Below are 114,119 nucleotides of genomic sequence, written 5' to 3' on the forward strand. Positions count from 1 at the left end.
TGGCGTCCCCAGGCGGATTTGAACCGCCGTTGACGGCGTGAAAGGCCGCTGTCCTGGGCCGGCTAGACGATGGGGACGTGCTGCGTTGGTGTTAGTTATCGAAAAGGCTCGGTGTCGTCAAGCTTTTTTTCTTCCTCGACGCGCTTTTTTCTCGCCTTGCCCCGTTTTTCAAATTCCTCCCACGTCTGCGGATCGCGCCGCTGCCACGCGCCTTCGTCGAACATGCGTCGTTCAATGGCCGCGGCGGCCTTTTCCAGTCCCGTGCCCTCAAGCGCCGACACGGGTATGGCGTCCGGCCTGTCGAGCAAGAGCGGCACGCGTTCGCTCACCGGCACGGCGTCCCACTTGTTGAGCAGCGTGATGCGCGGAACGGTCTGCAGTTCCATTTCCGCCAGAATGCGTTCCACGGATTCCATCTGCTGATCCCGCTCGGGATGGGAGGCGTCCACCACGTGAATGAGCAGATCGGCCGCCTCCAGCTCTTCCAGCGTGGCGCGGAAGGCTTCGGTGAGCTCGCGGGGCAGCGAACGGATGAAGCCCACCGTGTCGGCCAGCACGAGTTCCCGTTCCCTGGGGAAGCGCAGGCGGCGGGTGGTGGGGTCCAGCGTGGCGAACAGCTTGTTTTCGGCAAGCACGTCGGCCCGGGTGAGCGCGTTGAGCAGCGTGGACTTGCCGGCGTTGGTGTAGCCCACAAGCGCCGCCAGCGGCAGCCCCTGACGCGCACGACGCGCCCGCGTGTGAAAGCGCTGACGACGCAGTTCCTCAAGATCCTTGCGGATGCGCGTAATGCGCTCGCGAATGCGGCGTCGTTCCAGTTCCAGCTTGGTTTCGCCGCGGCCCTTGTTGCCGAAAATGCCGCCGGCAAGTCTGTCGAGCGAACGATGCCGTCCGGCAAGACGCGGCAGCGAATACTGCAGCTGCGCCATTTCCACCTGCAGCTTGCCTGCGCGGGTCACGGCGTGACGGGCAAAAATATCGAGAATGAGCTGCGTTCTGTCCATGACCCGGCGCTCCGTCAGCTCCGAAAGGCTGTTGAGCTGCGCAGGGCTGAGTTCCCCGTCGAAAATGACGAGCGACGCCTGCCCCTGAAGAGCAAGCACTTCCAGTTCCGCCAGCTTGGCGCGGCCGAGAATGTGACGCGGATGTATGGCCGCCACGCGCTGAATCATGGTGCCGGTCACCTTCACGCCGGCGGTGCGGGCCAGCTCGGCCAGCTCGGCCAGATGCCGTTCCTGCACGGCCCGCGGCTCCAGCGACACCGAAACCAGCACGGCCCTTTCCCCGGCCTCTTCCTCGCCGGTGCTCACGGCGTCGTCGATGACGCGGCCGAACTCCTCTTCCAGGGTTTCCGCCTGAAGCGTGAAGTCGGTGTCCACGCGATCCCAGGGCTGCATGTCGCCCACCGCGTAGCCGGAATCCTCCTGCCCGGGCGCGGGCGGCATGAGGTGCGCGCTCTGGAACATGCCGGGCTGCCCCCACTCGTCCACGGTGAGCACGCTCACGGAGTCCAGACGCAGGAAAAGCAGATCCATGAGGTCTTCGTGCGAGAGGCCCTCGGGAACAAGATGCGTATGCAGAAGGCGCAGGCCGCGCAAACGACCCGCGCCCGTGCGCACATGGGGAAGCTCGGGAATGAGAATGGACGAAGCGTCCCCCACAATGACCATGTTCACCCGGCCCTGCCTGTCCAGCGCGAGGCCTATCTGACGGGAAAGCAGGCGCGAGAGCGCCGCCAGTTCTCTCGCCTGTTCGGAGCTGTAGCCCCCCTGCGGAGAATAGCGGCGCTGCCCCAGCCTGTTGAGAGCCTTCAGCTCGCTGGGCTTGAGACCGGCGGTGTTGCCTTCAACCCGGGCGGCTATTTTACGCCTCCGGCCATCCAGGTGGCGATCATGTCGTCGTAGTTGGAGGTGGTGCGGAAGGTGGCGGCCGCCATGCGGCGACGGAATTCGAGGCTCACGCCGCCCTTTTCGATTTCTTCCATGGCCTCGGCGTAGTAGGAAGGATCGGAAAGCACGAGAATGCTGTTGAAGTTCTTGGAGGAAGCGCGCAGCAGGCAGGGGCCGCCGATGTCGATTTCCTCCACCATGGCGGCGGGATCAAGATGCTTTTCCAGCGCGGACTTGAAGTCGTAGAGGTTCACGACCACCAGATCGAAGGGCTTGATGTCGAGCTCTTCCAGAGTCTTCATGTGTTCGGGCACGTCCTTGTTGGCCAGAATGCCGCCGTGAATGCGCGGATTCAGGGTTTTGACGCGGCCGTTCAGGATTTCCGGGAATCCGGTGACTTCGCTCACGGCGATCACGGGAAGGCCCTGATCCTTCAGAAATTTCATGGTGCCGCCGGTGGAAACCAGCTCAACGCCCTTCTTGTGGAGAAATGCGGCGAATTCCGCGAGACCGTCCTTGTGCGTCACGCTCAGAAGAGCGCGCCTGATGGGAAGAAAATCCATCGTAACCCCCTTTATGAAGTCCTGTTATAGTGCCAAAGGAGGCCGCAAATGGCAAGCTCCGGCTCTGCGGATGCCGGATGCCCGGCCGCTTTCCGCCTGCCTTTGCAGATCCTGTCCGCCCGCCGCCGATGTTGCGCAGGTCTTGCCGCAGCCCGCCCGTCTTTCCGGCGCTCAGCGCTTCCCGGTTGCGAATGCAAAGGCGTTTGCGAAGTATCCGCTTGACAACTTGCCCCGCGCCTTGGAAAACATACTGTTCCCGCCGGGAACTTCATCAAGGAGAACAGCCATGACGGATTCCTTTGCCGATCTTTTTCTTGAAGCCATGCGCTACGAGCACTGGCTCCGCTTCTATTTTCTGGAAGACGCGGAAGACGAACCCATGCAGGCCTCCCCGGAGCGGGAAATGAGCGTGGAATCGCTGGACGCCCTGCTTGTGGTTCCCGCCGAGTTTGCCGAACGTTCCCATGCAGAGGAGCCCGCGCTTGCGGAGATACTCGACGCCATGCAGGGACAGAAGATTTCCATGGAACACTCCCGCGACATTATTTTCGACTGGCTGGGGGAAAAGACGGGCATCCGCCCCGGCACCGACGCCTTTGAAGCCGAGCTGAACGCGCTTGCCGGCGATGCGGACTTCCGCCGCCGTCTGGACTGCTTTCACGGCTGGGTTCAGGAACTGGCCAACAACGAACTTGATCTGAACGGCAACGCCCTGCCCCCCGGCGCGCCGAAGGACGAAGCCGTGCCTTCGTTTGCCGAATGGAACAAGGCGTTTCTGTTCTGGTTCAGCATGCAGAAGCCCCTGAACGCCCTCGGATAAGCAGGGCTCACGACGGCCGATGCAGACGCAGAGCGCGACGCTCTGAAAAGCGCCCCGGTCAGGCCGCGCGGACGAGAAGAAAGCGGCCTCCGCCGGGACGGGGGAACGTCTGGAACAACGTCCGCCGCAGGGCGTCTGCGCTGAAAACTCCCAACGCCCCGCGCGAGCGCAATGCCTGGCCGCCGCATCGTGGTTTCCGTGTTCACCGTGCCGGACGCTCCGCTCGAGCGCCGCGCTTGGCGGCCCCTCGGATCGGCGTGACACACTCCCGCAAATCCCCGCGTGTGCGCTGCACATCGGCAGGTCGCCGCACGCTGTCAGACATGACGCCGCAAATCCCCGCGCCCCGCAGCGCGTTGCTGCCGCCGTCGAAAAAATACGCCGCCGCGCCGCCGGAAAAGCGCGGCAGACCTCCGGCTTCCGGACATGAAAAACGCCGCCTCCCGACATCGGAAGGCGGCGCGTTCATTTATTTATGGGCCGAAGGGCGAAAAACTACATGACGCCCTGTTCGATCATGCTGTCGGCCACCTTGCGGAAGCCCGCAATGTTGCCGCCCATCACGTAGTTGCCGGGCTGGCCGAATTCTTCGGCGGTGTCGTGCGCGGCCTGGAAGATGCCGGCCATGATGCCCTTGAGCTTGTTGTCCACTTCCTCGAAGGTCCAGGAAGTCATGCCCGCGTTCTGTTCCATTTCCAGCTGGCTGGTGGCCACGCCGCCGGCGTTGGCGCACTTGGCCGGGCCGTAGCAGATGCCCGCCTTCTGGAATTCGGCCGTGGCGTCCAGGGTGGAAGGCATGTTCGCGCCTTCGCTCACCAGGATGCAGCCCTTGGAAAGCAGATTCTTCGCGTCGGCAAGGGTAACTTCGTTCTGCGTGGCGCTCGGGAAGGCGAGGTCCGCGCCCACGTTCCACACGGGATGCTCGCCGGCGGCGTAGTCGGCCACGGGAATGTAGGTGGCGTCCTTGCAGAGTTCGGCGTAGCGGGTGAGGGAAGCGCGTTCGTGTTCCTTGACCTGCTGGAGCACTTCAAGGTTGATGCCGGAAGGCTGATAGATGCTGCCGCGGGAGTCGGACACGGTAACGGGCTTCGCGCCGAGCTGATACAGCTTCTTCACGGTGTAGATGGCCACGTTGCCGGAACCGGACACGGCAGCGGTCTTGCCTTCGATTTCCTTGCCCACGGCCTTCAGCATGTTTTCGGCGAAGTACACGTTGCCGAAGCCGGTGGCTTCGGTACGGGCGAGCGAGCCGCCCCACTTGAGGCCCTTGCCGGTGAGCACGCCTTCAAAGCGGCTGGTCAGGCGCTTGTACTGACCGAAAAGATAGCCGATTTCGCGGCCGCCCACGCCGATGTCGCCGGCGGGAACGTCGCTGAACGCGCCGATGTAGCGGACGAGTTCCGTCATGAAGGCCTGGCAGAAGCGCATGACTTCGGCGTCGGACTTGCCCTTGGGATCAAAGTCGGAACCGCCCTTGCCGCCGCCGATGGGGAGACCGGTAAGGCTGTTCTTGAAAATCTGTTCAAAGCCGAGGAACTTCAGAATGCTCTGGTTCACGCTAGGATGGAAGCGCAGACCGCCCTTGTACGGTCCGATGGCGGAGTTGAACTGCACGCGGTAGCCGTTGTTCACCTGAATGCGGCCCTTGTCGTCGGTCCAGGCCACGCGGAATTCCACGAGACGTTCGGGAACCACGATGCGCTCAAGAATGGCGTTTTCCTGGTACTTGGATTCACGGTCGAAAAGAGGCTGCATGGAGAAGAGCACTTCTTCCACGGCCTGCAGGAATTCCGGCTGATGAGGATTCTTGGCGCGCACGTTTTCCACAACGCTCTGCACATAACTGTTGCCCATGACTCGCTGCTCCTTGAAAAGCTGAAAAAGGGATGGCTTCCGGGACAGGCAATGCCCTTTTGCCGAACCTGAATTAGTACATTTTTGTAAAAACCGGACATTTCCCGGCGTTGACGACTATCGAGTAGCGCTATTTTCTCCGGGAATCAACCTCTTTTTGTGACAAAAAAGAAATTTTATTTTATATATAATTATATGATATCATTGAATTTAACATTTATGTATAATTATGTTTTTATTTTTTGTAATATTTTCAATATGTTGCGTTGTAACATTTTTGTTCTTTTTGTCCAGAAAATGACGATCATCCGCCCTTCCGTTTCAAATTTGTTGCGATGCACACGGCAGAAAGCAAAAAAGGCTCCTGCTGCAGAGGCATTGCAGTCCACATGCAGAAACTCTTTTCCTCCGCGCTCCCGATTTTCGGAAACATACGACCTTCCGCAACGCAAAACTGCTGCGGCGCAACGATTTTTGACCATGCTTCCGATACGGAGCAGCTTCCTTCGCGTCTCCGGGAACGAGCCGTGCCCGGGCCGCGGCGCATAAAAAAACATCCCCCCGGCTCCTTTTGGAGAACAGGGGGGACGTCGATCCGCGTCTGTCGGCGGAAAATCAGTTCCTGACGGCGTAGCTCAGAAGCGTTTCCAGAAGTTCGCCGAAGTCGATGCCCGCGGCCGCCGCTTCCTTGGGAACAAGGCTGGCGCTCGTCATGCCGGGCAGGGTGTTCACTTCAAGCGCGAACAGTTCGCCCTCGTCCGTGAGGCGGAAGTCGGTGCGGCTGTAGCCGGAGAGCCCCAGGCAGCGATGCGCGGCAATCGCCGCTTCCTGCACCCGGGCCGTCAGTTCCGGCGCGAGGGGCGCGGGGCAGATTTCGGCGGCGCCGTCGGCCGCGTACTTGTCGTGAAAATCGAAAAATTCCCGCTTGGGCACGATGAGCACGGGAGCCAGCGCCTTTTCCTCGCCGGGACGCCCCACCACGCCGCAGGTCACTTCCTGACCGGGAATGAGCGTTTCGATGAGCACTTCCTGATGTCCGGCAAAGAGCGTGTCCAGGGCGCGGTTCAGTTCCGCCTCGTCGTTCACGCGGAACAGGTCGATGCTGGAGCCGCCCGTGTTCGACTTGATGAACAGCGGGAAAGGCAGCGACGTCTTCCATCCCGCAGCGGGGCGCACGGGCAGAAATTCATAATCGGGCGTGCGTATGCCAGCGCGCACAAACAGCGCCTTGCCCGCCGCCTTGTTCAGCGCAAGGAAGGAGCCTGCCGGGCCGCTGCCCTGATAGGGGCATCCCGCGCGCTCGAGCAGCGCCTGCACGAGGCCGTCCTCGCCGGGCTGGCCGTGAAGGTTCAGGAAGGCCGCGTCGTGCGCTGCCGCAAGTTCCAGCAGCTTCTCGAAGCCGTCGGAAAGATCGAACAGCGTCACCTCGTGCCCCCGCGCCGACAGCGCCTCGGCAATGGAAGCCGCTCCCTTCAGAGAAATCTCGCGTTCCGTGGACCAGCCGCCCGCAACGAGAAGAATACGCATCTTGTCCATTTAAAGGATACCCACCCTTTCAAATATGGCCCGCTCCACGGCCTGTACATGAGCATAGTTGGCGGCGATGTTGTCCACCTTGTCGGCGCTGATGCCGTAGCGGACAAGAAGATCGTCGAATCGTTCCTTGATGGTCACCACCTCGGAGTGACGCACGCGCTTGTCGGCGTAGGCCACGATCACGGGCAGACGCATGGGGTCGCGCACATCGTCCATCGAGGTGCCGCTCCAGGGCCATTCCACGTGAAAGAGCACGGCCTGCGCGATGAGCGGATTGCCCGTTTCCTCGCGCACCCACGCCGCGCCGAGCTGCGCGTGACTGCCCCCGTGCCGGATGGAATAACTTTTGGCCAGATCGTGCAGCAGCGCCGCGGCCCGCGCCAGCGGAACGCTGAGAGCGCGCCCCGCAGGTATGATGCCGCGCTCCTCGGCCCGGCGGACGATTTCCGTCGCCACGCCGGCCACCGCGCGGCAGTGATCGCGGATATGCGGCATCATGTCGTACTTGTCCCACAAGAGAGCGCATTGCTCCTCGTCGGGCACCATCCATGAGGGATCCGCGGGAAATTCAAGAGCAGGCAGCATGAAATCACCTCGAACGTAAAAATCAGACCCGGCCGGTATGACCGAAGCCTCCGCTTCCGCGCGTCGTTTCGGAAAGCGCGTCCACCGCGCGGGGCTCAAGGCGGCACACCGGCTGAAACACGAGCTGCGCCACGCGCTCGCCCCTCTTGACCACGACGGGCTTTCCCGACGTGTTGAGCAGCCACACCACGATTTCGCCGCGGTAGTCGGCGTCGATGACGCCGACGCCCTGCGCCACGACCAGCCCCTTCACCGCTCCGAGTCCGCTGCGGGAATACACGAATCCCGCCACGCCCGGAACGCGCGGCTCCACGCACAGCCCGGAAGGCACCGACGCCCGCTCGCCCGGATTCACGACGATTTCCTCCTCGTCGAAGCAGGCGCGCAGATCCATGCCCGCGGCCTCGGGCGTGGCGTAGCAGAGCCCGTCGCCGTACACGCGGGCGGCGTCTCTGAGATAACAGACATGAACTTCGGCCATAGCCGGAACCTCTCCTGTCGGCATGCGCGGCGCGTCTCTCTTCACACGACGCGAAAACGACGCCATCCGCACGGGAGCAACGAGAATAGCCCGAAGCCGCCCGGGGAGCAAGCGCCGGAACGCGACTTTTCCTCTGCGGCAAAAGCGCGTGCTCGGCGTCTATGCCGCAGGCGTTCTGCCGCGCAGGCCAGGACGGCGCAAACAACATCTCCCCGCGTTCCGCTCGCCGAAGAGGCGGCGCAAGCGCTTTGAAACGCGCCCCGCCGAGGCCCGAAAGCCCGCAGCGCGAACGCTCCGCCCACGCTTTGCAAAACATCCCAGGTTATTGTATTCTTGACATAAGCCTCCACTGCCACTATCGTCCATTTTTCGCCGTTTCCGCGACCTGCGGAATCCAGGTAAAACGTCCATGGCTCATCCTAAATCCACAATCGGGGACGCCCCGGCAAAAAAAGGTTGTTAGAATGTCTCGTGTAACATTTGTCGTTGACGGCGAATTCATGCGCAAACGCATCATTTCGCTGAAGGCTTTTTATTTCGACGGTCAGGGCATCCGCCGCCACTGCCTGTCGCACGTCACCCCCGGCGAAACCGTAGGCCGCATTCTCTTTTACGACGCTCTTCCCTTCACCGGCAAGGGAGAACATCCGCTGAGCGGCCCCGTCGATTTTTCCCAGACTCCGCTCATCGCCCGCAAGCAGCAGTTTCTGCAGTCGCTGCGCGTCACGCCGGAAATCACGCTGCGCCTCGGCCGTTCCGCCTGGCAGGCCGGACAGTGGCAGCTCGACGCCAACCGTCTCGGCGAACTCATGGCCGGCGAAATCAGCGTGAACGACATTCAGGCCGGCGACATCTATCCCGACATCCGTCAGAAGGGCGTGGACATGCTCCTCGGCCTCGACATCGCCGCTCTTGCCTACAAGCATCAGACGGATCGCCTCGTCATCGTGGCCAACGACGCCGATTACGTGCCCGCCGTGAAGCTGGCGCGCGAAGAAGGCATCAAGGTCGTGCTCGATCCGCTGTGGACCCGCGCCGCCGAAGATCTGCGCGAACACGTGGACTACGTGTGCAACAAACTGCCCCGTCCGCAGCACTCCAACTACCCGCACGGCATACATATTTTCGACGATCCCAAGGAATACAACCCCTGCCCCGACCAGGAACAGCACGAAAGCCCTGAAGGGGAAGAATAGAAACACTGCGGCCTGCCCGGATGACGGACAGGCCGTTCTGCTTACTTCAAGGAGAAGTATATGTGCGGTATTTTCGGCATCATAGGTCATGAAGACGCCGCCCGGCTCACCTACTTCGGTCTGTATGCCCTGCAGCATCGCGGTCAGGAAAGCGCGGGCATTGCTTCGTGGGACGAAAAGGAAGGCGCCTGCCATCTGCACGTGGGCATGGGACTCGTGCCCGAAGTGTTCCGCGAAGAAGACCTGCGGCATCTCACCGGCGAAACGGCCATCGGCCACGTGCGCTACTCCACCACGGGCAAGCCGCAGCTGCGCAACGCCCAGCCGCTGCTCGTGCGCGTGAGAAACGGCATTCAGCTTGCCCTCGTCCACAACGGCAACCTCACCAACGCCGCCGCCCTGCGCCGCGAACTCGAAAACGACGGCTGCATCTTCCAGACCACCATCGACAGCGAAATCTTCGTGCACCTCATCGCCCGGGCCCTTTCCTGCGGCTCGCTCGAACAGGCCATCATCAAGGCGTGCAGCCGCGTGGAAGGCGCCTACAGTCTGCTGCTTCTCAGCGAAGGCCGCATTTACGCCATACGCGATCCGCACGGCTTCCACCCGCTCAGCATGGCCAAAATGGGCGACTCCTGGGTGTTCGCCTCCGAAAGCTGCGCCTTCGACCTGCTCGAAGCCGAATACGTGCGCGAAGTGCAGCCAGGCGAAATGATCGTCGTGGAGCCCGGCGCGCTGGAATACCGCAGCGTGCGCCTGCGCGACGACGACATTCCCGTGCGCCAGTGCATCTTTGAACTCGTCTATTTCGCGCGTCCCGACTCCCGCATCTTCGGCGAAGACGCCTATCAGTGCCGCAAGTGCATGGGCCGCAACCTCATCCGCGAATCCATGGCCGACGCCGAATGCGTCATTCCCTTCCCGGACTCGGGCATCTACGCATCCCTCGGCGTGGCGCAGGAAGCCGGCGTGCCCTACGAACACGCCCTCATCCGCAACCACTACGTGGGCCGCACCTTCATTCAGCCCTCCCAGAGCATGCGGCAGTTCAGCGTGCGCGTGAAGATCAATCCCGTGCGCTCCATGATCGAGAACAGAAGCCTCTACGTGGTGGACGACTCCATCGTGCGCGGCACCACCATCCGCACCCGCGTGGCCAAGCTGCGCGAACTCGGCGCCAAGGCCGTGCATTTTCGCGTGAGCAGCCCGCCCATCAAGTACCCCTGCTTCTACGGCATCGACTTCCCCTCGCCCAACGATCTCATCGCCACCAAGTACACCCCGGACCAGATTGCGGAAATGCTGGGTCTCGATTCCCTGCACTATCTCTCGCTTGAAGGTCTGCTCGCTTCCGTGTCGCATCCCGAGCAGTACTGCACGGCCTGCTTCACCGGCAACTATCCCACCGCCCTGCCCGAAGTGCAGGACAAAATGGCCCTCGAATACCATCGCAAGGGCGACGTGCGCTTCCAGGGCTGAGACATCCCATGATGGAGCGTCCCGCCCCTTCCGCCATTCCCGCGACTCCCGGCGTCTATATTTACAAGGACGCCGGGGGCCGCATCATTTATGTGGGCAAGGCCCGCAATCTGCGCCGGCGCGTGCTCTCCTACTTCCGCCCCGCCGATCAGCTCACGGCCAAGACCGCAGCCATGATCGGCCGCGCGGCGGGCATCGAATTTCTCACCACCACCACGGAAAAAGAGGCCCTTCTGCTCGAAGCCAGCCTCATCAAGAAGCATCGCCCGCACTACAACATCTGCCTGCGCGACGACAAGCAGTACGTCATGTTCCGGCTCTCGGAAAAGGATCCCTTTCCGCGGCTGGAAATCGTGCGGCGCATGAAGCGGCGCGACGGCGCGCGCTATTTCGGCCCGTTCACTTCGGGACTCGCCGCCAGAGAAACCTGGAAGACCATCCATCGCATTTTTCCCCTGCGCCGCTGTTCCGACAGGGCCATGAAGAACAGGGAAACGCCCTGTCTCTACCATCACATTCATCTGTGCGCGGCCCCCTGCACCGGAGAAATTTCCGCCGAGGCCTACGCCGACATGACCCGCCGCGTGACGCTGCTGCTCTCCGGCAAGTCCACGGAACTCATCGACATGCTGCGCAGCGCCATGGAAAAGGCCTCCGACGATCTGGACTTTGAACGCGCGGCTTCCCTGCGCGATCAGATTCGCGCCATCGAAAAGACCATCGAAAAGCAGGCCATCGTGCTCCAGAGCGGCGGCGACATGGACGTGCTCGGTCTGGTGAGCCTGCCCGACGGACTGGCGCTCGGCATCGTGTTCGTGCGGCACGGCCTCGTGCAGGACCGCAGCGCCTTCTTCTGGCCGGGCCTCGGTCTGGAAGACGCCTCGGAACTGCTGTGGAGCTTTCTTGTGCAGTTCTATCACGCCGGGCGCTCCATTCCTCCGCGCATCATTCTGCCGTATCTGCCGTGGGAGGAAGGCCCGTCGGGTTCGGCCCTCACCGTGGATTCCCAGAGCGCGCTCGTGGCTCCCCATGCTTCGGCGAACATGGGCTCTCCGTTTCTTGCAGGCGGCGGCGTCACGCCCTGCTTCTGCGGCGAAGACACGCTCTCCGCGCCCGCGCAGAACGAAACCGAAACGAAGCGCGCGCCCGGCCTCATTGAACAGGCCGCCGCCCTGCTTGCGGAACAGGACAGACAAAGCGCCGCGCCCGCGCCCGACGAAGACGACGAAAACGGCCGCCAGACCATGGAAGACGTGCTCGCCGAACTTCGCGGCGGCCCGGTGCGTCTTGCCGTGCCGAGGAACGAAGAGGAACGGCATCTTCTGGACATGGCCCGCAGCAACGCGCGCGAATCCGCCAAAAACCGCAAGGACGATTCCCTGGCGGACAAGCTCGCCGCGGCCTTCCGCTTCGACAGGCCCGTCGTGCGCGTGGAATGCGCCGACGTGTCCCACACCGGCGGCGAATCCACCAAGGTGGGCGCGGTCGTGTACGAAGACGGCCGTCCGCTCAAGGACGACTACCGGGTATGGAACATCGAGGGAGCCGGAGGCGACGACTACGCCGCGCTCTCCATGTGGGCGAAAAAGCGTCTGGAACACGGCGAGCCCTGGCCCGATCTTCTGCTCATCGACGGCGGACGCGGACAGCTGGCCGCCGTGCACAAGATTCTCAGCGACGAACTTGCGGAAGAGGACGGACGTCTTCCCTTCCTCGTGGCGGGCATTGCCAAGGCCAGGGACGAACGCGGTCACGCCGACCGCCGCGCGGGCAACGTGGCCGACCGCATCTTCGTGCCCGGCCGCAGCAATCCCCTGCCGCTCCGGGAAGGCTGCCCCGAACTGCTCTTTCTGCAGGTGGTGCGCGACGCGGCGCACGACTTTTCCATCGGACGGCATCGGCAGGCCCGAGCCCGGCAGGCCTTCAGCGGCGAGCTTCAGCAGCTGCCCGGCATCGGCAGGGAAACGGCGCGCCTGCTGTGGGAGCACTTCGACTCCGTGGCCGACATGAAGGCCGCCACCGAAGCCCGACTCATGGAACTGCCCGGCATAGGAAAAAAGAAGGCCGAAGCCATCCGAAGCGCGCTGCAAAAGCTGTAGCCCCCCGGAACTTCGCGGCCCGGGCGTTCTTTTCCCGACGCCGCTCCGGCAAACGCCGCGTCGGCCCCTGCGCCAACTCTCCAAACCTCGACTCGCCCCTGCCTCCGGCAGTGCAGGCAAGACGCTTTTGCCGCGTGCATGACGTCCGGTCGCCCCTGCGCCCTGCATCCCAAAAGAGGCCGGCCCGCCTCCGGCAAGGCGGCCGTCCGCACGGCCCACACCGGAAGCGCGGCGTGCCACGCCCTGCACGATCAACGCGCGCCCGCGCCGGGCACTTTGCTCCGACGCTATTCCGCACAAAAAACGCCGCCCCTGTTGACAGAGCGGCGCTATCTTTCTAGAACTGAGCATGAGTCGCGCATCGACACGCCGCATCCTTTCCGGCGCGCCGTCGCTTTCCGATCCCCTTGCCGCGGAACGTCGGCCGCGGTTTTCAACGTCCGACACGGAGGCCCCATGGGATTTCTGCTCGCTCTTATTTCTTCCGCCGCCTTCGGTCTCATTCCGCTCTTCAGCCTGCCCCTTTTGCGCGACGGCATGTCGGCCGAATGCGTGCTCTTCTACCGCTTCCTCTTCGGCGCGCTGGCGCTTTTCCCCGTTCCCGTGCTCCGGCACGCCCGCCTCGCCGCCCCGCCGCGCGAACTTGCGCGCCTCGCCGTGTTCAGCATCATGTACGCCCTCGCCGCCCTGCTCATGTTCCAGGGCTTTCACTACCTGCCGAGCGGCGTAGCCTCCACGCTCCAGTTTCTCTATCCGCTCATGGTCATGATCATCATGATCCTCTTCTTTCACGAAAAGCCTTCCCTCATCACGGCGTGCTCCGTGCTGCTCGCCATTCTCGGCGTCTTTCTCCTGAGCGGTGGCGAAGGCGAAGGCTCCGTCAGTCCCAAAGGCATCGTTCTGCTCCTCGTTTCCGCGCTGTGCAACGCCGTGTACATCTGCGGCCTGCACGTTGCCCGCATCCGCAGCATCTCAGGCCTCAGCATCACCTTCTGGGTGCTCTTCTTCGGCATGCTGGCCTCCCTCACCAACGCGCTGGCTTCCGGCACCTTCCAGTGGCTGCATTCCTGGCAGGAACTCTGCCTCGCCGTGCTCCTCGCCGTGGTCACCGCGGCCATTTCCAACCTCACACTGGTGCTGGCCATCCAGCGCATCGGCTCCACCATGGCGTCCATACTCGGCGTCATGGAGCCTCTCACCGCCGTCACCGTGGGCATCTTCGTCTTCGGCGAACCCGCCACCCCGGGCGTGTTCGCCGGCGTGGCCGTCATCTGCGCGGCGGTGCTTCTCGTCATGGCCGGGCCGCAGCTTCTCGCCCGTCTGCGTCCCGGACGCGCCTGACTCCCGTTTTCCCCGGCGGTTCAGCGTCACAGCAATATCCCACCCCGGCCTTTCTTTCCAAATCTTGCAAAAGGCGCGCCGCATCCGCCCCTTTCTGCAACATAACGCCTCAAAACGCGTCCGGCGGTCCCTTTTTTCGTCCGTTGCGAGCGCCATCGGCAGACAACGAACGCGCATTTCCGCTCCTGAACCGCACAACAAGCGTCCTCCGAACGGCGTCAGGCGCATGCAACGTCATGCAAAAGCCCTGCGGCGCAATGCATCACGGCCTTCTGCACCTTCATCGGCAAGAACGCCGTCATCTTTCCTGACGGCAATATTTCGCGAAACAGTTTGAAACGTGACAAAAAACAATGCGTTCCCTATACACTGAACTTGTGGACCACATGCCGACAACAACTTCTCTTCACATTCTCTTCAAAAGGAACACATCATGACCAGAAAGACCATCGCCGCTTCTCTCGCCGCCGTTATCTTTGCCGCCAGCCTTCCCGCCGCCGCCATGGCCCGTCCCGACTTCCACGGAAGATACCGCGACTGCCCGGCCCTCGCCGACTGCCCGGCCCAGACCCAGCTCACCGCCGATCAGAAGGCCCAGCTCGACAAGTTCCACGAAGAACACTACAAGGCCGTCACTCCCCTGCGCGACAGCCTCAGAGAAAAATACATGACCCTGAACGCCCTGTCCGGCAATCCCAACGCCAGTCCCGACGAAATCCGTCAGCTCACGGCCGACATCACCAAGCTCAGAACGCAGATCCGCACCGTGAACGACGACTTCTCCGCCAAGCTCGTCAAGGCCGGACTCCCCTGCCCGCGCAACGGTCGTCACGACGGCTACGGCATGGGCTACGGACACCGCGGTTACGGTCACGACGGCTACGGTCACGGCATGGGCCGCGGCGACTGCCTGCGCTAGCCCCGTGCGGGGAATCCGCCTCCTCCTCGCGGATCGCCTTCCCCGCCGTTTCCCTGCATCGACGCCGCACTCCTGAGAAAAAAGGCCGACGGACATTCCCCCCTGTCCGTCGGCCTTTCTTTTAAACATCCGCGCTGCGGACTCTCCATCCGCAAGAACATTCTTTCGCCACGATAAAACGCCGCGCCGAACGTCGAAACATTCCCGGAGTGAATCAAAAACACGTCGCGGCCCTTTGCCGCGGCACGTCAGTCGTTCCGACGCTGTTCCTTGAGCGCGTTCAGTCCGCCAAGCGCGTAGCAGGTCATGCTCTCCACCACGCTCTCCGGTTTCTCCATGAATTGCGGCAGCAAAATCGACTGTACTTTTTCGGGAAAAAGCACAAGAAACATGCACGGAAAAAGCAGCATGGCCGAAGCGTGCGCAGCCTGTTCCGAACCGGGCTCAAAGCCCGTAATCTCGCACACGAGGCTGCGCACCACGCTCAACTTGGGCAGCACGCTCTCCACCAGCGGCGCAGGCAGATGCGACGACGGCGAAGCCACCTCGCGCAAAAGCACGGGAAGCCCCCAAAGCTCCGGGGCCTTCAGCGCGGCACGCACAAAAAGTTCAAGAAAGGCGCGCAGCTTGGCTTCCGAATCGGCGCCGGAATCCATGACGGCGTTGAGCTCCTCCAGACTGACGAGCTGCCGATGTGCTTCCACCAGCACCTCTTCGTACAGCGCTTCCTTGCCGCCGAAATAGTAATTGACCGCCGCGCCGTTCACCCCGGCCCTTTGGCAGATCTCCCGGGTGGTCGCCCTGGCGTAGCCGAGCTCGGCAAACACGCGCCCCGCAGCCTCAAGCACCCCCCCCCGGGTGGAAAGGCCGTCTCTGCGCGGCGCGCTCCGCCTGCGCGGAACGTATGCGTATGCCTGCTCATGTTCCATGAAAAAACGGTACGGCAAAATATTTCAAACGTCAAATTCAAACATGAAATTGAACTTTATATTTGACTTTTTCACGCAAGGTTTCTACCCTGAAAAAAGAGAAAACCTTTCCTGCCCTGAGCATAAAAGAGGGCTGAAATGAAAAAGATTATCCTCATTCTTGCCGCGATGGCGCTCCTTGTCGGCGGCTGGCTGTTCTGGCGTTTTTTGCCCTCCGACGAATCGCCGGACACGCTGAAGCTCTACGGCAATGTGGACATCCGGCAGGTGTCGCTGGCCTTTGAACAGGGCGGACGCGTCACGGAACTTTTTGCCGAGGAAGGCGACCGCGTGACGCGCGGTCAGCTGCTCGCCCGGGTGGACGTCACCGGGCTCAGGCTCGAAGCGGACAAGCTGCGCGCGGACATTGCGGCTCAGGAACAGAACCTGCTCAAGATGAAGAACGGCAACCGGCCGGAGGAAATCGCCCGGGCGGAAGCCGCGCTGCGCACGGCCGAGGCCTCTCTTGAACAGGCGAAGCGCAACGACGCGCGCATGGCCAGCCTGCGCCGCGGCAATTCCGTGAGCGCGCAGGAGCGGGAAAACGCCCAGACCTCGCTTCGCGTGGCGCAGGGGCAGCGCGACGAGGCGGCCCACACGCTCGCGCTTCTGCGCGAGGGCTATCGCGACGAAGACATCGCCATGGCGGCGGCGCAGCTTTCCTCCGCCAGAGCGGCGCTCGCCGTCATGCAGCACAACATTGAACTCGGCGAGCTCTTCTCGCCCACGGATGCGGTGGTCAGCTCCCGCCTGCTGGAACCCGGCGACATGGCCTCTTCGGCCACGCCCGTGTTTCTGCTTTCCCTCACCTCGCCCAAGTGGGTGCGCGCCTACGTGACGGAGCCGCAGCTCGGGCGCATTCGTCAGGGCATGAAGGCCGACATTCTCACCGATTCCTTCCCCGAAGCCGTGCCCGGCCGGGTGGGCTACATTTCGCCCACGGCGGAATTCACGCCGAAAAGCGTGCAGACCGAAGACCTGCGCACCTCGCTGCTCTACGAAGTGCGCATCGTGGCCGACGATGCCGACGACCGCCTGCGTCTCGGCATGCCCGTGAGCGTTGTCGTTCATGAAGATGCGGCGGGAGTCCGCCATGACGACTGACGACGGAACACGCCTTTATCCGCGCACGCCCGGCGGCGGCATCGTGGTCAGCGCCCGCGCGCTCGGCAAGACGTTTGCGGGAAAGAACGCGACCGTCACCGCGCTTGCCTCGCTTGATCTGGACGTGCCCGCCGGAGCCATGACGGCCTTCGTGGGGCCGGACGGCGCAGGCAAGACCACCTTTCTGCGCATGATATGCGGCCTGCTTGCGCCTTCGAGCGGCACGCTCTCCGTGCTCGGCCGCGACGCCGCAAGGCAGAGTGCGGACATTCAGAGCCGCATCAGCTACATGCCGCAGAAGTTCGGTCTGTACGAAGACCTGAGCGTGATGGAAAACCTGAACCTCTACGCCGACCTGCACGGCGTGTCCGCCGAGGCGCGGAAAACGCGCTTTTGCCGCCTGCTGGACATGACCGATCTTGCCCGATTCACGGCGCGCCCCGCGGGCAAGCTCTCCGGCGGCATGAAACAGAAGCTCGCCCTGGCCTGCACGCTGGTGCGCTCGCCGGAGCTGCTGCTGCTCGACGAACCTTCCGTGGGCGTGGATCCGCTTTCCCGGCGGGAGCTGTGGGCCATCATTGCCGGCATGGTGAAGGAGGAGAGGCTCTCCGTCATCGTGAGCACGGCCTACATGGACGAGGCCGAGCGCTGCGATCACGTGGTGGTGCTGCACGAAGGCCGGCTGCTGGCCCAGGGCACGCCGGAAGAACTGCGCCGACTGACCGCCGGGTTCTGCTTCTCCTCCGACGTTCCGCACGGCGTGAAGGCGCGCCGACTGCAGGCCTGGCTGCTCGATCAGCCCTCGCTCGTCATGGACGCCGTGCCCGAAGGCAGCCGCGTGCGCTTCGTGCTCGCGCCCGAATGCGGCAAAAACGGCATTCCGGAAGCGCTGCTTGCGCCTTCCGAAGGCGTGCTTCGCCTTCGCCCCGAAGACTGCCGACCCGTTGCACCCCGCCTCGAAGACAGCTTCATGTTTCTGCTCCGGCACAGGGACAATCCTGCGCCCGACTCCTCTTCCGACGCTGCCGTCGGCTTGCTCGAGACCGAAGCCGGAGCCCCCGGCACGGATTCCGGAACACCTGAACCGGATGCCGGAGCAGGCCGACCGGAAGCCGAGGCAACGTCGCGCTCCTCCGGGGCAACGGTTTCTCCCAACAGCGACGCCTCGCCGGACAATCCGGCAAGCGACGACGAACCCGTCATTGAAGTGCGCGACCTGGTGCGCAAATTCGGCGACTTCACCGCCGTGGCCAGCACGTCCTTTTCGGTGCGACGCGGCGAGGTGTTCGGCCTGCTCGGGCCCAACGGCGCGGGCAAAACCACCACCTTCCGCATGCTCTGCGGTCTGCTGCCCGCCACCAGCGGCTATCTGCGCGTGGCCGGAGAAAACCTGCGCAAGGCCGCCGCGCACGCCCGCACCCGCGTGGGCTACGTTTCCCAGAAATTTTCCCTGTACGGCAATCTTTCCGTGCTGGAAAACCTGCGTTTCTTCGGCGGCGTGTACGGGCTCGGCCCCTTTGCCCTGCGCAGGCGCATCCGCGAAGTGCTGGAAGAATTCGACCTTGCCGGGCACGAACACGATTTGAGCGGCGCCATGCCGGGCGGCTTCAAGCAGCGTCTTTCCATGGCCGTGGGCATGCTGCACAAGCCGGAAATCCTCTTTCTCGACGAACCGACGAGCGGCATTGATCCGCTGGCCCGCCGCGTGTTCTGGCGGCGCATCACCACGCTGTCGGACGAAGGCACCACCATCATCATCACCACGCATTTCATGGAGGAAGCCGAATACTGCGACCGCATGCTCATTCAGGACGCCGGACGGGTGCTCGCCCTCGGCACGCCGGACGAAGTGCGCGCCCAGGGCGGCAACGCCCCCACCATGGAAGAAGCCTTCATTCACATCGTGGAGCGCTCGCGGGCCGAACGCGCCGCAAAGGAGGGCGCATGAACGGATTCCTCCGCCGCCTGAAAGCGCTCACCATCAAGGAAATCAGGCAGATATCCAGAGATCCGAGCAGCATCATGATAGGCATCGCGCTGCCCATCATCCTGATTCTGATTTTCGGCTACGGCCTTTCCCTGGACGTGAAGAATGCGCCCGTGGCCGTGGTCATGGAAAAATCCACGCCGCTTGCGCGCGACGTGCTCGCCGGACTCAACGGATCGGCCTATTTTTCGCCCCGCTACGCCGCCTCCATGCACGAGGCCGAAGTCATGCTCAAAAAACGCGAGGTGGACGCCATCATACGCACCGGCAGCGACTTCGACAGCCGCTTCGCCCGGGGGGACGCCGAGGTGCAGCTCATTCTGCACGGCGTGGATTCCACCACGGCCACGCTCATCGGTCAGTACGTCTCCGCGCTGCTCTCCCTGCGCACGCAGATGAATCTCGACCGGCAGGGAAAAAGCGCCCCGCAGGGAGCGGGCGTCGCCTCGGTGCAGAGCCGCATGTGGTTCAACGAGGCCGCCGACAGCACCTGGTATCTGGTGCCGGGGCTCATCGTCATCATCATGACGCTGGTGGGCGCGTTTCTCACGGCGCTCATCATGGCCAGAGAGTGGGAACGCGGCACGCTGGAAGCCCTGTTCGTCTCGCCCGTGGGCCGCGCGGAAATTCTGCTCTCCAAGATCATTCCCTACTTTCTGCTCGGCATGGCCGGACTTCTGCTCTGCCTTGCGGCCGCGCGCTGGCTGTTTTCCGTGCCCATGCGCGGAAGCATGATCCTGTTTCTGCTCTGCTCCTCGCTGTATCTCATCGTGGCGCTCGGCATGGGACTGGCCATCTCCTCCGTGACGCGCAGTCAGTTTCTTTCCTGTCAGATTGCGCTCGTGGTGAGCTTCCTGCCCGCCATCATTCTTTCGGGCTTTCTCTTCGATCTGCGCAGCGTGCCCCTCGTGGCCCGCGTGGTGGGCAACATTCTGCCCGCAACCTACTACATGGAAATTCTGAAAACCCTGTTTCTCGCCGGAAACAACGCCTCCATTCTTCTGCGCGACTGTGCGGCCCTGCTCTTCTACGCCGTGCTCTTCATGGGAGTCGCCGTGCGCTTCACCCGAAAAAATCTGGACTAGCCATGCGCTTTCTTCTCCTGCTCCGAAGACTCCGCAGTCTCTGCATCAAAGAGCTGCTCATCATTCTCAAGGATCCGGCCAACCGGCTGGTGCTCATCGTGCCCGTGGTCATCCAGTCGTTCATCTTCGGCTACGCGGCCACCTACGACCTCAACTTCGTGCCCTACGTCGTGTGCGATCAGAGCCGCTCCACCCTCTCCCGCGACCTCATCGCCCGCCTCGACGGTTCGGAAAAATTCTCCCGTCAGGCCACGCTCGACAGCACGGCCGAGGCCGAAACATGGATCTACGACGGCAAGGCGCTGCTCGCCGTGCAGATAGGCAGCGACTTTGCCGACAAGCTTCTCTCCGGCCAGAGTGCCGACATTCAGGTCATTCTCGACGGCCGCAATTCCACCACGGCCTCCATCGCGCAGGGCTACCTTGCCCAGATTGTGGAAGGCTGGAACGCCGCGCGCGGCATCAAATCTCCCGTGTCCATCGTCATGCGAGCGTGGTTCAATCCGCAGCTCGAAACGCGCTGGAACATCATGCCCGGCATGCTGGCCTCGCTGAGCATCATTCAGATCATGCTGCTCGCCGCCCTTTCCGTGGCCAGAGAACGGGAACAGGGAACCTTCGATCAAATGCTGGTCACGCCGCTTTCGCCGTGGGAAATCCTCATCGGCAAGGCCATTCCGCCCATCGTGGTGGGACTCGCCCAGGCCGCGTTCATTCTCGTGATCTGCGTGCTCTGGTTTCACATTCCCTTTGCGGGAAGCTACGTCGATCTCTTCATCGCCCTCGGCGTGTTCACCCTGAGCTGCGCCGGACTCGGCCTGTGCGTGTCCGCCATTTCCCTGAGCATGCAGCAGGCGCTCGTGTACTGCTTCGTCACGCTCCTGCCCATGATTCTGCTCTCCGGTCTGGCCACCCCCGTGAGCGCCATGCCCGAAGCCCTGCAAGTCGCCACCTATGCCAATCCGCTGCGCTTCGCTCTCGTGTGCGTGCGCAGCATCTATCTCGAAGGCTCCACGCTGGCCGACGTTGCGCAAAACTTCGTGCCCATGCTGGCCGTGGCCGCCGTCACGCTTCCGCTCGCGGGCTGGCTGTTCCGAAACCGGCTGAGCTGAGGCACTGCGTCCGCAACGCTGAGGCGGAAAAAACGACCACTCGCCAAAGCGCCCGGCGCATGAAAAAGCGCGGCCGAAACGACCGCGCTCAACAATCGTGTGCAACTCCACACGTGCATAATCCGCTCAACAAGCCCGAACGGCTCTTTCCTTCCGATATCCGGTTCGTGCGCCCCTGAAAGTGACGGCCGAATCGTGAACGTTTTCCCGAAAAGACCGGCGCTTCCGCGCTTCCCGGCGCAACATCAGGACCGAGCCTGCGGCCGCAGATCAGCGCTGCATGAGAGCGGCCATGTGATTGCAGGGGCCGTGCCCCTTGCCCGGCGCAAAGCTGTGACGAAGCGCCAGATTGAGAAACTCCTGCGCCCTGGTGACCGCCACGCGCAGCGGCATGCCGAGCGCAATCTGCGCGGCAATGCCCGCGGAAAGCGTGCAGCCCGTGCCGTGACTGTTCTGCGTGTCCACATGCGGCTGACGAAGGGCCACAGGCTCGCATCCCTTTTCCAGCAGCCAGTCGGTCACAAAAACTGGATTGCCCTCGCAGTGACCGCCCTTCATGAGCACGGCCCGTGCGCCGCTCTTCAAAAGTCGTTCGCCCGCCTCGATGATGTCGTCCTCGGTTTTGATCGTCATGCCGGAAAAAAGTTCGGCCTCCGGACGGTTGGGCGTAAAAAGATCCGCGCGCGGCATGAGCCGCTCGCGCAGCGTGGCTATGCCCTCATCTTCCATAAGCTTGTGACCGCTCGTACTTACGCACACGGGATCCACCACCAGCGGAAAGGTCTGCGCGTCCAGAATGTCGGCCACCGCGTTGATGATGCCGGAATTGAACATCATGCCCGTCTTGGCCGCGTTTACGGGAAAGCCTTCCAGCACGGTGTTGAGCTGAAGCGCCACAAACTCGGGTTCCGGCGCATGAATGCCCGTCACCCCAAGGCCGTTCTGCGCGGTGAGCGCCGTAATCACGCTCATGCCGAACGTCCGCATCATGGTCATGGTCTTCAGATCGGCCTGTATGCCGGCTCCGCCGCCGGAATCGGACCCGGCAATGGTCAGAACATTCGGTATCTTCTGCATGAAACGCTCCTTTTTCCCTGCACTTTTCTTCCTGAGATGCACACAAAAGCCTTGCACCGTCAAGTTTCTCCCGCCGCTGAACCCCTAAAGTTCTTGATGGAACGCGTTTTTTTAGGTACAAGAAAACCTAATTCTATTTTTTCCCGAAAGGAGTCCGTGGATGCACCGTTTCAAATTCATTTCGGCCCTCCTTCTGGCGATGCTGCTTGTGCCGAGCATATGCCTCGCCGAAGGTCATTTCCAGCTGCCCAATGATCTTTCCATCATCTGGGTTGTGCCCTTTGTCTGCATGCTGCTTTCCATAGCCATCTGCCCCCTGGTGGTTCCTCATTTCTGGGAGCATCATTTCGGCAAGGTGGCCCTCTTCTGGGGACTGGCCTTCCTCGTTCCCTGCGCGCTCGTCTTCGGCTTCGGCAACGCCTTCTTCATCGCCGCCGAAAGCATCCTGCTTGAGTACGTGCCCTTCATTCTGCTGCTGCTCGCCCTCTTCACCGTGGCCGGCGGCATCCGCCTCAAGGGCACCCTCGTGGGCACTCCCATCGTGAACACCGCCATCCTGGCCGTGGGCACCATCCTCGCCAGCTGGATGGGCACCACCGGCGCCGCCATGCTCCTCATCCGTCCGCTGCTGCGCGCCAACGCCCACCGCAAGTACCGCGTGCATCAGGTCGTGTTCTTCATCTTCCTCGTGGCCAACATCGGCGGCTCCCTCACGCCTCTGGGCGATCCGCCGCTGTTCCTCGGCTTCCTCAAGGGCGTGAGCTTCTTCTGGACCACCGTGCATCTCTTTGTGAAGACGCTGCTGATCTCCGTCATCCTGCTCGCCCTCTACTTCGTCATCGACACCGTGCTCTTCAAGAAGGAAGGCAGCCCCGTTCCCGCCGACGCCGCCGGCTCCAAGGAAAAGCTCGGCTTTGAAGGCTGCATCAACTTCGTGTTCCTCGCCTGCATCGTGGCCAACACCCTCATCTCCGGTCAGTGGAGCGGTCCCACCTTCCACATCTTCGGCGTTCCCATGGAACTGCAGAACGTCGTGCGCGACATCATGTACATCGTGATCGCCGTGGCTTCCTGGAAGGCTACCGACATGGGCTGCCGCACCCGCAACAACTTCACCTGGGCCCCCATTGAAGAAGTCGCCAAGCTGTTCATCGGCATCTTCCTCAGCATGATTCCCGCCATCGCCATCCTGAAGGCCGGCTCCGACGGCGCTCTCGCCGCCGTGGTGAACCTCACCACCGACGCCGAAGGCCATCACGTGACCTCCATGTTCTTCTGGATGACCGGTCTGCTGTCCTCCTTCCTGGACAACGCTCCCACCTACCTCGTGTTCTTCAACACCGCAGGCGGCAACGCCGCGCAGCTCATGGCCGACGGCGAAGTGCTGGCCGCCATTTCCGCAGGCGCGGTGTTCATGGGCGCCAACACCTACATCGGCAACGCGCCGAACTTCATGGTGAAGGCCATCTCCGAAGAACAGGGCGTCAAGATGCCCAGCTTCTTCGGCTACATGGCCTGGTCCGTCGGCATTCTCTGCCCGCTCTTCGCCCTCATCACCTTCCTGTTCTTCATGTAATCTTCATCTGAACTTCGTCAAAGGGGCCGCGTCCATTCCGGGCGCGGCCCCTTTTCTTTTACCCAGTCCACCCCTTGAAGTGACGATTTTTTGCCCACAAAATGCCGCCGCAGCGTCGAACGCACTGTTCCTCGAGTACCCGTCGCACTGCCGGCAGGACGCCCGCCCCGAGGATCCGGATGACGCCTTTCGTCACGTGCGACGGCGTTTCCGACACACCCCCCTTTCCGAGCCAACGCCCGCCCCCTGCCGACGCGAACGCTCCTCCGACCGCCAAAGCTCTCTCCGCCTCGACGCCCTCGGCCTCCGCTCTCTTTCTCCGCTCTCTTTCTCCGCTCATCATGCCCTCCCCGCATGCCTCAAGAAAGCTCTCAATCGCCGCCCCCTCATGCCTCGCACCCCCTGTCTCCGAAACGCGTTCAGCATCCGGCCCTGCCACGCCCGCCGACTCCGGCTGCCCACGCCTCTCCCCTCGGACTCCCCTCCCGCAGGCGGCGCAAAAAAAAGCCCCCTTTCCGAAAAGGAAAGAGGGCCCGGGCTCACGCCCAAAACTCGCAGATGCGCGCCTTACGCTTCGGGATCGAAGTCTTCGGGGAAGTCGGCGTTGGTGTACACGTTCTGCACGTCGTCGAGTTCTTCCAGCGCGTCGGTGATGCGCATGAGCTTCTGCGCGGTGTCGGCGTCAACGGGAACCAGCATGCGGGGAACCATGGCAAGCTGAGCTTCCATCATTTCCACGCCCTGGCCTTCGAGAGCTTCACGCACGGTGTTGAAGTCGGCCATGGAAGTGCGCACTTCCCAGGTGTCGTCGTTGTCCTGCACGTCGTCGGCGCCGGCTTCGAGCACCATGTTCATCACGGTCTCTTCGTCCGGATACTTTTCCTTGTCCAGGGTGATCACGCCCAGGTGATCGAACTGGAACGCCACGGAACCGCTTTCGCCCATGGCTCCGCCGTACTTCGTGAACACGTGACGCACTTCGGCCACGGTGCGGTTCTTGTTGTCGGTGGCGGTTTCCACAATGATGGCCACGCCGCCCGCGCCGTAGCCTTCGTACATGATTTCGGTGATGTCGCCGCCCGCGTCCTGACCGGTGCCCTTGCGGATGGCGGCTTCAATCTTGTCCTTGGGCAGGTTCACGGCCTTGGCGGCGGCGATGGCGGAACGCAGACGGGCATTGCCGGCAGGGTCCCCACCGCTCTTGGCGGCGATGATGATTTCCTTGGCGGCCTTGGTGAACGCCTTGCCTCGCTTGGCGTCCTGAGCACCCTTGCGAAGTCTGATGTTTGCCCATTTGTTATGTCCCGACATGTAAGCCTCCGAAACAGAAAAATGTTTATCCCTGAACAGGGCCCTTGAACCCCATGCCGACTTCAAAAATTTCCTTGCTTTCGGCGCGGGAGCTCTTGGGTTTGAATGTTTTTACCGTGGCAAAGCGCGCGCGGAGCGCCTTTGCCAGCTCCTGAAAATCCGGCCCCATGAATATCTTGGCGATGAAGCCGCCGCCCGGCTTCAGATAGCGGTCGGCCACCTCCACGGCTTCCAGACACAGCTCCAGAGAACGGGCCTGATCGGTGAACTTCGTTCCCGTCGTGCGCGGGGCCATATCGCTGATGACCATGTCGAACGGCCCCTTTTCTTCGAGAAGAGCCTCGAACTCGGGCGTGCGTTCAAAAACGTTTTCCTGCAGGAAGGTCACGTTCGGGGGAAAGGTCGTATCGGTGCTCTGCAGATCGCAGGAAAGCACGAGACCTTTCTGACCTACGCGCTCCGCGGCGTACAGAGACCACGACCCGGGAGCCGCGCCGAGATCGAGCACCTTCATGCCGGGCCTGAAAAGGCGGAAAGCCCTGTCCATCTCCTTGAGCTTGTAAACGGAGCGGGCAGGGTAATGTTCCTCTTTGGCCTTAAGAAAATAATAATCGCGATATACTTTCATGGCTGCTCGGGACTGTGTACCGTATTTCCTGGCGGTCGCCAAGTAAATTCCGGGCGGAAATTTTTTGCGGGAAATCTTGTATCACAAACCTTTTCCCTTTTCCAGTGTCTTGACGGGCCTTTTCCCGGCAAGGCAAAGACGGCTTTCCGCCCCATGGAAACGGCCGGCGCTCCGCCCCGCCCGGGCCGCGCGCAAAATTTGGACTTGACTTCTTATCGAGAATAATTATTGTTTATTTGCTGCCGCGAAAAACATTTCGCGCAAGCCAACCATCTTCTACCAGGAGAATGAGTCATGCCTGCAAGATATGAAGTATATCAGTGCAAACATTGTGGAAATATTGTTGAAGTGCTGCATGGCGGCGCTGCTCCCCTCATCTGCTGCGGCGAACCCATGAAGCTTCTGCGTGAAGGTTCCACCGACGGCGCCAGCGAAAAGCACGTTCCCGTCATTGAAAAGACCGAAAACGGCTACAAGGTGAAGGTCGGTTCCGCCGCGCACCCCATGGCCGAAGACCACTACATCGAATGGATCGAACTTCTGGCCGACGGCGTTTCCCACATCGCCTTCCTGAACCCCGGCGACGCCCCTGAAGCCGAATTCTGCGTGAAGGCCGACAAGGTCACCGCCCGCGAATTCTGCAACAAGCACGGCCTGTGGAAGGCCGAATATCAGGGCTGATCGACCATGAAGAAGTACATCTGCAACGTCTGCGGCTACGAATACGATCCCGCCAAGGGCGATCCCGATTCCGGCATCGCTCCCGGCACCGCCTTTGAAGACATCCCCGAAGACTGGGTCTGCCCCGTCTGCGGCGCCTCCAAGGCCGATTTCGAGGCCGTGGAAGGCGAAGAGCCCAAGGCCGAAAAGGGCGAGAAGGACATGTCCATGTGGCAGTGCCAGGTAGGCAACTGCGGCTACATCTACCGCCCCGAAAAGGGCGACCGCAAGGGCAAGATTCCCGCCGGAACCCCGTTTGAAGACCTGCCCGACGACTGGCACTGCCCCGTCTGCGGCGCAAGCAAGAAAATGTTCAAAAAGCTCGCCTAGCGGGCAAAGAGAAGCATTATGGTTCACTGCAAAACTTCCGCGAGCGCCTGCGCGGAGCAGACCATGCTCGGCGCCGGCGTCAGGTTTGAACGCATACGCCGCATCACCGGCTATCTGGTCGGCACGCTCGACCGCTTCAACGACGGCAAGCGCGCGGAAGAACACGACAGGGTCAAACACTGCAACATGGAAAACTGGCGCTGAGCCGCTCTCAAGGAGACACACCGATGGAAAAGTACATCTGCAACGTCTGCGGTTACGAATACGATCCCGCCAAGGGCGATCCCGATTCCGGCATCGCTCCCGGCACCGCCTTTGAAGACATCCCCGAAGACTGGGTCTGCCCCGTCTGCGGCGCTTCCAAGGCCGACTTTGAAGCCGCGTAATTGCTGACAAGATTGTCCGCGGGCAGCCTTCTTCGGAAGGCTTCCCGCTTTTTTTGTTTTACCCCGCCGAGGAAATCATGAGACCTGTTGAACTGAAAAAGGATATTTACTGGGTCGGCGCCGTCGATTTCGACATCCGCAACTTCCATCACTACAGCCGCTCCCCCGAGGGCAGCACCTACAACGCCTATCTCGTGTGCGACGAAAAGAAGGTGCTCTTCGACACCGTGAACGCTCACGAATTTGAAACCCTGGCCAAGCACATTGCCGAAATCACGGATCCCGAGAGCATCGACTACATCGTGTGCAACCACCTCGAACAGGATCACTCCGGCGCGCTTCCCCGCATCGTGAAGCTCTGCAAGCCCGAAAAGATCTTCTGCTCGGCCATGGGCTACAAGTCCATGACCAATATTTATAATACCGAAGGGTGGCCCATCGAAGTGGTCAAGGACGGCCAGCGCCTGAACATCGGCAAGCGCAACGTCACCTTCCTCGAAACCCGCATGCTGCACTGGCCCGACAGCATGGTGTCCTACCTCGAAGAAGACAAGGTGCTCTTCAGCAACGACGCCTTCGGTCAGAACATCGCGAGCTCCTACCGCTTCGCCGACGAATGCGACCGCCACCAGCTTCATGAATCCATGAAGCGCTACTACTACAACATCGTGCTGCCCTACTCGCCCCAGGTGCTCAAGACCCTGAAGCGCGTCACCGATCTCGGCCTGCAGTTCGACATCATCGCTCCCGATCACGGTCTCATCTACCGCACGCCCGAAGACGTGAAGTTCGTCATCGACTCCTACCTCGAATTTGCCCAGCAGAAGCCCAAGAAGCGCGCCGTCATCGCCTACGAAAGCATGTGGAACGGCACCGCCAAGATGGCCGAAGCCGTGGCCGACGGTCTGGAACAGGAAAACGTGCCCTACGTGCTCATCAACCTGCAGACCTGCCACTGCAGCGACGTGATGACCGAACTTGCCGACAGCGGCGCTCTCATTCTCGGTTCCGCCACGCGCAACAACATGCCCATGGTGAACATGATGGCCTGCCTCGCCCATGTGAAGGGCCTGCGTCCGCAGAACCTCGTGGGCGCCACCTTCGGCACCTACGGCTGGTCCGGCGAAGCCCCCAAGATGATGGCCGACGCCCTTGCCGACATGAAGGTCGAACTCGTGGGCGAACCGCTCAAGTGCTATTTCAACCCCAAGAAGGAAGATCTTGAGAAGTGCCGCGAACTCGGCGTCGCCGTGGCCCGCGCCCTCAAGGAAAAGTGCGGGGACTAACCGCCTGAAACCTTAATCGCCCGGGCGCTTCCGTTCTCGCGGAAGCGTCCGGGCGACATGGCCGATTACGGCAGAGACTCGTCCTTCCTACGTCGCCGACGAGCACCAAGGAGCAAATCATGGATCTTATCCTCCTCTCCCGCCTTCAGTTCGCCATGACCGTGTTCTTCCACTTCATCTTCGTGCCGCTCACCCTGGGCCTTTCCGTGCTGCTCGCCATCATGGAAACCCTGTACGTGCGCACCGGAGACGAAGACTACAAGAGAATGGTCAAATTCTGGGGCAAACTCTTCCTCATCAACTTTGTTCTGGGCGTGGTCACGGGCATCACGCTTGAGTTCCAGTTCGGCACCAACTGGTCCCGCTACTCCGCCTACGTGGGCGACATCTTCGGCTCTCTGCTGGCCATTGAAGCCACGGTGGCCTTCTTCCTCGAATCCACCTTCGTGGCCGTGTGGACCTTCGGCTGGGAACGCGTGAGCAAGAAGGTTCACTGCTTCGCCATCTGGATGGTCGCCATCGCCGGCAACATTTCCGCCCTGTGGATCATTCTCGCCAACGGCTTCATGCAGCATCCCGTGGGCTACGTCATCCGCAACGGCCGCGCGGAACTCGACGACTTCCTCGCCGTGGTCACCAATCCCTACGCCTGGGGCGAGTATTTCCACACCGTTTCCTCCGCCTGGATGCTCGGCGGCTTCTTCGTGCTCGGCGTGGCCGCATGGCATCTCGCCCGCAAGAATGAAACCTCCCTGTTCACCAAGGCCGTGCGCGTGGCCGCTCCCTTCACGCTCGTCATGGCTCTGCTCGTCGGCCTCGCCGGCCATCAGCAGGGCATGAACGTGGCCGAATATCAGCCCGCCAAGATGGCCGCCATGGAATCTCACTGGACCACCCAGACCAGAGCTCCCATGTACCTCATTGCCTGGCCCGATCAGGAAAACGGCCGCAACCTTGTGGAAGCGCTGCCCATTCCCGGCCTCATGAGCTTCATCGCCTTCAACGACGTGAACGCCGAAGTCAAGGGCCTCAGCGACTTTGCCAAGGAAGACATTCCGCCGGTGCTGCCCACCTTCCTGTCGTTCCGCATCATGGTGGGCCTCGGCTGCCTGTTCATTCTCGTGGCCGCCTGGGCCTGGTGGCGGCGCAAGGATCTGGCCGCCGACACGCGCCTTGCCAAAATCCTGCCCTGGATGATTCCGCTGCCCTACATCACCATCATGCTCGGCTGGACCGTGGCCGAAGTGGGCCGTCAGCCCTGGATCGTGTACAATCTCATGCGCACCTCGGACGCCGTGTCCCCCGTGCCCACGAGTTCCGTGCTCATTTCCGTCATCGCCTTCCTTGTGATCTACACGCTGCTCGGTCTCATCGACATCTGGCTGCTGTATTCCAACTCCCGCAAGGGTCCCGAACCTGTCAAAGCCGCTGAGGAGGCGTAACATGGAAACGATCTGGTTCTTCCTCTGGACGCTTTTGTGGGCCGTGTACTTCATTCTCGACGGCTTCGACCTCGGCATGGGCACCCTCATGCCCTTCGTGGCCGCCAACGACCATGAACGCCGCGTCATCTACAACGCGCAGGGCCCCTACTGGGACGGCAACGAAGTGTGGCTCATCACCGCCGGCGGCGTGACCTTCGCCGCCTTCCCCAACGCCTACGCCGTCATGTTCAGCGCGCTCTACGCTCCCCTGCTCATCCTGCTGTTCTGCCTCATCTTCCGCGCCGTGGCCTTTGAATTCCGCGGCAAGGGCGATTCCTGCACCTGGATCTTCAGCTGGGACGTGTGCATGACCCTCGGCAGCTTCCTGCCCGCGCTTCTGCTCGGCGTGGCCTTCGCCAACCTGTTCATGGGCATTCCCATCGACGAAAACGGCGTGTACCACGGCAACATCCTCAAGCTCCTCAATCCCTACGGCCTGGCCGGCGGCGTGCTCTTCGTGGTGATGTTCTGCTATCACGGCGCGCTCTGGCTGGAACTCAAGTCCGAAGGCAATCTGCAGGCGAAGGCCCTCAAGGCCGCCCGCGTGCTCTGGCCCGTGCTGCTCGCCCTGGTGCTGCTCTTCCTGGCCCTCACCGGCCACTTCACCGAAAGCTTCACCCGCCTTGCGCAGCATCCCGCCGCCTACGCGGCCCTCGCCCTGGCCGTCATCGGCCTCGTGGGCAGCCGCCTCGCCCTCAACAACTGCACCCTCGTCGCCTGGCTGTGCAGCGCCCTGTTCATTCTCGGCCTGACCTTCTTCGGCGTGTTCGGCATGTATCCCGGCATCATTCTTTCCAGCATTGATCCGGCCTACAGCATCACCGTGTTCAACGCCGCCTCCAGCCCCCTCACCCTGAAGATCATGCTCACCGTCACGCTCTGCGCCGTGCCCGTGGTGCTCCTCTACCAGGCCTGGGTGTACTGGACCTTCGCCCACAAGGTGACCAAGGAAGTGCTCAAGGACGAACATTCCTACTAACAGGACAACGTTCTTCCACCTTTCCGGGGCCGACGCGCTGCTTGCGCGCCGGCCCTTTTCTTACCCGGAAACGTCCTGCTCCGAACAGACGGACTTTCCGGCGTCCTTCGGCACAGGCGCAGAACAAAAAAGATCCGCTTTCCGACTCGACCGAAGAAAACATAGCGGAAAGGTAGGAATTTTTATTCCGTCGCCCCTTTCCGGCCTTGCCAAGACAAGACAAAAGGTTATCGTAAGTAACAGGCCCAAGCGGCCACATCACCAAAAGCGAGGACACCATGTCAGCATCCAGTGAAGACGCGCCCAAACCCAACCTTCAGGTCGCCGCCCGCGTGGAAGAGCTTCTCCGGGAACAGCTTGAGGAAATGGGCGTGAATCCCCGCAAGCTGAAGCCCGAGGAAATCGCCGCCAACATGACCTGTCACATCGCGCCGGACAACAGCATGACGTACCTGTGGAAAAACGAGCCCATACTCCACGTCACGCCCGAAAAGCGCGAACACGACGGCGAAACCTCCGTTCTCTGGCGCATGTTCACCAAGGACGACATTCCCTCCCTCCCAGATCATTCGTGAGGCGTCTATGAATATTCTCGATACCATCGGGCACACGCCGCTCATCTATCTGAACCGCGTGTCCGCAGAACTTCCGGCTAAAATCTTCGTCAAATACGAAGCCCGCAACCCCGGCGGCTCCATCAAGGACAGAGCCGCGCTCGGCTACGTGCGCGCCGCCATCCGCGAAGGCGCGCTGGCCCCGGGCGGCACCGTGGTGGAAGCCACCAGCGGCAACCTCGGCATCGGTCTTGCCGTGGTGTGCGGCAAAATGAATCTGCGTCTCATCCTCACCATGCCTGCATCCGCGAGCAAAGAACGCATCGCCCTGCTCCGCGCCATGGGCGCGGAAGTCGTGCTCACTCCGGCCGAAGAAGGCATGCAGGGCGCGCAGAACAAGGTGGAGGAACTGCTCGCCTCCATTCCCGGAGCCTACCGTCCCAACCAGTTCAGCAATCCCGTGGGGCCGCGCGTTCACTACTCCACCACCGGCGTGGAAATTCTGGAAGACTGCCGCAAGGAAGGCTTCGTGCCGCAGGCCTTCGTGGCCGGCATAGGTTCGGGCGCTACGCTCATGGGCGTCAGCCTCCGGCTCAAGGAAGCCAATCCCTCCATCCGCTGCTTCGCCGTGGAGCCCGCGGAATCGCCGGTGCTTTCCGAAGGCCGCAGCGGTCCGCACGGCATTCAGGGCATAGGCGCGAACTTCGTGCCCGAAGTGTTCGACCGCTCCCTCGTGGACGGCATTCTCACGGTGAGCACCGAAGACGCCATGGAAACGGCCCGCATGCTCATGGCCCGCGAATCCATGAGCTGCGGCATCACCTCGGGCGCCAACGTGCGCGCCGCCATGAATCTGGCCCAGCTTCCCGAATTTGCGGGAAAACATATTGTCACCGTCGCTCCCGACACCGGGGAACGGTATCTCTCCACTCCTCTCTTTTCCAAGGAATAAGCGTTCATGACCCCCTGCCATCCCGCCCCAGACATGGAACTGGCCCTCTCCCGCATGCGCGAACTCGATGAAGTGACCGAAGCGCTCTGCCGTCCGGAATCGCTCGCCACCGTGCTCAACGCCAAAGACTGCTCCACTCCCCTGCCCTCCCAGGAGGTGCTCAAGGAAGTGATGGAGCGCCTCAAGGCCGTGCTCTTCCCCGGCTACTTCGGCCCTTCCCACGTGCACAGGGAATCCCTGCGCTACCACATCGCCGCCAATCTCGATTCCATCTTCCGCCTGCTCAGCGAACAGATCCGCAGAGGCGGCTGCTTCGCCTGCGCCGACTATGTGAACGACTGCCGCGGCTGCGACGTGGCTTCCAAGGAAATGGCCATGAAGTTCATGCAGCGCATTCCCGCCATCCGCGACATGCTGGCCCAGGACGCCCGCGCCGCCTACGAAGGCGATCCCGCCGCCACGAGCCCCGGCGAAACGGTGTTCTGCTACCCCTCCATGCTCACCATGATCCATCACCGCATCGCCCACGAACTCTATAAGCTGAACGTGCCCATCATTCCCCGCATCATCGGAGAAATGGCCCACTCCCGCACGGGCATCGACATTCATCCCGGCGCGCAGATCGGCGAAAACTTCTTCATCGATCACGGCACCGGCGTGGTCATCGGCGAAACCTGCATCATCGGCAAGGGCTGCCGCCTCTATCAGGGCGTGACGCTCGGCGCGCTCTCCTTCTCCAAGAACCCGGACGGCACGCTCGTCAAGGGCATTCCCCGTCATCCCATTCTCGAAGACAACGTCACCGTGTACGCCGGAGCCTCCATTCTCGGCCGCATCACCATAGGCAAGGGCTCCGTCATCGGCGGCAACGTGTGGCTCACCCACAGCGTGCCCGAAGGAAGCCGCATCGTGCAGAGCGGCCCCAAGGCCAAGCCCGGCGAAAGCCTCACGGGCAAATGCGAAAAGCATCACGCTTCCGAAGAAAAGAAGCACGACTGACAAAACGAGGGGCCCGGCAGAAGCCGGGCCCCTCGTGCGTTTAATGCAGGTGTGCGATGAATGCGGGAGCGCGGCAAACGCCGCCTTCAAAAACGGGCGTTCGTTCTCCGGGCCCTCCGCAAGCGTTCCCCCCGCCTTTCCGCCCCCTCTTCCTTCCTGCCGAAAAAACACGCCTTTCCGTCAGGCTCCTGAAATTCTGTCATGTTCCCGTCACACTTTCGGGCCATACTGCCGCAAGCAAAGGAGCAGATTCATGACAGCAGACATCCTTCACGTCGCCGTGGCCGGCGGCGGAAGCTGGGGCACGGCCCTCGCCCATGTGCTGGCCTCGGCCGGGCACGACGTCACCCTCGTTCTTCGCGATCCCGCCGTGGAGAGCGCCGTCAACGAACGGCACGAAAATCCGCGCTATCTGCCCGGCAAGGCGCTGCATCCCGGCGTGAAGGCATCCCTGTCGCCGGACGCCATACGTCGCTGCAACCTGCTCGTGCTGGCCGTGCCCTGCCAGCATCAGCGGGCCTGGCTGGCCTCCATGCGGCCCGTGATTGCCGAGCGCTGTGTCATCGTCAACGCCTCCAAGGGGCTGGAAAACGGCACCTGCCTCACCATGAGCCGCGTGGTCATGGAAGAACTCTCCGCCCTCTCTCCCCGCTACGCCGTGCTTTCCGGCCCGTCCTTTGCGGCGGAAGTCATGGACGCGCAGCCCACGGCCGTGGTGCTCGGCTGCGAAAACGACGCCCTCGGGGCGCGACTCCGGGAAATCTTTTCCACGCCCTTTTTCCGCTGCTATTCCAGCTCCGACGTCACGGGCGTGGAAATGGGCGGCGCACTCAAGAACGTCATGGCCATTGCCGCGGGCATCGGCGACGGCCTCGGCTTCGGCTCCAACGCCCGCGCCGCGCTCATCACGCGGGGGCTTGCGGAACTCTCCCGCCTCGGCACGGCCATGGGAGCCCGGCCCCTCACCTTCATGGGCCTTTCCGGCCTCGGCGATCTTGTGCTGACCTGCACGGGCGGACTTTCCCGCAACCGTCAGGTGGGCATCCGCCTCGGCAAGGGAGAAAAGCTCGACGACATCGTCGCCTCGCTCGGCATGGTGGCCGAAGGCGTGAAAACCGCCTCTGCCGCCCGCGCGCTGGCAACAAAGCTGAACGTGTCCGCGCCGGTCACCGAAGCCATGTGCCGGGTGCTCTACGAAAACGCCGATCCGGCGGCGGCCGTGCGCGAGCTGATGGAACGCCCCCTCAAGGAAGAACTGGCCTGACGACGCGACCCGGGCCGCTGCCCCGAAGCCTCGAAAATTCCGCCCTGAGCATCCGCAAAACGCTCCCGCCGACGCTCGGGCGCTGCGCTCCGGGCAGGCTGCACTTTGAACAGGGATTTTTCTTTCACGCGCCGGGCGGCTGCGCTCCTGCGCAGACTGCCTTCTGAACCCGGCGTCCCCCTGCGCTCTCCCAGGCGACGCGCCATTCCGCGCAGGACAAAAAATGCGCGGCGGCTCGGGAAAAGCCGCGTCCGTCAGCCCCTCCTCCGTGGCGCAGCATGCCGTTGACGGCCGCCCCGATCTGCGCAAGACGGTGATGCCCCGCGGGCGCGAAAGGCCGCCCTTCCCCGGAGAAACGCTCCGCAGGAGAAGGAAGGGCGACCCGGCAGGCCATGCTTTGCGCCGAAGACGGCAAAAGCGTCCGCGCTACTCCCGACCCGAACGGGCGTTCTTCAGTCTTGTGATGTTGCGGTGCGGCGGCTCGCCGAACAGCCTTTTGTATTCCCTGTTGAACTGCGTGGGGCTCTCATAGCCCACGGCCAGTCCGGCGCTGGCCGCGTCCACCCGTTCCGAAAGCATGAGGCGCTGCGCTTCAAAAAGACGCAGCCTTTTGTGAAACTGCAACGGACTCAGACTCGTCACTTCCTTGAAATGCCGATGGAAGGTGGACGTCGCCATGTTCACGCGGCGGGCGAGCTCCTCCACCTGAAGCGGCGAACGATAATTGTCCCGCAGCCAGGTGACGGCCTGCGCAATCTGCATGCTTTGCGAGCCCAGCGTGTGGAAACGGCGCAGAAACTCGCCCTGCGGGCCGATGAGCATGCGGTAGTAGATCTCCCGTATGATCATGGGCGCGAGCACGGCAATCTGTTCGGGCTTGTCCAGAAGTTCCGCCAGACGCAGAAAGGCGTCGAGCACGGAAACGTCCACGTCCGCCACCGACACGCCCTTCATGCCGCCTTCTCCGCCCGATCCCGGAGTCGGAGGCACTTCGGCGGCCAGCCGCGCCAGCAGAAATTTGTCCACTTCCAGCGAGAGACACAGAAACGGCGCTTCCTCCGTGCCGTCCATGACGTAGAAGGAGCTCGGCACGTCCACGCCGACCACCAGACACTGTCCCTCGCCGTACACGTATTCCTCCGTGCCGATGACCGATTTCTTCCGCCCCTGGAGCATGACCCCGATGCACGGATGATACAGACTGTTTTCCAGCACGTCGTGCGCCAGCCGCCGGGACAACGACAAGCCGGGAATCTCCGTCTGACGGTAGCCCGGCTCCGGCATGTGACGCAGCACCAGTTCCTTGAGGCGGTCGTTGATTCGCTTCCATTCTCCCATACGCACCTCCATGCCGCGCGCAGCATCATTTCCAGACTCCGCGCGGCGCTCTCCGGAAAGAATATCCGCCATACTACCCCCGCGCCGCAGTCTCACCTAGATACGATTCCCCTTTTTTCTTGCCCGATTCTCTCATTGCGGCACAGAAAAGTCCATTTTCGACAAACGCCGCGTTTTCGACTACAAGGACATGTCCCTGCAACATCAATAAGGCCTTCATCATGGAACTTTCCCTGCTCGTCATCGTAGTTTTGTGCCTGTTCTTCTTTATCGCCGGATTTGTGGATTCCGTGGCCGGAGGCGGCGGACTCATTTCCACCCCGGCCATGCTTCTGTGCGGTCTGCCGCCGCACACCGCCCTCGGCACCGGAAAGTTCGCCAGCACTCTCGGTTCCCTCACCTCGCTGTGGACCTTCGCCCGCAATCATCTCGTGGTGCTGCGCATCGCGCCCGCAGGCTTCGTTTCCGCCTTCGTCGGCGGCATGGCCGGATCCGGCCTCGCCATGCACGTGGACAGCGCCATGCTCGGCAAGCTGCTCATCTTCCTGCTGCCCGTGGGCATGGTCATTTCCCTGTTCTCGGGAAAACTCGTCAGCGAAGAAGGCGAACTGCCGGAAAAGCATCTCTGGCTGCGCGTCATTCTCATGGGATTTTTCATCGGCGCGTATGACGGATTCTTCGGGCCGGGCACGGGCAGCTTCTTCATCATCGCGCAGCATCTCGTGCTGCGCATGGGCCTCGTGCGCGCCTCGGCCACCGCAAAAGTGTTCAATCTCGCCTCCAACGCCGGAGCCTTCGCCGTGTTCGCTTCCGGCGGAGTGGCCCTGTATTCTCTGGGCATTCCCTGCGCCGTGGCCAACATTCTCGGCAATCAGCTCGGCACGCATCTGGCCATCCGCATCGGCACCCGCATGGTGAGAAACTTCCTCTACGTCACCCTCTGCCTGCTGCTCGCTTCGCTCATCTACCGCTTCTTCATCGCGTAACGCCCCCGACCGCAATATCCCTCTGGACACCGCTCCTGAATGATGGCATTCTCTTAACAAGAATATTTACTATCAACCTAAAGGAGCCCCATGCTCTTCATCGAGAAATGCAAGGAAGCCGTGATCTCGGTCGTGCCGATCGTGATTCTGGTTCTCCTTCTTCATCTGACAGTTGCGCCCCTCGGCGACGCCCTGCCGAGATTTCTCGCGGGCGCAGTGCTCTTCATCATCGGCCTCGGCCTGTTTCTGGTGGGCGCGGACATCGGCGTGCTTCCCGTGGGCCAGAAGGTGGGCTCCACGCTCACCGGAAAGCGCAATCTCACCCTCATGCTTGCCGTGGGCTTCGTGGTGGGCTTCATCATCACCGTGGCCGAACCCGACGTTCAGGTGCTGGCCGCGCAGGTCACGGGCGTGGCTCCGGTCATCGCGCCCATGGCGCTCGTGTGCATCATTGCCGCGGGCGTGGGATTCTTCGTGGCCGTGGCCATGGGACGCATCATCTTTCAGCTTCCTCTCAAGCTGCTGCTGTTTCTCTGCTACGCCGCGGTGTTTCTCTGCGCCGCCTTCACGCCCGATCTCTTTCTCGGCATAGGCTTCGACGCAGGCGGAGCCACCACGGGCCCCATGACGGTGCCGTTCATCATGGCGCTCGGCGTGGGCGTGGCCGCCGTGCGCGGCGGCAGCGGAGCCGGAGACGACAGCTTCGGCTTCGTGGGACTGGCTTCGGTGGGGCCCATTCTCGCCGTGCTCATGCTCGGGCTGTTCGCCACCCCCGCCTCGCCGGAAACGGCCGCCGCCGCGGAAGAAGGTTCGCTCGGGCTCGTTGCCCATTTTCTGCACCTTCTGCCCGAAGTCACGCACGAAGTGGCCATGGCTCTCGGCCCGCTCGCCGTGCTCTTTCTGCTGTTCCGGCTCTTTCTCATCAGACTTTCCCGCCGCCAGACGCTGCGCATGGTCATGGGCCTTGTCTATACGTTCTTCGGCGTCATTCTGTTCTTCCTCGGCGTGAAGGGCGGCTTCATGCCCGCGGGCGACGCGCTCGGCGCGCTGCTCTCCGCGCCGGAACACCGCTTCTGGCTCATTCCCGTGGCGCTGGTGCTCGGGGCCGTGGTGGTGTGCGCCGAACCCGCCGTGTGGATTCTCACCGAACAGGTGGAACAGGTTTCCGGCGGCGCCATCCGCCGCATGCTCATGCTGGCGGCCCTTTCCGCCGGCGTGTCCCTGGCCGTGGGCATTGCCATGTTCCGGGTGATCTCGGGAACGAGTCTCTGGTTCTTCCTCATTCCCGGCTACGCCGCGGCCATGCTGCTCATGCGCTTCTGCCCGCGCATGTTCACGGCCATCGCCTTCGATTCCGGCGGCGTGGCATCCGGCCCCATGGCCTCCACGTTCATTCTCGCCTTCATGCTCGGCGTATCCAAGGGCGTGGGCGGCAATCCCGCCGTGGACGCCTTCGGATGCATCGCCATGATAGCCATGACGCCGCTCATCGCCATTCAGCTTCTGGGCATCGTTTTCAGCCGCAAGACGGGAGACCGCGCATGACCACCCAGCTCAACGAACAGGCAGGCAAACTGCTCATTGCCGTCATAGAAAAACACAAGTGCGACGCCGCCATGACCGCGGCCAGAAAAGCCGGAGCCCCGGGCGGCACCGTGCTCATGGGACGCGGAACGGCCCAGAGCAAATGGCTGCGCATTCTCGGCCTCGACGACGTGGAAAAGGAACTGCTCTACACCCTGCTGCCCGCCTCGCTGGTCCGCCCCGTGATGAACGCCATACGCAACGCCCCGGCGCTCTCCAGAACAAGAGGCATACTCTTCACCATCGACGTGCTCGAAGCCTTCCGGCGTCACGATTCCACGCCCGCCGCGCCTTCCCAGACTCAGGAGGACACCATGTCTGACAACAGCCCGGAACAGTCCGGCTACGAACTTCTCTCCGTCATCGTCAACCACGGCAGCGCCGATCAGGTCATGGACGCGGCCAGAAGCGCCGGCGCCACGGGCGGCACGGTCATCCACGCGCGCGGCACGGCCCGTCCGGACGACGCCTCCTTCTTCGGCATCACCATCGTGCCGGAAAAGGAACTCGTCATGATCCTCGCGCCGAAGGACAAAAGCGCCCGCATCATGGAAAGCGTCAAGGCGGAATTCAAAGACGCCGAACCCGGTTCCGGCATCGCCTTCCGCACCGCCGTGGAATCCTTCGACATGCTGGGCTCGCCCCGTCGATAATCCTGCCGACGATATTGCCGAACATGATCCCCGTCGCCTTCCCGCGGCGGGGATTTTTGTTCGCCTCCCCCGGCCCGGCAAAAAAACGCTCCGTTGACAGCCCCGGACGTCCCTTTTATTTAAGCAATTACTTAATTAAAACTTCGGAAGACGCCGCGCTTCTGCCGCGCTTCCGAACAACGCGCCGATTTTCATGGACAACGATCTGCTTTACCGCGCCCTTGCCGACGACACCAGACGCAGGCTCATTCGTCTGCTGCTGAGCGGCAGCTGCTGCGTTTCCGCCCTCGCCGCCCGCCTGAACATCAGCGAAAGCGCCGTATCTCAGCATGTCGGCCTTCTGCGCCGCGCAGGTCTGCTTGATGGAACAAGACGCGGACGCTTCATGCACTACGCCGTCAACCGGCAGCGCCTGCTCGATCTGGCCCGGGAACTGGAAGCGCTTGCCGCAACGCTCCCTGCCGACAAGGAGGACGAAGCCGCGCCGCGAGCCTTTCCCTGCGACGAAGCCATGCGCCGCCGCTGTCACGGCGCAGGCAAACTCCGCACGCTGCCCATGGCTCCGTCAACCGTCGAGGAACATTGACATGTCCACCGCCGCCCTCTACCTCGTCACGTTGCTTCTGCTCGCGCTCTCCTTCCGAAAGGACAGAAAAAAAACGCGTCAGGCGCTCGTCAAGGCCTGGAAATCGTTTGAAAACATTCTGCCCCAGTTTCTGGCCATCCTGGTGCTCATAGGCCTCATGCTCGCCGTGCTCGACAAAGAGCTCATCACCCGTCTTCTGGGCGCGGAATCCGGGGCGCTCGGCATGGCCATCGCCGCAGTGATCGGTTCCGTCACGCTCATTCCGGGCTTCATCGCCTTTCCGCTGGCGGCCTCGCTTCTTTCTTCCGGCGCAGGCTACGGGCAGACGGCCATGTTCCTCACCACGCTCATGATGGTGGGCATCGTCACTCTGCCGCTGGAAGGCACCTTCTTCGGCAAACGTCTGGCCCTGATGCGCAATGCGCTGGCCTTTTTCTACGCCGTCGTTTCCTCCGTCGTTCTGGGGGCGCTGCTGTGATCGCCGCCGTTCTCCGCCGCTACCGCATGTTTCTGGCGCTTTTCGCCTTCAATGTCGCGCTGCTCTTCCTTGAACCCGCCGTCGGGAAAAAGGCTCTGGCCCTGACCGGAGACAACGTGCTCGAAATGCTTTCCTTTCTGCCGCCCATCTTCGTGCTGCTCGGCCTTCTGGACGTGTGGGTGGACAGAGAAACCATGATGAAATACATGGGCGAAGGCTCCGGCGCGCGGGGCATGCTGCTCGCCTTTATTCTCGGCTCCGCCGCGGCGGGCCCCCTCTACGCCGCCTTTCCCATGGCCGCGGTCATGATGAAAAAGGGCGCGGGCATGCGCAACGTGTTCATCTTCATCGGGGCCTGGTCCACCACGAAAATCCCGCTCATTCTCTTTGAAAGCGCCACGCTCGGCTTCCGCTTCATGGCCATGCGCCTTGCCTTCAACATTGTGGGCATCTTCCTCATCGCCCTCATTCTGGAACGCGAGGCCAGGCGGCATCCCGTTCCCCTCCCCGCGGAACCATCCTCCGAGCCCGGCAGGCATTGACGCTCCTTCGCCTCTCCTCTATGCTTCCGGCAATCTCGTGCGGGCGCACCGTCCGCCGTCCGGCCCGAAACGCGCCTCTTTTCGGCGTACTTCCCAAACGCCTCGCGGCACAAATCTCAGGCGGATCATCATGCGCGGCAGACTCGTCTATGTCATGGGAGCCTCCGGCGCGGGCAAGGACAGCCTTATCCGCGAAATGCTCCGCCGTTTCCGCGGGCTTCCGCTGGCCGCGGTCAGGCGTCACATCACCCGCCCCGCCTCCTCCGAAGGCGAGCGGCACATCGCCGTGTCCCGCGAGCGCTTTGAAGAGCTCGCCTCCGCGGGACGCTTTTCCCTGCACTGGACAAGTCACGGCCACCGCTACGGCATTTCCGTCCATGCGGATCTCGCCCTCGCCCGCGGCGTTTCCCTGCTCGTCAACGGCTCCCGCGCGGCCTTTGCCGAGGCCGTGCGCCGCTATCCCGATCTCGTTCCCGTGCTCGTGACCGCAAAGCCGCATCTTCTTCGCGAACGCCTGCTGGCCCGGGGACGGGAATCCGGCGCGGCGCTGGAAGAGCGTCTCGCCGGAGCGCTGCTCGCCCTGCCCGATCTCGATTCCCTGCCCTGGATACGCATAGACAATTCCGGTCATCTTCACGAAGCGGCGGCGCTTCTGGAGCAGGAACTCCGATCGAGACTCCCGCTGTCAGGCCCAAACGGGCACCGCGGACGAATCTCTTTTCCCGACTGAACGCATGCCGGCGCGGTTGGCCGTTCGGCTCTCATCATCGTGTTTTCACGACTTTTCCCGACAGGCAGCGCCGTATTTCCGCCTCCCCGCTTGACAAAAAACAACGCCTTGTCTATTTCAAAAATAAGTTTTCGAGTCGGTCCGGCTACAGCTCTGCCATGCCGTTCCGACCTGAGTTTCTGCTCACAGGGTGGTTCTGGAAACGGGGCCGCCTCCCGTATGCCCTTCGGGGTTGGAAAGAAAACGCTGCGCTTGTTCCATGCCCGGAAACGTTCCGCATCATGGTTCTGGTGTTTTCGTATGTGAGCAACACCGGAATCGCGCCTTTGCGCGGCATGGAGAATCCCATGAAAAGATTTCCCCTCTTCCTCTGTGTTGCGGCCGTCCTCATTCTTTCTCTGCCCTGCGCGGCGCAGGCCGCCAGAGCCCTGCACGTCTATTGCGGGGCAGGCATGACCAAACCTTTCGGGGAAATAGCCGCCGCCTTCACCCAAAAAACGAAGGTGAACATGGAAGTCACCTACGCCAACGCCGGTCAGATACAGTCGCAGATCAACACCGCCCAGGAAGGCGACCTCTTCATTGCCGGCGCTGCGGAAGAGCTGAAGCCCATAGAAAAATACGTCTCCGCAAGACGCGATCTCGTCAAGCACATTCCCGTGCTGGCCGTAGCCAGAGGCAATCCCAAGAACATCAGGGGCGTGAAGGATCTCGGCAGAAGTGATCTTCGCGTGGTGCTCGGCGACGCCAAGGCGACGCCCATAGGCAAAATTGCGGACAAGGCCCTTGCCGACGCCGGTCTCGCCGGCAAGGTGAACGTGGTCAGCCGCGGCGTGACGGCGCCTTCCATCTTCAACGCCCTGAACGTGGGAGAATGCGATGCCGTCATCGTGTGGAAGGAAAACGTTTCTCCGGCCATGGACATCGTGCCCGACCCGGTCATGGACGCCTACGTGAAAACCATTCCCGCAGCCTCGCTTTCCGTTTCCGACGATCCCGAAGGACAAAAGCTGTTCCTCGATTTTCTGAACTCCGGGGAAGCTCACTCCATCTGGGAAAAATACGGCTACGTCGTGCTGAACTGACGTTTCCAAAGGCCGCCTGCCCGGATCAGACGGCCTTTCCCTCCCTTTTCCGCGTTGCTCCGCCGACGCGCAGGCTCCGTCCGCGCCATGAAACAGAAGCTTTCCCTCTTTGACGGCGCAAGCCTTCTCATCGCCTTTCTGACCGTGCTCTTCCTTACGGCGTCCATCTGCACCATAGTCGTGGGAGGTCTGCCCTTTCTGCCCGCGGCCTTTCGCTCCGAGGAAGTGCTCTTTTCCATACGACTCAGCCTCGTCACCTCCACGCTGTCCACGCTGCTCTGCTTTCTGGTGGGCATTCCCTGCGCCTATGCGCTGGCGCGATGCCGCATGCCGCTGCGCAACTTCTGCCGCATCGTGCTGGAACTTCCCCTCTCCCTGCCCTATCTCGTGCTCGGCCTCTGCCTGCTCACGATGTTTTCCTCCGAAGCCGGCAGACTGCTCAAGCACTTGGGCATCCGCGTCATCTTTGAACCGGCGGGCATAGTCATGGCGCAATGGCTGGTGAACATTCCCTTCGTCGTACGGCTCATGCGCACGGCGCTGGAAGAACTGGACGGCAGACTGGAATTCATTGCCGGAACGCTGGGCGCTTCCCGCTGGCAGCGATTCTGCACCATCACCCTGCCCATGAGCCGCAATGCCATACTCATGGCCGCCATTCTCACGTGGTCCCGGGCCATTGGAGAGTTCGGCGCCACGCTCATGCTCGTGGGCGTGACACGCATGAAAACGGAAACACTCCCGGCCAGCATCTACCTCAACATCAGCACCGGCGACAACGGCATGGCCATGGCCGCAGCCATCATTCTGCTGATCATTTCCGGCGCGGCGCTCATGCTCTCCACGCTGCTGCAGCACCGCGCGGCCAGCCGCATGGAGGGAGCTGTCAGACCATGATTCCGCTTGCTTTCGACAGCTTCTGCCTCACCCGGGGCAGCATGCGCATTCAGGACATATCCTTTGAACTCGGCGAACGGGAAATCTTTGCCATTCTCGGCCGCACAGGCGCGGGAAAAACCCTGCTTCTCGAATCAGCCGCCGGATTCTATGCCCCGGAGAGCGGCAACATTCTGCTCTACGGAACGCCCGTGCAGAGCATTCCCCTCACCGAACGCCGCATAGGCTTCGTGTATCAGGACTACGCGCTCTTTCCGCACATGACCGTGGAAGGAAACATTGCCTACGGCCTTCGGGTGCGCCACGCGCCACGCGCCGAACAGAAAGAAAAAACAACGGCCATAGCCGAACTGCTCGGCATCGGGCATGTGCTGAAAAACTATCCGCAAACGCTGAGCGGGGGCGAACGACAACGCGTGGCCCTTGCCAGAGCCCTGGTGCTCAAACCCCGACTGCTGCTGCTCGACGAACCATTCTCCTCGCTCGATCCTTCCACAAAGCAGCGGCTTTACGGGGAAATAGCACGCATTCCACAGAAATTCGACTGCGCCGTGCTCTTTGTGACCCATGACTTCCGGGAAGCGCAAATGCTGGCTTCCCGCATAGGCATCATGGCAGAGGGCAGAATGCTCTGCATACGCCGATCAGAGGATCTCTTCGCCCGCAGCAGCAATACGGAACTCAACACCTTTCTCGGTCTGGAGGACGCATGACAGCCCAGGAACTCTATCGTCGTCTCAAACAGGAACTCGAACGGATTGTCCGGCTTCATCATCTGAATGAAAGCCCCATCATGCTGAAAAGCCGCGGTCTTTCCCCGGAAGAAGCCATAGGCAACACCAGGCGCAAGGACTATCCCATTCTTGCAGGCAAGGAAATCATGCTTCAGGCGCAGTTCGGTTCCGCCCTCGGTCAGGCGTTCACAGACGCTCCCTCGGACTTCTGCGGCACGCTGGACGACGTGCTGGCCCTTGATCCGGAAAACGACCCGCACAGCCGAGGACTTCTCGTGGCCACGCTGAACGCCGTCATGCGCCACACCGGCGACATCGATCACACCGTTCACTGCCGCAACGACGATCTCGAACTCTGCGCCGAAGCCTGCGCCGCGCATATCCGTGAACACTTCGGCGCGCCGCGCATCACGCTGACAGGCTATCAGCCCGCCCTCACGGCCCGCCTCTCCCGGGAATTTCCCCTGCGGGTGCTGGACATGAATCCCCAGTTCGTAGGCGACGTAAAGTCCGGCGTGACCATTGAACACGGTGAAACAGGCTACCGCAGCGCCGTGCTTGAATGGTCGGAACTTGTGCTCTGCACGGGCAGCACGCTCTGCAACGGCACCTTCGTCAACTTTGTGGACATCGGCAGACCGGTCATATTTTTCGGCATTTCCGGGGCTGCCGCGGCCCGCATTCTTCATCTTCCCCGCTTCTGCCCGAAATCCTCCTGACGCCTTCTCCGCCTGCCGCTCCGAACGCGCCGTCGGAACAAGGGCGCGAAGCGCTTGCGCCCTCACGCCTGACGTCCTATCCTGAAAGAGCCGGGATCTGATGAGTCCGGCTCTTTTTTGCGTCTGAAAAGTCAGGTTCCGGCCTTTTCATGGACGCTCAAGCCCCGTGAAAAGAGGCCGCGCCTCCCCCCGTGCGCAGGCGGCATGCGACGCCTTTTCCCCTGAACGCCCCTTCCGCCGCGAACCTCCGCCTTCCCGGGAAGAAAAATCGGAAAATTTTTCAGAATCCGCAAAAAATTTTTCCGATGTAAGGAGCGTGTAAGTTTCCGATGCTTTACTGTCCTCAAGTGGAAAAGGCAACAACGAAAAAACAAAACATATACTCTACGGAGGCTTTTTTATGACCATGCATCCCGCTCTCCTGAACGACCGTCGTTCTTCCGATTCTTCCCGCAAGTCCCGTCTTCCTCTGGCTCTCGCCGCGGCCCTTGCCCTCAGCCTCACCCTCGGCGTTTCCGGCGCTCTTGCCAAGGGTCCCGACGGAGGCTACATGCAGGGAGGAGGCTACACCGGCCCCGGCCCCGCCCTCAGCACCGTGAAGCAGGCCAAGGACATGCGCGACGACACCCCCGTCACGCTCAGAGGCCACATCATCCGTCACCTCGGCGACGAACGCTACGTGTTTGAAGACCAGACCGGCACCATCAACGTGGAAATCGATCACAAGCGCTGGAGAGGCCAGAACGTGGGCCCCAACGACCTCGTGGAAATCTCCGGCGAAGTGGAAAAGGACTGGCGTGAGCTGGAAATCGACGTCAAGAGCATCGTGAAGAAGTAACAGTCACGCGGCGCGCTCCCCCAAAGGAGCGCGCCGGAACCCCAAGGAGCACCATGCGCGTTCTTCTCATCGAGGATGACATTCTCATAGGCAACGGACTCAAAATGGGCCTGCCCGCCATGGGCTTTGCCGTGGACTGGTTCAAGGAAGGTCCGCTCGGCATGAAGGCTCTCGCCTCGGCGGAATACGACGCCGTCATTCTCGATCTCGGGCTCCCCGGCATGGACGGACTCGACATTCTGAAAACGTGGCGCTCCTCGGGGCAGGACGTGCCGGTGCTCGTGCTCACCGCGCGGGACGCCATCAGTCAGCGCGTGGAAGGACTCAACCTCGGCGCGGACGACTATCTCGGCAAGCCCTTTGATCTGGATGAGGTGGCCGCCAGACTGCGCGCTCTGGTGCGTCGCAGGCACGGCGTTTCCTCGCCGCAGCTTGTCCACGGCGCGGTGAGCTTCGATCCGCTCACGCGCACGGTTTCGCTGAACGGACAGCCCGTAGCCTTGGGACAGAAGGAAGTCATGCTCGTGGAGCTGCTGCTGCTCAACAAACACAGCGTGCTTTCCCGCAGCGCCATTGAAGAAAAGCTCTATCCCTGGGGCGAAGAGGTCAGCAGCAATTCCGTGGAAGTGCTGGTACACCGCCTGCGCCGCAAGCTGGGATCGGGCTTCATCAAAACCGTGCATTCCGTAGGCTACACATTAGGAGACGCCTCATGACACCTCCTGAACATGCGGAAACGCGTTTCGGCAAGGTCGGAAGTTTCTGCCGCCGCACATTTTCGGCGACGGGACAAAAAGCTTCCGGCCTTTTTGTTCGCGGCCTCCGACTGACCGACAGACTCTGGAACCGCATTCTTTCCCTGCCCGTCAGCCGCAAGAGCCTGCGGCTGCGGCTGAGCCTGTTCTTTTCGCTGTTCATGCTCACGGCGTGGCTGGCCGCCGCTCTGTTCAGCTGGCATACGTGCCGCAGCTACATCAACGAATTTTTCGACTCCCAGCAGATGCTCGTGGCGCGAACGCTGGCCGTGGCCGATCTCACGCGCGCGCCGGACGAGCTGCCCCACATCGGCGAGATGCTGCCGGGAGTCAAGAAAAAGGGCATCGGCAAGCTTGAAGACGAAGCCATCGCCTTCGCCATTTTCTCTCCCGAAGGCGAACGCCTTCTCTCCGACGGTCAGAAAGGCCGACGTTTCCCGTTTGAAGGCTCGCGCCGGGGCTTCGTCAACGAACCGCTGATCCATGACGACGACATCTGGCGCATTCTGTGGATGGATTCCAGCGACGGGCGCTACGTCATCGCCGTGGGGCAGGAAGAGGAATACCGCAGCGACATGGCGCTCGAAATGCTGGAAGGTCAGATTCTGCCGTGGCTGATTCTTCTGCCCGTGCTTCTGGCCGGGCTCTTCGTTCTGCTCACGAGGGAGCTTGCGCCTCTGCGCAGCATGGCCGCGGCGCTGCGTTCCCGCGATCCGGAAGACACCTCGGCGCTTGATCTGAGCCGCATGCCCTCCGAAGCCCTGCCCATGGCGGAATCGCTGAACGGCTTTTTCGCCCGCACCAAGGACATGCTGACAAGGGAGCGCTCCTTCATTTCCGACGCCGCGCACGAACTGCGCACGCCCCTCGCCGGACTCCGCATTCAGGCGCAGGTGGCGGCCCAGCCCGGCATGGCGGCCGAAACAAGAACGGAGGCGCTCTCGTTTCTGCGTCAGGGCATAGACCGCTGTTCCCGCCTCATCGATCAGCTTCTCGCCCTCTCCCGGCTCGAAGCCTCGCACATGCCCGGCTCCAGCCCCTCGCCGAAAGACCTTGTGCTCTCCCACGTGGTCTGGAGCGAACTTCTGGCGGACTATCTGCCGTCCTACCGTTCCCGGCTCGAATCCTCAAATCTGCGGCTCGAATCGCAGCTCTCCTCGCTCAACGCCGGAGTTCAGGGCAACGCCGCCCTGCTCTCCATGCTTCTGCGCAATCTTCTGGAAAACGCCGCCGCCTACACGCCGACCGGCGGCCTCATCCGCGTGACGCTGGAACACGACCGCCTCACCGTGCAGAACGACTGCGCCTCTCTGCCGGAAGAGTACGTGGCAAGACTCGGCGAACGCTTTTTCCGCCCGCCCGGACAGGAAAAATCCGGCAGCGGTCTCGGCATTTCCATTGTGCGGCGCATTGCGTCCATCCACGGTTTCCGCCTGAACATCAGCATGGAAAAAGACGCCGTCGGCTTTTCTCCCTGTTCCTTCAAGGCCGAACTGCGCTGGTAGCCCGCCCTGCGGGCGCGACTGCCGGGCAGCAAAAAACAATCGTCGGCCTGCACGAAAAAACACCGGCGCGATTTCCCGAAACAGGGAACTCGCGCCGGTGGCGTCAACGAAGATCTGCGCCGTTACGGCATGGGCATCAGGCGGAATCCGACCCGCGGAACCGTTTTCAGAATCGGCTTGTTCCGAAGCTCCAGATTGCTCCGCAAAATATGAATGTAGGTGCGCAGCGCGTCGCTGTTGGGCGGCGTGTCGCCGTAGAGCGCGCTTTGAAGCTCGCTGCGCGTCACCACGTTGGGCGCGGCCTTCATCAGCCGGGCCAGCAGGGTGAAGGCCATGGGCGGCAGGTGCAGACTTCTGCCGTCGCAGGTGACGGTGTGCGCCTGCGGATCCAGCTCAATGCCCGCCCAGCTCAGCTTCATTGAGGAGAAGTGCGCCTTGGCCAGACGTATGGACGCCAGCACCCGCGCTTCCAGTTCCAGCAGATGCAGCGGACTGGTCACGATGTCGTCGGCCCCGCTGTTCAGATACATGGGCAGGTTTTCCAGCGTATTCTCCGGCGCGAGCAGAATGATGGGACAGCTCACGTTTTCCAGACGCAGGCAGGTGTACAGGGGAATGCCGTTCTGATCGCTGAAGCGCGCGTCGAGAATGAGCGCGTCGTACGAGGAGGTTTTCAGGCAGTTGCGCACCTCGTCGCTGTCCGCGGCGCTGTCGAGCTGATAGCCCATAGGCTCCAGATAGGCGAAAATATTCTTCATTATCGACGCATCGGAAACGCCGACAAGCAGATGAAGGTCGGGTACGGAAAGCTGTTTTTTTAGGCTGTACAGCATGGAGCAGCTCCCTGATCGGCTATGATATGAAGAAAGGAGGAGGCTGCCGAAAAAAAACTGACCGGTCTATGCAGGAACACGCTGCTGACAATTCGTACTCAAGGCAGGTCTGTGGCTGAAATATTAGGCTATGGTCTGATATTCGTCAAGATTTCCGAAGTCGGCACAGGCAACAATCCTGAAAAGGCATGTTTCTTGTCCGCAATTTTGGAACAGTCATAAAAAAAACAGCGTGACTTGCAAAGAGCTTCAACAGAGGTCGCACATGGATTCTGGCGACATGACCCCGCCTGCGCGATGCAAATAGCCGCCGGCACGCTCTCCACGCTGAGAAAACAGGCTCCGCGCCCGGTGGGGCGTTCATCCGCCGCTCGCCGCCTCAAAGAAAAAAAGCCGCTTCGTAAGGAGCCGCGGCATCGTCCGGCATCGAGTAGAAAAAACGGGAGGGAATGCCCATTCCCTCCCGCACCATACTCCATCCGGGCGGACTATGTCCGCGTCGGATTAGAACTTGTAGGCAAAGCTGAGAGCGGTGCTCCAGCCGTCCTTGCCGATGTTCTTGCCTTCGGCCCATTCGCTGTGATCAGCGCGATCGTAATCGGTGATCATGTAGGCGAGTTCGAGGCAGGCGGTCAGGTTCTTGTAGATCTTGTAGGTGTTGGCCAGGTTGAATTCAACCACGGTGTCGGAGGTGGTCATGTATTCCCAGGGAGAGAGTTCACTGGCCCAGACGTTGTCCTTGTTGGTGCCCTTGAACATGGTCACGGTGAACTTGTGGTTCAGGTTTTCCATGAAGGAAACGTCTTCCACGCCGAGCTGCACGCCCCAGGTGCCCGCTATGTTGTGACGGGTGGTGGTGTCGTACAGCGCGAACTCGCCGGAGCTGTAGCCGATGGTGGGATGGAAGCGGCCGTTGAAGGTGGGAATCCAGCTCTGACGGGCGTACTGCGCGTCGTGATCGTCGCCGGAACCGTACCAGGCACCCAGAATGGGCGTGCCGTAGGCGGTCTTGTAGGAAGCCTTGCCCTGAACGTACCAGCCTTCGCGGTTCTTCAGAGTTTCGGTTTCGAGGGTGTCGGCCTTGCCGGTCAGCTTGTTGGTGTAGCTGAACACGCCGTCGCCTTCGTAGTTGATGACGCCGTAAGCGCCGGAGAGCTTCAGCACGAAGGGATCAAAATAGGTCAGCATGGCGGAAGCGCCGGCCCAGAAGGCGTTGCCGTCGGAGGAAAGCACGCCGAATTCGTCATTGTCGCCCATGGCGCCGACGTAGTTGGCGTCGGTGGAAGAGCCGATGTTCGCGCCCTTGTCGAGAGCGGCGTACATCACATAGGGCGTGAAGGAGAAGCCGTCGAACTTGAAGGCCGCAGCCAGGGAGAAGAAGTCGGACTTCTGAGATTTGTCGGTGTCGTAATCCACACCGCCGGCGCCCTTGGCGGGAGCGTAGGCGCCGCGCACCCAGAAGGCGGTCAGATCGAGCCAGTCGGCCACGGGAGAGGTCACGACGACGCCGTCGCGGCCCTGCCAGCCGGGATGCATGATGGCGTTCTTGCCGAAGGCGTCTTCAGGCAGACCGATGAGCTGACGGCCCATGCGCACCTTGACGTCGGTCTGGGGAATCATCCAGTCCACATAAGCCTGACGCATGCCGATTCTGGTGCTGTTGCCGGAAGTATCCGCGCCCCAGTCGTAGATGCCGGTGCTGTTCGGGCTGGTGCCGACCTGAACCTGGAAGTAACCGGAGAGGTCTTCGCTGGCGGTAAGGGTCATGCCGAGACGCAGACGCTGACCGGCGTTGTCGAAGTTGTCGCCGGTGGCGACGCGTTCGCCGAGAGCAAAGTTGAAGAGATATTCACCGTCCATCTTCATATCGACGGCGGAAGCCGGAGCGGTCGCGGCAAACACCATGCCGGCGGCCAGAAGAAGCGTAGTCAGCTTTTTCATGATAATCATTCCTCTGAAAAAAAAGTGGTTGACGCAAGTATGGAAAATCCCTCTTTTTCCATGGAACGACCCTGCAACAGGCGATGATAAGAATTTGTTAATAAATCATGAACAATTCAGGAATAAATCACGACAACTCCTTGCTTTCATTGAAATAAAAAAATTTTTACAGCATAATTTCCATGACTGCGGCCAAAGCCTTCTGCGCCGTCTATTCTTCTCTCCTCCGCACTCCGACGCCCGGAAGCCGCGTTCAGGCCCCGCGACGCCCGCAAGCGTCTCTCAGGCAGCTCAGACGCCTTTCGTGAAGCGGCCGCCGCTCACGCCCGAACTCTTTTCCGGACGGCAACGCCGACGAAAAAGGCCGCCCCCGAAGGAGCGGCCCCAAAGCTTCGAAAAAGCTCGCGCTAGATGCGCACGCCGAGGCTCTTCACCACGAACGACGCAATCTTTTCGCGTTCCTTGTCCACTTCGCCGTCCTGAAGCGTGCGGTCGGCCTTGCGGAAGGTCAGGCGGCAGGTGATGTGACGATCAGCGCCTTCCTTGGGTTCGTACACGTCCAGGAGCTCCACGCTCTCCATGAGATTCGTCTTCGCGCCGCGAACGGCGGAGAGCACGGCGTCCACATGCATGGCGCGGGGCGCAATGAACGTGATGTCGCGGCGCACGGCCGGATACACCGGCAGCGGCTGGAACACGGTTTTGGCGCCCTGCGAGGCAGTGCGCAGGTAGTCCATGTCGAGATCGGCGTACCACACGGCCTTGCGGGCCAGATAGGCGTCGGCCAGCGCGGGCTTGAGGCGGCCGATCACGCCGACCACCGTGCCGTCGGGCATGGTCATCTGCACGGCGGGAGCAAGGTAGGGATGCGTTTCCTGCATGGCGAACGCGGGCTCGGGCAGATGCAGGAAGCCGAAGAGCTTTTCCACAATGCCCTTCAGATCCACATAGTCCAGATCCTCGTCCTTGTGGGCCCAGGCTTCGTCGTAGCGGGAGCCGTAGAGCACCATGGCAAGGTGACGCACTTCCTTCACCGTGGTGTCGCTGGAAGGATCCAGAGTGAAGGCTTCCGCCACTTCAAAGAGGCGGACGCCCGCCGCGCCCTGCGCGATGTTGTGACGCACGTTCTGGAACAGGCCGGGAGCAAGTTCGGTGCGCAGCACGTCCTGCTCGGCGGTGAGCGGATTCATGATGTTCACGCGGCCTTCGGCGGGCAGACCGAGGAAGTCGAGATCCTTGTTGCCCACGAAGCTGTAGTTCACGGCTTCGTTGAGGCCGAGGCCCGCGGCCCAGTTCTTCACGCGCATCATGAAGGCGTGGCGGCTTTCCGGCGCGCCGAAGGAGGAAAGGGTCTGCGGAATGGAGGGCAGCGTTTCGCCGAGGTTGTCCACGCCCTTGAAAATGGCCACTTCCTCAATGAGATCGGCTTCGCGGGTGAGGTCATAGCGCCAGCCGGGAGTCTTCACGCTCCACTCGTCGCCCGCGCTGCGGTCCACGGTGCAGCCGAGGCTCTCCAGCGTCTGCGCGCAGAAATCGTCGGTAAGTTCCACGCCGAGCAGATCTTCGGCGCGGCTGCGGCGGAAGCGCACCACCGGAGCCTGCCAGGGATTCGGCGTGCATTCGCACACGCCGCGGCACACTTCGGCTCCGGAAAGTTCGGCCATGAGCGCGGCCGCGCGATCCAGCGCAAACGACATGTTGGTGGGATCCACGCCGCGTTCGTAGCGATAGGAAGCCTCGCTGGTCAGGCCGAGACGGCGGGCCGTCACGCGGATGGAGCTCGGACGGAACACCGCGCATTCCAGGAACACGCTCTCGCTCTCGTCGGTGATTTCGGTTTCCAGACCGCCCATGACGCCGGCAAGCGCCACCGGCTTTTCGGCGTCGCAGATGAGGCCGTCGCCGGCCTTGAGCAGACGCTCCTGCCCGTCGAGGGTGGTGAGCTTTTCGCCGTCCACGGCCGGACGCACGATGATGCGGCCGCCCGCCAGCTTGTTGTGATCAAAGGCGTGCAGGGGCTGGCCCAGTTCCATGAGAATGTAGTTGGTCACGTCCACAAGGTTGGAGATGGCGCGCACGCCCACGCCGTGCAGGCGATAGCGCATCCAGGCCGGAGAGGGCTTGACCTTCGCGCCCTTGATGATGCGGCCCATGTAGGAGGGGCAGAGACCGCCGTCCTTCACCTCGACGGGCACGGCATGGCTCATGTCCTCGCCCTTCTCTTCCAGATGGAAGGAAGGCATGGTCACGGGCAGGTGCAGGTACGCGCCCACAAGACGGGCGAAGCCGTACACGGAAAGGCAGTCGGCGCGGTTCGGCGTAATGCTGATGTCGAGCACTTCCTTGTCCAGCTCGTAGGCGTCCACGAACTTTTCGCCGGGCATGACCTTGCGGCCGGATCTGTTTTCTTCGGGCAGCACGAGAATGCCGGAATGATCGTCGGCAAGACCGAGCTCGCGTTCGGAGCAGATCATGCCGAACGAGGGCACGCCGCGCAGCTTGGCCTTCTTCATGACCAGGCCGCCGGGAAGCGTCGACCCTACGGGAGCCACGACCACGAGCTGACCGGCCGCCACGTTGGGCGCGCCGCACACGATGTTGAGGGGCTCTTCCGCGCCCACGTCCACGGTGCAGACATGCAGGTGATCGGAATCGGGATGCGCCTCGCAGGTGAGCACGCGGCCGGTCACCACGCCTTCGATTTCCGCGTAGGGATGCACCACTTCTTCCAGTTCGAGGCCGAGCATGGTGAGCATTTCGCCCAGCTCTTCAGCCGTTCCGGTGTACGGAACAAATTCCTTCAGCCAATTGAAACTCAGCAGCATATGTTTTTTCTCCTCAGAGGATGAAACCATTCTGGTCGTTCCGGATGCGTCGCCCGCAAAGGCGGCGTTTCCGGCCCTCTTCCGCAGCCCGCGGCAGTCAGCGAGTCTGTGCGGAAGACGGGAGCAGGGAAGGCGCAAAAAGTCCTTCCCGACCGCATATTCCTTCCTCTACGCAGGGAACTGATGGAGGAAGCGCACGTCGTTTTCAAAGTTCATGCGCAGATCGGTAAGACCGTATTTCAGCATGGCGATGCGCTCCACGCCGAGGCCGAAGGCGAAGCCGGAAACCTCGTCGGGATTGTAGCCGACGGAGGCGAACACCGCCGGATCGACCATGCCGCTGCCGAGAATTTCAAGCCAGCCGGAGCCCTTGCACACGCGGCAGGGCTGACCGTTCACGTGGCCGTGACCGCCGCACTGGGTGCAGGACATATCGACTTCCACGCTGGGCTCGGTGAAGGGGAAGAAGCTGGGACGGAAGCGCACGCGGGTCTTTTCGCCGAACACGGCGCGCACGAAGGCCGTGAGCGTGCCGCGCAGATCGGCCATGGTGACGTGCTTGTCCACGAGCAGGCCCTCTATCTGATGGAACATGGGGGTGTGGGTCACGTCGGAGTCGCGGCGGTACACCTTGCCTGGTCCGATGACGGCAAGCGGAGGCTTGCGGTTCATCATGGTGCGCACCTGCACGCAGGAGGTGTGGGTGCGCAGCAGCACCTTGTCGGTGATGTAGAGGGTGTCCTGCATGTCGCGGGCGGGATGTTCCGGCGGCATGTTGAGGGCTTCAAAGCAGTTGAAGTCGGTTTCCACCTCGGGGCCGCCGGCAATTTCGTAGCCCATGTGCTGGAACACGGAGCACACTTCCTGCATGGCCAGCGTGATGGGATGCAGGGAGCCGTTCCACAGGGTGCGGCCCGGCAGGCTGGGATCGAATCCGGCGAGGAAGGCGGCCTCCCGTTCCTGTTCCTGACGGGCGAGGCGGGCTTCAAAGAGTTCCACGAGGCGCTGCTTCACCGCGTTGGCGGCCTGACCGAAGGCCGGGCGCTGTTCGGGAGAGAGCTCGCGCATGTGCGACATGAGTTCGGCAAGCTGCCCCTTGCGGCCGAGAAAGTCCACGCGGGCCGCTTCCAGTTCCGCTTCAGACGAGATGCGGTTCAAGCGTTCATCGAGCTTGCCGACCAGTCCGTTCAATTGTTCAAGGAAATCCATGGCAAGGCCTTGTGGCAGGCTGCGCCCTGGGCGCGCCTGAAGGAAAGATATGAAAAAGGGGGTGCAGAGCCAAGGCCCTGCACCCCCTTGCGGGGAAAAACTCCCCAAAAAGCTTCATCTGGTGCCTCGGGCCGCAAGGGCCGCGGGCTGTTCCGAAATGGGAACTTACGCCAGCTTGGACTTGGCCAGTTCGACGATGGCGGCGAAGTCGGCCTTTTCGCGCACGGCGAGGTCGGCCAGCATCTTGCGGTTGATTTCCACGCCGGCGAGCTTCAGGCCGTTGACCAGGCGGGAATAGGACAGGCCGTTGATGCGGGCGCCGGCGTTGATGCGCTGGATCCACAGGCGGCGGAAGGCGCGCTTGCGGAGCTTGCGGCCTTCAAAGGCATAGTTCAGAGAACGTTCGACGGCTTCGCGGGCGATGCGATACAGACGGCTGCGGCCGCCGCGGAAGCCCTTGGCCATATCCAGATATTTCTTGTGCCGACGATGGGCAGCAAGACCTCTCTTTACACGCATGGAATATCCTCCACATTCAGTCCCGCGAGGCGGAGATCAGGCCAGCGGGAGTTGAGCCGCAAGAGGCGGCGAAATTTGAAAATCTACGCGACCTGCACGGGCAGGACTTAGGCGTAGGGCATGAGGCGCTTGACGGCCTTCAGGTTCGCGCTGTCCACGAGAGCACCCTTGCCCAGACGGGCACGACGCTTGGCATCCTTCTTGGTGAGGATGTGGCGCAGGTTCTGACGACGACGGCGGAACTTGCCGCTGCCGGTGGTGCTGAAACGCTTGGCGGCGGAACGGCTGGTCTTGATCTTGGGCATAACCAACTCCTTGGTATTCGCGACGCGCCGAATACAACGCGCGCGATTTGGGCATCAGAAAGAACCGACTATGCAACATTTTCGCATAATCCGCAAGTAAAAAATGGGGCCCGAAGCGCGAACGACAACGCTCCGCGCGCTCTGCCGGTTCCTTCCGGGAACGGAAGCATCTTCCGTTCATCGCGGTTTCCCGCGAAAATTCCTCCGGCGCGACGGAACAAAACGTCCGCCGCGCCGGGTATGAACTACTTCTTGGGAAGAGGAATGAGCAGCATCTGAAGGGTGCGGCCTTCGGCGCTGGGAGCCTGTTCGACCTTGCCCACATCGGCGGTGTCGGCGATGATCTTGGTCAGAATGGATTCGCCGCGGTCCTTGTGCACGATTTCGCGTCCGCGGAAGAACACGGTCACCTTGCAGCGGTCCCCGTCTCCGAGGAAGCGGCGAATGTGGCGCAGCTTGGTTTCGTAGTCATGATCGTCGGTCTTGGGACGAACCTTGATTTCCTTGATCTGCACTACGGTCTGGTTGCGTTTGGCTTCCTTCTTCTTCTGCTGCTGTTCGTACTTGAACTTGCCAAAGTCCATGATGCGGCACACGGGCGGTTCCGCATTGGCGGCCACTTCCACGAGGTCGTAGCCGGCCTCATGGGCCATGGCGATAGCATCGGAACAGGGAAGAATGCCGACCTGTTCACCTTCCGGACCAATCACCCGTACTTCACGGGCACGAATCTGCTCGTTGCGGCGCACGCCGTCCTGAGGCACGTCGCGGCGAGGTCTCATGTTAGGCGAAGCTATAGCTCATACCTCCACGTTTGAACGGTTCCTCACTGTCCGCCTTGATCATGGCGATCACGTCCTCCACGGAGCGGAAGCCGATGTTCTCGCCGGAACGCAGGCGGACGCTGAAGCCTCTGTCGGCCACTTCCTTGTCGCCCACCACGAGGACGTAGGGAATCTTGGCCATCTGGGCTTCGCGAATCTTGAAGCCCAGCTTTTCGTTGCGCAGGTCGGTTTCCACGCGGATACCGGCCGCAACGAGGCTGGCCTTCATTTCCTTGACATAATCCATCTGGGCGTCGGTCACGTTGACGATGCGGGCCTGCACGGGAGCAAGCCAGGCAGGGAAGGCGCCGGCGTAATGTTCGGTGAGAACGCCGATGAAGCGTTCCAGCGAACCCAGAATGGCGCGGTGCACCATGACGGGACGATGACGTTCGCCGTCCTGTCCGACGTACACGAGATCGAAGCGCTCAGGCAGGGTGAAGTCCACCTGAATGGTGGAAAGCTGCCATTCGCGGCCGATGGCGTCGGTGACCTTGATATCTATCTTGGGGCCGTAGAACGCGCCGTCACCTTCGTTGATCTGGTAGGGCTTGCCTTCCTTCTCCACGGCCTTGATGAGCGCGTTCGTGGCGTTTTCCCAGTCCGCGTCGGAGCCGATGCTGTCCTCGGGACGGGTGGAAATGAAGATGCGGTACTTGAAGCCGAAAAGATCCATCAGGTCGGCGGAAAGATGCATGACGTTGATGATTTCGTCTTCCAGCTGATCGGTGGTGCAGATGATGTGGGCGTCGTCCTGGGTGAACTGGCGCACGCGCAGCAGACCGTGCAGCGTGCCGGACTTTTCATGACGATGCACCACGCCGAGCTCGAACATGCGCACGGGCAGATCGCGATAGCTGTGCAGGGTTTCGCCGTACATGAGCATGTGGCCCACGCAGTTCATGGGCTTCACGCCGTGAACGTCGCCTTCGATTTCCGTGAAGTACATGTTTTCACGGTAGTGATCGTAGTGACCGGAACGCTCCCACAGTTCGCGGCGCAGAATCTGCGGGCCGCGCACGAGCTCATAGCCGCGCTTGAGATGTTCGCGCACGAGGAAGTCTTCGAGAATGGTGCGGAGCATCATGCCCTTGGGCAGCCAGAAGGACATGCCCGGGGCCACGTCTTCATGGAAGGAGAACAGGCCGAGTTCCTTGCCGAGGCGGCGATGATCGCGTCTCTTGGCTTCCTCAAGGGCGTTCAGATATTCCTTGAGGGCCTTTTCGTCCGCAAAGGCCGTGCCGTAAATACGGGAGAGCATGGGATTCTTTTCGTCGCCGCGCCAGTAGGCTCCGGCCACGGAAAGCAGCTTGAAGGCCTTGACCGCGCCCGTGCCGGGAATGTGCGGTCCGCGGCAGAGATCAAGGAAGTCGCCGCAGCGGTACAGAGACACGGTGTCGGCATCGATGCCCTCGATGATCTCCACCTTGTAGTTCTCGCCCTTGTCGCGGAACAGGGCAACGGCGTCGTTCTTCTTCATCACGGAACGCTCGAAGGGAACGTTCTCGGCGATGATGGCGCGCATTTCCTTTTCAATGGCTTCAAGGTCGTCGTGGGAGAAGGGACGCGGAGTGTCGAAGTCGTAATAGAAGCCGGAGTCGATGGACGGGCCGATGGTGACCTTCACGTCGGGGAACAGTCTCTTCACGGCGGCGGCCATGACGTGGGAAGTGGAATGACGCAGCAGCTGAAGCCCTTCGGGGTCCTCAGCCGTCACGGGGGCGGCTTCCAGCGCATCGGCGGGCATTGCAGCAGAAAGATCGAGCAGCGTTTCCTTGTCTGCGGTCTTCACGCGGCAGGCAAGAGCGGCCTTGAACCGTTTGCCGGAAAGAGCCTGCTTCAGCACCTCGGCGCAGGATGCGCCGTCGGCGGCCTCAACCAACTTTCCTTCTACGGATATCTGCATGGGAAACTCCAAAAATCACAGTTGATAAAACAAAAAAGAAAAGGGAGGCGCTGCCTCCCTTTCCGATGATTTTTTGTGGTAGGCACGAGCAGACTTGAACTGCTGACCCCTTCCGTGTCAAGGAAGTGCTCTGCCACCTGAGCTACGCGCCTTTATTGTTCGGTGAGGACGATTCTTATAGACCTTTCCCCGGTTCGTCAAGCATTTTCTACAAGAATTTTTCACTTTCTTCCCCGCGGCGGGCCTCCGCGGGCCCTGCTTCGGGCAGGTTTGCGCCCTCCCGCGCGATGAAAAGCGCGCGCAATGCTTCCGCTTTTTCCCGGGCCGCCGCCCGCCCTCCCGACCGGCGAAAACGCGCGTCCTCCAGGCGTTTTCCGCCTTCTCTCTCGAAGCCCCGTATTGCGCGAAGGACATTCCTGTGCTAACAGCGCAAAAACGTACTTTTAATGATGGAGGATCAACATGTCCGCAAAAGCCGCCGACTTCTCGCTAATTCTCAAACTTCTGGCCGGCATCGTGATAGGCTCCCTCATAGGCACCTACCTCGGCAACAACACGCAAAGCCCTCTGCACCACATCATGGACGCCGTGGTCTCCCTGCGCTACATCTTCGGCCAGATCATCTTCTTCCTCGTGCCGCTCGTCATCGTGGGCTTCATCACCCCGGCCATCGTCCGCCTCGGCCAGAACGCCAGCAAAATTCTGTTCACCGCCGTGGCCATCGCCTATCTCTCCTCCATCGGCGCGGCCTTTTTCTCCACCGTTTCCGGCTACATCATCATCCCCCATCTTTCCATCGCCACCTCCACGGAAGCGCTGCGCAAGCTCCCCGAAATCGTGTTCCGGCTCGACATTCCCCCGCTCTTCAGCGTCATGAGCGCCCTTGTCCTTGCCCTCTTCTTCGGCGTGGCCATCACCTGGACCAAATCGGAAAACCTGGCCCGCATCTTCGCCGAACTCGAACGCGTCATGAGCTCCCTCGTGGTGCGCATCATGATTCCCATCCTGCCCTTCTTCGTGGGCATGTCCTTCCTCGGCCTCGCCTATGAAGGTTCGCTCAGCCTGCATCTGCCGGTGTTCATCTCCATGGTGCTCATCGTCATCGTGGGCCACTTCATCTGGCTTGCCGTGCTCTACGGCATCGGCGGCGCGCTCTCCGGCCGCAATCCCTGGGAGGTGTTCCGCTACTACACTCCCGCCTATCTCACCGCCGTGGGCACCATGTCCAGCGCCGCCACCCTGCCCGTGGCCCTCGAATGCGCCCGCAAGTCCCGCGTGCTCAGCAAAAACCTCGTGGAATTCATGATTCCGCTCGGCTCCACCGTGCATCTGTGCGGCTCCGTGCTCACCGAAACCTTCTTCTGCATGACCCTGCATCTCATGCTCTACGGCACGCTGCCGAGCGTCGGCGTCATGATTCTCTTCTGCCTGCTGCTCGGCATCTTCGCCGTGGGCGCTCCGGGCGTGCCCGGCGGAACCGTGGTGGCCTCCCTCGGCATCGTGACCGGCGTGCTCGGCTTCGATCAGAACGGCGTGGCCCTGCTCATCGCCATCTTCGCCCTGCAGGACAGCTTCGGCACGGCCTGCAACATCACGGGCGACGGCGCGCTCACGCTCATGCTCGAAGGCATCTTCAACCGCAACGAACAGCTCGGCGAACTCCAGCACAAGAACGAGGCGTAACCATGAGCATGAACGAACAGGAACGCTCCATCTTTCTTTCTCTGCTGCACAAGGAAGTCGTGCCCGCGCTCGGCTGCACGGAACCCATCGCCGTGGCCCTGTGCTCGGCCCGCGCGGCCGAGGAACTCGGCAAAACTCCCGAACGCATGGACGTGGCCGTGAGCGCCAATCTTCTCAAGAACGGCATGGGCGTCATGGTGCCCGGCACGGGCGAAATGGGCCTCGGCGTGGCCGCGGCCGCAGGCGCGCTCGGCGGCAAAAGCTCCCTCGGGCTGGAATGCCTGAAGGATCTCGACGAAGCCACGGCGCAGGCCGCGCGCGACATGCTTGCCAAAGACGCCGTGCGTCTGCACCTGGCCGACAACGATCAGCTTCTCTACTGCCTGGTCACGGTGCATGCCGGAAACGAAAGCGCCGCCGCGGAACTTGCGGGCAGCCACGACAACATCACCCGTGTGTGGAAAAACGGCGAACTCGTCCTTGAAAAGAATCAGGAGAGCGCCGACGCCGAAAACGCAGACAAGCCCTGGCCGCTCACGCTGGCCAAAATCTACGAATTTGCGGTTACGGCCCCGCTTGAGGAAATCAGCTTCATTCTGGAAGCCGCGCGCATGAACCGCCGCGTGGCCGAAGAAGGACTCCGTCAGCAGTACGGCCTCGGCGTGGGCAAGATGATGGACATGCAGATCCGCAATCACATGCTCGCCGACGATCTGCCCACCTTCGCCACCAAGCTCACGGCCGCCGCGGCCGACGCGCGCATGGCCGGCGTGATGATGCCCGTCATGAGCAATTCCGGCAGCGGCAATCAGGGCATCACCTGCACCATGCCCGTGGTGGCCTGCGCCATCCGCACCCAGGCCGACGACGAAAAGCTCGCCCGCGCCCTCATGGTGAGTCATCTCACGTCCATCCACATCAAGCATCACCTCGGCCGCCTTTCCGCCCACTGCGGCGCCATGGTGGCGGGCACGGCCTCGGCCTGCGGCATTGCCCTGCTGCTCGGCGGCGGCCTCAAGGACATGGAACGCACCGTGCGCAACATGGTGGGCAACGTTTCCGGCATGATCTGCGACGGAGCCAAAAGCAGCTGCGCCCTCAAGGTGGCCACGGCCGTGGGCGCGGGCATTCAGGCCGTGCTGCTCGCCCTCAACGGCACCGTGGTGCCCGGCAATGAAGGCATCGTGGACGACGACATCGAGGCCTGCATCGCCAATCTCGGACGCCTCGGCTCCAAAGGCATGAAGGAGGCCGACAAGGTCATTCTCGACATCATGCTGCACAAGTCCTGATACCGGACAAACAGACGCAAAACAGACGGGGCCCGGCGCTCCGTCTGTTTTTTTATGCAAAAAAACGCCCCGCTCTTCTCCCGCCGCCGGAATGTTTCTTTGCCGTCACGGAGAAATTCCTGAGCGCCGCCCCCCCCTCAGACCGCCAACGCGCCGCCCGCGTCAGGGCATCCGCAAGAAACGACAGGCTTATTTCAGAGAAATCTTATGTCCTGCCCAGAGGTCTGCCTTCTTTCTTCTGGACAAGCACAAACCGCTATTTTATCGTGAAAGGACTTTTTGCTGCTGCCCCGACAAACGGGAACAATGCACATTCTCATTTCTACAAGGATATATCCCTATGGGCATGACCGTAACTCAGAAAATACTGGCCGCGCACGCCGGACTCGAAAGCGTGACCGCAGGCCAGCTCATTGAAGCGAAGCTCGACGTGGTCATGGGCAACGACATCACCATAGCGCTGGCCGTTCCCGAATTCCGCAAGGCCGGAGCCGACAAGGTCTTCGACAAGGACAAGGTTGTGGTGGTGCTCGACCACTTCGCTCCCAACAAGGACATCAAGGCCGCCATGCAGTGCAAGGTCTGCCGCGAATTCGCCCGCGAAAACGAACTCACCCACTTCTTCGACGTGGGCCGCATGGGCATAGAACACGCTCTGCTCCCCGAACAGGGCATTGTGGCGCCCGGCGAAGTCATCATCGGCGGCGACTCCCACACCTGCACCTACGGCGCGCTCGGCGCGTTCTCCACGGGCGTGGGCAGCACCGATCTCGCCATGGGCATGGCCACGGGCGAAAACTGGTTCAAGGTTCCTGCGGCCATCCGCTTCAACCTCACGGGCAAGCCCGGCAAGTGGGTCTGCGGCAAGGACGTCATGCTGCACATCATCGGCCTCATCGGCGTGGACGGCGCACTCTACCGCTCCATGGAATTTTCCGGCAGCGGCGTGGCCAACCTCTCCATGGACGACCGCTTCTCCATGACCAACATGGCCATTGAAGCCGGAGCCAAAAACGCCACCTTCCCCGTGGACGACGTGTGCCGCGCCTACCTCGAAAAGCACTGCAAAAAGAACTGGACCGCCTACGAGGCCGACCCCGACGCCGAATACGAAAAGACCATCGACATCGACCTTTCCGCCATCCGTCCCACGGTGGCCTTCCCGCATCTGCCCTCCAACACCCGCACCATCGACGAAGTGGGCGACGTGGAACTCGATCAGGTGTTCATCGGCTCCTGCACCAACGGCCGCATGGAAGACATGGCCATGGCCGCAAGCATTCTCAAGGGCCGCAGGATCAGCGACAGGCTGCGCGTCATCGTCATTCCGGCTACGCCCTCCATCTACATGGAATGCATGGAAAAAGGCTACATACGCACCTTCATGGAAGCCGGATGCGCCGTGAGCACCCCCACCTGCGGCGCGTGCCTCGGCGGCCACATGGGCATTCTCGCCGCGGGCGAAAAATGCCTTTCCACCACCAACCGCAACTTCGTGGGCCGCATGGGCCATGTGGAGTCGGAAGTGTATCTGTGCAGCCCGGCCGTGGCGGCCGCTTCGGCCATAGCGGGCCGCATCGTCAGCCCTGAAGCAATCATGGACAAGGAAGGTAACGACTGATGCAGAACGCGCACGGCAAAGCCTTTGTTTTCGGCGACGACGTCAATACCGACGTCATTCTCCCCGGCAAGTATCTCAACGTGACGGACCCGAAGGAACTCGCGTCCCACTGCATGGAGTCGGAAGATCCCGACTTCGTGAAGAAGGCGCATCCCGGCGACATCATGGTGGCGCACAAGAACTTCGGCTGCGGCTCCTCCCGCGAGCACGCGCCGCTCTCCATCAAGTACCTGGGCATTTCCTGCGTCATCGCCTCCACCTTCGCGCGCATTTTCTTCCGCAACGCCCTCAATATCGGCCTGCCCATTCTCGAATGCGACGAGGCGGCGAAAAACATTCACGACGGCGACACGGTGAGCGTCGATTTTGAAACCGGCGTCATCACCAACGAAACCACGGGCCGGACCTTCCAGGCCGAGCCCTTCCCGCCCTTCATGCAGAACCTCATCGCCTGCGGCGGTCTGGTGAACTACTCGAAGGCCAAAATAGAAAAACTGCGCGCCTCGCGCTGACCCTGCCTGCCGCAGCGGACGGCAACCGCGCAGGCCTCACAGGTCTTTTTTCCACGAAATGCGCCGGCGGCGCTTTCGCAACCTTTTTCTTCAGCCATAAAGGACAACGCCATGGCAACGTATCACATTGCGGTCATTCCCGGCGACGGCATCGGCCCGGAAATCGTGACCGAAGCCCTCAAGGTTCTTGAAAAGGTCGGACAGAAGTTCGGCCATGAATTCGTGTTCACGCATCTGCTCATGGGCGGCGCGGCCTACGACGCCGTGGGCACCTGCTTCCCCGCGGACACCGTGGACGTGTGCAAAAAGAACGACGCCGTGCTGCTCGGCGCGGTGGGCGGCCCCAAGTGGGACAATCTGCCCGGCCCCGAGCGCCCCGAAAAGGCCCTGCTCAAAATCCGCGAAGGGCTCGGCCTGTACGCCAACCTGCGCCCCGCCATCATGCACAAGGCCCTGAGCGGCGCCTGCCCCATCAAGCATGAGAACATCGGCGACAGCATGGATCTCGTCATCGTGCGCGAACTCACCGGCGGCATCTACTTCGGCGAACACGGCTGGCGCGAAGGCAAGTACGGTCAGGAAGCCTACGACGTGGAACGCTACAGCGAAATGGAAATCCGCCGCATCGCCAAGGTGGCCTTCAACGCGGCCATGGCCCGCAAGAAGAACCTCGTGAGCGTGGACAAGTCCAACGTGCTGGAAACCTCCCGTCTGTGGCGTCGCGTGGTCAACGAAATGAGCGCCGACTACCCCGAAGTGACCGTTTCCCACATGTACGTGGACAACGCCGCCATGCAGCTCGTGTATCGTCCCGGTCAGTTCGACGTCATTCTCACGTCCAACATGTTCGGCGACATTCTTTCCGATGAAGCCAGCATGATTACCGGATCTCTCGGCATGCTGCCTTCCGCCAGCCTCGCCGACGGCTCCTTCGGCCTCTACGAGCCGAGCCACGGCTCCGCCCCCGACATCGCGGGCAAGAACATCGCCAACCCGCTGGCCACCATCCTGTCCGTCTCCATGATGCTGCGCTACAGCTTCGGTCTGGAAAAGGAAGCCACCGCCATCGACAACGCGGTCACCGCCGTGCTCGAAGCGGGCATCCGCACCTGCGACATCGCCGAACCCGGCATCACCCCCGTTTCCACCACGGAAATGGGCAAGGCCGTCTGCGACAGAATCTGACCAGCATCTGCTGATGTAATTAAAAAGGGAAGGAGCAATCCGGACATCGGAAAGCTCCTTCCCTTTTGTGTGAAGCGCCTTCAATATTTTTCGATCAGACGTCTATCTTCCCGCCGATAACCGCCTGATCGCCTCGAAAGACAAGGGCGACGCCGCTTGACTCCCCATAAAAATATTTTCTTTCAACAGAGCTCGGTTCGTTTGCGCCTTTATCCCGGGCCGCCTCAAAACTACGCCCTGCTCTCCTCATGCCAGGGAAGCGCCGCTTCGCCTTTCGTCATCAATTTTTCCGTTTCCGCAAGCGACCGGCGCATGGCCCGAACCTTTTCCGCATAATGTCTGCGCTTTCTGCCGAAAAGCAGCAGCGAGAGGAAAAAATACCAGACATACTGTCTCCGCTGAGCGGCATAGCCCTCTACGCTGCGGGCACAGTCCTGGCGACAGACCTCCTTAATCTGCGCCGCGTACGGACAGCAAACGGCATACTTCCAGAAATGAGCGGCTGCCTTACGGAACGCGCCGCCCTTGAGCCAAGGCTTGCCGCCCCCCGGATAATGTACAATGGCCGGATGATGCACGGCATCGTTTCCGCCCGCCACTGGGGCATAAAGCTCCTCATTCTGCCACATGGAATTATATCGAGGCGGAAGAAAACGCACCTTTCCATAGAACAGACTGTTCAGCACATCCTGATCGTGATGCTTGGCTCCCTTGAGCTCCGCCTGTTCCATAAGGAAAGAAAGCGAAAAATCCCGACGAATGAGATCAAGATTCAGCAAAAGGACTCCGGCGTTGAAATACGCACCGGTATCCGGCATCTGCAGCACCTGCTGCACATGATGACGAAAGCTCATGCTCATGTCCCGGATGATGTTGTAGTCCCGCACGACGCCGGCATAGCAGTCGGAAATATCCGTGCCGTACAGCACCGCCGGATCTTCGAGAACAACGGTGTCGCCGTCGATGTACAGCACCTTATGATAATCCTTCATCAGATCGGGAATGAAAAGCCTGTAATACGTAGCCAGAGACAGCCTGTGCCCCGTTTTGAGTTTGCTCATGTCCCACTGCTGAAGGAAGGGCTCCACATCGTGCACGCGGATGGAAACATTATTCCTGTCCTCGGCAATCGACTGAAGAAGCGCCGTGTACTTCTCATTGAACCTGTTGGCAAGCACAACGATATCGTAGCACTCATCGGCGGACGCATTCTCCACAATGGACTGAATGCAGACGACAAGCGGAATAAAAAAGCCGTCGTCGGCGCCGAAAACAATGGGAACCGCCCGCTTGAACACGGGAGGAAGCAGGGTATGTTCAGACATTTTGCTCTCCGTCACAGAAAAACACAGCCGAACTTCATTCTGAAAAGAAATCCAGCTCTCCTCATGGCTGCAAAATCGAAAACGTCGACCGACGCACTTCATCGTCTGCCGCATGCGGGACTCTCACGACCTACAGACGTCCCTTTTTCGTACTCCGAATCCAGTCACTTCCCAATGTCCGCGAACAGACGAGGCCTGTCAAGACGGGGCGACAACATTCCACTCTTGAGCGGGAAAAAACCGGCTTGTCCATGCACCTGTCGAATCTGCCACCCCGCACGCCATTAAACGCCGAGGCCGACGCCCGTGCTCCGTCAGGAGCAAAAGGCGTCGGCCTCGTATTTCAGGCGCAGGGAGAAAATCTCCCCCGCCCTGTTTAGTCGTTTATCGCGTTGTTGATGCCGGTTTCGATATCAGGAGCGATGATGGGACGTTCCTCAAGGTCTTCCAGGAACTTGTCGGGGCGTTCCTTCTGATCCGGAACCTCGATGTTCTGGTTGACGTATTCGCGATAGCCGGTACCCGCAGGAATGAGGCGGCCGACAATGACGTTTTCCTTGAGGCCGCGCAGGTAGTCGTGCTTGCCCTTGAGGGAAGCTTCGGTGAGCACCTTGGTGGTTTCCTGGAAGGAGGCCGCGGCCACCCACGACAGGGAGCTCAGAGAGGCCTGCGTGATGCCGAGCACCAGCGGTTCGGCCACGGCGGGCTGACGGCCCTCGGCAATGGCCTTGTCGTTCTCTTCCTTGAATTCCACCTTGTCGACCTGCTCGCCCACGAGGAACGTGGTCTGGCCCGGATCGAGAATGGTGACCTTCTTCAGCATCTGGCGGACGATGACTTCAATGTGCTTGTCGTCGATGCCCACGCCCTGGAAGCGGTACACTTCCTGGATTTCGTCCACGAGGTAGCGGGCCAGATACTTTTCGCCGCGGGTATGCAGAATGTCGTGCAGCTCCGGATGACCTTCGGTCACGGGCTCGCCGGCCTCCACATAGTCGCCGTCGGAAGCCGTGATGTGCTTGCCCTTGGGAATGAGGTATTCCTTGGCTTCGCCCACTTCAGGCCGCACGATGAGCTTTCTCTTGCCCTTGGATTCGCCCGCGTATTCCACGATGCCGGAGATTTCCGACACCACGGCCATTTCCTTGGGTTTGCGGGCTTCGAAGAGCTCGGCCACGCGAGGAAGACCACCCACGATATCCTTGGTCTTGGAGGTTTCGCGGGGCTTACGGGCGATGATGTCGCCGGCCTGCACGGCCTCGCCGTCCTTCACCATGATAAGGGCGCCCACCGGCATGGTGTAGGTGGCCGGAATGGAGCCGGTGCCCTGCGCCGAGGTGCGCGACTTGATGGTGCCGTCTTCCGCCGTGATGTCGATGGCCGGGCGGAAGCTCGTGGTGCGGTATTCCATGATGGTGCGGGTGGACTGGCGGGTGGCCTCGTCCATCTTTTCCTGCACGGTCTTGCCTTCGATGATGTCCTTGAAGCGGATGAAACCGTCAACTTCCGTGATGAAGGGTTCGTTGAACGGATCCCATTCGGCAAGCATCTTGCCCTTCACCACTTCCTCGCCGTCGGAGACGTAGAGGCGGGCGCCGTTGGGCAGGATGTACTTTTCGGCTTCGCGGCCCTGATCGTCCACGATGGTGAGCTGACCGCTCTTGCCGATGACCATGGCGATGCCGTCGCGGTTGATGACGGACTTCACGCGGGTCAGGCTGATGCGGCCGGAGTTCTGGGCCTCAAAGCTGGACTTGGCGACCTGAGCGGACGCCGTGCCGCCGATGTGGAAGGTACGCATGGTCAGCTGCGTGCCGGGTTCGCCGATGGACTGAGCGGCGATGATGCCCACGGTTTCGCCCACGTTCACGAGATGACCGCGGGCCAGGTCGCGGCCGTAGCACAGGGCGCACACGCCGCGTTCGGCCTGACAGGTCAGGGCGGAACGGATGGTCACGGTGCCCACGCCGGCTTCGTCGAGGGCGTTGGCCACCTTTTCATCCACCAGGGTGTTGGCCGGGAACAGCAGTTCCTTGGTGGTGGGATGCATGACGGGGTACAGCAGCACACGGCCGATGATGCGGTCGCGCAGAGGCAGCTTGATTTCGTTGCCTTCGCGCAGGGCGGTCATTTCGATGCCGTCCACGGTGTTGCAGTCTTCCTGAGACACGATGACGTCCTGCACCACGTCCACCAGACGGCGGGTGAGGTAACCGGAGTTAGCGGTCTTCAGAGCGGTGTCGGCCAGACCCTTGCGGGCGCCGTGCGTCGAAGTGAAGTACTGCAGCACGGTAAGGCCTTCACGGAAGCTCGCCGTAATAGGCGTTTCGATGATGGCGCCGGAAGGCTTGGCCATGAGGCCGCGCATGCCGCCGAGCTGTCTCATCTGGTCCGCGTTGCCTCGAGCACCGGAGTTGGACATCATGAAGATAGGGTTGAAGCTGGTGTCGTCGGCTTCGCGGCCCGTCTTCGGATCGACCACGTGATCGACGGAGATTTCCTTCATCATTTCCTTGGAAATGGTGGTGGAAGTCTGCGACCACACGTCAACCACCTTGTTGTACTTTTCGGTACGGGTGATGATACCGTTGCGGTACTGCTGTTCGATGTCGTCCACTTCGGCCTGAGAGGCGGCAATGATGGCCTTCTTGCGGGCAGGAATGGTCATGTCCTTGAGGCCGATGGAAATACCCGCGCGGGTGGAGAACTCGTAACCGATGTTCTTCAGCTGGTCGCACAGGATGACGGTGTTCTTGATGCCGGCGGCCTTGTAGGCGATGCCCACGAGCTTGCCGATGGCCTTCTTGGTGAGCACCTTGTTGACTTCCTCGAAGGGCAGCACGTGAGGCAGACGTTCCCACACGAGCACGCGGCCGCAGGTGGTGTCCACGAGATTGCCGTCTTCCATGCGCACGCGGATGCGGGCATGCAGGTCGAGCTGCTTGGCGTCGTAGGCGGCTTCCACTTCCCAGGGGCCGCAGAAGACCATGCCTTCGCCCTTGCAGAAGGAGCGGTCCACGGTCATGTAGTACAGGCCGAGAACCATGTCCTGCGAAGGAATGATGACAGGGCTGCCGTTGGCGGGCGAGAGAATGTTGTTGGTGCTCATGAGCAGCACGCGGCATTCGATCTGCGCTTCCACGGAAAGCGGAATGTGCACGGCCATCTGGTCGCCGTCGAAGTCGGCGTTGTAGGCCGTACACACGAGCGGATGCAGACGGATGGCCTTGCCTTCCACGAGCAGGGGTTCAAAGGCTTGAATGCCCAGACGGTGCAGGGTAGGCGCGCGGTTCAGGAGCACAGGGTATTCGCGCACCACTTCGGCGAGAATGTCCCACACCACGAGTTCCTCGCGTTCGACCATCTTCTTGGCGCTCTTGATGGTGGAAGCGTAGCCTCTCTTTTCCAGTTCGGAATAGATGAAGGGCTTGAAGAGTTCCAGAGCCATCTTCTTGGGCAGACCGCACTGATGGAGCTTGAGCGAAGGACCGACGCAGATAACGGAACGACCGGAGTAGTCCACGCGCTTGCCGAGCAGGTTCTGACGGAAACGGCCCTGCTTGCCCTTGATCATGTCGGACAGGGACTTCAGCGGACGGCCGTTGGTGCCGGTGATGGCGCGGCCGCGGCGACCGTTGTCGAACAGGGCATCCACCGCTTCCTGAAGCATGCGCTTTTCGTTGCGGATGATGATGTCCGGCGCGCCGAGTTCCTTGAGGCGCTTCAGACGGTTGTTGCGGTTGATGACGCGGCGGTACAGATCGTTGAGGTCGGAGGTCGCGAAGCGGCCGCCGTCCAGCGGAACCAGAGGACGAAGATCCGGCGGAATGACGGGAATGACTTCCAGAATCATCCATTCCGGCTTGTTGTTGGATTCGAGGAAGGCTTCCACGATCTTCAGGCGCTTGGTGAGCTTCTTCTTCTTGGTCTGGCTCTTGGTTTCCTGCGATTCTTCGCGCAGTTTCACCTTGAGGGCAGGCAGATCGAGCTCTTCGAGAAGGCCGCGGATGGCTTCGGCGCCCATGCCCACCTTGAGGGCTTCGTCGCCGAAACGTTCCAGAATCTGAAGGTACTGGTCCTCGGAGATGACCTGCATGCGGCTCAGGTTGGTGGAGCCGGGATCGAGCACCACGTAGGAGTCGAAATACAGCACCTTTTCCAGATCGGCCATGGTCATGTCGAGCAGGGTGCCGATCTTGGAAGGCAGGGTCTTCAGGAACCAGATGTGGGCGACGGGCGCGGCCAGTTCGATGTGGCCCATGCGCTCGCGGCGCACCTTGGAGGCAATGACTTCAACGCCGCACTTTTCGCAGACGATGCCGCGGTGCTTCATGCGCTTGTACTTGCCGCAGTTGCACTCGTAGTCTTTGACGGGACCAAAGATCTTGGCGCAGAAAAGACCGTCGCGTTCAGGCTTGAACGTACGGTAGTTGATGGTTTCCGGCTTCTTGACTTCGCCGTACGACCATTCCCGTATGTTTTCCGGCGACGCGAGCGTGATCTGAATGGAATTCAGATTGCGGATGTTCGACACGCTGGAGGTGGCCGCCGTGTCACGGACAGTAAACAGATCGTCCAGACTCATCTATATCTCCCTGGCAAGAGGGTTGGATTCATCTTTGCCTGAGCAGGAAAACGGAGCATCCGGTCTCCTGCGGAAAATATCCGCGCCGCACCGGCCAAAAAAGGCCGATGCGGCTCCCGGGGCGACCCGGGCGGATTCCGGGGCAGCGCCCCGTCTTATTCTTCAATGACAGGGGTGTTCACGAAGAAGCGGGGCTTGGCCGGCTTCTTGGGTTCTTCCTGTTCAAGATTCACATTGAGGCCGAGGGACATGAGTTCCTTGACCAGAACGTTGAAGGATTCGGGCAGACCGGCTTCAAGGAAGTTGTCTCCCTTGACGATCTTTTCATACATCTTCACGCGGCCGGCCACGTCGTCGGACTTGACCGTCAGGAATTCCTGCAGGAGGTACGACGCGCCGTAGCCTTCCAGAGCCCACACTTCCATTTCACCGAGACGCTGGCCGCCGAACTGGGCCTTACCGCCGAGAGGCTGCTGCGTCACCAGGCTGTAGGGGCCGGTGGAACGGGCGTGAATCTTTTCGTCGACGAGGTGATGCAGTTTCAGGTAGTACATCACGCCCGTGGTCACGCGGTTGGCGAAGGGTTCGCCGGTGCGGCCGTCGTACAGCACGGTCTTGCCGTCGTTGGGCAGACCGGCTCTTTCCAGCCACGACCAGATCTGCTCTTCCTGCGCGCCGTCGAACACGGGGGTCTTGGTGATGATGCCCTTGCGCAGGCCGAGCACGGCCTTGCGCAGCTCCTCGTCGCTCATGCTGTCCACCAGTTCGTCGATGGTCATGCCGTCGGCGCGGGCGGCGGGCAGATCGGCGGCGAAGATGTCCTTCACCTCGCGGCGCAGCTCATCCATGGCCACGCCGTTGTCCACCATTTCGGCGAGCTGACGGCCGAGTTCCTTGGCGGCCCAGCCCAGATGCGTTTCCATGATCTGACCGATGTTCATTCGGGAAGGCACGCCCAGGGGGTTCAGCACGACGTCCACGGGACGGCCGTCCTTGAAGAAGGGCATGTCTTCTTCGGGCAGGATCATGGAGACCACACCCTTGTTGCCGTGACGGCCGGCCATCTTGTCGCCCACGGAAAGCTTACGCTTGATGGCGATGTGAACCTTGACCATCTTGATGACGCCCGGAGGCAGATCGTCGCCTTCGGTGGCCTTTTCGCGCTTGGAGTCGTAGAGCTTCTTCACCACTTCGAGCTGGCGGTCGTAGGCTTCCAGCATGTGGACGATCTGATCGTTGACGTCCTTGTTGCGCAGGATGTCGGCCAGACGCTTGATGGGCAACTCCAGCATGACGTCCCAGGTGAGTTCGCTGCCGGCCGCGGCCAGCACTTCGCCCTTGCGCTTGCCGGCGATGTCCACGGCGAGCACCTGACCTTCCATGAGAGGACGCATGCGTTCGCGGGTGCGCTCGGTGAGGGCGCGCACGTGATCGGCTTCCTTGCGGTCGAGCTTGGCGATTTCGTAGGCTTCGATTTCGCGGGTGCGGTCGTCCTTTTCACCGGAACGGCGGTTGAACACCTTCACGTCGATGACGGTGCCTTCGATTCCCGGGGGAACCTTGAGGGAGGTGTTCTTCACGTCGCGGGCCTTGTCGCCGAAGATGGCGCGCAGCAGCTTCTCTTCAGGAGTGAGCTGCGTTTCGCCCTTGGGCGTGATCTTGCCCACGAGAATGTCGTCGGGCTTCACGGACGCGCCGATGCGGATCACGCCGCTCGCGTCGAGGTTGTGAAGCATGTCGTCGCCCACGTTGGGAATATCGCGGGTGATTTCTTCCGGTCCGAGCTTGGTGTCGCGGGCGGCAACCTCGAATTCCTCGATGTGGATGGAGGTGTAGATGTCGTCCTTCACTGCGCGCTCGGAGATGAGCACGGCGTCTTCGTAGTTGTAGCCGCACCAGGGCATGAAGGCCACCACCAGGTTCTTGCCGAGGGCCAGTTCGCCGTTCTCGATGCCGGGACCGTCGGCGAGCACGTCGTTCTTCTTCACGCGCTGACCGGGGTAGCAGGTGGGCTTCTGGCCGAAGCAGGAGTTCTGGTTCGACTTGTGGTACTTCAGAAGATCGTAGCTGCGCACGCCGCCGCGGTCTTCAAGATAAAGGTTGTCGTAGGCCACGATGACGCGTTCGGCGTCGGCGTAGCGGACCACGCCGTCGCCTTCGGCGAGCAGGCAGGCGCCGGAGTCGCGGGCCACGTCGTATTCCATGCCGGTGCCCACGAGAGGACGTTCGGAACGCAGAAGCGGAACGGCCTGACGCTGCATGTTCGAACCCATGAGGGCGCGGTTGGCGTCGTCGTGTTCAAGGAAGGGAATGAGCGCGGCGGAAATGGACACCATCTGGCTCGGCGAAATGTCCTGCAGGGTGACTTCGTCGCGGCTGGCCATGAGCACGTCGCCGCCGGTAGAGCGGACGGTCATGTTCTCTTCGATGAAGCGGCCGTTTTCATCCACGGGAGCGTTGGCCTGGGCGATGATCTGATCCTTTTCGCAGGAAGCGTCGAGATGCACGATTTCATCGGTGCGGCAGCCGTTGCGGATCACGCGGTAGGGCGTTTCAATGAAGCCGTATTCGTTCACCTTGGCGTAGGTGGTCAGAGAAACGATGAGGCCGATATTCGGGCCTTCAGGCGTTTCAATGGGGCAGATGCGGCCGTAGTGGGAGGTGTGAACGTCTCGCACTTCAAAGCCCGCGCGCTCACGGGTAAGACCGCCGGGGCCCAGAGCGGAAAGACGACGCTTGTGCGTGACTTCCGAGAGGGAGTTGGTCTGATCCATGAACTGCGACAGCTGGGAGGTGCCGAAGAATTCCTTGAGCACGGCCGCCACGGGCTTGGGATTGATGAGATCGTGAGGCATGAGCGAGGCCACTTCCTGAATGCTCATGCGTTCCTTGATGGCGCGTTCCATGCGCACGAGGCCGATGCGGTACTGGTTTTCCACCAGTTCGCCCACGAGACGCACGCGGCGGTTGCCCAGATGGTCGATGTCGTCGGGCGCGCCGTTGGTGTCCTTCATGGTCACGAGCACCTTGATGGCCGTGATGATGTCCTCGTCGGTGAGGGTGAGCACGTCCTTGTCGGTGGTGAGACCGAGGCGCAGATTGAGCTTGTAGCGGCCCACGGCGGACAGATCGTAGTAGTCGGGATTGCGGAACAGATTGTCGAAGTAGCTGGCCGCAATTTCGGGCGTGGGCGGAGAGCTCGGACGCAGACGACGGTAGATTTCCTCCTGCGCCTTCTCGGTGCTCGTGGTCTTGTCGAGCATGAGGGTATCGCGGATGGAGGAGGAGGTGTCGGCGCCCTTGGTGTGCAGAATGCTGAGCGTGGTCACGCCCGCTTCCTGAAGCTGATCGAGCAGGGAAGGCGTCACTTCGTCGGCGGCTTCGGCCATGATTTCGCCGGTGGCGGCGTTGACCACGTCTTCGCCGAGGAACAGGCCCTGGAGAGAATCGGGAGCCACTTCGATGAATTCGATGCCGGCTCCGGCAATCTTTCTCCAGTCGCGCTTGTTCAGCTTCTTGCCGGCCTTGACCACCACGTTGCCTTCGGCGTCGAGGATGTCGTTGTAGGCGAGACGATCCTTGTCGTTGGCGTACAGATCGGCGTCGGCGCGCATGAACAGACGGGAGCCGTCCAGACGATACTCTTCCTTCTTGTAGAAGGTGTCGAGAATCTGATTCTTGGACATGCCCATGGCCTTGAACAGGATGGTGGCGGGCATCTTGCGGCGACGGTCGATGCGCACGTAGAGGATGTCCTTGTGGTCGAAGTCGAAGTCGAGCCACGAACCGCGCATGGGAATCACACGGCAGGAATAGAGCACCTTGCGGGAGGTGTGCGTCTTGCCGCCGTCGTGCTCGAAGATGATGCCGGGAGAACGCTGCAGCTGATTGACGATGACGCGTTCCGTGCCGTTGACGATGAAGGTGCCCTTTTCGGTCATCAGCGGAAGCGTGCCGAAATAGATGTCCTGCTCCTTGCCGTCGCGGTAGGTGCGGGCGCCTGTGGCTTCATCGACGTCGTAGATATCGAGACGTACCTTGATGCGCACGGGAGCTTCGTAGGTCAGACCCTTGGAGATGCACTCGGCCTGGTCGTACTTTGGCTCGCTTATCTCATAGCCCAGATATTCCAGGCTGGCGGTGCGATTAAAATCTTCGATGGGGAACACCGACCGGAAGACTCCTTCGAGTCCGACATGAGGATCGCGTTCCGATTCCTTGCGGCCTTCCTGAAGGAAGGCGCTGTAAGAGTCCACCTGAAGATTCAAAAGGTGCGGAATGGGAATGGACACTTTGATTTTGCCGAATTGCTTCGTAAGCTGACCCATTACTTTACCTCAAGAATGGCAGTTGTCCGGCCCTGCGCCGGAAAATTGACGTACGGAAGAAAGCCTTGACACAGAAAGGCAGACGCGAAAAAACAGGCAACAAAGCCCCCCTTTCCATGCCTTGGAAGGGGCGTTGCCTGCGGTTTATGGCATCTGGTTATATGGAGCGTTCAATGTGTGATGCCTGCATATCCGTCCGTAGAGATTATCCTAATGAGTCAGTCAGACTAACCCCTTATCAGGCAAATAGCAAGTGTTTTCATGACACCTTTTCCATATTTCAGGATAGCTCATTTTTTTCTAAAAAACAATTGCCGTTTCTGTTGACAAGTGAAATTTTTCTGCTTTTTCTCCATTTTTCCGAAAAAAATCAATGCAGCAGAAAAAGTTCGATCTTCAATTTCCTTTGTCGAAACAACGACGGCCGCACGGCATTTGCTGCCGGGCCGACGTTCATGCCGCATAAGTTCTCATCCGTCCGCCGAAAATGAGGGAAAACGCCACAACTTCGCCGGACGGATTCGTTTCTCAACCTATTTTCGGAGAAAATACCACGAGGCTTGCGCCCTGGCCCGCATTTCTGCGCCGCGCCCGCCCCTTTTCACGGCACTCTGCTCCTTTTTTAAACACTTGAGCGGGTGCTGACCTGTGCAAAACCGTTGCCGCATCCGCGCAAGACAGGCAAACGAACAACTGACGAAGGCGAGTTCTGGATCAAGTACACAGCGCACGAAATATGATCGTGGGGACAAGAGAAAGACTCGGATGCATGTTTCCTCTTTCCCCTGTTGCCGTGAACAGACCTGCCCGCCCCACTCCCCGACCTTTTCCTGATTGTCGTGCCCCTCACGTCCCGGGACAGGCGACCGACTGTTCAGCGTCGAGCGATTCCATGCCCTCATTTCCGTTGCCGCGCTCCGGGGTGACAATGACGCCCTGCACCGAGGCAACTCGGCCTGCCTGCCCTGCTCCCGGCAATGATTCCTACATCGCGGCAAATGCTCTTCTCCTTCCCCCGGTTGAGCTCTCGGCAATGACGCCCCCATCAGGCAAGATTCATCGAGAAAAAACGGCGGCCCGGCCTGCAAGGCATTTACCCAGTTGCGGGGCAAAGCGCTTTCGCCGACCGAGGCTCTCCCCTCCGCTCTCCCCTCCGCGCTTCGCTGCGCACGCCCTCCATTGCCGAGCTTTCGGCGCAGCCGCAGTCCGTCGAGCTCCCCGCACCTGCCGACCTCAACCTTTCCTTCTGGACCGACGGATCCGGAGCGCGGAAGCGACGCTCTTCGGCGGCTGCTCTCCCCCAAAAACGTTTCGACACCGCCCGAAATCACCGAAGACCGAGGACGTCAGGAACCGACCGATTCTCAGCATCTCTGCCGAAGCACATCAAAACACAACGACTCCGTTCCGGCGGAAGAGTCCCGCCGAGTCCGCACCAGCTCGCCCTGCCCGCGCAGACTTTCCCCCGGCGCAGGAATAGCCGTTGCGGACGTCACGGCATGGTCTCCGCCCCACAGGCTCGCCGCAACGCAGAGGGCATCCCCCGCTCGCGGGACGGACGCCACGTTGTCCACTGCGTCTTCATCATGCCCCTGGGCATCCCGGGGCCGAAGCCCCCTCCCCGCCCGAACAACCGTCTTGTGCTCCCAACCTCTCACAGCGGCAAGCCGATAGGCACGCGCCCTTTCGCTCCCTGGGCACTTCGACGAGACGCCGTGGAGCGCAGCACGCGGCCCCGCTGTTACTCCCGCCGTCACTGTTCCGCCCTTTCGTTCCGGCGTCGCTCCGAAATTTACGGTCGGTCGAAACGGCGCAGCCCCGGCTATGCCGAAAGTCCGTCGAGACGAAGCGGCCTCTGGCGACAGAGAACGCGCCCCTCTTCGGACAACAAAAAAGCCCCCTCGGGCTGAGGGGGCTTCATATTCACATCGCTGTGAAGGGAACTTACTTGATTTCGACGGTAGCGCCGGCTTCGGTGAGTTCCTTCTTGGCGGCTTCGGCGTCTTCCTTGGAGACAGCTTCCTTCAGGGTGGAAGGAGCGCCGTCAACCTTTTCCTTGGCTTCCTTGAGGCCGAGGCCGGTCAGAGCGCGGACAACCTTGATGACGCCGATCTTGTTGGCGCCGACTTCCTTCAGGATAACGTCGAATTCGGTCTTTTCTTCTTCAGCAGGAGCAGCGGCAGCGGGAGCGGCGGCCACGGCAACGGCGGGAGCGGCGGCGGAAACGCCGAACTTTTCTTCGAGTTCCTTGATGAATTCAGCCAGTTCGAGCACGGTCATGTTGGAGATGAACTCAACAACCTGTTCCTTGGTGATATCGGCCATGGTAATGACTCCTTAAAAAAATTCTTTGACTTTGATGGTTTGGGGCGAAATGGCAGCCAAAGGCGCGAGTTACGCGGCCTTCTTCTCTTCGATAGCCTTGAGGGCGTACAGAAGAGGACGAACCATATTGGCCATGAGAGACACAAAATTGGTGGGCACGGCGTTCATGGTCGCCAGGGCCTGAGCAAGCAGCTGTTCCTTGGAAGGCAGCTTGGCGAGATCGGCCACCTGAGCGGGGGTCAGAGCCTTGCCGTCGAGGCTGGCCTGACGGATCTCGAGCTTGTTGTTGGTCTTGGCGAAGTCCGTGAGAGCCTTGGCCACACCGACCGGATCATTGAATCCAAGGGCAATGGCACAGTTATCCTTCAGCGAAGAAGAGATGGAGCTGTGTTCGGTGTCTGCTAAAGCGATGCGGGCAAGAGTGTTCTTGACGACGTGATATTCGCCGCCAGCGGCGCGCAGCGCCACACGGAGCCCGGTCAGCTCTTCCACCGACATACCCTTGAAGTCGGTCACAACCGCAAACGAAGCACGAGAGGTAACGTCTTTGACCTGCTCGATGATTACGGCTTTTTCAGACCTGTTCTTCACGTGATGCTCCTCACGATTGGGTGTTTTGTCTTGTGGAATGCCGAGCCAAAGAATCTGTCTGAGCAGGATATTAAGGCTTGCGCCTCCTGCCGTCTTCGACCCGAAATTCCTTCCCTAGCCTAAATATTGGAAAGGCGGAAGGCATCCCTTGCGGGATGCCTCTCACTTAGCCTTCGATGAACTTCTTGCACTGGGCCATATCGACCTTGAAGCCGGGGCCCATGGTGGTGGAAACGGTCATGGAAAGCATGTACTGGCCCTTGGCGGCGGAAGGCTTCAGACGAACAACCGCGTCGAGCAGAGCCTTGAGGTTGCCGAGGATCTTTTCAGGTCCGAAGGAAACCTTGCCGAGGGGGGCATGCAGCACGCCGGCCTTGTCAACCTTGAAGTCCACGCGACCGGCCTTCAGTTCCTGAACGGCCTTGGCAACGTCGAAGGTGACGGTGCCGGTCTTGGCGTTGGGCATCAGGCCGCGGGGGCCGAGCACACGACCGACCTGGCCCACGAGAGCCATGACGTCGGGAGCGGCGACGGCGGCGTCGAATTCCAGCCAGCCGCCCTTGATCTGGGCGACGAGGTCTTCAGCGCCGACCACGTCGGCACCGGCGGCGCGGGCTTCAGCCTGCTTGTCGCCCTTGCAGAACACGGCCACGCGAACGGTCTTGCCGAGGCCGTGGGGAAGGGAAACAGCACCGCGGACCATCTGGTCGGAGTACTTGGGGTCGACGCCCAGGCGAAGGGCCACGTCAACCGTTTCATCAAATTTGGCGAAGGAAGCGCCAAGGGACTTGGCAACCGCGTCCTCCACGGAAAAACGCTGGGTCAGATCAACGCCTTCCAGCGAATTGCGATATTTTTTTCCATGCGTAGGCATGATGGTATTCCTTTCTTTGCGCTTGTCGTCTCGAATCTCCTGCCGACCAAAGCCGGCAGTACGGCCGAATCCAACGAAATAGGCGCGGCGCGATGAACGCGCCCACATATCACACGTACGGACGCCGTCTTGCCGCCTGAACGTTATTACTTAACGTCCAGTCCCATGCTGCGCGCGGTGCCCATGATATTGCGCACGGCGCCTTCGAGATCCTTGCAGTTCAGGTCGGGCATCTTCAGCTTGGCGATTTCCTCAACCTGAGCCATGGTGACGGAACCAACCTTGGTACGGTTGGGCTCGCCGGATCCCTTTTCAACCTTGGCGGCCTTCATCAGCAGAACGGGAGCCGGAGGCGTCTTGGTAATGAAGGTGAAGGAGCGGTCGGCATACACCGTGATGATCACGGGGATGATCATGCCCTTCTGATCCTGAGTACGAGCATTGAATTCCTTGCAGAACCCCATGATGTTCACGCCGTGCTGGCCCAGAGCGGGACCAACGGGCGGAGAGGGGTTGGCAGCACCAGCAGGAATCTGCAGTTTGATCTTGGCAACTTCTTTCTTGGCCATTGTCGTTAATCCTTATTTTGCGGTCTCAGGCACAGGCCTGACTGCTGTCGATGAAACAATCCAGAGCAGAAATATCTCGGTGAAGGGCTCAGCCCTTGGTCACCTGGATGAAATCGAGTTCCACCGGCGTCTGGCGGCCGAAAATGGACACGGACACTTTGAGCTTGCCCTTGTCGTAATTGACCTCTTCCACCACGCCGTTGAAACCGCCGAAGGGGCCATCAATGACCCGGACCTCGTCGCCGCGGTCGAAATTGAACTTGGGACGGGGCTGTTCCTGACGGGTTTCCATCAACGAAAGAATGCGTTCCGCTTCACCAGGACCCATAGGTGCAGGACGATTTTTCCCTCCCACAAAGCCGGTGACTTTGGGGATATTCTGAACCAGATGCCAGGAAAGGTCGGTCATCGTCATGCGGACCATGACGTATCCGGGATAGAATTTTCTGGTGGTAGTGCGCTTCTGACCGCCCTTGCCGAGTTCGATGACTCGTTCGGTGGGCACGACCACATCGTGGATGCAGCCGTTGTCTTGGCCGGTGCGCATCAGTTCCCGGATCATCTGCTCGACTCTCTGTTCAAAACCGGAGTAAGTGTGCAGGATGTACCAGTGACCGGCATCCTGAGCGGCGGCAGATTCAGAATGGACAGGGATTTCGGTGATGCTTTCTTGCTCAGCCATTGTATTTTACCCTTGCGGATGTGGAGAAAAGTGTGAACGGAATCATCCTCTTAGGCAAGGATCAGACGAACCACACTGGAAAGGATGAGATCCACCACTCCGAGAAGGATGGCCATGACGGCAACAAAGCCGAGCACCACCATGCTGGTGGTACGGGTTTCTTTCCAGTTGGGCCAGCTGACCTTGCGCAGCTCAACGCGAGACAGGAGAAGATAATCCCTGAATGCAGCAAAGCGCGCCATCAGTCCGCGATCTTCGCCAGCGGACTGGCCAGACTTGCTGGAGGCAGTGGCGGGAGCCGCTTTTGCCTGGGAATTCGCTTCCGCGGCGTCACTCTGTTTTTTGCTCATGTTAGCCTCAAAACTGAAAAGACAAAAGAAATGGCAGGCCAGGAGGGATTCGAACCCCCAACATGCGGTTTTGGAGACCGCCGCTCTGCCGTTGGAGCTACTGGCCTGCGCTATGAAGCACTACTTCGCTTCGCGATGAGTCGTATGTTTCTTGTCCCAGGGGCAGTACTTCATGACTTCAAGACGACCGGTAGTGTTCTTCTTGTTCTTAACCGTGGCGTAGTTGCGGCGCTTGCATTCCGTGCAAGCGAGCAGGATGTTCACGCGCATGGTATTACTCCAGGATTTCAGTCACCACGCCGGAACCGACGGTGTGGCCGCCTTCGCGGATAGCGAAGCGTTCACCGGGAGCCATGGCGATGGGATGGATGAGTTCAACGTTGAAGGTGGCGTTGTCGCCGGGCATGACCATTTCCACGCCTTCAGCCAGCTTGATGACGCCGGTGATGTCGGTGGTGCGGAAATAGAACTGAGGACGGTAGCCGGAGAAGAAGGGAGTGTGGCGGCCGCCTTCGTCCTTGCTCAGAACGTACACTTCAGACTTGAACTTGGTGTGAGGGGTGATGGACTTGGGAGCGGCGAGAACCTGGCCGCGTTCCACGTCTTCACGCTTGATGCCGCGGAGCAGAGCACCGATGTTGTCACCGGCCTGGCCCTGATCGAGCAGCTTGCGGAACATTTCAACGCCGGTCACAGTGGTGGTCTGGGTGGGACGGATGCCCACGATTTCCACGGTGTCGCCGACCTTCACGATGCCGCGTTCCACACGACCGGTCACCACGGTGCCGCGGCCGGAGATGGAGAACACGTCTTCGATAGGCATAAGGAAGGGCTTATCGGTTTCGCGAACGGGATCGGGAATGTAGGTGTCGCAGGCGTCGAGCAGATCGAGAATGCACTTGGCTTCAGGAGCCTGCCAGTCGTCGCAGTTCAGAGCGTTCAGAGCGGAGCCGCGGATAACCGGCACGTCGTCGCCCGGGAAGCCGTTGGCGCTCAGAAGTTCGCGCATTTCCATTTCGACGAGGTCCAGCAGTTCGGGATCGTCGACCTGGTCGCACTTGTTCATGAACACGATGATGTAGGGCACGCCGACCTGACGGGCGAGCAGGATGTGCTCACGGGTCTGGGGCATGGGACCGTCGGTGGCGGCGACCACGATGATGGCGCCGTCCATCTGAGCGGCACCGGTGATCATGTTCTTGATGTAGTCGGCGTGGCCGGGGCAGTCAACGTGAGCGTAGTGACGCTTGTCGGTCTCGTACTCAACGTGAGCGGTAGAAATGGTGATGCCGCGTTCCTTTTCTTCGGGGGCCTTGTCGATGTCATCGTAAGCGATGAACTTGCCCTGGCCCTTGAGGCCGGCGATCTTGGTGATGGCGGCAGTCAGAGTGGTCTTGCCATGGTCGATGTGACCGATGGTGCCAATGTTGACATGCGGCTTAGAGCGATCAAATTTTTCCTTGCCCATGATGGTCTCCCTAAATGGTTACTTGCAGTTGTGGTGCCCTGTTTGAGCAGCGGACGCCGTCCTGCCCTCTTAAAATCAGAGAGCAGCCCTAAAACACGGACTCATGACGCGCCAGAGAAAAAGGGGGAGCAACAAGAAACAAAGTGGCAGGTGGAGCGGGAAACGAGATTCGAACTCGCAACCCTCAGCTTGGAAGGCTGATGCTCTAGCCGTTGAGCTATTCCCGCCTGTGTGCCGTAGTCCCCTGACAGCGCGCACTGCCTCCTACAGCTATACCAGCGTAAAGCTGGTGGTGGGGGGTGGATTCGAACCACCGAAGTCTTACGACGACAGATTTACAGTCTGTTCCCTTTGGCCACTCGGGAACCCCACCACGCTATACAAAAACGCTTTCGCGTTCTTGCCGCAACCGGAAGAAGGAGCGTGACCTTCACCGGCCACCCGAATCGGACGATCCGGGAAATATGGAGTTCATCCTCTTTCGTCACTCCAAAATATGGAGCTGGCGATGGGAATCGAACCCGCAACCTGCTGATTACAAATCAGCTGCTCTGCCAGTTGAGCTACGCCAGCAGCAGGTATGGGAACTTATCCCGAAACATTCTCCTTGGCAAGAAGAATTTTCTTCTTTCGGTCGTTCCCCGCAAACAGCAAAAGACTTGTACCCAAGAGCCGAAGCTTTGTAAAGTCTTTTCTCACGCCTTTTTCAAAAAATTTTCTCCGCAGCGCTCTGTCGGGCCCTCCGGAGCGGAAACATCCCGCTCCGGCCGACGGCCGTTCCCCGCTCAGAAGCGGTAGAGCACGCTGAGGTGTCCGCCCAGACTATCCCGCTCGCCCGCGCTTCCCACAAGCGCAAGATCCAGCGTCAGCGGCCGGGACGAAGGCTCCACAGCGAGCCCCAGCTCAAACACGCCGCTGTCGCCCTCTAGCGACGCGTCGGGAATGGAAAAATCCCGGGCCACGGCGCGGGCCGTGCCGCTGTATTCATGCTCCCAGGCCGCGCCGACGTAGGGCTTCATGCTCTCAAACGCCGTCAGATCAAAGCGCACGCCGAGGCGCAGACGCCGGGAATCCACGTCGTCGAAGTTCACGATTTCCCCGTTCATGTCCGCGCGATCGCCGCCCTGATGCGTCCAGAAGAACTTGCCGTAGGTATCCACGTTCACGACGTCGGCCAGCGACAGCACATGCCCCAGGCCCACATGCGCCCCATAGTACGGCGTGGAAAGATCGTAGTCCGCCGGACGGTCCATGTTGTCCCGAAGATCGTCGCTGTGCCACTGCGTGTCCACGTTGCCGAGGCGTCCCACGCCCTCCGCGTACAGTCCGGCCAGAGGCCCGGTTTCCACGTCGTATCGAAGCAGCACGCCCGCGCCCGTGTACTGACTGTTGCCCCGACCGTTGACGTCGCCGGAAGCAAAACCGTTGAACGTGTCCAGATGCGCCCTGCCGAATTCAAAAAATCCGCCCGCGAGCACGCGTCCGCTCCCGGAACGGAAGCTTCCCGTCAGTCCGGTCATGCCGGAAAAGCCTTCGGTATCCGCTCTGGAACCCGTGTGATGCCGCGCCGCGCCGCCGTACACGGCCGCAAACGGATGCCACTCTTCGTCTTCTTCGCTGTCCGCCGCCTCGCGGGCATGACGCATGCCCGTGTCCGCCGCAAGATCGCCGCCCTGATTGAGCAGTCCCGACGCCGCGGCCCGGGCTTCCGTAAGCGCCGCAATGCGGGGATTCATGCGCATTTCCTCCAGGCGGAGCTGCACCGCCGTGCCCGTGTTCTCAAGCACGCCGTCAAAATAGGCGGCGTAGCCCTGCAGAAGACTCACCAGCCTCCCGGCGGACGCCTGTCCCACGGCTCCTCCGGCGTCGCTGATGAGCGTGAACGTCTCGCCCAGATAGGCACGCCCGCCGGTAATGACGTCGGGAAGCTGCGCCGTCACCGTGGAACCGGCAAAATCGCCTTCCTGCGCATCGGTCACGGTGAGCATGGGCACGTCCACCGGAGCCCCCGGCGCGGGAAGCACGAAGTGCAGATTTTCAAAGCCTGCCGCCCTCGCCACGCTGCCCTGCCAGCTGTCCACAAAAAGCGTGTTGCCGCTTCCGGCCGCCGCCACGGGCGCGCCGCCGATCCAGCCGCCGTAGAGCGCGGCGTCCGCGGAAAGGTCCGCGCCCGTTCCTATAATAACGGAATTGTGCGTCGCCGCGCTTCCCGCCCCCGCATCGCCGCCGTAAATGCTGCCGCCCACCGAAGCGCTGCGCACCAGCACCGTGTTGTAGCTCGCCGAGGAATCTTCCGCCTCAACCAGACCGCCGATCACGTCGCCGGCCACGCTTCCGCCGTCCACCACGGCCACGATGTTGGAATCCGCGCGGCTGCCAGGCGTGGAACCCGTCACCGCGCCGCCGACCGCGTCGCCCTCCACCGTTGCGCCCGAGCCTATGACCACGCGGTTGCCGACAAGCGAGGCCGGAACGCTGCTTTCCGGCGCAAACGCGCCGCTCACGCTGCCCGCCACGGAAGCGTTGAACACGCTCACCGTGTTGTCCGAAGCCTCGGCCGATCCGGAATCACTCTGCACCGACGCGCCCACCACCGTGGACGAGCCCTCGCCTCCGGAGATCGTGACGACGTTGCCTTCGGCCAGCGCCTTTCCCGTGTAGCTGTGAACCTCGCCGCCCACGACGTCGCCGAACATCCCTCCATGTATGGAAATGACGTTGTTTTTCGCCGTTGCATCGCCCTGCGCCACGGCATAGCCGCCGTACATCAGGGCGGCGGATCCGCCGTTGAGGCTCACCGTATTGCCTGCGGCCAGCGACACGCCCTGCGCGGAACTTTCCGCGTAGGCCTCGCCGCCCACGACGAAATTGAGCGCGGCGCTGCCCCCGACGCTCACATGATTGTCCAGCGCCTCCACGGAGCCGCTGCCGCCGGACATTCTGGCATAGCCGCCGAACACCTGCACCCACGGCCCGAAACGAAGCGAACCTTCCAGCGTCACGCTGTTGCCGTCCGCCATCACGCCGCTGGTGTAGCTTCGGGCGTAGCCGCCGTAAATGTTGTCGTTGAAGCCCGTCAGGCCGCCGCTGACCGTCACGCTGTTGTTCATGGCCTCGGCCGAACCGTTGCGGCTCAGGGCCGAACCGCCGTACAGATCCATGGACACCGCGCCGCCGGACACGTTCACCAGGCTGTCGTTCGCCACGGCGTCGCCGCCTTGGGAACGAGTGCCGTACACGTAGGCGTAGGAATCGCCGGAAACAACGGAAGCGCTGCCGCTTCCCGTCAGATCGGCTGCCCGGGCCGGCGTGCCCGCAAGCAGCGCCGCCAGCAGCAATCCTGCCCATGCCGGCCGCAACGCCGGTCTTCCGATGCCCGAAAAACGCTTCCGCCTGAACTGAGTCATGAACATTCCCCCCTGTCGAGTCGATGGCCGCGCCGTTCGACGCCTCCGCCTACGACTATGGAGAAAGGCAGAACTGATTGCCATGATTTATGTTTTCTTCTCAGGCGTGCGAGTTCTCCCGGGAGAGTGCAAAAGAGAACGAGGCAAGACGCCCGTGCCCGCAAAGACGACCGCGGCCCTTTCCCCTGACGGAATGAGTCTCCGACGCCTCTCCCTTCCGGAAAAGGCGCTCAGCCTTTCCGTCAAGAAGAAAACATGCCCCTCAAGCCCCGGCGTGCGCGGAGCGTCAATGCGGACGATGCAAAATTTTTCGCCGTCACCGCAAAAACTGACGTGCCCGGAAAGAGCCGTCATCCGGCGATTTTCAGGCGACCGGCGAATCCGGTCCGCCGAAATTTCCCCTCAAACGCAAAAAAAATTTCTCTGCGGCGTTGACACCTGGAAAATCGTTCCTATTGTAAAGGTATGTTTTTCAGGGACGCATTCCCACGGAAGGCGTTCATGAGAAACAGAATCAATCATCTTCCCGCAAGATGAAGAATGTATCTCCATCCGGGAATAAAAGAACGCGGAACGCTTTTCCGCCATTGATGCATTGATTCTATTTATGGCTGGAGGTTTTTATTATGCTGCCTAGTATTTTTGGTGAAAGACTTTTTGATGAATTTTTCGGCGATCCTTTTATGCCTGCCTTTAATCGTCATGATCCTCTGTTCGGCAAGAACGCAAGAAACCTCATGAAGACTGACGTGCGGGAAACGGAAAACGCCTACGAGCTCGATATTGATCTGCCCGGCTTCAAGAAGGACGAAGTGAAAATTGAACTGGACGGCGGTTACCTCACCATCAGTGCGGCCAAGGGGCTGGACAAGGATGAGGAAAACAAGAAGGGACAGTATCTGCGCCGCGAACGCTACACCGGCGAATGCAGCCGCAGCTTCTACGTCGGCGAAGCCCTTGAACCCAAGGACGTTTCCGCTACCTTTGAAGACGGCATTCTGAAGCTCTCCTTCCCGAAGGCTCCGGAAAAGAAGGAACCCGAAAAGAAGACCATCGCCATTGCCTGACAATCTGACTGATACCCTGACGCCCGTTTTCCTCCTCTGAAAACGGCTTCCTCCGTCAGATATGCGCAAGGCCCCGACAGAAGAAATTCTGTCGGGGCCTTTTGCGTTTAATCGCTGCCGCGTCCGGCGGCTTCCGTTTTTTCAGCGCTCTGCCGACGCTCCGTTCCGCGCTCTGCGCTCGTTCGTACAACAGGCTCCGGCCTATCGCCGTTTTTCGTTCCGCGCCTGCGCGTGTTCATCTGTCGGCGTTTCTGCGCTGCACGTCCGCCTTTGCCGCAAAAACGCCGCTTCTTCCGCGCCGACGCCACACCGCGCCTGCCGGGCAGAGCGCCGTCATTCCTTCGACGCGGTCTCCTCCTTTTTGCCTTCGCCGATGCGCTTCACATCCGCCGCAGCGGAATACACAAGCCGCTTCGCCTCCGGCGAAGATTCCATGAAATTCTTTGTCAGCAGATACAGCGTCTTATAAAGCAGGAAGAACATAAAAAGAGGAATGACGATAGTCGTCAGCACAAAAATACAGAACACATGAAAAAGTCTGTCCGTGGCGTTGTCGGCGTAGTTCAGAATTTCGCCGGCCTTGGCCTGAAGACTTTCAATGTTGATGCTGTGCAGCGCGTTCTTCACCGTATTCAGGATGGATTCAAGCTTTTCCATCGTGCCGGAGAACCATCCGCTGTCGGCATCCTCGTCAACCACGCCGGGCATGTCGGTCTCCACCTCGTCCATGCCGTTGATGGCTCCGGCGGAAGAATCCACCTCGTGCATCTGTTCCGCGTAAATCTCCCCCAGATAGGCCTGTTCCACATAGCTGCCGACCAGCGCGGTGACCGGGAAAAACAGCCAGCAGATCAGCGCCGTGTTGGCAAGGAACACGGCCGCCGAACGACTCCACGCGAAACGCCTTCCCGAAAGGCAGTAGAGCAGCGCAAGCCCCACGGCAAGGGGAAGCATGATCTTGAAGCTGACCCAGGAAATCATGCCTACCAGCAATTTTTCCACAAGCATCAGGCCCATGACGGAAAAAAGCGCCGTGCTGACACGTTCGATGGCGTCGTTCACGGCGGCCAGCATTTCGCCGGGGGCCACGCTCATGCCCAGGCCGAACGGCGTTATCGACACCTCAATGCGCTGCAACGTGGAAACCGTCTTGTCTATGACCTTGGTCAGTACATAGGCCTTGGCGGCCTTGCTCAGCGTTTCTTCGCAGTACTCTTCCGAAATTTTTTCCGCGGCGCCGATGATCGGCAGCCGGGCATTGACGCCGTTGCCCATGTGCACGGGCAGCGCAAGCAGCGCCGCCAGAAGCACGGCAAGCCCCAGCGCGAGCAGAGCTTTCCTGTTCTGCATGAATGAATCCTCCTGTTCCCTTTGGTGTCGCCCGGCCGCAGCAAAGACAAGCGCGCCCGAACGCCCCGGCCACCATAAGACGACAGCCGCACGGCCTCAACCGTTGTCGGACAGGAAAAAGCAGGAACAGGCAAAGCAGAAGAGCTTAAACGAAAAACCCCTTACAGCATGCACCGTAAGGGGTTGTATTCTCTGGTTGCGGGGAAAGGATTTGAACCAATGACCTTCGGGTTATGAGCCCGACGAGCTACCAAGCTGCTCCACCCCGCGTCGTGTTCGCTATATATAGACCGGAGCCCCGAGGCTGTCAACAGTTTTTTTTCGAGAATTTTAAATTTTTTTTAATTATTTTTATCCGTAAATAAGCAATGGCTGACTTCCGGCTTCTTTTATGCTAAACTTTTCACCATCTCACCCATATAACAGGCTAACACTATGAAATTCTGGGAAATTTCCGATTCCTTCTGGGAAGTTGTCAAACCGCTCATCCCGGAAACCGTCCGTGATCCGGAAAAGGTTTATCAGCGCATCGCCGGCGGCGGACGCAAGCCGCTCGACTATCGCAAAGTCTTTTCGGCCATCGTCTATGTGCTGAAAACCGGCACCCAGTGGAAGTCTCTGCCCAAGGAATTCTACGGCAGCCCCAGCTCCATCCACGCCTACTTCAAAAAATGGGAAGCTCAGGGACTGTTCAGCGAGCTCTGGAAGAAAGGCCTTGCAGAATTTGAAGAAATGAAGGGCATTGCCTGGGAATGGACCCTCGACACCACCCGCAGCGCCAAAGCCGCCGCCGGACGCTCCGCCAAGCTCGAAGACGGCTCCGACGCCCCCGAAGAATGCCGCATCTGGAGACCGGTCATCAGCCGCAGAAGCAGGGAACGCGCCAAGGCGCTCTGCGACAAGGCCACCGCATTATTTACGGATACATTCAAATCTTGATTTAAACTATCAACACGTCCTATCGTTTACCGCATGGCTCAGGTCAGCCTGTCTTTTTTTCTCAGCGGCAGCAGGAGTTATGCGATGAACCGTTTCTTCTCCGGCGCTCGTCTTTGCGGAGCGCTCCTTGTTTCTCTCACCCTTCTCTTCCCGGTGTCCCGCGCGCAGGCGGAGGGGTTCGCCATCATGGAAAACAGCGCCCGCGGCATGGCGCTCGCCGGCGGTCTTATCGCCCGCGGCGGCGATCCTTCCACGCTCGCCTACAACCCCGCGGCCATGACGCTCCTCGACGGCACGCAAATGCAGGCCAACCTCGCCGTTTCCCAGTTCTACTGGGGCGTGGACACCAGAACCCTCTCGGGGCAGGATACCGGAAACTACCACAGCGCTCATCAGACCTGGCCCATCCCCTCCTTCTACATCACCCACCAGATCAACGACAATGTCTGGTTCGGTCTGGCTTCCTACACCCGCTTCGGCCTCGGCGTGAAGTATCCTCACAACTGGCCGGGAGGAGCCAACCTCCATAGCGTGCAGCTCATCACCAATTCGCTCAATCCCAGCATCGCCTACAAGTTCAACGATCATCTCTCCATCGCCGCTGGCGTGGAAATGATGAGCGCCTCCATGCAGATGCGCAAAAATCTCGACGTACAGCGCGACGGCCTCGGCGACCTCAACCTGAACGGACACGGCGTTTCCTTCGGCGGCAACGTGGCCCTGCACCTGCGACTCAACGATCAGTGGTCCATGGGGCTCACCTATCGCGCGCCCATGAGCCTCAAGGTCAACGGCAAGACCCGTTACGACACACAGTTCGGCAAGATGTTCTCTCCAGACAGTCCGTACTACAAGCTCCAGAACTCCCGCCTGCGCGGAACCCTGCATCTGCCCGATTCCATCGGCTTCGGCGTGGCCTACAAGCCCACGGAAAATCTGAGCTTTGAAGCCGACGCCGTCTATACGCTCTGGAGCCGTTTCCGCGACTTCAACATCTACATGAAAGACCCGGTCAACATGTGGGAAAATTCCGACAGGCACTGGAGAAACAGCTGGACCCTCGGCATTTCCGGCGAATACAAGCCCGTGGACTGGATGGCTCTGCGCCTCGGCTTCATGTATGAAACCTCGCCCATGAACCTCGGCAACGCCGACTACATGGTTCCTTCCAACGGCCGCAACTACTACACCGCCGGCGTGGGCTTCTTCTACAAGAACTGGACCATCGACCTCGCGTACATGTACATCCACAACCACGTGCTCGACTACACCAATTCCGCTCTCGGCAATCCCTCGAGCGGCGTGGTGCCCGGTCGCACCACCCATCCCCATGCGCACAACTTCGGCATCGGCATAGGCTACAAGTTCTAATTCGCCGCTGCATCATCAGCACGCGCTTTCCCCGAAAACGCGTCCCGCGCCTCATAAACGACAACCCCGGAGAACCATCGTTTCTCCGGGGTTGCTGCTGTTAACTTCAATGGCTGCGGGAGCGACGCCCGCGTTTCTCTCTCGGCGTGAGGCCCGGCGTATGCGAAACACGCGCCTCATACCGGAAAATGCACTCCCGTGCAGGAAGAGCAAGCATTCCGCGCTCTTCTCCGCGCCGGACGCGCTTTTTCTCGCGTCTAGGCCTGGTTGGCCAGCTTTTCGGCAAAGGCCTTGAGCTTTTCGCCGTCGTAGAAGTTGACCATGCGCAGCGGCACGGTAGCCACTTCTCCGATCTCGCCCCCATCCTTTATTTCCAAAAAGAGCAGCACCACGTCCCACGGCGCAAAAAGGCGCGAACCGTCGGGCATGTTCAGCCCTTCGCGCGCCAGCGCAAAGCAGAACGCCGAAAACTTTTCCGCGCCCGTGCGGTACAGGCCCGAAATCATGGCGCAGCGGCCGTCGTATTCCGCATATTTGTCCGCAAAGGAGCGGTACAGCTCTTCCATCTGCTCGTCCGTGTACGGCGGCTTCAGCTCCATGAGCGAATCGCAGTACGGCTGGCAGTAGTCCCGGGCGCAGAACATGTCCGTCCACGGCTCGTTCCCCGTGGGGGAAGAATTCTGCACGAACTTCTCTTCCGCCATGCCGATGAAGGGCCGATAACTGTCCTTCTTGTCAAAAATGCTCTCGGGAAAGGCTTTTATCTCATACCCCTCCCCTTCCTCACGCAGAAAAAGCCTCACCCGCTGCCCCGGCTTGAACGCGTCTTCCACGCCGTCCAGAGCCACGGCCTGCGCCATGAGCGGATACCGGCCCCACAGACTGCGCTGCAAAGGACCGAGCAGAGAGTACGGCCCCACCGATCCATAATACGCGGTAATCTCCTGCACGGAGAATTCTTCGCCTTCCTTTACGTTTTCCCATCCGTTGAACGCCATATCCGCTCCCTGAGTTCCATGTTTCCGGGTTTTGCCCTGTAAACGCGTTCTACAGAAAATTTCCCGGCGAGAAAAGAGCGTGCTCGAACCGCGCGCAGTGCGTCACCGCGCAGACAAAACGTTCCCTCTTTCACCCGCCACGAACAAAAAAAGCACCTGCGTTTTGCAAGTGCTTGAAATATCTGGTACCGGAAGTGGGACTTGAACCCACAAGGCATTGCTGCCGGCGGATTTTGAGTCCGCTGCGTTTACCAATTCCACCATTCCGGCCCAGCTGCTTCTATATAGATTTCAGGGCGTGAGGTCAACCTTTCCGCAGGCGGAACGCCTTTCAAAGGCCGAGATCCGCCGCTTCTCTCCCCTCCGCGCTTGCCTTTTTACCCCGAACACGCTACGCTCCATGCAAAATACGGATCTCACATGAACGACACCTGCCAAACCACAACGCACAGCGGCGACAGCCTGTTCTCCGACATGGAGGATTCCGGCTGCCAGTCTGCCGACGTTCCTCTTGCGGGGAACGCAGAGGCAGGAAGCGTCATGCCTTTCCGGTCGCGCGCCTTTTGCGGCGGCTCTTTCCATTTTTCCGTCAATCCGCCCCGCGTGGGGGCCCCTGTTGAGCCGGAGCCGACGACTGTCGGCGCCTGCCGTTGCGGCATGGTCAATTTTCCGGCCTGAACCCTTTTGTAAGGAGTATCGTCTTGGACGGCGAATCCCACAGTACCGTGTGGTCGAAACTTGGTGCTTTCTTTTCCGGCAAGTCTTCGGAAGATCATCTGGAACAGGCTATCCGCGAAGCGCGCGAAGACGGCGAGCTCAAGGCGGAAGAAGGTTCCATGCTGCTTTCCATCCTTTCTCTGGACGAGCTGCAGGTGCAGGACATCATGACTCCCCGCACCGACATCGACTGCCTGCCCTCCGGAACCACCATTCGCGACGCGGCAGGCGCCATCGTGGAAACCGGCCACTCCCGCCTGCCCATCTATAAGGAAACCCGCGACAACATCATCGGCATCGTCCACGCCAAGGACATGCTGAGCTCCCTCATGCAGGCCGATCTCCAGTCCTCGCCCGTGGACAGCATCATGAGTCAGCCCTTCTTCGTGCCCGAAACCAAGATCGCCAGCGAACTGCTTCAGGAATTCCGCAGCCGCAAGAATCATCTGGCCATCGTGGTGGACGAGTACGGCGGCACGTCGGGACTGGCCACCATCGAGGATCTGCTGGAAGTGATCGTGGGCGACATCGAGGACGAGCACGACGCCCCCAAGGAAGAGGACATCCGACCCATCGGCGAAGGGAAGTACGAACTTTCCGGACGCGCCTACCTGGAGGAACTCGAAGAGCTGGGCATCCATCTGGAATCCGACGAGGTGGACACCATCGGCGGCTACCTCAGCCTCGACGCGGGACATGTGCCTCAGAAGGACGAGGAGTTCCGCATAGGCGGATGGCTGTTCACCATTGCCGACGCGGACGCAAAGCAGATTCACACCGTCATAGCGACGCGCGAGGAATAACGCCTTTTCAGGGCCATGGGCACACGCTCATGGCCCTTGTTGTGTGCCCTGCGCCGCGCTTCGCCCCGCGATTTTCCGCAAAAGGCGCTCCTTCGCCGCGCATGCCAAACGGACGAAAAACGCCGGGCGACCGGCGCTGCGTTTTCTTTCCGCAGCGCAGAACAAGGACGCGCATGGAATCCTTCAGCTTTCCGCATCACTCGACGCCTCCGACGCGCCGTTTCCGCGGCGTTCTGCAGAGCCGCCGCACAAAAACAACGGCCGCCTTCCGCCCGAAGGAGGGGCGCAACGCTTGATTATCTCGGGGCAACGTGTAATCATACGCAAGTTTAAACCTACTTTAGGAGCGGAATATGCCTAAGCGTACAGACCTTAAGCGCATTATGGTCATAGGTTCGGGCCCCATTGTCATCGGCCAGGCCTGTGAATTCGACTATTCCGGTACCCAGGCCGTGAAGGCCCTCAAGGAAGAAGGGTACGAAGTCATCCTTGTCAATTCCAACCCGGCGACCATCATGACCGACCCCGGTCTGGCCGACCGTACCTATATTGAACCCATCGAACCCGAAACCGTGGCCGCCATCGTCCGCAAGGAAAGGCCCGACGCCATTCTGCCCACCCTCGGCGGTCAGACCGGCCTGAACACCGCCCTTGCCCTCGAAAAGATGGGCGTGCTCAAGGAATGCGGCGTCGAACTCATCGGCGCCAACGCCAAGGTCATTGAAAAGGCTGAAAGCCGCGAGCTGTTCCGCGCCGCCATGGAAAACATCGGCATCAAGGTGCCCCGCAGCGAAATCGCCCGCAACATGGAAGACGTGCGCCGCATCGCCGCGGAAATGCCCTTCCCGCTCATCATCCGTCCCGCCTTCACGCTGGGCGGCTCCGGCGGCGGCGTGGCCTACAACCAGGAAGATCTGGAAGAAATCGCCGCCGGCGGCCTCGACGCCTCCCTCACCAGCGAAGTGCTCATCGAACAGTCCGTGCTCGGCTGGAAGGAAATCGAAATGGAAGTCATGCGCGACCGCAAGGACAACTGCGTGATCGTGTGCTCCATCGAAAACCTCGATCCCATGGGCGTTCACACCGGCGACTCCATCACCGTGGCTCCGGTGCAGACCCTCACCGACGTGGAATACCAGAAGATCCGCGACGCCTCCATCGCCATCATGCGCGAAATCGGCGTGGAAACCGGCGGTTCCAACGTGCAGTTCGGTCTGAATCCCGAAAACGGCGAGCTCGTGGTCATTGAAATGAACCCCCGCGTGTCCCGCTCCTCCGCTCTCGCCTCCAAGGCCACGGGCTTCCCCATCGCCAAAATCGCCGCCAAGCTCGCCATCGGCTACACGCTCGACGAAATTCCCAACGACATCACCCGCGAGACCATGGCCAGCTTCGAGCCCGCCATCGACTACTGCGTGGTCAAGATTCCCCGCTTCACCTTTGAAAAGTTCGCCGGAGCCAAGGACGAGCTCACCACCTCCATGAAGAGCGTGGGCGAAACCATGGCCATCGGCCGCACCTTCAAGGAAGCGCTGCAGAAGGGTCTCCGTTCTCTGGAAGTCGGCGCGCCCGGCCTCGGCAGCCACTTCCGCGATCCGCTCCCCTCCATGGACGAAATCATGGCCAGGCTGCGCACTCCCAATTCCAAGCGCATCTTCGCCCTGCGTCACGCCATCCTCGCGGGCATGAGCGTGGAGGAAATTCACGCCGTCACCGCCATCGACCTGTGGTTCCTGCGCCAGATACGCGACATCGTGAAGATGGAAGGCGAGCTTCGCGACTTCGCCCTCGGCAACTCCATGACGCCGGACAATCCCGAGCTCGTGCGTCTTCTGCGCCGCGCCAAGGAATTCGGCTTCTCCGACAAGCAGCTCGCCGAAATGTGGAAGCGCCCCGAAAGCGACGTGGCCGCCCTGCGCAAGGCCACGAACACCGAACCCGTGTACTACCTCGTGGACACCTGCGCCGCGGAATTCGAGGCCTACACCCCCTACTTCTATTCCACCTACGAAACCGGCCGCGAACTGGAAGTCCACGATCGCAAGAAGGTCATCATTCTCGGCGGCGGCCCCAACCGCATCGGTCAGGGCATCGAGTTCGACTACTGCTGCTGCCACGCGTCCTTCGCCCTGCGCGACGAGGGCGTGGAAGCCATCATGGTGAACTCCAACCCCGAAACCGTGTCCACCGACTACGACACCTCCGACCGCCTGTACTTCGAGCCGCTCACCTTTGAAGACGTGATGCACATCGTGAAGACCGAGCAGCCCGACGGCGTCATCGTGCAGTTCGGCGGACAGACCCCGCTGAACCTCGCCGTGCCGCTGCAGCGCGCGGGCGTGCCCATTCTCGGCACCAGCCCCGACGCCATCGACCGCGCCGAAGACCGCGAACGCTTCCAGGCCCTCATTCAGAAGCTGCATCTGCTCCAGCCGCAGAACGGCACCTGCATCTCCCTCGACGTGGCCAAGGAAGAAGCCGCCCGCATCGGCTACCCCATCATCGTGCGCCCGAGCTACGTGCTCGGCGGCCGCGCCATGATGGTCTGCTACGGCCCCGACGACCTCGACGACTACTTCCACAACGTGGTGGGCACGGATACTCCCGAGCACCCCATCCTCATCGACCAGTTCCTTGAAAACGCCATCGAAATGGACGTGGACGCCCTCGCCGACGGCAAGGACGTGTATGTGGCGGGCATCATGGAACACATCGAAGCCGCGGGCATCCATTCCGGCGACTCGGCCTGCTCCCTGCCGCCCTACTCCCTGCCCGACAGCATCGTTGAGGAAATCAGCCGTCAGACCGTCGCCCTCGCCAAGGAACTGCGCGTGGTCGGTCTCATGAACATCCAGTTCGCCATCAAGGACGACAAGATCTACATTCTGGAAGTGAACCCCCGCGCCTCCCGCACCGCGCCCTTCGTGTCCAAGGCCACGGGCGTGCCGCTGCCGCGCCTCGCCACCCAGATCATGCTCGGCAAGACGCTCAAGGAACTCGATCCCTGGTCCATGCGCAAGACCGGCTACGTCTGCGTGAAGGAAGCCGTGTTCCCCTTCAAGCGCTTCCCCGGCGTGGACATCCTGCTCGGACCTGAAATGCGTTCCACCGGCGAAGTCATGGGCGTGGCCCGCACCTTCGACGAAGCCTTCCTCAAGAGCCAGCTCGGCGCAGGTCAGACCCTGCCCTCCTCCGGCAAGGTGTTCATTTCCGTGAACGACCGCGACAAGGAATTCGTGGTACCCATTGCGAAGTCCTACGCCGACCTCGGCTTCGAGCTGCTCGCCACCCGCGGCACCGCCACCCTTCTCAACGACGCCGGTCTCAAGGTGCAGCCCGTGCTCAAGGTGCATGAAGGCCGCCCGAACATCGTGGACATGATCAAGAACGGCGAAGTCGCCATGGTCATCAACACGGCGTCCGGCAAGCGCACCAATCACGATTCCCGCGCCATCCGGCAGACCACGCTGCACTACGGCGTGCCCTTTACCACCACGATTTCCGGCGCCCGCGCCATTGCCCGCGCCATCCAGCATCAGCAGAACGAGGCCCTTCACGTGGAATGCCTCCAGGACTACTATGCCGGATCGCCCAAAGGAGAACGCGCATGAAAGCTCTGCTCGCCCTCGAAGACGGCTTCGTCCTTGAAGGGGAATCCTTCACCGGTCCCATCGAACTGACCGGCGGCGAAGTCATTTTCAATACCGCCATGGCCGGCTATCAGGAACTGCTCACCGACCCCTCCTACGCGGGGCAGATGGTGTGCCTCACCTATCCGCTCATCGGCAACTACGGCATCAATCCCGACGACATGGAATCCGAAAAGGTTCACATGTCGGCGCTCATCGTCAAGGAATGCTGCAAGGAACCTTCCAACTGGCGCGCCACGGAAAGTCTGCCCGACTTTCTCATCCGCGAGGGCGTGCCCGGCATTGAAGGCATCGACACCCGCGCCCTCACCCTGCACCTTCGCAAGAACGGCGCCATGCGCGGCTGCATTTCCACCAGCATTCTCGACCCTGAAGAACTCGTGAAGAAGGCGCAGGCGCTGCCTTCCATGGAAGGTCAGAACCTCGTCACCCGCGTGGCTCCCGACAAGCCCTACCGCTGGGACGAGGCGACCGGACGCCCCGCGCCCGTCGCCCTGAACGCCGACGGCTCCTACGACTGGCCCGCCGGCAAGGCGCTTCACATCGTGGTCTATGACTTCGGCATCAAGTGGAACATCCTGCGCCTGCTCAGCAGGCAGGACATGGAACTTCTCGTGGTTCCGCCGTCCTTCACCTGCGAACAGGTCAAGGCCGTGAACCCCGACGGCGTGTTCCTCTCCAACGGCCCCGGCGACCCCGCCACCCTCAAGCCGGAAATCGCCGAGATCGCCAAAATGGCGGAAATCTTCCCCATCGGCGCCATCTGCCTCGGCCATCAGCTTCTCGGCCACGCCCTCGGCGGCACCACCACCAAGCTGAAGTTCGGCCATCACGGCGTGAACCATCCGGTCAAGAACCTGCTCACCGGCCGCATTGAAATCTCGTCCCAGAACCACGGCTTCTGCGTGATTCCGCCCGAAGGCGTGGAAAAGGTGTACGTGAACCTCAACGACGGCACGCTGGAAGGCTTCCGCCATCCCACGAAGCCCATCATGACCGTGCAGCATCACCCCGAAGCGGCCGCCGGTCCCACCGACAGCCGCACCTTCTTCGCCGACTACAAGGACATGGTGATGAAGGCCAAGGCCGGAAAGTAATCCCCGCGCATTCCGGATCGAAAACCCTTCCTCTGGAATGAACCGCGCACGAAAAGGGGGAGAAAGAACACGCCGTTCTTTCTCCCCTTTGTGCATTAATTTTCCCATGTCCGGCAAAAGCCCGCCCTCCGCTCCTTTTATCCGCCTCCGGCAACGAGGTCAGACGGCATGAAAACGGCCGACAAACAGCTCCTGCTGACGGAAATTCTGCTGCTTCTCGGCGCGGCCGTCAGCTCGCTCATGCTCGCCTCATCCATCCAGCTCTTCACCTTGTACTTCTTCCCCTACTTCATCGGCGCGCTCATGGCCGGAATACGCCCTCAGGGCCGCGTCTGGTGGAAGCAGGCAGGAAAAGTGCTGCTCTACGCCTCCGTCATTCTCATCATCGAGCTGTTCGGTCTGGTCCAGATCTGGCATGACCCCGACGAGGGAGCCTACCTGACCGACCGCGAACTTGCGGGCGTTATTCTGCTGCTGTGGGCCGTGCATGCGCCCGTGCTCATCGGCAGCGTGTCCTATGTGGTGAGCCGCCTCATTCCGGACAAGTCATAAGCGCCCGGCGGCTGCGCCCGCCCTGCCGCGGCATCCCCAGACCTGCACCCGGAGCGCTCAGGGCGGCCCTGCTGCTTCATGGCTGCGCACATGCGGAGGCCTGCGCCCGCAGCGCTTCTGCCTTCCCCGCCGTTTTTTCCGTTCGTGCTCCCGACCTTCCCCGTTCCGGGCCGCGCCCCCGGAACATGCCGACGCGCAAAACCGTGTCCGCACGTCTTCCGTTTCGCGCAGAACACATTGGCTTTTAGCGGAAAAAGCCTTATCTTCCCGGAAAGGAACACAGGTTTCGCGCCCCTCTTTTGCGGACGGCGAGATCTGCGCTCAGGCGTTCCCCCAGCGCGGAGCGCGCTCCTTTTTTCCGCGCCGGACAGGCGCAACAAACGAGGACAACATGAACAAGGAAACCTTTGAGGCCCGCCGGGAAAAACTGCGCCGCCTCATGCACGAAGAAGGGCTCGACGCTCTCATCGTCAGTCAGCCCGCCAACCGCTTCTATCTCTCCGGCTTCGAGCTGCACGACTGCCAGTGCAACGAAAGTTCGGGCTGCCTCATCGTCATGAAGGACGGCAAGGACTGGCTCTGCACCGATTCCCGCTACGAAGAGGCCGCAGCCCAGCTCTGGGACAGGGAGAGGGTGTTCATCTACCGCGGCGCGTCCTCCGAAGCGCTCAACGGTCTGCTCAAGAGCCTGTGCGGCTCCGGCGTGGTCGGCATGGAAGCCGAACACCTCGCGTGGAGCTATGTGCAGCGCCTCGAACCCGGACTCTCGCTCAAGGCCGCCGACGGACTGGTGGAGCAGCTGCGCGAAGTCAAGGACGACGAGGAAATCCGCCTCATCGCCGAATCCGTGGCGCTCAATCACAAAATGCTCGAATGGCTGCCTTCCGTGCTGGTTCCCGGTCAGGATGAAGCGGGCGCGGCCTGGGCCATTGAAAAATACTATCGCGAACACGGAGCTTCGGAACTGAGCTTCCCCTCCATCGTGGCCATGAACGCCAACGCGGCGCTCCCCCACTACGCCCCGGAAACGCCTTCCGTGTTCACGGAAAACTGCATGGTGCTCGTGGACGAAGGCTGCCGCCTGAACCGCTACTGCTCCGACCAGACCCGTACCTGCTGGATAGGCGACAAGCCCTCTCCGCGCTTCACGGAAATGCTCGACCGCGTGCAGGAAGCGCAGCGGCGCGCCATTGCCGCGCTGCGTCCCGGCGCAACGGGCAGGGAGGTGCATCAGATTGCCGTGGACTACTTTGCCTCCTGCGGCATGGATCAGTACTTCACCCATTCGCTGGGGCACGGCGTGGGCCTGGAAACCCACGAAGGGCCGCGCCTCAGCCCCACAAGCACGAAGCCTCTTCAGCCCGGCATGATCGTGACCATCGAACCCGGCCTCTACTTCCCCGGATGGGGCGGAGCCCGCTGGGAATACATGGCCGTGATTACCGAAGACGGCTGCCGGGTGTTCTAAGCCCCGCAGGCAAAGGCGACGAGCGGCCCGGCCTCGCTCCCCGCGGCGGAAAAACGCCGTCCGCCCCGCAGAAGGGCGTCGGATCCCGGAGAGAAGCGCCACGCCTGCCGGGCTGCGGCGCTCTGGACGATTCCGGGAGCATGATTATCTTTTCTTTGCCGGAGAAGAAGCTGCCCTCTTCCGCGGCGACACATCCACTCTTCAGGAGACTCGCATGATTCACCCCGAAAAGCGGCATTTCATCATTGTAGCCAAGACTCTCGGCATTCAGGTTCTGCTGTTTGTCGGCATTCTGTTCGTGGTGTGGGGCTCGCAGAAGCTCTACACCCTCATTGATCCGGTGAAGTTCCCCGTCTATCAGGCGGAAATCAAGGACAACATGACGGATCAGGAAAAGGGCGCGGCGCTCCTTTCCTCCCTCACTCACCGCATGGACGCGGAACTCTCCTCCACCTTCGGCTGGACGGCCAACGACATTCTGTTCAACCGCTGGATCATGGACAACCGCGCCTATCGCCAGTTCGGCACCTACGTGGCCACCAAGATGCTCTTCGACCACTATTCCACGGTCATCGCCAAGCTCGGCAACAACGACCGTGAAAACGATCTGCTCTACAACGCCCGCCTCAACTACTTCGCCATCAGCCCCCAGCGCTGGGGCATGCTCTTCATTCCCTCGGCCGAAGGCTCCTTCAAGAAGGCCCTTTCCATGACCGAGCAGTACAAGAAGGATCTGCTGGCCGGCAAGGCCGTGTACAACTGCCGCACCGACGACATTTATTCCGCCTTCAATCTCATTCTGGGCGAAACGGTGTTCGGCTACGCGCTCGGCCTGCTCAACGACAGTCAGGATCTGCCCTTCTACACGCTGGACAACCGCATCTATGAAGCGCAGGGCGTCATCCTGGTGGTGCGCGACTACCTCAAGACCATGTATGAACTCTACCCCGAAATAGGCACCAAGAACAACGAACAGAACATGGCCGAGGCCATGCGCTACATGGACCTCATCTGCAATTACGATCCCATGTACATCACTTCGTCGTTCAACTCGGGCGAGCTCATCATTTCCTACCTGCTCTTTGCCCGCAACCGTCTCACCGACATCCGCGACAGCCTGAGAATCTGATTTTCCGGCGTCCGCCGTCATTTCGGCGCGGGAGCGATCTCCCGCGCCCGCCCGTCAACCCCAGGGGAAGGAACGCGTTCCTTCCCCTTTTTCCGCAGGCGCATCCGCCATGACAGAACATCATTTTCCCCTCTCTCAGGAAAGACTCGCGGCCCTGCGCCGACTGTTTCATCAGCACCCCGAAACCGGCATGGCCGAATTCTGGACCACAGCCCGCCTGGCCGAAGAACTGGAAGCCTTCGGCCTTTCGCCCGTAGCGGGAGACGCCGTCACCGCGCCCGAAGCCCGCATGGGCGTGCCTTCGCCGGAAGTCATGCGCGACGCGCTGCAGAGAGCCGAAGCCGAAGGCGCCTCGCGCGCGTGGCTTGAGCGCATGAACGGCACGACCGGCCTTGTGGTGGATCTGCGCCCCGACCTGCCCCTCGGCACCGTGCTGCGCTTCGACATCGACGCCGTGAGCGTGCAGGAAAGCGCCTCGCCTGAGCACCGCCCGACAAAGGAAGGCTTCGCCTCGCTCCACGACGGTCTCTGCCACGCCTGCGGACACGACGGCCACATGGCCGTCGGTCTGGGACTCGCCGCCGCCCTCGCTCCCCTGCGCGCCGAGCTGAAACACAACGTGCGCCTGCTCTTTCAGCCCGGCGAGGAAGGCTGCCGCGGAGCGCGCGCCATGACCTCCGCCGGATGGCTGAACAGAGCGCGGCATTTTCTCGCCGCGCACATCGGCATGTGGGCCGATCAGGATCACGCTCTCGTGTGCGGAGCCCGCGGCTTTCTCGCCACCACGAAGTTCGACGTGGAATTCCGCGGCCGGGCCGCCCACGCCGGGGCCGAACCGGAAAAGGGAGCCAACTCGCTGCTTGCCGCGGCAAGCGCCGCCCTCAACATGCATGCGCTGCCCCGCCACGGTCAGGGCGACTCGCGCATCACCGTGGGCATGCTCGAAGCCGGAAGCGGACGCAACATCATTCCCGATCACGCGCGCATGGTCTGCGAAACGCGCGGAGCCACCACGGCCGTCAACAACTACATGTTCGAGCACTGCCGCGCCATCATCGAACACACGGCCGCCATGTACGAACAAGCCTGCTCCGTCCGCCTCATGGGCGGCTCCGACAGCGCAGACAGCGACGATTCGCTGCGGCGCGTCGTCCGCGAGGCGGCCCGCGCCGTGCCCTGGTTCCACGAAGAACTCATCCGCGATTCCGCGCCCGGCTTCGGCAGCGACGACGCCTGCGTTCACATGGCCGCCGTGCAGAAGCAGGGCGGCGACGCCGCCTACTTCATGCTGGGAAGCCGCCTTGCCGCAGGACATCACGCCCCGGACTTCGACTTCAACGAAGACGTGCTTTCGCCGTCCGTGGAACTTCTGACACGCGTGACGCTCGCCCTCGACAGGGCGTAAACGCCTTGACGATGCAGGGGCGTCCCGATTTCGGAACAGATTGACTTGACGGGGAAAAACAGCATATTTTTGCCATAGTTTTTCTTCGTACGCGCGTTCCGAAGAGAAGTTCCGTCATCCCTGCGCGACAGCATGACGCCGCGCAAACATTCAAGGAGAGAACATGAAAAAATTTCTGTCCTGTCTGGTCACCGGTCTCGTCAGCGTCTTTCTTCTCGCCTCCGTCGCCCTCGCCGAGGACGTGAAGACCGATTACTTCACGCTTGCCCTCTCCGACGGCTGGACCATGCCCAAGCCCGTGCAGAGCGCCAACGGCGCAGTGGTCGCCATCGTGCAGTATCCCGACGGCAAGGGCGCAGTGAGCGTGACCGTCACGCCGGCGCCGCTTCCCGCCAAGGATCTTGCCGTCCAGACGCTCAACAACATGAAATCGGGCGGCTTCACCGTTTCCGAGCCCGTCGCTTCCGGCGACTCCTATGTCGGCGAATTCTCCCAGCAGCAGGCCAGGGGAGTCAGCTACTTCACCTCCAACGGCAAGCTCGGCAGCGTCATCACCATCGTCGGCACCGACACCAAACCCGGCAAGGACTTTCTGAACAAAAACTTCAAGTCTGCCGATGCAAAACTCTTCCCCGCCTCGTTCTGATCCGCAACAATGCCCCTGCGCAGAAAAAACGCCGTTTCGGCATTGATCTGCGCGGACGGCAAAGATTCCGAAAGCCGACGATCCGACGCCCTTCGCAACGGACGCCGGCTTTTCTCTGATCCTCAAGCGACGACAACGCTCCGATACGACCGGCAAACATGCATTGCGACAAAATTCCGCCCCTTTCGACTGCAAATGCCCCATGCACCGCGCGAGGTGAAAGGTCACAACCTGTCGCTCGCGAATAAAAAGCAGGAACTTGCGGCACTTCCGTGCAACACCGCGTGCCGGAAAAGCCTGTTCACAATGAACTTTCCGCCGGAGCCGACAAAAATCACTTTTCTGATTTTTTCTCCTCAATTTTTTTCGTTCACTGTGAAGAAGCACTTTGTGCAATTTTTATTTTTTATAATATCAAAGGGGTATCACATCTTTTTCATGACGTTGTCTTGAGAAAAAAACTACACGAAAAAGATTCGTCTTTAATATCAAAAACCCCTTGCCTTAGTTGGGGTTTTCCCTTTATCTTAGTAGCGTAAAAATTATATCTAGTCCGTTGACTTTTATAACCCTTCGGGGAGGGTATGTCATGATTAGTCCCAATCTCGTCAAAGACCTGAGTGCTCTGCTGGGCGCTGAAAACGTGTTCACCAGCGAAGCCGACAGGCAGTGCTATTCCTACGACAGCGCCGTGCTGCCTCCCAAGGTGCCGGCGCTGGTTCTTCGTCCCACGCAGACGGAGCAGATCGGCGAAGTCGTCCGTCTGTGCTATGAGGCGGGTCTTGCCATCACCGTGCGCGGCGCAGGCTCCAACCTTTCCGGCGGCACCGTGCCGGATACCGTGGACAGCGCCGTCATCCTCACCAACAGCCTCCAGAAGATCCTCGAAATCAACACCGAAGATCTGTACGCCGTGGTGCAGCCCGGCGTGGTCACCGCCCAGTTCGCCGCCGCCGTGGAAGCGAAGGGCCTCTTCTATCCGCCCGATCCGGGTTCCATGTCCGTGTCCACGCTGGCCGGCAACATCGCCGAAAACGCCGGCGGTCTGCGCGGCCTCAAGTACGGCGTCACCAAGGACTACGTCATGGGCCTGGAATTCTATGACTACGAAGGCAATCTGGTGAAAACCGGCTCCCGCACCGTGAAGTGCGTGACCGGCTTCAACCTGGCCGGTCTCATGGTCGGTTCCGAAGGCACCATGGGCGTCATCAGCAAGGCCATTCTCAAGCTGGTTCCGCCGCCCCGCGCCTCCCGCGCCATCACCGCCGAATTCGCCGACGTGCAGGACGCCGCCGACGCCGTGGCCGCCATGATCGCCGCCCACGTCGTGCCCTGCACTCTGGAACTGCTCGATCAGGCCACGCTGAAGTATGTGGAAGCCGACCAGAAGATCGGCCTGCCCGTGGACGCCGCCGCCATGCTCCTCATCGAAGTGGACGGTCATCCCGGTCAGGTGGCCGACGAAGCCGCCATCGTGGAAGAAGTGCTCAAGAAGTGCAACGCCACCGGCATTCATCTGCCCAAGGACGCCGAAGAAAAGAACAAGCTGTGGGCCGCCCGCCGCAACGCCCTGCCCGCGCTTGCCCGCGCCCGTCCCACCTGCGTGCTGGAAGACGCCACCGTGCCCCGTTCCAAGATTCCTGCCATGATCAAGAATCTCAATGAAATCGCCGCCAAGTACAAGGTGGACATGGGTACCTTCGGTCACGCCGGCGACGGCAACCTGCATCCCACCATTCTGTGCGACAAGCGCGACAAGGAAGAATTCTCCCGCGTGGAAGCCGCCGTCGATGAAATCTTCGACGTGGCTCTCAAGCTCGGCGGCACGCTGTCCGGCGAGCACGGCATCGGCACCGCCAAGGCCAAGTGGATGGAAAAGGAAACCAGCAAGGGCACCATTCTCTTCTCCCAGCGCATGCGCCGCGCCATTGACCCCAAGGGCCTGTTCAACGCCTGCAAGATCACGGGGATGTAGTCATGAGCGATATCTCCCGTCTTGCCAAGACATTGATGAAGCTGGACGACAAGCTGGCCGACTGCATGCGCTGCGGTCTGTGCCAGGCTGTCTGCCCGGTGTTCGGCGTCACTCACAAGGAAGGCGACGTGACCCGCGGCAAGCTTGCGCTGCTCGACAACCTCGCCCATAAGATGATTCAGGACCCCGACGCCGTGGAGGAACGCCTCAACCGCTGCCTTCTGTGCGGTTCCTGCCAGGCCAACTGCCCCTCCGGCGTGTCCATCATGGAAATCTTCGTCGAGGCCCGTCAGGCCCTCGTGGACTACCGCGGCCTGAACCCCATCAAGAAGCTCGTCTTCCGCGAACTGCTCACCCATCCGCAGCTGTTCAGCGCCATGATGCGCACCGCCGCGCCCTTCCAGGGCCTGGTCATGCGTCAGCAGGGCGCCAAGACCTACGACATGCCGCTTCTGAGCAAGCTCGTGGGTTCGCGCCACATCGCAAAGCTGCCCGCGAAGTCCCTGCACGCCAAGTACGGCGACCTGCACACCGAAGGGCAGATCGGCATCAAGGTGCTCTTCTTCGCCGGCTGCATGGCCGACAAGTACTACACCCAGCTCGGCGAAGCCTGCCTCAAGGTGCTCAGGCATCACGGCGTGGGCGTGGTCATGCCCTCCAAGCTCACCTGCTGCGGCATTCCCGCTCTCGCTTCCGGCGACCGCAAGGGCTTCGTCATGGAAACCCGGAAGAACCTTGAAGTCATCGGCCGGGAACTCGTGGGCGGCGGCATCAACTACGTGGTCACGCCCTGCGGCTCCTGCACCGCCACGCTCAAGGAATGGTGGCCCTACTTCATTCAGGAATTCTCGCCCGATCAGCAGAAGACCGTGCGTGCCGTGGCCGACCGCGTCATGGACATCAACGCCTTCCTCGTGGACGTGCTCCACGTGGATCAGATGGAACCCGGCGAACGGCATCCCGGCGACGTCACCCGCGTGACCTTCCACGATTCCTGCCACCTGAAGAAGAGCGTCGGCGTGTCCGAACAGCCCCGCAAGCTCATCCGCATGAATCCCAACTACGAGCTCGTGGAAATGGCCGAGGCAGACCGCTGCTGCGGCTGCGGCGGCAGCTTCACCCTGTTCCACTACGACCTGTCGAAAGAAATCGGTCAGCGCAAGCGCGACAACATCGTGCGTTCCGGCGCGTCCGTGGTGGCCACCGGCTGCCCCGCCTGCATGCTGCAGATTTCCGACATGCTCTCGCAGAACAAGGATGAGGTGCAGGTCAAGCATCCCATTGAAATCTACGCGGAAACGCTGCCCGACTGACATTATCGGGGAGAGCGGCCCCATAGAGCCGCTCTTCCCGTCTTTACCGCACATTCAGGCGGAAACTGCCTAAGGAGTAACAATGACTCAGGATCAACTCGTTGAAGTGGTGAAAGCCAAGGCTCCCTCTGTTCCTGTGACTCTCTACGAGGCCAAGGACTTTGCGGACGCCATGCAGTACGCCGTGGACGTGACTGAAAAGAAGCGTCACTGCGAAATGCTCCTGCCCGTGGAAGGCGAACAGTACGGCCCCGCGAGCGAAAACGGCTTCCCCACCCTTCTTGACCGCTTTATCGCCGCTCCCGGACTGTCCGACGAAGAATACGCCGTTCTGGAAGAAAAGGCCGCCGGAACCGACATCCATCTGCTCCGTTCCGGTCTGCGCGATCACATGGGCGGCTTCGACACCAGCATCACCTGGGCCGACGGCCTCGTGGCCGACACCGTCACCTGCGTGGTCAATTCCAACCGCGAAGAAGTTCGTCTCGGCACCATGGTGGCCGAAGTTTCCATCATGCTGGTGCGCAAGTCCACCCTGCTCAACAAGATTGAAGACGCCAACGATCTTCTGCTCGACCTCGTGAACCGCGGCGGCGCGTCCTACACGGCCTTCATCACCGGCCCCAGCCGCACGGCGGACATTGAACGCGTGGGCGCCCTCGGCGTGCACGGCCCCCTCGAACTTCACATCGTGCTGCTGGAGGACTAAATTATGGCTGACGCCAAAGACATGAAGGAATACCACGGTCAGATTCAGGAAGCGCTGGACGACAAGTTCCTCCGCGCCACGCTGGACAAGTTCGCCGTCGAATACAAGGCCAACCGCACCCGCATTTTTTCGGGCATGGACGTGGACGGTCTCATCAAGGAAGTGGCCGACATCAAGGACAATGCCGCTCAGCACATGATGGAGCTGTTCGCCCAGTTCAAGGCCGAAGCTGAAAAGCGCGGCGTGCACGTGCACCTCGCCTCCACCGGCGCCGAAGCGAACCGCATCATTGCCAAGATCGCCAAGGAAAACAACTGCCACAACATCATCAAGTCCAAGTCCATGACGGCGGAAGAAATCCACCTCAACGACGCCCTCGAAAAGGAAGGCTGCCGCGTGGTGGAAACCGACCTCGGCGAATGGATCATTCAGCTGCGCCATGAAGGGCCTTCCCACATGGTCATGCCCGCCATTCACCTTTCGCGCTATCAGGTGGCCGACCTGTTCACCGACGTGACCCACGTTCAGCAGGACAGGGAAGACATTCAGAAGCTCGTGAAGGTGGCCCGCAAGGAACTGCGCAGCGAATACGTGAAGGCCGACATGGGCATTTCCGGCGCCAACTTCGCCGTGGCCGAAGCCGGCCTCATCGGCACCGTGACCAACGAAGGCAACCTGCGCCTCGTGACCACCATGCCCCGCGTGCATGTGGTGCTCGCCGGTCTTGAAAAGCTCATTCCCACCGTTGCCGACGCCCTCAAGGTGCTGCAGGTGCTGCCCAGAAACGCCACCGCGCAGGCCATCACCTCCTACATCACCTGGATTGCCGGCGCCAACGAATGCGCCGCCGGTCCCGACGGCCGCAAGGAAATGCACATCGTCTTCCTCGACAACGGCCGTCTCAAGATCGCTCAGGATCCCGCCTTCAAGGACATCCTGCGCTGCGTGCGCTGCGGCGCCTGCGCCAACGTCTGCCCCGTGTACCGTCTCATCGGCGGCCACAAGATGGGCTACGTGTACATCGGCGCCGTGGGCCTCGCGCTCACCTATCTGTATCACGGCGCAGACAAGGCCCGCGCCCTGGTTCAGAACTGCATAGGCTGCGAATCCTGCAAGAACGTGTGCTCCGCAGGCATCGATCTGCCGCGCATCACCATGGAAATCCGTTCCCGCCTCGTCAAGGCCGACGGCAACAGCGCCGCCGGTTCCGTGATGAGCATGGTCATGAAGGACCGCGACCGCTTCCACAGCCTGCTCAAGTTCATCAAGTTCTCGCAGAAGCCCCTCACCGTGAAGGGCGGCAAGTTCATCCGTCATCTGCCCGCCGTGCTCATGGGCGGCGATCAGAGCTTCCGTCAGCTGCCCGCGCTGGCGCCCAAGTCGTTCCGCCAGCTCTTCAAGAGCGTGGTGAACAATCCGGCCCAGCCCAAGTTCCGCGTGGCCATCTTCTCCGGCTGCGCGCAGGACTTCGTCTATCCCGAGCAGCTCGTGGCCGCCGTGCGCCTGCTCAACAGACACGGCGTGCATGTGGAGTTCCCCCTCAAGCAGACCTGCTGCGGCCTGCCCCTCGAAATGATGGGTCAGCGCGAAACCAGCCTGCAGGTGAGCTCGCAGAACGTGAACGCCTTCGAGCCCGGCAAGTACGACGCCATCATCACCCTGTGCGCGTCCTGCGCCGGTCACCTCAAGCACGCCTATCCCGACCTGCTCAAGGACACCCCCGACCACTACCGCACCGACATCTTCGCTTCCAAGGTCATGGACTTCACCTCGTTCGTGTACAACAAGCTCGGACTGCGTGAAGACGACTTCGTGAAGTCGGATGAAAAGGTGACCTACCATTCGCCCTGCCACATGCGCAACATGGGCATCACCGAAGAACCCCGCGCGCTCATCAAGATGGTTGCCGACTACAAGCCCGCAGCCGAAGAAGACGTGTGCTGCGGCTTCGGCGGCACCTTCTCCGTGAAGTTCCCCGAACTCTCCGCCGAAATCGGCAAGAAGAAGCTGAAGAACAGCGAAGAGTCCGGCGCGTCCCTCGTGGTCACCGACTGCCCCGGCTGCGTCATGCAGATCCGCGGCGTGGCTACGGCCAATGATTCTCCCATCAAGGTCGAGCATCTCTCCGAACTGCTCGCCCGTCACATGAAGTAAACCTGCATTCGAGGCCCCGTCCCCCGGGACGGGGCCTTCTTCCCCGCCGGCCTCCGAACGAAACTTCCCTCCGCAACGCGCGGTCTCGAGAACCCCCTTTCGCCGGAGAGCCCCGCGCGGACACCCAACAAAATATTCCCGACGACGGATCGCGTCGCGGCCGCCTGCGTTCATCGCGGCGCGGCTTCCGTCTTTGCATCCAAAACACCCTTTTTCCGCTCCTTCGGAGCCGCAAAATTACGCTGTCAGGTCCCAGGCATCACGCTTTTTCCTGCATAATCCCGTTTACCTTCTTACAGATAGAGGAGAGCACTATGAACATTGAACTGCTGGCATTGTTCGCCGTCGCACCGCTTCTGGTGGCGCTGGTTCTCATGGTCGGCCTGCGCTGGTCGTCCATGCGCGCCATGCCTCTGGCATGGGCCACGGGCGCCGTTCTCGCCATTATCGTATGGCAGCTGCCCATCGTCCGGGTGATAGCTCTCACCCTCGAAGGCTTCATCACCGCCGCAGGCGTGCTCATCATCGTCTTCGGTGCTCTGCTCATCTACTACACGCTCACCTACAGCGGCGCCATGGAAACCATCCAGGCCGGCATGAAGAAAATCAGCCCCGACCGCCGCGTGCAGACCATCATCATCGGCTTCATGTTCGCCGCCTTCATCGAAGGCGCGGCCGGCTTCGGCACCCCCGCCGCTCTTGCCGCTCCGCTGCTGCTCGGTCTCGGCTTCCCGCCCCTCTGCGCCGCCGTCATCTGCCTCGCCTTCAACAGCATTCCCGTGACCTTCGGCGCCGTGGGCACCCCCGTGCTTCAGGGCTTCAAATCCATTGAAAGCCTCGCCATGACCGCCCTCGGCGTGGGCGATCCCGCCGTGGTGTACAAAACCATCGGCGAATACGTCACCCTCATGCACCTGCCCATGCTCTTCATCCTGCCCATCTTCCTGCTGGGCTTCATGACCCGCTACTACGGCAAGAACAAGTCCTGGAGCGAAGGCTTCGCCGCCTGGAAGTACTGCCTGCTCGCCTCCGTCTGCTTCGGCGTGCCCTACTTCATCCTCGCCTGGGCCGTCGGTCCCGAACTGCCCTCCCTGCTCGGCGGCATCATCGGCCTCGGCGTGCTCGTGAAGCTCACCCAGAAGGGCATCTGCGTGCCCGAAGGCACCTGGGACTTCGATTCCAACGACAAGTGGGATCCTTCCTGGATCGGCGAAATCAAGCCCTCCGACGTGACCGAATACAAGGAACACATGAGCCAGTTCATGGCCTGGCTGCCCTACGTGCTCTGCGGCCTCATCCTCGTGCTCACCCGCGTGCCCGCCTTCCATCTGAAGGGCCTGGTCACCGACCCCATGTTCAACATCGGCGCTTCCAACATCCTCGGTCAGGAAGGCGTGACCTCCTACATCGCCATCATGAACCTGCCCGGCACCATTCCCTTCATCCTCGTTTCCATCATCACCATCTTCCTGCACGGCATGCTGCGCAACGATGAAATCGGCAGCAACAAGGTCAGCAAGGCCTGGTCCACCGCCTTCACCAAAATGAAGGCCCCCACCATCTCCCTGCTCGCCGCCGTGGCCCTCGTGTCCATCTTCAAGGGCACGGGCGTCAGCGAAGCCACCAACCACGTCTCCATGCCCATGGCCCTCGCCCAGTGCCTCGCCGACCTCGCCGGCGGCGCATGGCCCGCCCTCGCCTCCTACGTCGGCGGCCTCGGCGCGTTCATCACCGGTTCCAACACCGTGTCCGACATGCTCTTCGCCAACTTCCAGTGGGATATGGCCAGAACCCTCGGCTACACCGTGCCCCAGCACTTCGTCATCGTGGCCGCTCAGGGCGTCGGCGGCGCCATGGGCAACATGATCTGCATCCACAACATCGTGGCTGCCTGCGCCGTGCTCGGCCTCATCGGCAAGGAAGGCGACATCCTGCGCCGCACGGTCATTCCCTTCGTTCTCTACGGCATCGCCGTCGGCATCGTAGCCTTCATCCTCATGTAGGCTCGCTCCGCTTTTACGCCAAAAGGCCGCCTTCGGGCGGCCTTTTTTGCGTCCGGCGACACCGCTTCCGCTCTTTTCTCCCCGAAGCGTTGGGAGTACCCTTGCCAACGACGCGAAGATGCATGCAGTCCCGCAAATCAAAACGCCTTCCGCCGCGCACAGGCAGCGCGCCGCGCCGAAATCCGTCGACGCCCGCAGACGCCGCCCGTCAGGAGAACGCATGGAACAGCATTCCTTTTTCGATACCGACGCCTCTCAGCCGCTGGCCGCCCGTCTGCGCCCGCGCACGCTGGAGGAATTTTTCGGTCAGGAGCACCTTCTCGGCAAGGGCAAGGTGCTGCGCAGGCTCATTGAAGCCGATCAGATATCCTCCATGATCTTCTGGGGGCCTCCGGGCGTGGGCAAAACCACGCTGGCCCGCATCATCGCCGGGCACACGAAATCAAACTTCATCGACTTTTCCGCCGTCACCAGCGGCGTCAAGGAAATACGCGCCGTCATGCAGCAGGCCGAAAAGGACAGGCAGTACGGACGGCGCACCATGCTCTTCGTGGACGAAATACACCGCTTCAACAAGGCGCAGCAGGACGCCTTTCTGCCCTCCGTGGAAAAGGGCAGCATCGTGCTCATCGGCGCGACCACGGAAAATCCGTCCTTCGAGGTGAACGGCGCGCTTCTTTCCCGCTGCAAGGTGTTCGTGCTGCATCCGCTCTCCGAAGAAGACATGAAGGCCCTGCTCAGGCGCGCCCTGCACGATCCCAGAGGCTTCGGCCGTCAGACCATCGACATGCCGCCCGACATGCTGGACGTCATTGCCGCCTTTTCCAACGGCGACGCCCGCTCCGCCCTCTCCACGCTGGAAATGCTCGTGCTCAACGCCGAAAATGAAAACGGCGTGATCACCATCACCAGGGACACGCTGGAAGCCTGCACCTCCCGCAAGTCGCTGCTCTACGACAAGAAGGGCGAGAAGCACTACAATCTGATTTCCGCGCTGCACAAGTCCATGCGCAATTCCGATCCGGACGCCGCCGTGTACTGGCTCGCCCGCATGCTGGAAGCCGGCGAAGATCCGCTCTACATCGCGAGGCGCGTCGCGCGCTTTGCCAGCGAAGACGTGGGCCTCGCCGATCCCCACGCGCTGGACGCCGCCATCTCCGCCTATCAGGCCTGTCACCTCATCGGCATGCCGGAATGCTCGGTGCATCTCACGCAGGCCGTGGTGTACCTTTCCCTCGCGCCGAAATCCAACAGTCTCTATGTGGCCTACACCCGGGCCAAAAAGGACGCGCTCTCCATGCTGGACGAGCCCGTGCCGCTGCAGCTTCGCAATGCCCCCACCAGACTCATGAAGGACCTCGACTACGGCAAGGGCTATCAGTACGCGCATCACGCCGAAGAAAAGCTGACGAACATGCACTGCCTGCCCGATTCCCTGCGCGGCAGAACCTACTACGCGCCCACCGATCAGGGACTGGAGGCCCGCTGTCGTCAGCGCCTGGAAAACATCAAGGCCTGGAAGAAGGCCCACGAGGCGAATCCGCCCGCGCCGGAGGAAACAAAAAGCAGCGCGCGCAGGGCAAGGAGCAAGAAACGCAGCGAGGATGTTTCTTTCTCGGAAGGTTCATAAAAGTTTTACTCATAAAACTTTATTTGACAAATCATACCATTCCCCCTAGCCTGAACAAAGCCGCCGCACCTTCAGCCAGGGAGTTTTTCTTGTCCACGCCGCCTTGCGACGACCGACGGATGACGCCGAGCCGCAAACTTCCGTCGCGTTCCGAACTGATCCGACTCACGCTTCCGCAGATGGGTCTCATGTTCTGCCATCTGGCCATTTCCATGACCGACGTGTGGACGGCGGGAAAGATCAGTCCGGAAGCGCAGGCCTCCATCGGCGTGGTGGCGCAGATATTCTCCCTGCTCATGCTGCTCACCTCGCTCGTGGCGAGCGGCTGCATGGCCACGGTAAGCCAGTCGCTCGGCGCTGGACTTCCGCTCCGCGCCAATCGCTACGCCGGGCTCATCATCATGCTTTCCGCAGGCATGGGCACGCTGGTGGCCGCCCTCGCCCTGCTCTGCCGGCCGGTCATTTTTCATCTCATGGGCATTTCCGACGATTTGCGGCCCGTGCTCTCCGTGTTTTTCACCGCCTACTGCTGCCAGCTTCCCTTCTACTACGTGCTCGTCATGGTGAATTCCATTTTCCGGGCCTACAAGAAGGTGCTCTTTCCGCTGCTCACGATTCTCTTCATGACGCTGGCCAATCTGTTCGGCGATCTCGGCTTCGGGCTCGGACGCTTTTCTCTTCCGGCCTTCGGCGCGGCGGGCATAGCCTGGACCACCTTTGCCTGCGCCGTGCTCGGGCTTTTGAGCAATCTTGCGCTGGCGGCCCGCTACGGCCTTCTTCATCGCCGCACCTTTGCGCCGTGGCGCTGGAACCGGCGCGCCATGCCGTATCTTTTCCGGGTGGGCATGCCCGCCGCGGCGGGGCAGATCATCACCCATCTCGGCAGCCTGACCACGCTTGCCATCGTCGGCCTTCTGCCCGACAGCACCGACGCCCTGGCCGGCATGAGCGTGGGCGGACGCGTTCACGCCATGCTGCTGTTTCCGCTGGGCGCGCTGCACATGTCCATGGTCATCGTGAGCGGGCATCTTCTGGGAAGCGGAGAGAGAACCGGACTGTACCTGTTCGGACGCCGTGCCGTGCTCAGGCTCGGGCTCGCGCTCGTGCCGCCTTCGCTTGCGCTCTGGCTGCTGCGCGATCAGGCGGCGGCGCTTTTTTCCGACAACGCCGCCGTGCTGGAACAGGCCTCGCTGTTCCTCTTCTTCGCCTGCCTCTACGTGCCGCTCACGGGCATGACGGGCATGATGAACGCGCTTTTCTCCGGAGCGGGAGCCACCATTCTGTCCTGCCGGGTCGGGGCCGCCACATGCTGGGTTGTAGGCATTCCCCTTTCCCTGGTCATGGGACTCGGCCTTCATCTGGGCGCAGGCGGCGTGTACGCCGCCGGAGCGGCCACGCAAACGGCGGCCTTTCTCTGGACGCTGCGCATCTTTTACGGAAAGAAATGGCTTGAATACGGCCTGCGGAAACGTCAAACTGCCTGAAAACACGGAGGAGCCATGCCGGAACAGCTCAACAGTCCGCCGTCCGCACCGACGGAACACAAAGCGCTTTCTCCCGCGCTGGAAAACTATCTTGAAATCATCTTTCTGGAAGAAGCCCGCGAGGGCGCGGCGCGCGTGAGCGCCATAGCCGACGCCGCCGGGGTGAGCCGTTCCACCGTGACCACCATGCTCAAGGTGCTCAAGTCGCTGGGCCTTGTGGACTACCAGCCCTACGGACTCATCCATCTCACGGAAGCGGGACGCGGCATCGGGCGCGACATTGCGCACCGGCACATCATTTTCCGGGAGTTTTTCCTTCAGGTGCTGCAGATTGAGGAATCCGAAGCCGACGCCGTAGCCTGCGAGCTCGAACACGTGGTGCCGCCGGACGTCATCCGCCGCTGGGGACAGTTCGTGCTCTACCTGCGCGGCCGGGACTTCTGGAAGAACTGGCAGGAAGACTACCGCAAAGAACGCGCCTCGCTGGTCGGAGCCATGAATGAGACCTT

95 protein-coding genes, 8 tRNA genes, 1 pseudogene and 1 riboswitch (1 of these 105 running past the window's edge) are annotated in these 114,119 nt (G+C 61.3%); of the genes and pseudogenes, 62 read left to right on the forward strand and 42 right to left on the reverse strand.

The features are described 5' to 3' along the window. From Q0K02_RS00005 to Q0K02_RS00015, 3 genes are all read right to left on the reverse strand, one after another. Window positions 1–77: transfer RNA gene (locus tag Q0K02_RS00005), tRNA-Glu, on the reverse strand. A gap of 18 nt (window positions 78–95) precedes the next feature. Further along, window positions 96–1,667 (reverse strand): GTPase HflX, encoded by a 1,572-nt coding sequence (hflX, locus tag Q0K02_RS00010; protein ID WP_294484486.1) that lies wholly within the window; start codon window positions 1,665–1,667, stop codon window positions 96–98. A gap of 188 nt (window positions 1,668–1,855) precedes the next feature. Beyond that, complete coding sequence (locus Q0K02_RS00015) at window positions 1,856–2,449, reverse strand: IMP cyclohydrolase (protein ID WP_294483801.1); 594 nt, start codon at window positions 2,447–2,449, stop codon at window positions 1,856–1,858. Between the two features lie 286 nt (window positions 2,450–2,735). Here Q0K02_RS00015 and Q0K02_RS00020 point away from each other — a divergent pair, with 286 nt between their 5' ends. Further along, on the forward strand, window positions 2,736–3,269 hold the full coding sequence (locus Q0K02_RS00020) for a hypothetical protein (RefSeq protein ID WP_294483803.1): 534 nt from the start codon (window positions 2,736–2,738) through the stop codon (window positions 3,267–3,269). 495 nt (window positions 3,270–3,764) lie between these two features. Here the strand turns inward: Q0K02_RS00020 and gdhA are convergent, their stop codons facing one another. The 5 genes from gdhA to dut all read right to left on the reverse strand — a co-directional run bounded on the left by gdhA (window position 3,765) and on the right by dut (window position 7,725). Next, on the reverse strand, window positions 3,765–5,123 hold the full coding sequence (gdhA, locus tag Q0K02_RS00025; protein WP_294483805.1) for an NADP-specific glutamate dehydrogenase: 1,359 nt from the start codon (window positions 5,121–5,123) through the stop codon (window positions 3,765–3,767). 227 nt (window positions 5,124–5,350) lie between these two features. Next, entirely contained in the window at window positions 5,351–5,605 is a 255-nt protein-coding gene (locus tag Q0K02_RS00030; protein ID WP_294483807.1) for a hypothetical protein, read from the reverse strand. Between the two features lie 133 nt (window positions 5,606–5,738). After that, a complete protein-coding gene (locus Q0K02_RS00035) occupies window positions 5,739–6,650 on the reverse strand; it encodes a D-alanine--D-alanine ligase (protein ID WP_294484489.1) in 912 nt (303 codons plus the stop codon). A 9-nt stretch (window positions 6,651–6,659) separates the two neighbouring features. Then, the gene (locus Q0K02_RS00040) at window positions 6,660–7,244 is read right to left on the reverse strand and encodes an HD domain-containing protein (RefSeq protein WP_294483809.1); all 585 of its coding nucleotides are present in this window, start codon (window positions 7,242–7,244) and stop codon (window positions 6,660–6,662) included. A 22-nt stretch (window positions 7,245–7,266) separates the two neighbouring features. Next, window positions 7,267–7,725: a dUTP diphosphatase gene (dut, locus tag Q0K02_RS00045; RefSeq protein ID WP_294483811.1), complete on the reverse strand. Its 459-nt coding sequence runs from the start codon at window positions 7,723–7,725 to the stop codon at window positions 7,267–7,269. A gap of 500 nt (window positions 7,726–8,225) precedes the next feature. Between dut and Q0K02_RS00050 the strand changes: the two genes are divergently transcribed. From Q0K02_RS00050 to Q0K02_RS00070, 5 genes are all read left to right on the forward strand, one after another. Continuing rightward, complete coding sequence (locus Q0K02_RS00050) at window positions 8,226–8,921, forward strand: NYN domain-containing protein (RefSeq protein ID WP_294483813.1); 696 nt, start codon at window positions 8,226–8,228, stop codon at window positions 8,919–8,921. A 60-nt stretch (window positions 8,922–8,981) separates the two neighbouring features. Continuing rightward, window positions 8,982–10,400 (forward strand): amidophosphoribosyltransferase, encoded by a 1,419-nt coding sequence (gene purF / locus Q0K02_RS00055; protein WP_294483815.1) that lies wholly within the window; start codon window positions 8,982–8,984, stop codon window positions 10,398–10,400. Window positions 10,401–10,408: 8 nt separating this feature from the next. Further along, window positions 10,409–12,499 (forward strand): excinuclease ABC subunit UvrC, encoded by a 2,091-nt coding sequence (gene uvrC, locus Q0K02_RS00060; protein ID WP_363315646.1) that lies wholly within the window; start codon window positions 10,409–10,411, stop codon window positions 12,497–12,499. A gap of 456 nt (window positions 12,500–12,955) precedes the next feature. Next, window positions 12,956–13,840: a DMT family transporter gene (locus Q0K02_RS00065; RefSeq protein ID WP_294483817.1), complete on the forward strand. Its 885-nt coding sequence runs from the start codon at window positions 12,956–12,958 to the stop codon at window positions 13,838–13,840. Window positions 13,841–14,273: 433 nt separating this feature from the next. Continuing rightward, the gene (locus Q0K02_RS00070) at window positions 14,274–14,759 is read left to right on the forward strand and encodes a periplasmic heavy metal sensor (RefSeq protein ID WP_294483820.1); all 486 of its coding nucleotides are present in this window, start codon (window positions 14,274–14,276) and stop codon (window positions 14,757–14,759) included. A gap of 248 nt (window positions 14,760–15,007) precedes the next feature. Here the strand turns inward: Q0K02_RS00070 and Q0K02_RS00075 are convergent, their stop codons facing one another. After that, the gene (locus Q0K02_RS00075) at window positions 15,008–15,688 is read right to left on the reverse strand and encodes a TetR/AcrR family transcriptional regulator (RefSeq protein WP_294484495.1); all 681 of its coding nucleotides are present in this window, start codon (window positions 15,686–15,688) and stop codon (window positions 15,008–15,010) included. Window positions 15,689–15,826: 138 nt separating this feature from the next. On the opposite strand from Q0K02_RS00075, the gene Q0K02_RS00080 reads away from it, so the two are divergent. Genes Q0K02_RS00080 through Q0K02_RS00095 form a run of 4 tightly spaced genes read left to right on the forward strand, consistent with a single transcriptional unit; the run spans window position 15,827 to window position 21,015 of the window. Next, on the forward strand, window positions 15,827–16,831 hold the full coding sequence (locus Q0K02_RS00080) for an HlyD family efflux transporter periplasmic adaptor subunit (protein WP_294483822.1): 1,005 nt from the start codon (window positions 15,827–15,829) through the stop codon (window positions 16,829–16,831). Beyond that, on the forward strand, window positions 16,821–18,779 hold the full coding sequence (locus Q0K02_RS00085; RefSeq protein ID WP_294483825.1) for an ATP-binding cassette domain-containing protein: 1,959 nt from the start codon (window positions 16,821–16,823) through the stop codon (window positions 18,777–18,779). Before Q0K02_RS00080 ends, Q0K02_RS00085 begins: the two co-directional genes overlap by 11 nt. Then, window positions 18,776–19,903, forward strand: coding sequence for an ABC transporter permease (locus tag Q0K02_RS00090; RefSeq protein WP_294483827.1), 1,128 nt, complete (start codon window positions 18,776–18,778; stop codon window positions 19,901–19,903). Before Q0K02_RS00085 ends, Q0K02_RS00090 begins: the two co-directional genes overlap by 4 nt. A gap of 2 nt (window positions 19,904–19,905) precedes the next feature. Further along, complete coding sequence (locus Q0K02_RS00095) at window positions 19,906–21,015, forward strand: ABC transporter permease (protein WP_294483828.1); 1,110 nt, start codon at window positions 19,906–19,908, stop codon at window positions 21,013–21,015. Between the two features lie 270 nt (window positions 21,016–21,285). Here the strand turns inward: Q0K02_RS00095 and thiD are convergent, their stop codons facing one another. Beyond that, on the reverse strand, window positions 21,286–22,092 hold the full coding sequence (gene thiD, locus Q0K02_RS00100; RefSeq protein WP_294483830.1) for a bifunctional hydroxymethylpyrimidine kinase/phosphomethylpyrimidine kinase: 807 nt from the start codon (window positions 22,090–22,092) through the stop codon (window positions 21,286–21,288). A gap of 199 nt (window positions 22,093–22,291) precedes the next feature. Between thiD and Q0K02_RS00105 the strand changes: the two genes are divergently transcribed. After that, complete coding sequence (locus Q0K02_RS00105; protein ID WP_294484497.1) at window positions 22,292–23,668, forward strand: sodium:proton antiporter; 1,377 nt, start codon at window positions 22,292–22,294, stop codon at window positions 23,666–23,668. A 567-nt stretch (window positions 23,669–24,235) separates the two neighbouring features. Here Q0K02_RS00105 and Q0K02_RS00110 read toward each other — a convergent pair. Both Q0K02_RS00110 and Q0K02_RS00115 read right to left on the reverse strand, forming a co-directional pair. After that, window positions 24,236–24,979 (reverse strand): YebC/PmpR family DNA-binding transcriptional regulator, encoded by a 744-nt coding sequence (locus Q0K02_RS00110; protein WP_294483832.1) that lies wholly within the window; start codon window positions 24,977–24,979, stop codon window positions 24,236–24,238. A 25-nt stretch (window positions 24,980–25,004) separates the two neighbouring features. Further along, entirely contained in the window at window positions 25,005–25,607 is a 603-nt protein-coding gene (locus Q0K02_RS00115; protein ID WP_294483834.1) for an RlmE family RNA methyltransferase, read from the reverse strand. A 294-nt stretch (window positions 25,608–25,901) separates the two neighbouring features. On the opposite strand from Q0K02_RS00115, the gene Q0K02_RS00120 reads away from it, so the two are divergent. The 12 genes and pseudogenes from Q0K02_RS00120 (at window position 25,902) to Q0K02_RS00175 (ending at window position 34,561) form a co-directional block, all read left to right on the forward strand. Beyond that, window positions 25,902–26,288, forward strand: a complete 387-nt coding sequence (locus tag Q0K02_RS00120; RefSeq protein ID WP_294483837.1) for a desulfoferrodoxin — start codon at window positions 25,902–25,904, stop codon at window positions 26,286–26,288. A gap of 6 nt (window positions 26,289–26,294) precedes the next feature. Beyond that, window positions 26,295–26,444 (forward strand): annotated as a pseudogene (rd, locus tag Q0K02_RS00125) (rubredoxin); the annotation flags it as partial. 45 nt (window positions 26,445–26,489) lie between these two features. Further along, window positions 26,490–26,657, forward strand: a complete 168-nt coding sequence (locus tag Q0K02_RS00130; RefSeq protein ID WP_346666655.1) for a rubredoxin — start codon at window positions 26,490–26,492, stop codon at window positions 26,655–26,657. Between the two features lie 18 nt (window positions 26,658–26,675). Further along, window positions 26,676–26,861: an anaerobic ribonucleoside-triphosphate reductase gene (nrdD, locus tag Q0K02_RS00135; protein ID WP_294483839.1), complete on the forward strand. Its 186-nt coding sequence runs from the start codon at window positions 26,676–26,678 to the stop codon at window positions 26,859–26,861. Between the two features lie 23 nt (window positions 26,862–26,884). Then, complete coding sequence (gene rd, locus Q0K02_RS00140; protein WP_294483841.1) at window positions 26,885–27,043, forward strand: rubredoxin; 159 nt, start codon at window positions 26,885–26,887, stop codon at window positions 27,041–27,043. A gap of 77 nt (window positions 27,044–27,120) precedes the next feature. Continuing rightward, the gene (locus Q0K02_RS00145) at window positions 27,121–28,329 is read left to right on the forward strand and encodes an MBL fold metallo-hydrolase (RefSeq protein ID WP_294483842.1); all 1,209 of its coding nucleotides are present in this window, start codon (window positions 27,121–27,123) and stop codon (window positions 28,327–28,329) included. Between the two features lie 119 nt (window positions 28,330–28,448). Then, window positions 28,449–29,771, forward strand: coding sequence for a cytochrome ubiquinol oxidase subunit I (locus Q0K02_RS00150; protein WP_294483844.1), 1,323 nt, complete (start codon window positions 28,449–28,451; stop codon window positions 29,769–29,771). A 1-nt stretch (window position 29,772) separates the two neighbouring features. After that, window positions 29,773–30,792, forward strand: coding sequence for a cytochrome d ubiquinol oxidase subunit II (gene cydB, locus Q0K02_RS00155; protein WP_294483846.1), 1,020 nt, complete (start codon window positions 29,773–29,775; stop codon window positions 30,790–30,792). Between the two features lie 278 nt (window positions 30,793–31,070). After that, complete coding sequence (locus Q0K02_RS00160) at window positions 31,071–31,367, forward strand: hypothetical protein (protein WP_294483848.1); 297 nt, start codon at window positions 31,071–31,073, stop codon at window positions 31,365–31,367. 7 nt (window positions 31,368–31,374) lie between these two features. Further along, on the forward strand, window positions 31,375–32,298 hold the full coding sequence (gene cysK, locus Q0K02_RS00165) for a cysteine synthase A (protein WP_294483850.1): 924 nt from the start codon (window positions 31,375–31,377) through the stop codon (window positions 32,296–32,298). A gap of 6 nt (window positions 32,299–32,304) precedes the next feature. Beyond that, on the forward strand, window positions 32,305–33,297 hold the full coding sequence (epsC, locus tag Q0K02_RS00170) for a serine O-acetyltransferase EpsC (protein WP_294483853.1): 993 nt from the start codon (window positions 32,305–32,307) through the stop codon (window positions 33,295–33,297). A 253-nt stretch (window positions 33,298–33,550) separates the two neighbouring features. Further along, the gene (locus Q0K02_RS00175) at window positions 33,551–34,561 is read left to right on the forward strand and encodes an NAD(P)H-dependent glycerol-3-phosphate dehydrogenase (RefSeq protein ID WP_294483855.1); all 1,011 of its coding nucleotides are present in this window, start codon (window positions 33,551–33,553) and stop codon (window positions 34,559–34,561) included. A 426-nt stretch (window positions 34,562–34,987) separates the two neighbouring features. On the opposite strand, the gene Q0K02_RS00180 is transcribed toward Q0K02_RS00175, so the two are convergent. After that, window positions 34,988–35,899, reverse strand: coding sequence for an AraC family transcriptional regulator (locus Q0K02_RS00180; protein ID WP_294483857.1), 912 nt, complete (start codon window positions 35,897–35,899; stop codon window positions 34,988–34,990). A gap of 221 nt (window positions 35,900–36,120) precedes the next feature. On the opposite strand from Q0K02_RS00180, the gene Q0K02_RS00185 reads away from it, so the two are divergent. The 14 genes from Q0K02_RS00185 (at window position 36,121) to Q0K02_RS00250 (ending at window position 47,991) form a co-directional block, all read left to right on the forward strand. Then, complete coding sequence (locus tag Q0K02_RS00185) at window positions 36,121–36,885, forward strand: TSUP family transporter (RefSeq protein ID WP_294483858.1); 765 nt, start codon at window positions 36,121–36,123, stop codon at window positions 36,883–36,885. A 90-nt stretch (window positions 36,886–36,975) separates the two neighbouring features. Beyond that, on the forward strand, window positions 36,976–38,430 hold the full coding sequence (locus Q0K02_RS00190; RefSeq protein ID WP_294483860.1) for a DUF1538 domain-containing protein: 1,455 nt from the start codon (window positions 36,976–36,978) through the stop codon (window positions 38,428–38,430). Continuing rightward, on the forward strand, window positions 38,427–39,122 hold the full coding sequence (locus Q0K02_RS00195) for a P-II family nitrogen regulator (RefSeq protein ID WP_294483862.1): 696 nt from the start codon (window positions 38,427–38,429) through the stop codon (window positions 39,120–39,122). Before Q0K02_RS00190 ends, Q0K02_RS00195 begins: the two co-directional genes overlap by 4 nt. Before the next feature lie 193 nt (window positions 39,123–39,315). Beyond that, on the forward strand, window positions 39,316–39,708 hold the full coding sequence (locus Q0K02_RS00200; protein ID WP_294483864.1) for a metalloregulator ArsR/SmtB family transcription factor: 393 nt from the start codon (window positions 39,316–39,318) through the stop codon (window positions 39,706–39,708). Window position 39,709: 1 nt separating this feature from the next. Beyond that, window positions 39,710–40,186 (forward strand): permease, encoded by a 477-nt coding sequence (locus Q0K02_RS00205; protein ID WP_294483866.1) that lies wholly within the window; start codon window positions 39,710–39,712, stop codon window positions 40,184–40,186. Then, entirely contained in the window at window positions 40,183–40,728 is a 546-nt protein-coding gene (locus Q0K02_RS00210; protein WP_294483868.1) for a permease, read from the forward strand. The genes Q0K02_RS00205 and Q0K02_RS00210 overlap by 4 nt, the downstream gene beginning before the upstream one ends. 130 nt (window positions 40,729–40,858) lie before the next feature. Then, window positions 40,859–41,458: a phosphonate metabolism protein/1,5-bisphosphokinase (PRPP-forming) PhnN gene (gene phnN / locus Q0K02_RS00215; RefSeq protein ID WP_294483870.1), complete on the forward strand. Its 600-nt coding sequence runs from the start codon at window positions 40,859–40,861 to the stop codon at window positions 41,456–41,458. Window positions 41,459–41,575: 117 nt separating this feature from the next. After that, a riboswitch (molybdenum cofactor riboswitch) is annotated at window positions 41,576–41,717 on the forward strand. An 88-nt stretch (window positions 41,718–41,805) separates the two neighbouring features. Further along, on the forward strand, window positions 41,806–42,543 hold the full coding sequence (locus Q0K02_RS00220; protein ID WP_294483872.1) for a substrate-binding domain-containing protein: 738 nt from the start codon (window positions 41,806–41,808) through the stop codon (window positions 42,541–42,543). A gap of 87 nt (window positions 42,544–42,630) precedes the next feature. Next, on the forward strand, window positions 42,631–43,440 hold the full coding sequence (locus Q0K02_RS00225; RefSeq protein ID WP_294483874.1) for an ABC transporter permease: 810 nt from the start codon (window positions 42,631–42,633) through the stop codon (window positions 43,438–43,440). Then, on the forward strand, window positions 43,437–44,153 hold the full coding sequence (locus Q0K02_RS00230; RefSeq protein WP_294483876.1) for an ATP-binding cassette domain-containing protein: 717 nt from the start codon (window positions 43,437–43,439) through the stop codon (window positions 44,151–44,153). Before Q0K02_RS00225 ends, Q0K02_RS00230 begins: the two co-directional genes overlap by 4 nt. Then, a complete protein-coding gene (locus Q0K02_RS00235; protein ID WP_294483878.1) occupies window positions 44,150–44,893 on the forward strand; it encodes a DUF364 domain-containing protein in 744 nt (247 codons plus the stop codon). Before Q0K02_RS00230 ends, Q0K02_RS00235 begins: the two co-directional genes overlap by 4 nt. Window positions 44,894–45,293: 400 nt before the next feature. Next, window positions 45,294–45,731 carry a NirD/YgiW/YdeI family stress tolerance protein gene (locus Q0K02_RS00240; protein ID WP_294483880.1) on the forward strand — a complete coding sequence of 146 codons (438 nt, stop codon included), beginning with the start codon at window positions 45,294–45,296 and terminating at the stop codon, window positions 45,729–45,731. Window positions 45,732–45,784: 53 nt separating this feature from the next. Beyond that, complete coding sequence (locus Q0K02_RS00245; RefSeq protein WP_294483882.1) at window positions 45,785–46,447, forward strand: response regulator; 663 nt, start codon at window positions 45,785–45,787, stop codon at window positions 46,445–46,447. Then, the gene (locus tag Q0K02_RS00250; protein ID WP_294483884.1) at window positions 46,444–47,991 is read left to right on the forward strand and encodes an ATP-binding protein; all 1,548 of its coding nucleotides are present in this window, start codon (window positions 46,444–46,446) and stop codon (window positions 47,989–47,991) included. The genes Q0K02_RS00245 and Q0K02_RS00250 overlap by 4 nt, the downstream gene beginning before the upstream one ends. 122 nt (window positions 47,992–48,113) lie before the next feature. Here Q0K02_RS00250 and Q0K02_RS00255 read toward each other — a convergent pair whose 3' ends face one another. The 9 genes from Q0K02_RS00255 to Q0K02_RS00295 form a co-directional block, all read right to left on the reverse strand. Next, window positions 48,114–48,824, reverse strand: coding sequence for a response regulator transcription factor (locus Q0K02_RS00255; protein WP_294483886.1), 711 nt, complete (start codon window positions 48,822–48,824; stop codon window positions 48,114–48,116). Between the two features lie 504 nt (window positions 48,825–49,328). Next, on the reverse strand, window positions 49,329–50,765 hold the full coding sequence (locus Q0K02_RS00260; RefSeq protein ID WP_294483888.1) for an outer membrane homotrimeric porin: 1,437 nt from the start codon (window positions 50,763–50,765) through the stop codon (window positions 49,329–49,331). 407 nt (window positions 50,766–51,172) lie between these two features. Further along, window positions 51,173–53,590 carry a phenylalanine--tRNA ligase subunit beta gene (gene pheT / locus Q0K02_RS00265; RefSeq protein ID WP_294483889.1) on the reverse strand — a complete coding sequence of 806 codons (2,418 nt, stop codon included), beginning with the start codon at window positions 53,588–53,590 and terminating at the stop codon, window positions 51,173–51,175. Between the two features lie 168 nt (window positions 53,591–53,758). Then, complete coding sequence (gene pheS / locus Q0K02_RS00270) at window positions 53,759–54,799, reverse strand: phenylalanine--tRNA ligase subunit alpha (protein WP_294483891.1); 1,041 nt, start codon at window positions 54,797–54,799, stop codon at window positions 53,759–53,761. 165 nt (window positions 54,800–54,964) lie between these two features. Then, the gene (gene rplT / locus Q0K02_RS00275) at window positions 54,965–55,318 is read right to left on the reverse strand and encodes a 50S ribosomal protein L20 (protein WP_294445933.1); all 354 of its coding nucleotides are present in this window, start codon (window positions 55,316–55,318) and stop codon (window positions 54,965–54,967) included. Window positions 55,319–55,425: 107 nt separating this feature from the next. Continuing rightward, a complete protein-coding gene (rpmI, locus tag Q0K02_RS00280) occupies window positions 55,426–55,623 on the reverse strand; it encodes a 50S ribosomal protein L35 (RefSeq protein WP_077071977.1) in 198 nt (65 codons plus the stop codon). Between the two features lie 245 nt (window positions 55,624–55,868). After that, complete coding sequence (infC, locus tag Q0K02_RS00285; RefSeq protein WP_294483894.1) at window positions 55,869–56,405, reverse strand: translation initiation factor IF-3; 537 nt, start codon at window positions 56,403–56,405, stop codon at window positions 55,869–55,871. A gap of 1 nt (window position 56,406) precedes the next feature. Then, entirely contained in the window at window positions 56,407–58,353 is a 1,947-nt protein-coding gene (thrS, locus tag Q0K02_RS00290; protein WP_294483895.1) for a threonine--tRNA ligase, read from the reverse strand. A gap of 76 nt (window positions 58,354–58,429) precedes the next feature. Further along, window positions 58,430–58,505 (reverse strand) — tRNA-Val (locus Q0K02_RS00295). A gap of 310 nt (window positions 58,506–58,815) precedes the next feature. Here Q0K02_RS00295 and Q0K02_RS00300 point away from each other — a divergent pair. The 5 genes from Q0K02_RS00300 to leuB all read left to right on the forward strand — a co-directional run bounded on the left by Q0K02_RS00300 (window position 58,816) and on the right by leuB (window position 64,646). Next, window positions 58,816–60,036 carry a dicarboxylate/amino acid:cation symporter gene (locus Q0K02_RS00300; protein ID WP_294483897.1) on the forward strand — a complete coding sequence of 407 codons (1,221 nt, stop codon included), beginning with the start codon at window positions 58,816–58,818 and terminating at the stop codon, window positions 60,034–60,036. Between the two features lie 2 nt (window positions 60,037–60,038). Next, window positions 60,039–61,328 carry an L-serine ammonia-lyase, iron-sulfur-dependent, subunit alpha gene (locus Q0K02_RS00305; protein WP_294483898.1) on the forward strand — a complete coding sequence of 430 codons (1,290 nt, stop codon included), beginning with the start codon at window positions 60,039–60,041 and terminating at the stop codon, window positions 61,326–61,328. A 340-nt stretch (window positions 61,329–61,668) separates the two neighbouring features. After that, window positions 61,669–62,949 (forward strand): 3-isopropylmalate dehydratase large subunit, encoded by a 1,281-nt coding sequence (gene leuC / locus Q0K02_RS00310; protein WP_294483899.1) that lies wholly within the window; start codon window positions 61,669–61,671, stop codon window positions 62,947–62,949. Continuing rightward, a complete protein-coding gene (locus tag Q0K02_RS00315; protein WP_294483902.1) occupies window positions 62,949–63,461 on the forward strand; it encodes a 3-isopropylmalate dehydratase small subunit in 513 nt (170 codons plus the stop codon). The genes leuC and Q0K02_RS00315 overlap by 1 nt, the downstream gene beginning before the upstream one ends. 111 nt (window positions 63,462–63,572) lie before the next feature. Next, a complete protein-coding gene (leuB, locus tag Q0K02_RS00320; protein WP_294483904.1) occupies window positions 63,573–64,646 on the forward strand; it encodes a 3-isopropylmalate dehydrogenase in 1,074 nt (357 codons plus the stop codon). Window positions 64,647–64,876: 230 nt separating this feature from the next. On the opposite strand, the gene Q0K02_RS00325 is transcribed toward leuB, so the two are convergent. The 3 genes from Q0K02_RS00325 to rpoB form a co-directional block, all read right to left on the reverse strand. Further along, window positions 64,877–65,971 (reverse strand): glycosyltransferase family 8 protein, encoded by a 1,095-nt coding sequence (locus Q0K02_RS00325; RefSeq protein WP_294483906.1) that lies wholly within the window; start codon window positions 65,969–65,971, stop codon window positions 64,877–64,879. A 376-nt stretch (window positions 65,972–66,347) separates the two neighbouring features. After that, a complete protein-coding gene (gene rpoC, locus Q0K02_RS00330) occupies window positions 66,348–70,556 on the reverse strand; it encodes a DNA-directed RNA polymerase subunit beta' (RefSeq protein WP_294483908.1) in 4,209 nt (1,402 codons plus the stop codon). Between the two features lie 155 nt (window positions 70,557–70,711). Beyond that, window positions 70,712–74,884, reverse strand: a complete 4,173-nt coding sequence (gene rpoB, locus Q0K02_RS00335; protein ID WP_294483910.1) for a DNA-directed RNA polymerase subunit beta — start codon at window positions 74,882–74,884, stop codon at window positions 70,712–70,714. 65 nt (window positions 74,885–74,949) lie between these two features. Here rpoB and Q0K02_RS00340 point away from each other — a divergent pair, with 65 nt between their 5' ends. Continuing rightward, window positions 74,950–75,375, forward strand: coding sequence for a hypothetical protein (locus tag Q0K02_RS00340; protein WP_294483912.1), 426 nt, complete (start codon window positions 74,950–74,952; stop codon window positions 75,373–75,375). A gap of 1,453 nt (window positions 75,376–76,828) precedes the next feature. Here Q0K02_RS00340 and rplL read toward each other — a convergent pair. The 13 genes from rplL to Q0K02_RS00405 all read right to left on the reverse strand — a co-directional run bounded on the left by rplL (window position 76,829) and on the right by Q0K02_RS00405 (window position 85,150). Then, on the reverse strand, window positions 76,829–77,209 hold the full coding sequence (gene rplL, locus Q0K02_RS00345; RefSeq protein ID WP_294483914.1) for a 50S ribosomal protein L7/L12: 381 nt from the start codon (window positions 77,207–77,209) through the stop codon (window positions 76,829–76,831). 69 nt (window positions 77,210–77,278) lie between these two features. Beyond that, a complete protein-coding gene (gene rplJ / locus Q0K02_RS00350) occupies window positions 77,279–77,800 on the reverse strand; it encodes a 50S ribosomal protein L10 (protein WP_294483915.1) in 522 nt (173 codons plus the stop codon). Window positions 77,801–77,966: 166 nt separating this feature from the next. Beyond that, window positions 77,967–78,674 carry a 50S ribosomal protein L1 gene (rplA, locus tag Q0K02_RS00355; RefSeq protein ID WP_294483916.1) on the reverse strand — a complete coding sequence of 236 codons (708 nt, stop codon included), beginning with the start codon at window positions 78,672–78,674 and terminating at the stop codon, window positions 77,967–77,969. 146 nt (window positions 78,675–78,820) lie between these two features. After that, on the reverse strand, window positions 78,821–79,243 hold the full coding sequence (gene rplK / locus Q0K02_RS00360) for a 50S ribosomal protein L11 (protein WP_294483919.1): 423 nt from the start codon (window positions 79,241–79,243) through the stop codon (window positions 78,821–78,823). Between the two features lie 88 nt (window positions 79,244–79,331). Continuing rightward, the gene (gene nusG / locus Q0K02_RS00365) at window positions 79,332–79,925 is read right to left on the reverse strand and encodes a transcription termination/antitermination protein NusG (RefSeq protein ID WP_294483921.1); all 594 of its coding nucleotides are present in this window, start codon (window positions 79,923–79,925) and stop codon (window positions 79,332–79,334) included. 50 nt (window positions 79,926–79,975) lie between these two features. Beyond that, window positions 79,976–80,275, reverse strand: a complete 300-nt coding sequence (secE, locus tag Q0K02_RS00370; protein ID WP_294483922.1) for a preprotein translocase subunit SecE — start codon at window positions 80,273–80,275, stop codon at window positions 79,976–79,978. Between the two features lie 31 nt (window positions 80,276–80,306). Next, window positions 80,307–80,382: transfer RNA gene (locus Q0K02_RS00375), tRNA-Trp, on the reverse strand. Between the two features lie 13 nt (window positions 80,383–80,395). After that, the gene (gene rpmG, locus Q0K02_RS00380; RefSeq protein ID WP_178578166.1) at window positions 80,396–80,545 is read right to left on the reverse strand and encodes a 50S ribosomal protein L33; all 150 of its coding nucleotides are present in this window, start codon (window positions 80,543–80,545) and stop codon (window positions 80,396–80,398) included. Between the two features lie 4 nt (window positions 80,546–80,549). Continuing rightward, entirely contained in the window at window positions 80,550–81,743 is a 1,194-nt protein-coding gene (gene tuf, locus Q0K02_RS00385; RefSeq protein ID WP_294483923.1) for an elongation factor Tu, read from the reverse strand. Between the two features lie 151 nt (window positions 81,744–81,894). Next, window positions 81,895–81,970 (reverse strand) — tRNA-Gly (locus Q0K02_RS00390). Window positions 81,971–82,030: 60 nt separating this feature from the next. Next, window positions 82,031–82,116: transfer RNA gene (locus Q0K02_RS00395), tRNA-Tyr, on the reverse strand. Window positions 82,117–82,240: 124 nt separating this feature from the next. Continuing rightward, a tRNA-Thr gene (locus Q0K02_RS00400) sits at window positions 82,241–82,316 on the reverse strand. A 212-nt stretch (window positions 82,317–82,528) separates the two neighbouring features. Then, on the reverse strand, window positions 82,529–85,150 hold the full coding sequence (locus tag Q0K02_RS00405) for an autotransporter outer membrane beta-barrel domain-containing protein (protein ID WP_294483925.1): 2,622 nt from the start codon (window positions 85,148–85,150) through the stop codon (window positions 82,529–82,531). Between the two features lie 737 nt (window positions 85,151–85,887). On the opposite strand from Q0K02_RS00405, the gene Q0K02_RS00410 reads away from it, so the two are divergent. Next, entirely contained in the window at window positions 85,888–86,217 is a 330-nt protein-coding gene (locus tag Q0K02_RS00410) for an Hsp20/alpha crystallin family protein (RefSeq protein ID WP_294483927.1), read from the forward strand. A 333-nt stretch (window positions 86,218–86,550) separates the two neighbouring features. Here the strand turns inward: Q0K02_RS00410 and Q0K02_RS00415 are convergent, their stop codons facing one another. Together Q0K02_RS00415 and Q0K02_RS00420 are read right to left on the reverse strand one after the other, a co-directional pair. Then, window positions 86,551–87,567 carry a hypothetical protein gene (locus Q0K02_RS00415; protein ID WP_294483929.1) on the reverse strand — a complete coding sequence of 339 codons (1,017 nt, stop codon included), beginning with the start codon at window positions 87,565–87,567 and terminating at the stop codon, window positions 86,551–86,553. Between the two features lie 193 nt (window positions 87,568–87,760). Then, window positions 87,761–87,837: transfer RNA gene (locus tag Q0K02_RS00420), tRNA-Met, on the reverse strand. 165 nt (window positions 87,838–88,002) lie between these two features. Between Q0K02_RS00420 and Q0K02_RS00425 the strand changes: the two genes are divergently transcribed. Together Q0K02_RS00425 and Q0K02_RS00430 are read left to right on the forward strand one after the other, a co-directional pair. Then, window positions 88,003–88,506: a transposase gene (locus tag Q0K02_RS00425; protein ID WP_294483930.1), complete on the forward strand. Its 504-nt coding sequence runs from the start codon at window positions 88,003–88,005 to the stop codon at window positions 88,504–88,506. 84 nt (window positions 88,507–88,590) lie between these two features. Next, on the forward strand, window positions 88,591–89,877 hold the full coding sequence (locus Q0K02_RS00430; protein WP_294483931.1) for an outer membrane protein transport protein: 1,287 nt from the start codon (window positions 88,591–88,593) through the stop codon (window positions 89,875–89,877). Between the two features lie 257 nt (window positions 89,878–90,134). Here Q0K02_RS00430 and Q0K02_RS00435 read toward each other — a convergent pair whose 3' ends face one another. Together Q0K02_RS00435 and Q0K02_RS00440 are read right to left on the reverse strand one after the other, a co-directional pair. Beyond that, the gene (locus tag Q0K02_RS00435) at window positions 90,135–90,875 is read right to left on the reverse strand and encodes a hypothetical protein (protein WP_294483933.1); all 741 of its coding nucleotides are present in this window, start codon (window positions 90,873–90,875) and stop codon (window positions 90,135–90,137) included. Window positions 90,876–91,058: 183 nt separating this feature from the next. Next, a tRNA-Leu gene (locus Q0K02_RS00440) sits at window positions 91,059–91,145 on the reverse strand. A 431-nt stretch (window positions 91,146–91,576) separates the two neighbouring features. On the opposite strand from Q0K02_RS00440, the gene Q0K02_RS00445 reads away from it, so the two are divergent. From Q0K02_RS00445 to Q0K02_RS00520, 16 genes are all read left to right on the forward strand, one after another. Next, window positions 91,577–92,395 (forward strand): hemolysin family protein, encoded by an 819-nt coding sequence (locus Q0K02_RS00445; RefSeq protein WP_294483934.1) that lies wholly within the window; start codon window positions 91,577–91,579, stop codon window positions 92,393–92,395. 353 nt (window positions 92,396–92,748) lie between these two features. Continuing rightward, the gene (gene carB, locus Q0K02_RS00450) at window positions 92,749–96,006 is read left to right on the forward strand and encodes a carbamoyl-phosphate synthase large subunit (protein ID WP_294483935.1); all 3,258 of its coding nucleotides are present in this window, start codon (window positions 92,749–92,751) and stop codon (window positions 96,004–96,006) included. After that, window positions 96,003–97,142 (forward strand): glutamine-hydrolyzing carbamoyl-phosphate synthase small subunit, encoded by a 1,140-nt coding sequence (gene carA / locus Q0K02_RS00455; protein WP_294483937.1) that lies wholly within the window; start codon window positions 96,003–96,005, stop codon window positions 97,140–97,142. Before carB ends, carA begins: the two co-directional genes overlap by 4 nt. Window positions 97,143–97,310: 168 nt before the next feature. Further along, window positions 97,311–97,694: a hypothetical protein gene (locus Q0K02_RS00460; protein ID WP_294483939.1), complete on the forward strand. Its 384-nt coding sequence runs from the start codon at window positions 97,311–97,313 to the stop codon at window positions 97,692–97,694. Window positions 97,695–98,085: 391 nt separating this feature from the next. Further along, window positions 98,086–99,162, forward strand: a complete 1,077-nt coding sequence (locus tag Q0K02_RS00465; RefSeq protein ID WP_294483940.1) for a Xaa-Pro peptidase family protein — start codon at window positions 98,086–98,088, stop codon at window positions 99,160–99,162. 214 nt (window positions 99,163–99,376) lie between these two features. After that, entirely contained in the window at window positions 99,377–100,291 is a 915-nt protein-coding gene (locus Q0K02_RS00470; protein WP_294483942.1) for a DUF2333 family protein, read from the forward strand. 109 nt (window positions 100,292–100,400) lie between these two features. After that, window positions 100,401–101,696: an amidohydrolase gene (locus tag Q0K02_RS00475; protein WP_294483943.1), complete on the forward strand. Its 1,296-nt coding sequence runs from the start codon at window positions 100,401–100,403 to the stop codon at window positions 101,694–101,696. 163 nt (window positions 101,697–101,859) lie between these two features. Continuing rightward, on the forward strand, window positions 101,860–102,342 hold the full coding sequence (locus tag Q0K02_RS00480) for a hypothetical protein (RefSeq protein ID WP_294483944.1): 483 nt from the start codon (window positions 101,860–101,862) through the stop codon (window positions 102,340–102,342). A gap of 589 nt (window positions 102,343–102,931) precedes the next feature. After that, window positions 102,932–104,317: an FAD-linked oxidase C-terminal domain-containing protein gene (locus Q0K02_RS00485; RefSeq protein ID WP_294483945.1), complete on the forward strand. Its 1,386-nt coding sequence runs from the start codon at window positions 102,932–102,934 to the stop codon at window positions 104,315–104,317. Window positions 104,318–104,319: 2 nt separating this feature from the next. After that, window positions 104,320–105,630, forward strand: a complete 1,311-nt coding sequence (locus Q0K02_RS00490) for a (Fe-S)-binding protein (protein WP_294483947.1) — start codon at window positions 104,320–104,322, stop codon at window positions 105,628–105,630. 82 nt (window positions 105,631–105,712) lie between these two features. Next, window positions 105,713–106,339, forward strand: coding sequence for a lactate utilization protein (locus tag Q0K02_RS00495; RefSeq protein WP_294483949.1), 627 nt, complete (start codon window positions 105,713–105,715; stop codon window positions 106,337–106,339). 3 nt (window positions 106,340–106,342) lie between these two features. Next, complete coding sequence (gene ldhH / locus Q0K02_RS00500) at window positions 106,343–108,493, forward strand: L-lactate dehydrogenase (quinone) large subunit LdhH (protein ID WP_294483950.1); 2,151 nt, start codon at window positions 106,343–106,345, stop codon at window positions 108,491–108,493. Between the two features lie 314 nt (window positions 108,494–108,807). Beyond that, window positions 108,808–110,496 (forward strand): L-lactate permease, encoded by a 1,689-nt coding sequence (locus Q0K02_RS00505; protein WP_294483952.1) that lies wholly within the window; start codon window positions 108,808–108,810, stop codon window positions 110,494–110,496. 220 nt (window positions 110,497–110,716) lie between these two features. Further along, window positions 110,717–112,126, forward strand: a complete 1,410-nt coding sequence (locus Q0K02_RS00510) for a replication-associated recombination protein A (protein WP_294483954.1) — start codon at window positions 110,717–110,719, stop codon at window positions 112,124–112,126. A gap of 89 nt (window positions 112,127–112,215) precedes the next feature. Next, window positions 112,216–113,610, forward strand: a complete 1,395-nt coding sequence (locus Q0K02_RS00515) for an MATE family efflux transporter (RefSeq protein ID WP_294483956.1) — start codon at window positions 112,216–112,218, stop codon at window positions 113,608–113,610. A gap of 15 nt (window positions 113,611–113,625) precedes the next feature. Continuing rightward, window positions 113,626–114,119, forward strand: the 5' portion of a protein-coding gene (locus Q0K02_RS00520; RefSeq protein ID WP_294483958.1) for a metal-dependent transcriptional regulator. 64 nt of this gene lie beyond the right edge of the window; only the first 494 of its 558 coding nucleotides appear in the window; the start codon lies at window positions 113,626–113,628; its stop codon lies beyond the right edge, outside the window.

This window comes from uncultured Mailhella sp., from assembly GCF_944324995.1.
Classification (GTDB): domain Bacteria; phylum Desulfobacterota; class Desulfovibrionia; order Desulfovibrionales; family Desulfovibrionaceae; genus Mailhella.

What these genes read in the sequence shown, in the direction of transcription:
- hflX (WP_294484486.1), bottom strand. Translation starts at nt 1,667, where the DNA reads ATGGTCATTGTGGGGGACGCTTCGTCCATTCTCATTCCCGAGCTTCCC.
- Q0K02_RS00015 (WP_294483801.1), bottom strand. Translation starts at nt 2,449, where the DNA reads ATGGATTTTCTTCCCATCAGGCGCGCTCTTCTGAGCGTGACGCACAAG.
- Q0K02_RS00020 (WP_294483803.1), top strand. Translation starts at nt 2,736, where the DNA reads ATGACGGATTCCTTTGCCGATCTTTTTCTTGAAGCCATGCGCTACGAG.
- gdhA (WP_294483805.1), bottom strand. Translation starts at nt 5,123, where the DNA reads ATGGGCAACAGTTATGTGCAGAGCGTTGTGGAAAACGTGCGCGCCAAG.
- Q0K02_RS00030 (WP_294483807.1), bottom strand. Translation starts at nt 5,605, where the DNA reads ATGGTCAAAAATCGTTGCGCCGCAGCAGTTTTGCGTTGCGGAAGGTCG.
- Q0K02_RS00035 (WP_294484489.1), bottom strand. Translation starts at nt 6,650, where the DNA reads ATGCGTATTCTTCTCGTTGCGGGCGGCTGGTCCACGGAACGCGAGATT.
- Q0K02_RS00040 (WP_294483809.1), bottom strand. Translation starts at nt 7,244, where the DNA reads ATGCTGCCTGCTCTTGAATTTCCCGCGGATCCCTCATGGATGGTGCCC.
- dut (WP_294483811.1), bottom strand. Translation starts at nt 7,725, where the DNA reads ATGGCCGAAGTTCATGTCTGTTATCTCAGAGACGCCGCCCGCGTGTAC.
- Q0K02_RS00050 (WP_294483813.1), top strand. Translation starts at nt 8,226, where the DNA reads ATGCGCAAACGCATCATTTCGCTGAAGGCTTTTTATTTCGACGGTCAG.
- purF (WP_294483815.1), top strand. Translation starts at nt 8,982, where the DNA reads ATGTGCGGTATTTTCGGCATCATAGGTCATGAAGACGCCGCCCGGCTC.
- uvrC (WP_363315646.1), top strand. Translation starts at nt 10,409, where the DNA reads ATGATGGAGCGTCCCGCCCCTTCCGCCATTCCCGCGACTCCCGGCGTC.
- Q0K02_RS00065 (WP_294483817.1), top strand. Translation starts at nt 12,956, where the DNA reads ATGGGATTTCTGCTCGCTCTTATTTCTTCCGCCGCCTTCGGTCTCATT.
- Q0K02_RS00070 (WP_294483820.1), top strand. Translation starts at nt 14,274, where the DNA reads ATGACCAGAAAGACCATCGCCGCTTCTCTCGCCGCCGTTATCTTTGCC.
- Q0K02_RS00075 (WP_294484495.1), bottom strand. Translation starts at nt 15,688, where the DNA reads ATGGAACATGAGCAGGCATACGCATACGTTCCGCGCAGGCGGAGCGCG.
- Q0K02_RS00080 (WP_294483822.1), top strand. Translation starts at nt 15,827, where the DNA reads ATGAAAAAGATTATCCTCATTCTTGCCGCGATGGCGCTCCTTGTCGGC.
- Q0K02_RS00085 (WP_294483825.1), top strand. Translation starts at nt 16,821, where the DNA reads ATGACGACTGACGACGGAACACGCCTTTATCCGCGCACGCCCGGCGGC.
- Q0K02_RS00090 (WP_294483827.1), top strand. Translation starts at nt 18,776, where the DNA reads ATGAACGGATTCCTCCGCCGCCTGAAAGCGCTCACCATCAAGGAAATC.
- Q0K02_RS00095 (WP_294483828.1), top strand. Translation starts at nt 19,906, where the DNA reads ATGCGCTTTCTTCTCCTGCTCCGAAGACTCCGCAGTCTCTGCATCAAA.
- thiD (WP_294483830.1), bottom strand. Translation starts at nt 22,092, where the DNA reads ATGCAGAAGATACCGAATGTTCTGACCATTGCCGGGTCCGATTCCGGC.
- Q0K02_RS00105 (WP_294484497.1), top strand. Translation starts at nt 22,292, where the DNA reads ATGCTGCTTGTGCCGAGCATATGCCTCGCCGAAGGTCATTTCCAGCTG.
- Q0K02_RS00110 (WP_294483832.1), bottom strand. Translation starts at nt 24,979, where the DNA reads ATGTCGGGACATAACAAATGGGCAAACATCAGACTTCGCAAGGGTGCT.
- Q0K02_RS00115 (WP_294483834.1), bottom strand. Translation starts at nt 25,607, where the DNA reads ATGAAAGTATATCGCGATTATTATTTTCTTAAGGCCAAAGAGGAACAT.
- Q0K02_RS00120 (WP_294483837.1), top strand. Translation starts at nt 25,902, where the DNA reads ATGCCTGCAAGATATGAAGTATATCAGTGCAAACATTGTGGAAATATT.
- Q0K02_RS00130 (WP_346666655.1), top strand. Translation starts at nt 26,490, where the DNA reads ATGTCCATGTGGCAGTGCCAGGTAGGCAACTGCGGCTACATCTACCGC.
- nrdD (WP_294483839.1), top strand. Translation starts at nt 26,676, where the DNA reads ATGGTTCACTGCAAAACTTCCGCGAGCGCCTGCGCGGAGCAGACCATG.
- rd (WP_294483841.1), top strand. Translation starts at nt 26,885, where the DNA reads ATGGAAAAGTACATCTGCAACGTCTGCGGTTACGAATACGATCCCGCC.
- Q0K02_RS00145 (WP_294483842.1), top strand. Translation starts at nt 27,121, where the DNA reads ATGAGACCTGTTGAACTGAAAAAGGATATTTACTGGGTCGGCGCCGTC.
- Q0K02_RS00150 (WP_294483844.1), top strand. Translation starts at nt 28,449, where the DNA reads ATGGATCTTATCCTCCTCTCCCGCCTTCAGTTCGCCATGACCGTGTTC.
- cydB (WP_294483846.1), top strand. Translation starts at nt 29,773, where the DNA reads ATGGAAACGATCTGGTTCTTCCTCTGGACGCTTTTGTGGGCCGTGTAC.
- Q0K02_RS00160 (WP_294483848.1), top strand. Translation starts at nt 31,071, where the DNA reads ATGTCAGCATCCAGTGAAGACGCGCCCAAACCCAACCTTCAGGTCGCC.
- cysK (WP_294483850.1), top strand. Translation starts at nt 31,375, where the DNA reads ATGAATATTCTCGATACCATCGGGCACACGCCGCTCATCTATCTGAAC.
- epsC (WP_294483853.1), top strand. Translation starts at nt 32,305, where the DNA reads ATGACCCCCTGCCATCCCGCCCCAGACATGGAACTGGCCCTCTCCCGC.
- Q0K02_RS00175 (WP_294483855.1), top strand. Translation starts at nt 33,551, where the DNA reads ATGACAGCAGACATCCTTCACGTCGCCGTGGCCGGCGGCGGAAGCTGG.
- Q0K02_RS00180 (WP_294483857.1), bottom strand. Translation starts at nt 35,899, where the DNA reads ATGGGAGAATGGAAGCGAATCAACGACCGCCTCAAGGAACTGGTGCTG.
- Q0K02_RS00185 (WP_294483858.1), top strand. Translation starts at nt 36,121, where the DNA reads ATGGAACTTTCCCTGCTCGTCATCGTAGTTTTGTGCCTGTTCTTCTTT.
- Q0K02_RS00190 (WP_294483860.1), top strand. Translation starts at nt 36,976, where the DNA reads ATGCTCTTCATCGAGAAATGCAAGGAAGCCGTGATCTCGGTCGTGCCG.
- Q0K02_RS00195 (WP_294483862.1), top strand. Translation starts at nt 38,427, where the DNA reads ATGACCACCCAGCTCAACGAACAGGCAGGCAAACTGCTCATTGCCGTC.
- Q0K02_RS00200 (WP_294483864.1), top strand. Translation starts at nt 39,316, where the DNA reads ATGGACAACGATCTGCTTTACCGCGCCCTTGCCGACGACACCAGACGC.
- Q0K02_RS00205 (WP_294483866.1), top strand. Translation starts at nt 39,710, where the DNA reads ATGTCCACCGCCGCCCTCTACCTCGTCACGTTGCTTCTGCTCGCGCTC.
- phnN (WP_294483870.1), top strand. Translation starts at nt 40,859, where the DNA reads ATGCGCGGCAGACTCGTCTATGTCATGGGAGCCTCCGGCGCGGGCAAG.
- Q0K02_RS00220 (WP_294483872.1), top strand. Translation starts at nt 41,806, where the DNA reads ATGAAAAGATTTCCCCTCTTCCTCTGTGTTGCGGCCGTCCTCATTCTT.
- Q0K02_RS00225 (WP_294483874.1), top strand. Translation starts at nt 42,631, where the DNA reads ATGAAACAGAAGCTTTCCCTCTTTGACGGCGCAAGCCTTCTCATCGCC.
- Q0K02_RS00230 (WP_294483876.1), top strand. Translation starts at nt 43,437, where the DNA reads ATGATTCCGCTTGCTTTCGACAGCTTCTGCCTCACCCGGGGCAGCATG.
- Q0K02_RS00235 (WP_294483878.1), top strand. Translation starts at nt 44,150, where the DNA reads ATGACAGCCCAGGAACTCTATCGTCGTCTCAAACAGGAACTCGAACGG.
- Q0K02_RS00240 (WP_294483880.1), top strand. Translation starts at nt 45,294, where the DNA reads ATGACCATGCATCCCGCTCTCCTGAACGACCGTCGTTCTTCCGATTCT.
- Q0K02_RS00245 (WP_294483882.1), top strand. Translation starts at nt 45,785, where the DNA reads ATGCGCGTTCTTCTCATCGAGGATGACATTCTCATAGGCAACGGACTC.
- Q0K02_RS00250 (WP_294483884.1), top strand. Translation starts at nt 46,444, where the DNA reads ATGACACCTCCTGAACATGCGGAAACGCGTTTCGGCAAGGTCGGAAGT.
- Q0K02_RS00255 (WP_294483886.1), bottom strand. Translation starts at nt 48,824, where the DNA reads ATGCTGTACAGCCTAAAAAAACAGCTTTCCGTACCCGACCTTCATCTG.
- Q0K02_RS00260 (WP_294483888.1), bottom strand. Translation starts at nt 50,765, where the DNA reads ATGAAAAAGCTGACTACGCTTCTTCTGGCCGCCGGCATGGTGTTTGCC.
- pheT (WP_294483889.1), bottom strand. Translation starts at nt 53,590, where the DNA reads ATGCTGCTGAGTTTCAATTGGCTGAAGGAATTTGTTCCGTACACCGGA.
- pheS (WP_294483891.1), bottom strand. Translation starts at nt 54,799, where the DNA reads ATGGATTTCCTTGAACAATTGAACGGACTGGTCGGCAAGCTCGATGAA.
- rplT (WP_294445933.1), bottom strand. Translation starts at nt 55,318, where the DNA reads ATGCGTGTAAAGAGAGGTCTTGCTGCCCATCGTCGGCACAAGAAATAT.
- rpmI (WP_077071977.1), bottom strand. Translation starts at nt 55,623, where the DNA reads ATGCCCAAGATCAAGACCAGCCGTTCCGCCGCCAAGCGTTTCAGCACC.
- infC (WP_294483894.1), bottom strand. Translation starts at nt 56,405, where the DNA reads ATGAGACCTCGCCGCGACGTGCCTCAGGACGGCGTGCGCCGCAACGAG.
- thrS (WP_294483895.1), bottom strand. Translation starts at nt 58,353, where the DNA reads ATGCAGATATCCGTAGAAGGAAAGTTGGTTGAGGCCGCCGACGGCGCA.
- Q0K02_RS00300 (WP_294483897.1), top strand. Translation starts at nt 58,816, where the DNA reads ATGTCCGCAAAAGCCGCCGACTTCTCGCTAATTCTCAAACTTCTGGCC.
- Q0K02_RS00305 (WP_294483898.1), top strand. Translation starts at nt 60,039, where the DNA reads ATGAGCATGAACGAACAGGAACGCTCCATCTTTCTTTCTCTGCTGCAC.
- leuC (WP_294483899.1), top strand. Translation starts at nt 61,669, where the DNA reads ATGGGCATGACCGTAACTCAGAAAATACTGGCCGCGCACGCCGGACTC.
- Q0K02_RS00315 (WP_294483902.1), top strand. Translation starts at nt 62,949, where the DNA reads ATGCAGAACGCGCACGGCAAAGCCTTTGTTTTCGGCGACGACGTCAAT.
- leuB (WP_294483904.1), top strand. Translation starts at nt 63,573, where the DNA reads ATGGCAACGTATCACATTGCGGTCATTCCCGGCGACGGCATCGGCCCG.
- Q0K02_RS00325 (WP_294483906.1), bottom strand. Translation starts at nt 65,971, where the DNA reads ATGTCTGAACATACCCTGCTTCCTCCCGTGTTCAAGCGGGCGGTTCCC.
- rpoC (WP_294483908.1), bottom strand. Translation starts at nt 70,556, where the DNA reads ATGAGTCTGGACGATCTGTTTACTGTCCGTGACACGGCGGCCACCTCC.
- rpoB (WP_294483910.1), bottom strand. Translation starts at nt 74,884, where the DNA reads ATGGGTCAGCTTACGAAGCAATTCGGCAAAATCAAAGTGTCCATTCCC.
- rplL (WP_294483914.1), bottom strand. Translation starts at nt 77,209, where the DNA reads ATGGCCGATATCACCAAGGAACAGGTTGTTGAGTTCATCTCCAACATG.
- rplA (WP_294483916.1), bottom strand. Translation starts at nt 78,674, where the DNA reads ATGCCTACGCATGGAAAAAAATATCGCAATTCGCTGGAAGGCGTTGAT.
- rplK (WP_294483919.1), bottom strand. Translation starts at nt 79,243, where the DNA reads ATGGCCAAGAAAGAAGTTGCCAAGATCAAACTGCAGATTCCTGCTGGT.
- nusG (WP_294483921.1), bottom strand. Translation starts at nt 79,925, where the DNA reads ATGGCTGAGCAAGAAAGCATCACCGAAATCCCTGTCCATTCTGAATCT.
- secE (WP_294483922.1), bottom strand. Translation starts at nt 80,275, where the DNA reads ATGAGCAAAAAACAGAGTGACGCCGCGGAAGCGAATTCCCAGGCAAAA.
- rpmG (WP_178578166.1), bottom strand. Translation starts at nt 80,545, where the DNA reads ATGCGCGTGAACATCCTGCTCGCTTGCACGGAATGCAAGCGCCGCAAC.
- tuf (WP_294483923.1), bottom strand. Translation starts at nt 81,743, where the DNA reads ATGGGCAAGGAAAAATTTGATCGCTCTAAGCCGCATGTCAACATTGGC.
- Q0K02_RS00405 (WP_294483925.1), bottom strand. Translation starts at nt 85,150, where the DNA reads ATGACTCAGTTCAGGCGGAAGCGTTTTTCGGGCATCGGAAGACCGGCG.
- Q0K02_RS00410 (WP_294483927.1), top strand. Translation starts at nt 85,888, where the DNA reads ATGAAGACTGACGTGCGGGAAACGGAAAACGCCTACGAGCTCGATATT.
- Q0K02_RS00415 (WP_294483929.1), bottom strand. Translation starts at nt 87,567, where the DNA reads ATGCAGAACAGGAAAGCTCTGCTCGCGCTGGGGCTTGCCGTGCTTCTG.
- Q0K02_RS00425 (WP_294483930.1), top strand. Translation starts at nt 88,003, where the DNA reads ATGAAATTCTGGGAAATTTCCGATTCCTTCTGGGAAGTTGTCAAACCG.
- Q0K02_RS00430 (WP_294483931.1), top strand. Translation starts at nt 88,591, where the DNA reads ATGAACCGTTTCTTCTCCGGCGCTCGTCTTTGCGGAGCGCTCCTTGTT.
- Q0K02_RS00435 (WP_294483933.1), bottom strand. Translation starts at nt 90,875, where the DNA reads ATGGCGTTCAACGGATGGGAAAACGTAAAGGAAGGCGAAGAATTCTCC.
- carB (WP_294483935.1), top strand. Translation starts at nt 92,749, where the DNA reads ATGCCTAAGCGTACAGACCTTAAGCGCATTATGGTCATAGGTTCGGGC.
- carA (WP_294483937.1), top strand. Translation starts at nt 96,003, where the DNA reads ATGAAAGCTCTGCTCGCCCTCGAAGACGGCTTCGTCCTTGAAGGGGAA.
- Q0K02_RS00460 (WP_294483939.1), top strand. Translation starts at nt 97,311, where the DNA reads ATGAAAACGGCCGACAAACAGCTCCTGCTGACGGAAATTCTGCTGCTT.
- Q0K02_RS00465 (WP_294483940.1), top strand. Translation starts at nt 98,086, where the DNA reads ATGAACAAGGAAACCTTTGAGGCCCGCCGGGAAAAACTGCGCCGCCTC.
- Q0K02_RS00470 (WP_294483942.1), top strand. Translation starts at nt 99,377, where the DNA reads ATGATTCACCCCGAAAAGCGGCATTTCATCATTGTAGCCAAGACTCTC.
- Q0K02_RS00475 (WP_294483943.1), top strand. Translation starts at nt 100,401, where the DNA reads ATGACAGAACATCATTTTCCCCTCTCTCAGGAAAGACTCGCGGCCCTG.
- Q0K02_RS00480 (WP_294483944.1), top strand. Translation starts at nt 101,860, where the DNA reads ATGAAAAAATTTCTGTCCTGTCTGGTCACCGGTCTCGTCAGCGTCTTT.
- Q0K02_RS00485 (WP_294483945.1), top strand. Translation starts at nt 102,932, where the DNA reads ATGATTAGTCCCAATCTCGTCAAAGACCTGAGTGCTCTGCTGGGCGCT.
- Q0K02_RS00490 (WP_294483947.1), top strand. Translation starts at nt 104,320, where the DNA reads ATGAGCGATATCTCCCGTCTTGCCAAGACATTGATGAAGCTGGACGAC.
- Q0K02_RS00495 (WP_294483949.1), top strand. Translation starts at nt 105,713, where the DNA reads ATGACTCAGGATCAACTCGTTGAAGTGGTGAAAGCCAAGGCTCCCTCT.
- ldhH (WP_294483950.1), top strand. Translation starts at nt 106,343, where the DNA reads ATGGCTGACGCCAAAGACATGAAGGAATACCACGGTCAGATTCAGGAA.
- Q0K02_RS00505 (WP_294483952.1), top strand. Translation starts at nt 108,808, where the DNA reads ATGAACATTGAACTGCTGGCATTGTTCGCCGTCGCACCGCTTCTGGTG.
- Q0K02_RS00510 (WP_294483954.1), top strand. Translation starts at nt 110,717, where the DNA reads ATGGAACAGCATTCCTTTTTCGATACCGACGCCTCTCAGCCGCTGGCC.